The organism is Photobacterium lipolyticum, assembly GCF_003026475.1.
GTDB lineage: Bacteria > Pseudomonadota > Gammaproteobacteria > Enterobacterales > Vibrionaceae > Photobacterium > Photobacterium lipolyticum.
The window spans coordinates 403,701-519,043 of the sequence record NZ_PYMC01000002.1 but is presented as its reverse complement, the minus strand read 5'-3'; the positions used below and the strand labels follow the sequence as shown (position 1 = coordinate 519,043).

Sequence of the window (115,343 nt, the reverse complement as noted above, 5' to 3'; positions counted from 1 at the left end):
TCAAACCCAGAATCTTGGGCTCTTCGGCTTGCTTTAGCAAATGCCTGAACGATGTAATCTATTTCATCCTTGGTCATCGCTTTACCTAATGTTTGTGTGCTTTTTTCGCACACTTCGCTTGGTGCATAAATCACCCTTTCACCGACATTGTGAGTGGTTTTTGTACCACCGTAGGCAAGTTGCATGATGACTTTAGAGTCATAGTTGTGGACTAACTCGGTGAGCTTTTTGTATTCATCGATAAAGGAATCATTGTACATCCCCATCATACCGGCATTTGGCTTCTCTTCTTCTACAATATTTGCATAACCCGTTACAATTAGGCCGACTTCACCTTTAGCGAGCTCTTCGTAGATGCCGTATAACTTATCCGTCATATGGCCATCTTCTGTCGCCATATTTTCCCACGTGGCGCTTCGAACAAAGCGGTTTTTTAATGCCATGTTGCCAATGCGAGTTTCTGTAAACAAAGTGCTCAAGTCCAATCCTCTTAATAATCGTTTTGTATTGTTCATCAGCTTTATAAAGGACAAAAAAGAACAGCCACACTTACGCATGGCTGTTCTTTTTTTATCCATTTTTGCTATGTGCGATCAGCTGTGGCAAATATTACCGATAATATAAATCGCATTACTTAATCTAGATTAAGGTAGTGTTATATACATCATTTAAAAACCTATCACATTGCTTCTTTGGTCGATAAAATGAAGCAACTATGCCTGCAAACCATTCCCATCACCACGTTACTTATGATACGACAAAAACCAGTTTACAGGATATGAATGAGTTTTGACTCTATCAAGGTATGGGGCATTTTCGAGTCAGTGCATCATGCTCCTTTTTGTCATCATGCTCCTTTTCTGAAAGAGAGCAGCTAAAATCGACTGGAAAACTCTCGTTAAGTCTTACGCACCGCTCGCAACGGGGAGTTTTAGTGTTAACTTTACGGCATTAATCTTTGCAAGCTATCGATGCAGATATCGGATTGATAATCAACGCCTTTAAGATCAAAACCGTTTAGCTGCATGAAGTCAGATTTATAGCCATGATAATCACCGATCTGCGCAAAATTATCGTGGGTTATTTGATTCATGAGGCTAGCAACCTCCTGCTGTACATCATCGCTTAGCTCCCAGTCATCAATGCGGATCAGGCGCTGAGAATCAACCGGCACAGTATGTTCTGTGCCGTATAACCGTTCAGAAAACAGTCGTTGCATTTGCTCGATACAGCCTTCATGCAAGCCTTTGTCTTTCATCACTTTAAACAGTGCCAGGATGTAGGGTGAAAATGCAGGAATAAAGACGCTGGCTTTGGTGACCAGGGCTTTACATACCGAGACATGGGCACTGCCGCCAATGGCTGCCAGTTTGTCATTCAGGGTATTGCTGGTGGCATGTAAGTGCATCTTGGCTCGTCCCAGTGTGCCCTGATGGTAGATAGGGTAGGTACTTTTTGCACCGATATAAGAATAAGCCACGGTCTTACACCCTTCGGCAAGCACACCTGCCTCCGATAGAATGTCAATCCAGCTGGCCCAGTCTTCACCGCCCATGACTTTTTCTGTCGCTTCAATTTCGTGTTCAAGCGCTGATTCGATGGTCATTTGTTCCATCGTATCCGTTTCAAGATTGATCGTCGGCCCGGTAACGGGCTCGCCGATAGCTTTAATGGAAGATCGCCACATTTCACCGGTTTCAGGATCGGGACGTACGCCTGTTGCCAGGCTGTAAACCACTAAATCCAGCTTGCCGTCGAACTCGGTTCTGATGTAATCAATCACTTGTTGTCGGGTTTGTGGCGAAAACGCATCACCGATAACGTTTTTACCAATCAGGCCCGCTTTTTCGGCTTCTTGGCGGAAAAAGATATTGTTATACCAGCCAGCTGTGCCCACGCCTTTTTCGCAGGGACCCCGTTCGAATGAGACACCGATGGTATCTGCTTGTGCACCACCAAAGGCAAGAGCGATACGCGAGGCTAAACCAAAACCGGATGAGGCGCCTAATATCAGAACTTTTTTCGGCCCGTTATCAATGGGGGCGACCGATTTTACGTAGTTAATTTGATTGCGAACGGCTTGCTGACAGCCTAATGGATGGGCAGAACGGGCAACGACCCCTTTAATAACGGGTGTAATAATCAATGGGATCTCCTCACATACTACCAGCGGTAATGATTAGGTTTATTGGATCATAAAAATATTCAGCTTGGTATTTAATCAATATTTGTGATGATTTGTTTTGATGCCAGATAAGGAAAGCCCCGTTCAGGGGCTTCCGGCTTTTGTTTCTGTAAAAACGCTTTAGCAGATAAGCGCTAAGTTAAAGTCAGCCCTGCCAGCGCTTGAATATCAGTGAGGTGTTGAGCCCACCAAAGGCAAAGTTATTGCTCATAATGTACTGACAATCTAACTCGCGGCCTGGCCCGGTAATGTAGTCGAGGTCGCCGCAGCGTTCATCAATGTGGTCTAGATTCAGAGTAGGGGTAAACCAGCCGCTGTTCATCATCTCCAAACTTAACCACGCTTCAATGGCACCACAGGCACCTAAGGTATGACCGAAGTAGCTCTTTAGCGAACTGATCGGCGCTTTGTTGCCGAAGATGTTGGCCGTGGCATTACTCTCAGCAATATCGCCTTTCTCAGTTGCGGTACCATGGGCGGAAATATAGTCGATGGCATCGGCCGACAGGCCGGCATCTTTCAGTGCCATTTCCATACAGATCTGCATTGTTTCCATTTGGGGCTGGGTGACGTGGGCAGCATCGCAGTTGCTGGCAAAGCCGACAAGTTCTGCATAAATTTTCGCCCCGCGGGCAACGGCATGTTCGTACTCTTCCAGTACTAATGTACCCGCACCTTCACCGATCACCAGGCCATCACGTTCAGTATCGTAAGGACGGGGAGTTGACTTCGGCGCGTCGTTTTTCAAGCTGGTCGCAAACAGAGTATCAAAGACCGCGGATTCAGTCGGGCATAGCTCTTCTGCACCGCCGGCAACCATTACGGTCTGGTAGCCATGTTTAATGGCTTCATAAGCATAACCAATTGCCTGGCTGCCAGATGTACAGGCACTGCTGGTCGGGATCACCCGCCCACGCAAACCAAAGAACAGACCGACATTAACCGCGGAGGTGTGCGGCATCATCTGTACATAAGTGGTCGCGTTAATCGCTTTGGTGGTCTTTTCATTTAGCATCACACCAAAGGCTCCGATTGCCGCGGTACTGCCCGTTGATGAACCGTAAGCAATACCGGTCTGGCCGTTGGTCAGTACTTCGTTATCGATCAAGCCGCTTTGGAGCAGGGCATTTTCAGTTGCAAGAGTGGAAAGCTTGGAAACCCGGCCCATTGAGCGGATCTTTTTACGGGTGTAATGTTTGGGTAACGTGAAGTCTTCGATGGGGGCCGCAAGCTTGGTATTTAAACCGTCATACTGCTCATAGTCCGTCATGTACACCGTGGCATTCTCACATGCACGGAGTTTAGGCTCGATGCTTGCCCAGTCCTTACCGAAGGCGGTAACACCAGACATACCTGTAACAACAACGCGGCGGGTCATACAAGACCTCCGTTTACAGAAATAACTTGGCGGGTGACATAAGCGGCAATATCAGACATCAGATAACTGACTAACCCGGCCACTTCTTCTGGCTCGCCCATACGACGAAGCGGCACCAGTGGCAACGCATGCTCCTTCACGTGTTCGTCTACCATGCCGGTATCAATCAGTCCCGGAGCGACACAGTTAACGGTGATTTTGCGTTTTGCCAGTTCAAGAGCCAGTGATTTGCTTGCGCCGATAACGCCGGCTTTGGCTGCACTATAGTTGGTTTGACCGCGGTTACCCATAACGCCGGACGCTGATGCGATAGTGATAATACGGCCACCTTTGCGTTTTTGTACCATAGGCATGACACACGGATGAAGCACGTTATAGAAGCTGTCGAGGTTAGTGCTGATCACGCCATCCCACTCTTCTTCTGTCATGGCGGGAAAGGCGGTATCTCGGGTTATCCCTGCATTGTTGATCACGCCATAATAGGCGCCATGTTCGGCAATATCTGCTTCCAGACGTTCTCGGCTCTGGGGGCGATCACAGATATCAAATTGAATTAGACGACCGGATCCCCCGGCTTGTTCAATCTCAGCCAATGTGGCCTCTGCACCTGATTTATCACTCATATAATGGACGGCAATAGTAAAGCCATCTTTAGCAAGCTGGGTTGCAATTGCACGTCCGATGCCTTTGCTCGCACCCGTAACTAATACGTGTCGGATCATGAGTGGTTCCTATTTTTTTGAAAACTGCCTAACATTTGATCTAATTTCTCTTGAGGTGGTACGAAGGCATTCAGCTGACTGGACGCCAGTTCTTTGCCCAGGCATTCAATACGGCAGCTAAATACAGCCATGCCATTGCTTTCCATTAAGCGCTCGGCATAAATGTCGAGTACATCGCCTTCCTTAAACGCGCTGCAGTTAGTTTGGTAGCGACGGCTGCCAAGTAAAAAACCGATGGGGGAGGCTTCACCTTGTAGCCAGGCATGATAGCCAGACCAGCCTGCAACAGACTGTGCCATAAATTCAATGCCGACGTAACCCGGAATGGTTCGGCTATCTGGATTAAAGAAAATACAGTGTTCACTGATGGTGGCCTGGCAATGTACATGCTCTTCACCGACGTCGATAAGCTCGTCAACCAACACCATAGGTGCATCGTGTGGAAGCAGTTGATGGAGGTGGGGAATACTAGTCATGGACATACCCAAAGATCAGGCTGATGTTATTGCCACCAAAGGCAAAAGAATTACTTAAAACCGCCTGTTTCGTCAGTTTTGTCTCGGGTTGAACCAGATTCACTGGCGCTAAGTTATCGGCAATCTGACCGTCATTGATCTGCGCGGGCAGATTGATACTGTAGTGCAGAATGTGCCAGCAAATGGCGGCTTCTACCGCACTGGCCGCCCCCAGAGTGTGGCCAGTGAAAGGTTTGGTTGAACTGACTGGCGTCTGCACACCAAAAACCCGGTGAATAGCTTTGGCCTCCATCTCGTCATTGAGCGGCGTTGCGGTGCCATGGGCATTAACATAACCGATATCTTGCGGGGTTAACCCCGCATCAGCTAATGCTTTTCGCATCGCTTCTACCGCTCCGTTTCCTTCCGGGTGAGGGGCGGAAATATGGTGGGCATCGGAACTGTCACCTGCACCTAATAACGCAATCGGCTTGCCACTATTGCCGGCTTGTTGTGGTTTATCTGCATCAAGTGGTTGTAGCTCAGATGAAAGAGACAGCAGCATGAAGGCTGCCGCTTCGCCAATGTTGATGCCATCGCGGTTTTCGCTAAAAGGGTTGCACAAGGTGCTGGAAAGCGCCTCTAAACCATGAAACCCGTTTAATGTCAGACGGCATAAAGAATCAGCACCGCCGACGATCACGGCATCTACAATACCGGCTTGAAGCAGCCGTTTGGCTGACAAAAACACCCGGCCGCTGGAAGAGCAAGCGGTAGAAAGGGTGTAAGCCGGCCCTTTGAGGTCAAAGTAGTCGGCAATAAACTCGCTCGGATTGCCAACTTCCTGTAGGCAGTAATGAAAGTCTTCAGGAAAGTTACCATTTTCATTTTTGGCCGTGAGTGCTCGTTCGTTATCAGCGATACCTGAGGTACTGGTACCGACAATAACGGCTATACGTTCATGGCCATATTGGGCAATGGCTTGCTCGATAGGTTCGGCAATTTGCAGCAATGCCGATAATGCCAGGCGGTTATTATACGAATCCTGCTGTTTGCAGCGTATAGGAATAACGGGCAGTTCACTGACCACTTTCCCCACAACCGTATCTGTTCCGTCATTGAGCCACCCTGAGACAGGGATCATGTCAGGTGAACGCCCCTGTTGCAGGCGAGCATGTATCTCCTCGGCATTGAGGCCTAACGCGGAGTTAAAACCACACCCGTGTATATACACCGGGCAGGGGCCGTGTTTCGAGAGTTTGTTGATTTTCGATATTTTTATGGTCATCGCGAATAATCGAACTTATTTTAATGGGCTGTAATTTAACGTTTTAATCGTAATGGTGTATCCCAACGGATAATGGGTAAACACGATGTCACCAGCGAGATGCGGCGTTGCTTTATATTCAACATCAGCGACAACATTACCTCTATCATCAATAAGCTGTCGATGCTGTGATATTTCTATCAATTGCCAGCCGATGCTTTGCAATGGACTGCGCCAGGCGTCTACCGGCCACAGGGTAAGCATCAGATTGAACAGTACTTGCTCCGGTTGCGGCAGCGTTTCGCCAAGCCCCGGTAGTACGCTGGCCTCAATGGTCTGATTTTCATAACTCAGGCTGAGAATACGTGAGCCCCAGGATGAAAAACCGGCAAGCGCAATTTTTTGATGATCGACTTGCAGCTGTACGGGTAACTGGTGGCTCTGTTCGGCCCATTGCGCAGTAATAAGCTGGCTGGCTGTTAATGTTCGTCCAAGGTCTGCGGGGGCAGGCAAGGTAACATAAGTATCAGGTGCGATATTGACCTGATTGGCTTGGGGCTCAGGCTTGCTGGCACAACCACTGATCACCGTCAGCAAAATGACCAGACCGAAGGCTTTTGTAAGCAGTACTGGCTTTGTTAACCGAACGGACGTTAATAACTGCCTATTCTTGGCTGCGAGTTTCATTCGTCGACCTCATCTGTATGGCTAGCGTGCTGTGGCATGGAAAGCGGGGCAAGTAACCAGGCAACCATGATACCTGTTAGCACGGTGATCCCAAAACTGTGGATCGCCTGGGTCGCGCTCAATGCCAGTAAGCCGAAAGAGAGCAGGGTGGTTGCTGCTGACAGGCTGATGGCCAATAGCGTACTTTTGGGCTGGGTCTGTTCGGCAAAGAACACGGTGTAGTCGATACCGATACCTAAGATCAGGATCAACGCAAGTAGATTAAACAGGTTTAGCGGCACCCCCGTTATAGCGGTAACCGCAATGCCGACACAGCCTGCGATAACGGGGGGAACAATTAGCAATATCCCTTGTTTGAGCCCATAGCGCCATACCAACAAGGACATAATAGCCCCGGTGGCGGCTACTAACAGTTCAGTTACTCGTATCCGGTATTCACCGAACAATGAAGAGACTTCATCGGCTTTATCGAGATAACTGAGCGCCGGATGCTGAGCTGCAAATTGCTGTATAGCTTGCGGGTCGCTGACGCCACTTAACAGGATAATGGCCGATTGCTGATTGCTGAGTTTACCCAGCCACATAAAGCGCAGTGGCGCTGATACCGGTGATGCCAGAAACTCATTAATCGTTAATGGGCTGAAGTCATGATTAAGTTTTATATCAGTGTTGAGTTTAAGTTGTTGAGTCAGCGCAGCTCCTTGTTGCTGGTAGAGCTGGTGGATCAACCGAAAGTTATTTAGCTGTGACCGTTCTGATGGTAAGTACTGACTAATGCTCTGATAGCCTTCTAAGGCGGCCTGTTTGGGGGATGTGTTTTTTCCGATCATGGTATCGAGCTGATCGGTTACCCGGATTAGCTGATCTAATAATGCCTGCTCGTCGGCTGCTTTGACTAATAGCATTTGCTGACTATGACTAACGCCGGTGATGGTCTTAATGGTTTCCTCTTGCTGTTTAAGTGCGGCAGGAAGAGCTTGTAGCTGGCGAATATCATCGTTATAGCTGGCATGGTAAATACCGACTAATGAGGCAAGTAACAAGGCCGATGGCAGAGCAATACGGACCGCGGGCTTTTGCCACACGGCCAGCCACGTTGACATTAATGTCGTCATTGGCAAGGTGCGAGGCTGACTCGGTGTACGAGCCAGAATCGGGTACCAGCACACCACCGTGGCATATGCGGCGGTTAAGCCGAACGCAGAGAATAACGACAGCTGCTGCAAGCCGGGAAATGGCGCAATCAACATACCTAAATAGCCAATCAGGCTGGTGATCAGGCCTAGAGTGATGGCAACAAAAATATGCTGCAGCCCTCGCCGCGCATTCCAGTTATTGCCTTCGGCTAACCGGTCGGTCAGGAAGTGGAACGCATAATCAATGGAGACTCCGATCAGGCTGGCACCAAAGACTAAGCTGAACAGATGAACCTTGCCGAAGATCGCTACGGTAAGCACAAAAGCCGCTAACAGCCCGCAGGTAATTGAGAGCAGAGCCAGTACCAGCGGTAGCGGACTGCGATAGACCACCAATAGCAATACGATAATACCGAGCAGTGAACCCAAACCGATGGTGCTGATTTCACTTTTGGCGCTTTCGGTACCGTATGCGGCATAGAAAATCACCCCGGTATGGAGTACCTCGACAGCAAACTGCTGGCGAATTTGATCTTCGAGTGCCGCCAATTCGGGGAGTTGCTGTTGTAATCCCAGATTATAGGCCGAGCCAGCCAGATCTGCGGTGATCAGGACATAGTCTTTGCCTTGATGGCTTGATGTTAAGAACCCGTTAGTAAGCTTGAAACTGCCTGACTGGGCGGTCAGTTGGGCTAAAAAATCACGGAACAGCAGAAAGGGATCGCTTTTCAGCTCGCTGCTTGTGACACCGGAAAAAGGATTGTAAAGTGCTTGGATCACGCGTTGGACTTGTTGTTCGGGGGCATCTTGTAAGCGTTTTTTTTGTTCTGGTGTTAATAACTGAAAGCGCTTCGGAAAGTAAAGCTGCCCCCAGGCTTGTTGCAGGTTCTGACTCAGTTTGCCTGTGACGTCACTGAACATGCCGAGGGTTGATAGCTGGGTTGAGAATTGCTTTGCCGCAGTAACGACCTGCGCTTGGTCTTTACTGCCGATCAGGAAGATAACTTTGTTGCTCATGCTATCGGCAACCTGATCGAAAGCTTGTTGTGCTACCGGATCTTGCCGGTTCTCAGGTAGCAGCGCCAGAATATTGGTTTCGATCGGCATTTGGCGGCTGGCTGTTAGCTGGTATCCCAAGACGCCAGCCAGTAGCAGCACAATCAACAGCCAAACGGCGGCAAGGTTAGAATTGGAAGGCACGTTGTTCTTCTGAGGTTAGTTCAGCGGGTACAGTACGTTGGTTAGAAAACGTAATGTCGGTGATATCACCACGAATTTCAGTCAATGTCAGGTGATTGATATAATCTTGCCCATTAATGGTGATCGTTTTAAGAATGGCATTCAGCGGGGCCGATTTGGGAGTAAGCACTAACTGCCACTGACTTTCTTTGGCCGTGGTTTTGGTATTGTCGGTTAATACCATGTCGAACTGATCAGTTAGCTGACTTGTATCACCTTTGAACAGCGAAAGAAACACGTGGCTGAAATAGAATACCATCGGATTTTCACTGGCAGAGACAACCTGGGCAGGCTGATCCGCGAATTGCTGGCTCAATTTATCTTTGGTTAGGATTAGCGATACCGGAAAAGGTGTTGTCTGTTGCCATAACAGACCCTGCTTTTCAGCCAGCAGAAACTTGCCTTGTGAAGTCAGCGGCTGATTGAACATTTCCATCTTACGGCTTTGCTCAAAGTCACCGCGTACAATGGGTTGGTTTGATAGCTGTTGCTGCAGCCCAGGCAATGAAATTGCCTGGGCTGAAACACTTGTCATGACGGCGAGAGTAAAGCAGAGACTGGCACCGAGAGATCTCCCCCATTGTTTGATCTTCTGCTTATTTATTAACAGCATGCCATGTCTCTACTTTGTCAGTGAATATTGTCGGTGACACAAAGCACATTTCACCACTGTCGGTACTGACAGCGACCTGCACAGTGTGTGCTTTGGTCATGCGCTGCCCGGTTTGTGCATCATAAATCACGTAATCGACTCGCACGCGGTTTTCCCACTCTGTCAGGGTGGCAGAAACACGGATCTGATGATGAAACGGGATTGGCTTGATGTACTTCACTCGGGTATCAATAACCGGCCACACATAGCCGGAGTCCATCAGATCCTGATAACGGTCAAAAATCTTTGTCATCAAGATCCGGCGTGCTTCTTCAAAGAAGCGGAAGTAATTGCCGTGATACACCACGCCCATAGGGTCAGCGTCCTGAAAGGACGTGACCATAGTGACTTCAGCGCTTATATGGGTCATATTTTCTTTCATTTATACAATTCCCAGTGCTGTTGCTGAATTTTTGCAATGAAATTACGCAACTCATTTTCCAGCGGGCGGTCTTCAATAATGAGGTCGAAGTCGTGCATTACCGCATTTGTCATTGTTTTCAGTGCCGGGCTGAAGTGGTTTTCATCCAGTTCATGATGGCGTTTGCGGATCTCTAACGCCTGCGATGCAGCCAGTAGTGAAGCTGCGGCCACCTGTTCCGTTAGCTGCAAAACGCGCAGGCAATCGCGGGAAGCGATGGTTCCCATGCTCACTTTATCCTGGTTGTGGCATTCAGTTGAGCGTGAAAAAACGCTGGCTGGCATGGTGTGTTTCAGCGCTTCTGCCGTCCACGCCGAAACACCAATTTGAACCGCTTTAAAGCCGTGATTAATTGGCTTGCGTTCACCTTCTGCACCAGTGAGGTTGAACGGTAGGCCGTTATTAAATTTATAATCCATCAGCTGAGCCATCTGACGATCCAGCAGATCGGCGATGTTAGCCACGGCTGTTTTCAGGGTATCCATCGCCATTGCGATATGGCCACCGTAGAAATGACCACCGTGCAGTACGCGCTCGTTGTCGCCATCGATAATTGGGTTATCGTTAGCACTGTTGAGCTCATTTTCGATCATCTGACGCAGCCATGGCAGGCTGTCTTGCAAGACACCGATAACGTGTGGAGCACAACGCAATGAGTAACGATCTTGTAAGCGATCACTGTTTCGTGGCGGACGATCAGCCTGTAGATCAGAGCGTAACCAGCTGGCAATTTGTTGCTGGCCGGGGTGGGGTTTCACTGCGAAAAGGGCTTCATCAAAGTGAAAGTCGTTGCCGTGCATGCCAACAGAGACCATTGCCGTAATTTTGGTCGCTAACTGCGCCAGATATTCTGCACGTTTATAAGCAATACAAGCTAATGCCGTCATGACGGCAGTACCGTTCATCAATGCCAGGCCTTCCTTCGGCTTCAGCTTGATGGGCTTGATTCCGAGCTCGGCGAATACTTCAGCTGTCGGGCGGATTTCACCTTTATAAATAACTTCACGCTCACCAATTAACGCAGCGGCTAAATAAGATAGGGGCGTTAAATCACCGCTGGCACCGACAGAACCTTCCTGTGGAATACGTGGTGAGATGTCTTGATTGATCAGGGTTACAATCTGATTTAGCAGATCATGGCTGACGCCAGAAACCCCCTGAGCCAGAGAACACAAACGGGTTGCCAGTACGGCACGTGCTTGCTGGTGGTCAAGGTTTTCGCCCAGGCCACAGCCGTGGAAACGGGTCAGATGCAGCGGTAGCTCATCAACCAGATCAGGCGGAATGGCAACCGTACAAGAATCACCGTAACCGGTTGTGACGCCGTAAATGACGCCCTCTTCTTTGAGCAGCCGCTCAAGAAAAGCGACGCCTCGATCTATTTTTGCTGTGTATTCCGGTGTGCTGTTCATTTCAGCGGGGCTGCCATTGGCAATCGCGAGCACATCTTCAATGGTCAGGCGCTCTGCGCCGAATTGGATCTTTGGTTGGGTCTTATTTGTCATTGTTTTTATCACTTAACCGCCAGAAATTAAAGAAGTTATACCATTGTAGCGGTGCCTTCATCGTATAGTGTTCAAGATGGGAGGCATACTGATTGACGACATTTTTTAGAGCCTCTTCACGTTGCCCTCTTGGCAGCTTGACTTGTTCGCAAAAGGGTTCGAAATAGATATCAAAATGCGGCGTTTTCTGATTGTCATCGCGCAGACCAAATAAGAGGTAAACCGGTGATTTCAAAACCGCAGCTAGGATGAATGGCCCCTGCGGAAAGGGTGCTGGCTGGCCAAGAAAATCGGCCCAGACGACGCGTTGTTCTTTAGTGGCAGAGGTGCGATCGCCAACAATGACAATCCATTCTCCTTGTTCTAACTTTTGCTCCAGCAAAATAGCGGTATCCGGACCCAGCTGGCTAACCTGGATCAGGTTGAGATCAGATGTAGGATTGACCGCTTTCATGACCGCATTAAAACGTTCGGCATGTTCGGTAAACACCAGTGCGTTAATTCTCAGATTCTCATGACGTCGACTCAATGCCCGGCACAATTCCAGGTTACCCAGGTGGGAGCCAATGATCACTATGCCCCGATCTTGATGAACAAGAGCCTCAAAATTTTCAAAGCCATGCAGGGTCAGATTTTTTTCGGAAAAATCTCCCCGCCATGCCGCTAATTTGTCCAGCATGGTATGACCAAACGAGAGAAGATGCTGGTAGCTGGTGAGCTTTCCTTGTAGCGTGATCCCTTGTTGTTTGGCATGGGTGGTTAATTTTTCCAGGTATAATTCGGATGCCTTACGTGCTGATTTTCCGGTCAGGTAGTAGTAAGCGATAACGGGTTTTAGCAATAAGTTAAACGCGGTTCGTCCCAGTAGCGAATAAACAGCCAGCAGGGTTTTAATCCCGATAATGGTGCCTCGCTCTGCATGGGAAGACCAGTGATGTTGCTGGCTTCGCTTACGTTTTAACAGTTTAGGGATACGCGGTAACATGCCGAAGAACAAGCGGGTGTGCATGGCACTGATTTTCACGTTGTCCCATAACGCATTGAAGTGGGAAATCCCCCCTTCGGGATAAATGACTTTTGTGTCAATAAAGCGAACATTGCAATCATCCCAGTACATACGAACCATGATTTCAGTATCAAAATCCATCCTTTTACCTGTCTTATTGCGATCCAATACCTTTATCGTGTGACCGATAGGATAAGCCCGAAAGCCGCACATACTGTCTTTGATAGTAAAAGAGAGCGTTTCAATCCAGACCCAGATATGGGTAGCATAGCGGCCATATAAACGGGCCTTTGGGACAGATTCGTCATATACGGGCTGACCCGAAATTAACGCAGTTGGGTGAGCTTGCGCCTCAGCAATCAGCTTGGGTAGTGCATCTAAGTTGTGCTGGCCGTCCGCATCAATTTGAATGGCATGGCTGAAGCTTTGCTTAAAGGCCAGATAAATACCCGCGATGACAGCCCCGCCTTTGCCCTGATTTTCTGGCAGGGTGATGACACTGATATGCTCGCGTTGTTCTTGTTCGGCAAGAATCGCTTTAGTTTGTTCATCACTGCCATCATCAACAATAATAACCGGCAAGTTGTAACTCGCCAGTGAATCTAATACTGCTGGTACGGTTTTGCCGTGGTTATAGCAGGGGATCAGAAAACAGGGATGGAACGTCGTCATTACTCAGTATCCAATTTGATTCGGCCTGAAGAGTGGGGGCCGTTTTCTGACGTATAAGAAAACTGCAGTTTCTGTTTATCTTCTGACCAGCATAAGGTCAGCTCCACAATACTGTCAGGTAAAATCGGGTTCTGAAATTTAATCACTTCCATCCCGGCAAAATTAGGGTGGGCATTTAATAGTATCTGGCCGTAAAAAAAAGCCCAGTCAATTTGGGTGACACCAGGCAGTAAAGGATGTGAAGGGAAATGCCCCTGAAAATCTAAAATATCGGCATCGACTTTCAACGTCAGTACAGCACTGTCATTAGTGATTTTTTGAGTGATAATAGTGGGTTTGCGTTTTGTCATTATAGTACTGGCTTTCTCTTAAATTTCTTTGGATTCTTGTTTGAACAGCAGCTCCAAGTCCCTGATCAGCCGTTTGCCCTGGGTGTTAAGCGGGATCTCATCAACCGCTCGATAGCGACGGGGGATGCCGATAGGCTCCAGCCATAGCCTTAATTCCTGTCGCAATTTCAACCAGAACTTGCCTTTGCCCATGTCTGATAAGGTTGCTTTGCCCTGTTTGGTCAGGGTGATGACGGCTGCCAGAATCAAACGGTTGGTTTCTTCCTGCGGAAAAACGGCCGCTTCTTCAATCCATTCCAGCTGGCATAAACGACGTTCGACCTCGGTTAATGAGATCCGCTTTTCTTCAATTTTAACCACTCGATCTGCACGACCTTTCAGCATGAACTGATCTGCACCCAGCGGCTCACATTGATCGCTGGTTTGATACCAGTTATCAGGATCTATAAACGGTGAACGCAGACGCAAACATCCCTCGGCATTTAACGCCATGTCGATAGAAGGAAAAAGTTGCCATGGCGTTGTCGTTTCCTGTTGCTGACGATAGCCGATACCGCCCGTTTCAGTACTGCCAAATACTTCAAACGGGAGTTGCTCAAACAAATGTAAACTCTGCTGCGCAGCACTTGGTGGTAATGGGCCTCCGGATGAAAAAATGGCACGATAGCTTGTGGTTGCCTGATCATCTGTCAGCCGTTTTAACAGTGCCGGACTACTGATTAAGGTGGTGTTCTGACCGGCATGTGCCATGACTTGCTCTGGATAGATCAAGTCAAAGCGTTCAAATAGTAGGCCCGCACAGAGCGGCCACAATACCCGGAACAGTAAGCCGTAAATATGTTGGTGAGAGACGGTACTGGCAATGGTTGAGTTTGACAGTAATTCCCCCCAAGTGGCGTCCAGCTGGGTGATTTCAGCATCAAGCAAGTCGAGGGTTTTCTCAATCGCTGTCGGGGTGCCGCTAGAGCCTGAGGTAAACAGGGTTAAACGAATATCACAAAGAGGTAATGGTGCAAAATGGGTGAAATTCGTTATCTCTTCAGTATCTGATACCGGAAGCTTTAAAGCGGCCTTATCAAAGTTATGCTGAAATACGCCATCATGCAAAATCGCATCGAAGTGGGTTGATAGTTCAGCTAACGCGGCAGGTTGATGGTTGCCGGGTAAAATAATATGACGCCTGGCGTGCGCTGCCGCCATAAAGGCAACGGCAAAATAGTAGCTGTCTTCAAAGCAGATAGCCCAACGCAGGTGCTTGCTGAGTATCAGTTGCTCAGTCAGCTGGCTGACATCATGATTAAACTGTGACCACGTGACGATATTAGCCTGTGTGATTGCCACTGGCTGAGAGTCAGGCCTGGGAGAGGACATCAGGTTTGCTAAAGATCTGGTGTTCATGACTTTTTTTGCACCCATTGGCGAATAAACCATTCCGAGATAAACAGGCAACCAGCCAGAATGTAACTGATCAAGCCGTTATACAGTGTCCATACAGCTAATGGCATGAAGCAGGTGGTTAACGCAATCGTACCATTGAGCACAAAAAATCCGCACCAGACCTTGGTGACAGTACGGGTGTAACGTACGCCACTCTCAGGTAAGTCCGGTTCTTGCAACCGTGCCAGACGTTCAATCAGGGTTTTTTTCTGCCATAAGCTGGATGCGAACAAACCGAGCATCAGTGTATTGACTATCACCGGATAAAAGGTGAACCAGCCTTCTTGTCGAAACAGGCCGCCAAGTAACGTCAAAACAATCCCGGCGCCACCACTGATCCATGCGATGTATTTGAATTCGCGCAGACGTGTTTGGTTTCCCGCGATGATCCGCAGTAAAAACAAGACCGCCAGCAACCCGGCTACAGTACCCAACCCCCATTGGCTAAGTCCGTAATAAACTGCTAGCGGGTAAGCGAGTAATGCAATCGCTGACAGTACCGTCAGCAGATGCATTATTCAGCCTTCAGAAGATTAACAACCGCATCGACAATATCGTCGACGGTACGGACAGATTTAAATTCTTCCGGCTTGATTTTTTTACCGGTCTGATTTTGCAGATAAACGACAAGATCAACGGCGTCAATGCTGTCTAAATCAAGTTCTTGATAAAGCTGTGCTTCAGGTTTGATATCGTCAGCATCAACTTCAAATAACTCCACTAATGCATCACGTACGAGTTCAAAAATTTGGTTACGATTTACTTCTGTCATAATGGTTACGCTTTGTTTGCCGTTAGGCTTTGTTTTCTGAGATGTATTTTGCCAGATTTTCTACGGAAGCAAAGTGTTGCCGCGTGTTCGTATCATCTGCATCGATCACAACGTGATAGGTTTTCTTAATCGCTAACCCTAATTCTAATGCATCGATTGAGTCCAGGCCTAAACCGTCACCGAATAGTGGTGCATTGGTTTCGATATCATCAACCGTGATATCTTCGAGATTCAGTGCTTCAATGATTAGCATTTTTAATTCAGTTTGTAATTGGTCCACAGTGGCCTACCTGTCTTTAATAGTCTTTATACCTTCATCAGAAGGCGGAAAAATAACATCCGCAAGGTGGCGATTTAACTGCCTGGCCGCTGATGTTGATGAACTGGTTTCTCGGAGAATAGCTGCAATGTCTATTTTCTCCTTCACTTCAATGCGAAAAAAGGGTTTGGTATCCGGTACTTGATACCATTTTTTCTCTTTGGTTAAAAAGCTGGGCTTAACTGTAATATGTACCACGCGTAGATCTGTTTCTGTTCTGACTGCTATTTGTGCCGCCCCTCGCTGAAGTTTAGAGGCTTTGCCCGGTGTTGTACGCGTACCTTCCGGAAAAACTAATAATACATTGCCACTTTTAAGCCTTACGCTGCAGTCTTCCAATAAGCTCTCAGGGTCGCGATTCGGAATATAACCTGCCGCTTTTACAATCCCTTTCATAAATGGATTGTGCCATATAGCCGCTTTAACTAAACAATCGCATTGCGGTAAACGCGACGCAATTAACACGTAATCAATCAAACTTGGGTGATTGGCGACTATTAGGCAGTTGCGATCTTGCTGCAGCACTTCCTCGCCGATAAATTCGTAGTCAATAGCTCCCCAAAACCGCATCGTCTGGCAAAAGAAAGCGAAAGAGTGACGAATGATTGATTGCACTTTCAATTCTCGCTGAGCCTGATTTTTTTCCGGTATTGTTATCAGAGGAAAGATGATAAACGTCAGGCAAAGTGCCCCAAGGCCGAAAAATGAAAAACATAAACCGGTTGCAAATACGCGCCAGATTTTATTGATGCGTTGAGAAAGAGATAAAGATTGAGCCGCCACTTATTAACGCTTCCAATGCCAATGCGTTCGCCGCGCAGCTATCGACCATGTGTTGTTCTTGCTCAGTAAATTAGCAATAACATCAAGAGACTGCGGGAGCTGTTCTTTTGACAACTTTTCTTTTGAAAATGGCGCTTGTGGTGGCCTCACAGCAGTCTGGTTTGATCCTGGCTCCCATGATAGCTGATAAGCATCGCCACCAGTTAACACCATACCCAGTGCATACCCCTGGTAGTGACCGACATCAAATTGCAGATACGGGCTCGGTAGAGGCTCATCAAAATCGACAACCAATACGTTATGAGACGGGTATTCGGCCAAATAGGCTGCAGCTTCAATCAATGCGGAATGCAAGGTGTTTTCACCAGCGCCTATCGAAGCGACCGGAATAGCCTTTCGGGTTGAGATGGTATATAAACCTGCTGCCGTATTGTGGACGGATTGAGAAAATGCGGTAGGGGATGCATCTTCCCCATTGAGGATATCCTGCAGCAGTTTGACCGTACGGGTCAGCTCACCATGTCGGCTTGAAAAAACAATGTAATCAATGTCCCGATCAGGTATTTGCTGAGTCAGGGAGATTGCCGTTTGCATAGCAAGCTTGCTCAATGAGCTCATACGACGGCGCATCACTGCCGGGATCAGGTTGCTGGGAACCGGCACGAGTGTTTCTGGCCAGATCTGATGGTTGTCTGCCCAGGTTGCCCATGCTGCCTGATCGATTAATCCTGGAGAAAGCGCCTGCCAGTTAATGATGTTAAAATGTACACTGTTCATCGGGGGGATTGTATACTTCCTGTCTCCTCGCTTCCATCATTAAAAGTAAAGTTTTGCCGTCAAATGGTTACGAGAAGAGTATATGATTGTTTATTGTTCAGGCAACGACTATTCCGATGCCTACTCATTGAATAAGGAAAAACCATGAAACTAATAAAAGGGCTGGTCGTCGCTGCCATGTTTGTTACGCTAGCGGGGTGTAGTCGAGTGCAACCGATCCTTAATGTAGAGAATACCCCAGTTGTATTTAACCTTCAAAGCTCTCAAGTAAAGCAAGCCATTATAGAGGCTGGTATTGGCCGTGGATGGGTCATGAGGGAAACAACACCGGGTAAAATTCGAGGTGAATATCAGGCGAGATCACATCAAGCGATCATTGATATTACCTATAACACGAATACTTACTCAATCGAATACGCTGATTCGGACAACCTTAAGTATGAGGACGGGAAAATTCACCGTAATTACAACCGGTGGATAAATAATCTTGATGTGGATATTAAGAAGAAGCTGGCGATGCTGGCTCAATAAAATCCATTTTTTTAACAATAATATTGGTTAGGCTATTTGTGACTTTATATCAACGCGACCCATTTAATGCACTTGATGCAAAAACGGAAGCTCAAAAACTGGCGTTTGCGCCTATTGTGTTTCATACCGCAAGAACATTGCGTGATTTAGGTATTTTGGCAGCCATCGATGCGGCGGGTCAAGATGGCCTTAATGCACAGCAAATCGCCGCGCAAACCGAAGTTTCCGAATACGGTGTTAAAGTGTTGCTGGATATGGCCCTGAGTGCACACATTGTTACCTGGAATAAGCCTAACTATGTTTTAGCAAAGCTGGGGCACTACTTGCAACATGACGGTATGACCCAGGCGAATATGGACTTCACCGCGGATGTTTGTTACGCCGCGATGATGCACCTGACCGAAGCGATTAAAGAAGGCACGCCAGCAGGTCTTAAAGAGCTGGGCGACTGGACAACGATTTATGAAGGCTTATCGCAGTTACCTGAAAAGGCCAAAGAGAGCTGGTTCAATTTTGATCATTTCTATTCAGATCGTTCCTTTCCCGTTTTGCTGGAGCGTGTCTTTGCCAATAAGCCAAAACGTCTTTTTGATATTGGCGGCAATACCGGTAAATGGGCACTGCAGTGTTGTAATCACGACCCGGACGTTGAAGTGACAATCATTGATTTGCCGCAGCAAATTGAAATGGCACTGGAAAATGCCAAACAACAGGGTTTTGCCGATCGTATCAAAGGTCACCCAACCAATATGTTGGATGCATCTCAGTCTTTGCCGAACGGCGCAGATGTGTGGTGGATGAGCCAGTTCCTTGATTGTTTCTCGCCAATGGAAATCCTCAGTATTTTACGTCGTGTTCGCCAGGCAATGTCACCCAATGCCACTGTCTACATTCTGGAGCTGTTTTGGGATGCCCAGCGCTACGATGCCGCTGCCTACAGCCTGAATGCGACATCACTGTATTTTACCTGTTTAGCCAACGGCAACAGCCGTTTCTATCGCAGTGACGATTTCCTTGAAATTGTCGCTGAAGCGGGTTTTGAGGTCGCGACCCGCACCGATGATATTGGCTTGGGTCACACGTTACTCGAGCTGAAACCTTCTCTTCCATCGAAGTAGCGGGCAAATGATGAGTTAATGGTCACGCCATTGATATTTACGGGATGCCAAAGCGATTGTGCAATTGACGAGATTGAGTGACTATTAGCGCTGCCACTAAAAGGTGTGGCAGTACGAAAGAAAGATGTAAGGTAAAGGCATGTCGAAAAAGTTCTACGTTGTATGGGTGGGTCGGGAAACAGGGGTGTTCACGAGCTGGCCGTATACCAAAAAGCAGGTTGATAAGTATCCTCAGGCAAAATACAAATCCTTTCCCTCTCAGCAGGAAGCTGAAGCGGCTTATGCTGCAGGGTGGAGTGCTGCGGGTAAAAGCGTGGTGAAAAAGCCGGCCAGTGCAGCAGGTAAGACTCCTGCGACATTGAAAACCAACGGAGTGAAATCGCCAGAGCAGGATAATGCATCATCCCAACATTTTGATGTGAAAATATACTGCGATGGTGGCTGCGATCCGAATCCAGGCAAAGCAGGGTCGGGCGTGGCAGTGTATCGCGACGGAAGTTTAGCCGAGCTGTGGTACGGGCTGTATAACCCTCAGGGAACCAATAACTCAGCAGAGCTGAATGCTTTATATCAGTCATTGCAGATAGCGAAAAAGGCGATTGATAAGAGCAAAACGGTGCAAATTCTCTGTGATTCACAATACGCCATTAACTGTATTACTAACTGGGCATTTAGTTGGCAGAAAAAGGGGTGGAAGAGGAAAACGGAAGGGGATATAAAAAACCTTGAAATTATTCAGCAGGCTCATGGGCTATATAAAGAAATAAGCAGTGATGTTGTCGTTTCGCATGTCAGGGCCCACATAGGAATAGAAGGTAACGAGCTGGCAGACCGCATGTCAATCTTTGGTATCGACCAGCAAGAAGTCCGTTTCAGACAGTATCCAGACCCGCTGGATATCCAGAAAGTACTCGCGCTGAGAGAGGGCTAACTGCTGCAATAATGCCTAATACCAATCGGTACAATGATGCTGATTGGTATGAGATATTGCCGTTTTATAAAGGCCAAAGATGATCGGTGATTTCTTTATATTCTGCGAAAAATCGAGCTGTATTCTGTAGCTGCATATCTGGTGGTTTTTGATTTATCCATGGAATTTTTTTGTGACACACATGCGTTTTTAAGTTGTAACGTTATGTAATAATTATGAATAATAATTAATTATTATAAATGCATCATAACGTATTTGAATAGTATGGATATCACGTGAATATATTATCTAGTTTTAAGGGCCGTATTATCGCGGTCGTCGTATTATTACTAACCGCTTCCTTAGCCATTTCGACTTCCCTTTCCTATCGGCAGCTTTCAACCTCAATTCTGAGCAATATTGATGAATACTCAATGCTCAAAATTGATAGCTCGTCCGATAAGATCACCGACTGGTTTCATACCATTAAAGAAGCCGTTATCGCAACTGCACCTGACTTCGTGACTGATCGCGGCGATCTGCAACTCACCCTGATGGTTAAGCAGATCGCAAACGCATCAAAAGCGTCAGATATTGTTGTGGGTTTTGAGGACGGCCGCTCTTATGGCGCTAAAAGTGGCATGCGCAGCGTATTTATGTACGATCCGCGTACTCGTGGTTGGTATAAGTCCGCCAAACTGAAGCGCAGCACTGTAATTACCGGTATCTATAAAGGGGCGTCATCGGGCAAGCTGATGGTCAGTATTGCAGAACCTTTCTTCGATGGAGACAAGCTCCGTGGTGTTTTACTTGCCGATATCGAGTTGAGCCTGCTTACCGATGTGGTTAATCAGTCCCCTTTCCCCGGAGCAATGACCGGTTTATATGACAACCAAGGGACTACCATTGCTTCAACCGGCGAAGTCGATGTTCCCGGTAAAACCAAACTGTCTGACTTTCCTGAACTCGCTGAACTAGATCGTGAAATGCGTGCCAAGGATAGCGGGATTTTCAATTACAGCTTAGGTGGTGTTGAAAAGGTCGCTTACTTCCAGGCCATTGAGCTTGATAAAGAGACCCGCTGGCACTTGCTAGTTGGTCTTGATAAGTCATTGGTCTACGCAGAAGTCGATGAAGCCTTGAATACCGCCTTATTCACCGCTGGGTTATTGATCCTCTTTGCTTCCGCGATTATTTTGGTTGTGCTGAATCGGTTGTATCGTCCGATTCTTGCGTTGAAAAGCACGATTGTCGATTTATCGCAAGGCAATGGCGATCTTACCCGACGCCTTGATGTGAATACCAAGGATGATCTTGGCCAAATCGCAGAGGCGGTAAATACCTTTATCGGCAATTTGCAAGCGATGATGCTGGAAGTCTCCCAATCATCCGGGCATATTTCAGAAGGTATCGAACAACTTAAGACGCAGGCTGAACTGAACGATACCGTATTAGCCTCTCACTCTTTAGAAACAGATCAGGTGGTAACCGCCGTAAATGAAATGAGCTCAACGGCAGACAGTGTCGCGCAAAGTGCTTCGCAATCCGCGGCATTTACGCAAAATACTAGTGACGAAGCTGAGCAATCTAAACGTGTGGTTGACGGTGCCGTAAGCAGTGTGGCGGCCTTGGTTGATGAAGTTGACGCCATGGCACTCAATATTCAAACCATGAGTGAGGATGCCCAAAAAATCGGTTCCGTCCTTAGTGTTATTGGCGAAATTGCCGATCAGACCAATTTACTTGCCTTGAATGCGGCTATCGAAGCGGCCCGTGCCGGAGAGCAGGGACGCGGGTTTGCGGTCGTAGCGGATGAGGTTCGAGCTTTGGCCGCAAGAACCCAGCAGAGTACATCTGAAATCAACGAAATGCTGACTAAGTTACATAAGGGAACAAGCTCGGTTGTCAGCGCGATGGACGACACTAAGCGCCGTTGCCAACAAACGGCTGACACGACCGCCAACGTTAACGAAAGCCTGGACACTATGGCGACATCGGTAGTCAAAATTAATGATCTGGGGATCCAGATTGCCGCGGCCGCAGAGCAGCAGAGTACGGTTACAGAAGAGATCAACCGCAACATGATGACAATCCAGGACATGGTTGGCCAGCTTACCGAGAATGGCACCCATACCATGGACAGTACGCGTAATCTTGCAAGCAGCAACGAACAGCTGGCGGCGATCGTCAGTCAATTTAAGCTTAAGTAATTTAACTCATTAGCTTAATAATCTATTCAAAGCCAGCGTTGAAAAGCTGGCTTTTTTTCGCCTGTAGAAAACCGAAATAATCAGAAAACCTAACAAGTGTGATCATTGAGTGAGCAGTGTGTGGACTACACTAATACGACTGATTTAATGACGACAGACTCTTAAAGGGATATCAAGATGAACATCAAGATAAAAATGATGCTGGCAACGTTACTGTTTACCACCGGCTCTGCTCTGGCACTGCAGGGTGAGTCAGTGAGATATCAGGTAAACGGGCAAAATTATGAGGGATACTATATTTCACCGGCTAAAGATGCACCGTTGATATTGATGGTTCATGACTGGGACGGCTTAACGGATTATGAAGTAAAACGTGCCGAGATGCTGGTTGAGGAAGGGTACGCCGTATTTGCCGTTGATCTGTTTGGTGCCGGGATCAGGCCGACAAAAGTTGAAGACAGGCGCCAGCATACAGGCGAACTCTATAAAGACAGGCAGAAAATGCGCGACTTGCTTAATGGCGGATTAAAAGCAGCAGAAGCAAAGGGGGCGAAAACTGAAGATGTCGTCGCAATGGGGTATTGCTTTGGTGGTGCAGCCGTTTTAGAGCTGGCACGTTCCGGTGCCGATATAAAAGGTTTTGTCACTTTTCACGGCGGGCTGAAAACCCCGCCAGATCAGGATTACGCCAAAACAAAAGGAAGTGTGCTGATAATGCACGGCGCGGCAGATCAGGCTATTTCAATGGAAGACTTTGCCGCTCTGTCGAAAGCGTTGGAAGCGAGCCAGGTTAGTCACGAAATGATTGTTTACAGCGGCGCACCTCACGCCTTTACGGTGTTCGATTCTCCCAATTATCGTCAAGAGGCGGATCGTAAATCATGGCATCGTTTTCTGACGTATTTGAATGAAGTGAAGTAGTTAATCATGTTTTTAACAGTTATGGTGTGGGTAAAACAATAAGTGAAAGGTACTGCATGATTGAAGAAGTAACAGTTAGCGATATTCCTGAGATAATTGTGCAAATCGATAATTCAATAAAGACATGTATCGATGTACCCCAGGCTATTGCCGATGATCTAGTCAAACATTGCGCGGACAATGTTTTGTGGTGGAAAGACCATAAGCAAAGTGCTGCACATTTTTTGTATCGTATTGATGACAGAATAGTCGGTGTCGTGTTAGTAAAAGATCACTGGAATCTGGCCAACTTGTTTGTCGAACCGGATTATCATGCCAGAGGAATTGGCAAAGAGCTGGTTTTAAAAGCGTTGTCTGCCTGTAAGAGTCGCTCTGCGAAAGGTCGGGTAAAGCTTTCTTCATCAAGCCATGCCGTGGGTTTCTATCATCGCGTAGGCTTTGAGCAGATCGGTGAAGCCAAACCGCTACCTGGTGGTTGCATTCCATTTGAATATCGTTTTTAAGGGAGTTTAAAGTATGTTGTGTGTCACAACGCCCGATGTTTCAGCTCGGGAGATTAAAGAAACGCTTGGCGTGGTTACGGGAAATGTCGTGCAATCTAAGCACGTCGGACGAGATATTATGGCCGGCTTTAAAACCATCTTTGGTGGTGAGATCAGAGGCTATACCGAGATGCTGACAGAAGCCCGGGAGGAAGCGCTGAACCGAGCGATTACCGAAGCTGAATCTTTAGGTGCAGATGCGATTGTTAACCTGCGCTTTACGACCAGTGCCATTATGCAGGGGGCGTCAGAAATTTTGGCTTATGGTACCGCGGTAAAACTACGCTAACGGCGTAATAAATGAAGGTGCATCTGAAATGAGACCTGCCGTACAGGCAGTAAGTAATAACCGCGCACTGTTACAGCGTAAATAGGTACGAATCAAAGTCACTTGTTAACCAAGGGGCTTTTGTTTTGAATACCTTTTGCTTGTTACCCATTAAAGGCTTAGGGTGACTGCTCTAAGCCGGATTTGCCCCTTTTCTTTATTAAGTCATACTCTGTTCATATCGTTCTACGATAGATTTTCTAATGTGCATTGGTCACATATCTACACTAGTACAGACAGTTGTGATAGATAGAATTTTTAAGAGCCAGTCCCAGAGTGCAGCATAACAATATTAATTTAATGAACTCCTATCGTTTGTCTTAGCAGGATAGGTAGAAATAACTGGAAGTGACAGACGGATATAAACCGTCTAACAAGCAGCATTACGGAAAGGAATTTGGATGATTTGGCAAGGACAGAAAAGAATATTGCTCATCATAGCAGACTTTAATAGCCTTACTACTCTTTGCCATCGGGATAAACTTCGTACGTCTATGTGATTAATGGATGGATTAGTTTGTTTGTCGAGAACAATGCTATCTTTATGGTAAACAAACACATAAGGACATGAAAATGGATTTTGATTGGATAGAGTGGTTTGGTTATCTGGCATCGTTAGTCGTTCTTGTTTCTCTGACAATGACGTCAATCATAAAGCTGAGGGTAATTAACTTAATTGGTTGTCTTTTGTTTGCTGGGTTTGCCTATTTAATTGACTCTTACCCGACGATGTTTATGAATCTGGGTATAGCCGGAATCAATGTTTACTTTTTATGGAAAATTTATTCGGCAGAGGAGCAGTTCAAACTGATTGTTGCATCGGTTAATTCTGAATATTTTGAGTATTTTATTTCGACAAATCAGGGCGAAATAGAACTGCAGGCATCTGTAGATGAACTTAGAGAAGCCAATACGGTGTTTTATATGCTGAGGAATAACAGCATAGCGGGTGTATTAGTTGGAAATAATAGTGAACAAGGTGTGTTGTCTGTTCTGTTGGACTATGTCACGCCGGAATACCGTGATTTTAAGTTGGCGCATTATTACTATGAGTCGCACCCTGATGAAATCAAACTCAGGGGAGTTAATACGCTCATGGCGAAACCGACGACGAAGGAACACAGAGAGTATTTGATCAAAGTGGGTTTTCAGGTTGTTGATGGAACAGAGGGTGTTTATCAGAAACAACTATAAGGGACGCCCTAAGTTCATTTAGGTGAGGGGAAGTAGATCTCGTTTCTTCTTCCCTCACACCAATGCCCCAAAAGCGTTACAAGTGTTTGTGTCATTAATAGTGTGAATAGTCCAATTTCCTAATTTAGTGTAAAGTACCCGCTTTATTTGCTATCAAAATTAAAATTATGATCGACGTTTTTAAGACACTATTAAACCTGCGTTCTCTGCGTGCAGCTGCACGAGAAGAATTTACGCTAGAGCAACTTCAAGAAGCCCTTGAGAAACTGCAAACTGTGGTTGCTGAGCGTGAAGAAGCTGAAGCAGAATCTCGTCAGGCAGAGAAAGAAAAAGAAGAAAAATTAAAGGCATACCGCGACATGCTGATCGCAGATGGTATCGACCCAGAAGAGTTGCTAGTAACTCTAGCCGACGCACCTAAAAAATCTAAGCGTGCACCTCGTCCAGCTAAGTATAAATTTACTGTTGATGGTGAAGAGCGTACCTGGACAGGCCAAGGTCGCATGCCTGCGCCTCTGAAGGAGGCTATCGAAAATGAAGGAAAATCGCTTGATGATTTTCTGATTTAATCGATGAAAAGCCCCGTTTCTTGGGGCTTTCACTTGAAGTCACACTTTGTTTAACGGATAGTTTCGTTATAACTTCACTGATTTGGTAAGTCTTTTCTGCCCCAAAGCAATTTTGCGCAACAAAACGGTGGGCGCCCTCGTTAGAGGTTTGCCCGACTTTTCCTTATGGCAAACCGCACACTGCCGATGCACGGTTTCTCCCAGTTCCGCGTAAAGAAAGGATCCTGCTACAGTTATAACTGTATAAAGTTATGTGAAAAATCGCTATGGAGGTGATAGTAATGGCTTATGTTCTTTTTGCAGTCACGATTATCAGCATGATGGTATGCCACTATATAGCGAAGAAACGTGGATTAAAACCAATGCACTGGGTGATTATTGCTGCAATTATAGGCCCCTTGGCAATTCCTCTTGCTTTGTTGGTAAAGTCAAAATCGAAGTAGCTCATGCCTGAAAGCGGTTTAGTTGAGTCGCTTTTGGATAATTAGCAATCCAGAGCTTACACTTTGTACCTCGGCGTTAGCTAATTTGCGGCTGACACGTATCTGCCCCCAAAATCATTTAGAGCAAGGCCTCACTTACGTTCTGTTCATTAAGGACTGACCCTGCATATTCTTTCGCAGTTGGGCGCATTCAAGGAGTAGAGGCAAGATTATTTGATAACACAGAACTCAATCACACATGTGCAAATCTATACTTGGTCAAAGTACACTGCGTTTGCTACGTTTAAATGACATCGTGATTGGAAAGGTATAATTATATGAAAGTAAACATTCAAACACATCACATATCAATTAATGACGACTCACGAAAAGAAATTGAAAGTAAATTTGAGAAAGTATCCGCTCACTTTCCACAACTGATCAGCAGCGACATCATCATCACAAAAGAACACGGACAGCACGAAGTGGAAATTTTTACCAACTATGAAGGTGTACGGGTTTCAGCAAAATCTACTAACAATGTAATGTATCCTGCCATTTCAGCAGCATTGAAAAAACTAGAGACAGGCCTACGTAACCGCAAAGGACAACTGAAAGCAGACCTTCACGCAAAGTCAACCAGCACGAAACCAGAGATTGCTTCAGATATTATTAAGAGGTGAAATTAGTTTAATCAAATTAAATTGACCAGATTCATGAAGCTAGCAACTTAATGCTGGCTTTTTTAAACAGAGCTTATTGATAGTTAAACGGTATTAGGGCGCTTTCATTTATATCAGAAATCTTCGCAAACCCTCACCAAACAAAAAAATTTTCAAGTTTGCCAGTACAAAGAACAAAGCTGTTGTTATGTGTGAAGGGAGTCTTGAATTCGATTGCTGTTTTCATCTTGAGTATGATCCTGATGTTGTGATCTATGAATCACAATCCAAAGGTTACTTGGGTATAGTACTAATGCTCGCTTATAGTTAGGCTGTTAAGGTGAATTTACTCTACTTGATCTAATACGATAAAAATCAATCATCGCATTTAGGTGAAAATATGGATACTTTCGGGCTCTTGTTCAGCACGTTACACTGTAACTGGCTTCTAGTTGGATAATTTATTTATATGAGCCTAGGTTGGTATTCTGGCGGGCAAGTTCATGCTATAGATGGGTAGTTGCCTGTTAATAAATACTCTTGTGATAAGTACGTCTTTTTCGTGGAGCATTGGCTGATAGTTTGTTAAGTCCTCTGCTGAGGCTGCAGAGGACTCGTACCTTAACGATTTACATCATGAGTAATTTTTTACTCACTTAAAGTGATGACGGGAAGCTCATCCCAAATCTTGGGTTCTGATGTATCGTTACCGGTGAAATTCCACGGTCCTTTTTTGGTTTCTAACGGCCGGTAGACTGCCGATAATCCGTCGATATCCCATGTTGTGACATAAATGCTGATACCGTCGAGTGAGTCAGGGCGGCCAAGTGCATCACTGGCAAAATCGAGATAGATTTCTCTGTTAACTTTATCGACAGTGACAACAGGGGCGGGTGATACGGTTTCTCCCCATGTCAGTGAGTCCGCACCCGTTGAACTGTAAATTGAGCTTTGCCAGCCAAATATTACGGCGTTTCGATTCCAGGTTCCAGACGGAATTTTTGCATTGAGCTTAGGCAGTGTAGTTAAGCCATGATCGCTTTCATTGGGTAAACCAAGGAAGACCGAAAAGCCGACATGGTCAAAACCGTTAGGTGGTAACCAGCTGTCGGTGACGTTATCCATGACCAATTTTAAGCGGACGTTACTGCCAACGGTATAAATCTCGGCTTGTTCTATCGAGAGCTGGTTATTGTCTTTATCAAAAGAGGGATCAGTGGGTAGAGAATAGGAACCGTATGGTCCGCCATTGCCATCTTGCGCATCGCCTGCATCATCAATAATTTTATTGGGTGTTTCAGCCCATGAAAGATTGGAAGTGAACGCAATATCTTTAGTGCCTGTTTTATCTTCTGGGTAGTAAATCGCAAAGCGGTGTTGTTGCTCTCCGATAGCAAAATGACGGATTGAAATTGTTGTTTTCCAATTTCCGTTAGCATCAACAGTTATGTCTTTTGCTACGGCTAAGTTACCATCGACGACCATTTTTAATATCACATTGGGTGTCGCTGTCCCCGTTATTTCGGTATCTTGGGTGATCACCGCGTTATCCCAATTCCCCTCTAATTCGACTTTTGTATTTGGGATGTCGATATTGCCCGTTTGGGATGTTTTGAAGTAAATCGCCGCAGATTTTGGGGCCAGTTCGATGCTGACTTCACCATGGCTATTTGTTGTCAGTGTTTCTGGTGCACCTTGCCAATTTGATTGAATTTGTCGCTCAAAAACCGTACCTGAATTTTGCTCTAGATCTAACTGGTTTAACAGCATAGGCGACGACGAGGTATTCATGATCACGAGTACTTCTTCATCATTTAAACGACGAGTGAAACTGAATATACCAGCTCCCGCTTTATCACTAGCGATGACTTTCAATTCGCCTCGTGTCAGCACTTGGTTTTCAGTACGAAGCTGAGCTAACGATTGAATAAAGCGGTACATCTTATTGTTTGAATCGAAAGAATCGACAAGCTGCCCGTCTGTACGATAGCCGCCGTTAAACATACTGTCGCGGCTATTGACGATTGCTTGCTCAGTGCCCTGGTAGATAACCGGAATGCCGGGTACCGTCATCATGGTGATCAAGGCTTGCTGCATATCTTCTGGGCTAGCCTGAGACAGGAAGCGAGGCATATCATGGTTATCGATAAAATTTGGCATGATGTAAGGGTTAGGGAACATTTCCATCATGCGTTCTAGGCGGAAGCGTAAATAATCCGTCGGCTGGCCTGATGCAAAAACACGGGTCATAGTGGTCTGCAACGGGAAGTTTAATACAGAGGTTAACTGTGCCGGAGAGCCATTCTCACCAATATAGGTGAGCATTTTTTCTTCGCCTTCTGTCTTGTACGGCGTTGAGGCTTCAAAGACTTCACCAAAGGTAAGGAAATTTTCACGGCCTGTTTCTTTTGCCTGTGATAGTACGCCGTCTTCGCTGTGGAAGAAATCGTTCCAGAAATCGTGTTCAACAAACTTTGCGGTATCTACTCGATACGCATCAATACCCACATCTTTAATCCATTTACGGTAGCTCGCCTTTAGGTATTTTCTAACCTCGGGATCTGAAGTGTTGAGGTCGTCCAAATCGGAGAGTTGCCATGTTTTTTCTTGTATCGGATTATTGTGATCGGTAATGCTTGGGGTCCAATGGTAGCTACCAGTACCGTCGTTTTTGCATTGTTCATGATTCAAGGGATACGGTAGGGATTGATTTGATGCCAATGCATTTTCAATGAGACGGAAACCGGTACAAGGGTTTGAAGCGTCATAATCGTACGGGTTATCGTAAGTGAAAAAGTTACCAACATGATTCGTCACAATGTCTTGGATGAGGAACATATTTCGGCTGTGTATTTCACGAGAAAGAGCTTGGTAGTCTTCGAGATCCCCGAAATGCTCATCCACTTTCTGGAAATCACGCGCCCAGTAGCCATGATACCCACCGTAATTCTGTTCTGAATCCCACCATTGGTTTGCTACAGGCGGAGTGATCCAGACAGATGTTGCCCCTAAATTTTGGATGTAGTTAAGTTGATCGGTAACGCCTTGTAGATCACCGCCGCTGAATTTCTTGTCCGATGTCGGATCGTATTCATTTTGCCCTTGGTCATTATTTTGGCTATTTCCATCGCTGAATCGATCGATCATGAGAAAGTAGATGATTTGGTCTTGCCAGTCCGGTGACGTTACCTGATTATCAATTGGCGCCACAATGTTGTGATCTTTTTCGATGGCCTTATTGTCTGAATTACAGCCTGTTAGGGCCAATGCGATCGATAAGGTTAAAAACTTTATTTTATTCATTGAATTAGGTGTTTTCTCTCTCACGTTAAAATCCCCTGCCTACAAAATTGCGTAAACAATAATGGAAGCTCAACGCGATGAGAGTGTCACTTCACGCCATTATAGTGGTTGTGGTGTGTCAGTGGGCGCAAGATTTGAGCCTGTTATCATTTTTCTGGTCATGAAAGTGGCGAAAGAAATAGATAATCGTGTTGGTAGTTATCACATCGCTGGTGTTCGCCTTGCTGAGAAATCAATTCAAAATGACATTTTTGAGGTCGTTCGGTTAGATACGTTGATAGAGACCACGATGAAAATTGATGGTTTTGGTTTGTTTTTGTCATTGCCCAACGGTTATTTTCTTGACCATCAATATGACAATGAATGATTTCAGTATCAGGCAGGCGGCATGCGAGCTCTATAACAACACGAACGCCTTCCATTTCGGGAACGACGACAAGGGTAGGGACGACAACAAGAGGATGGCCTAATAGAATAGGTTCGTTGACGACATAGTTGTGTTGAAGGTTATCATCGATGAATTGATTGCCGTCGACTTCGTAGCATAAGCGGAAGCGTAATGGCTTTGCGACGGGTAGGTTTGCTGTTGACCAAAGCTCAATACCATCAGTCAGAAAGTAATTGAAAAAGGCAGGATAGCGACGCCATACACCGTCTCTGTCTTCACACTCAACCGCCACTTTTTTTTCAAACGCAATATTATCGACTTCAATCCAGACTTGCCCAGTTTGACCTTGTTTGCCGGTGCTCGATTCAATAACGGCAGTGGCGTAGTGCAGCCTGATCGGGTTTTCTTGTTGAACGGCTCGATTGGCACGGCATTGCTCACGGTACATTTGAGGGGAGAATGGATACCACTTTCGGAATGCGCGGTGGAAGTTTGAAGGCTCATCATAACCTAGCTGGTTAGCGATATTAGAGACGTTGAGTTGTGTATCGGCAAGCAGACGCAGCGCGGTGGTTTTTTTTTCATCATCAACAAGTGTGGTGAAGTTTATTTGTTTTTCTTGTAGGCGTCGTTGCAGTGTTCTGGGTGAGAGGCCTAGATGAACAGCTAAGTCGGATAAACGTAAAGGCGAGCTGATGTCGTCATGGATATGTTTTTTTAATCGACAGATCAGATCTTCTTTTTCAATATGGACGTGCTGCAGCAGTAAAAAAAACTGCTTGGCGAGAGAAAACAACTTAGGATCGGGAGTTGCGGTAACCTGGATTTCTTGATGGTCAAAATGCAGTTTTAGCCACTCACCGTATTCGTTACGAATTAGAGGATAGCGTTGGTTAGGTGTTTGAAGCCAGGTATGTGTCAAGTGAGTAAATGACGAAATATGTTCAAGCAAATCTTGAGTAAGGTAGTGCACCCACAAAGGTAATTCAGTATTCGTTCGTGATTTAAATTGCAGCGATAAGCAATCATAGCGAGATGTTGGCTCAACATAGATTGAGCGATCGAACAATGACACAGATTTGCTCCACCAGAGTAATCCATCTTTGATCGTTGGTGCTGTTAACAGCAATAGGTGCTGCAAAGAAAGTAATTCCTTGATGTGCCAATGGTCATGGCCAATCCGAAAATAGGAACTGCCTATTGCTTGAGAAAGTATTGCTGTGAAAGGTTGTTTGGGGGGCACGTTTCTTCCTTGTCAGGATAACCTTCGCGTATTGTAGCGGAACCGTTGCTATGAAGCATGGCTTTGTTGTAACACGTAAAGCTACGTGGCCTTTTGATACGGTTAGGCAACTCGGTCGCTATTGGGCATCCCGAGGTGATTAAAGCGATTTAAAACAGAACGACTGAGTATCATTTCCTTTGACTGATATAGCACGAGATTGCTAGGCAGAGGGTGTCTCTATCATTTGTTAGGCTAGAATTTCCAGAGACAATTAGCTTTGCAATATTTTCCTAATGACAAAGGAGACAAATAGGTAAACCACTCTAAAAAGTTTTGGCCCAAAGTGTGTTTGCTCCCTATTGTTGTTTTTATGAAAGTTTCTTACTGGCCGCTTGATGCTAGTTTGGTGTGTTAGCAAAAAGGACACCTTATGGTTTTGCTTTGGGGCACTTTATGGTTTCAGCGACATGTGTCTCACCTGCCTGTCAGGCAGGCGCTGGAAACAATAAAGTACAGTGTCTAATTAACTATTCTTATAGGGTATGGTTGACTCTCTGGTGATGGAGCATGAAGATAGCTTTTTGATTCTTGCTTACTATTCACTCTATGCCTGAACTCCATGCAATAAAAAAACTACTTTTGTGCGCAGTCATTATTGTAAGTTCTTTGATGTCGTTTTGTTTGATATCCGCTCAAGCCAATTCGGCATCCTCTTTTGATTCTGAGTTTTTGACCAGTAAGGCCGCTCCGCAGGATTGGGGTTTACTGGAAATTTACATGCAGGCTGATACCCAGCCGGATGAAGCCCGCAAGAGGCTGAAACTGCTGCCACTGGAACAAATCCAGCGGGACGAAGGTTTCCGCTTGGCACTTTACTACCTTATATTGTTTAAGTTAGAGAATGCGCTGGGGACACATGAAGTTTCTGCCGAACAATATATCGATGATCTTAAAGCTCTGGGTGAACGTCAGGGCCAGGACTGGATGGTTGGTGAAGCCTTGCTTGAGTCTGTTATTAATTTAATAAAGCAAAGTAAGTTTGATGAAGGGCTGCAAGTTGTCGATCAGGTCATTGAGATTGCGAAGGCGTCGGACTATTCGCATCTGTTGGCCCGCGCCCTTAAGTGGCGAGCCAACATTTACGTCGAACGGTCTCAATATAGCATGGCGATGGATGACTATCGTTCAGCATTGAAAACCTTCAGCGAGCAATCTGATGATATTGAGTCTTCTAAGGTGCTTTCAAATATATCGACGGTCTATTTTCGCCTACAAGAGTGGAACAGCGCTAAGAAATATAATCAAAGAGCGTTTCGCCTGATTGAGGGGGATGGATGTAATAACCCCAACCTCAAAGCCATGCTGCATGTTAACGCCGGTATTATTGCCCGGCACTTTGATCAACCGGAGCAGGAAGCCGAGCATATCAGAGTGGCGGTGGAACTGTTTGAGCTGACGGGTGCCAAGTTTTCGCAACTGGCGGCTCTGAACAATCTCATCACAATGCAGCTTAAGGACAATGAGATTGAAGCGGCATTGGCTAACTCTTTTCGCTGCCTGGAACTGGCAACCGAAATATCGGACAGATCAGGGGTGGCCCATTGCAATGAGTCTCTGGCAGAAGTTTATCTGACGCGGGGAGAGTTACAAAAAGCCGCCGAGATTGCGTTGCAGGCGCTTGAGATATATAACCAGCTGCAAGATGAGAAGAACTATATGGAGACCAGTGAGCTGATCGCTGATATCTATGAAGCGGCTGGCGATTATCAACGTGCTTTGCAGTATTACAGGCAGTATGCGACAGAAGGAAAGGAATATCTGTTCGATGAGCGACGCAAAGAGCTGTTTGCACTGCAGGAAAGCTATGAAGCAGAAGCGAGAGATCATGAGATAGCCTTGTTGAAATCGGAAAATGAATTAAATACAGCCCGGTTAGCCGAGCAGCAAGCGCGCGAGAAGCTATGGATCCTTGCGGCTGCTTTTTCTGTTCTGTTGCTTTATGTTTTTTATCGGCGCTATAGCAATATCAGCCAGGATAACACCCAACTGCAGCAGTCGAATGCAACCTTAGCGACCCAGTCGCTACAGGATCCACTGACGGGCTTGCACAACCGCCGATATCTGGAGCAGTGGCTGGAGTCTGCGGGCAATGATAGCCGGTCATCGCCCTACCATTATTTGTTAGTGGAGTTGGACTTGGATCATTTTAAGCAGGTGAATGATCGCTGGGGTCATGATGCGGGCGATCAGGTCCTTGTCGATGTTGCCAGCCGACTGAAAGTAGGGGCACGCAGCAATGATCACGTGGTTCGCTGGGGCGGCGAGGAATTTGTCTTGGTGCTGGCACTCAAGCCTGATACAGACGCTGAGCTCATATTAAACCGCCTGCGTGAGTCTATTGCTACAGTGCCTGTTAAGACCCGCGGAGGAGATCTGGAGGTGACGGTTTCGATAGGGGCCGTCGGCGCAATAACCATTGACGTCATGGTCAATGAATGGGAAGAGTTACTGAATAAGGCTGATAAGGCACTCTATGCTGCCAAATCGTCAGGCCGGAATTGCGTGAAGCTAGTCAGCGCAGAATCCCGTCAAGGTAAAAACATCACATCCATTGTTTAGCGCGGCATAAACTGGTAGTGTCGCAGCCCTTGTAAACTGTATTTTCGCGTTCAGCAAAGACTAATAGGACAATCACCTTGAGCCAAACTGCTTTTTCAACTCTTAACCTGCATTCTGATTTGCTTAAAAATATCTCTTCCCTTGGTTACGAGTCGATGACTCCGATCCAGGCGCAGAGCCTGCCGCACATCCTTGCGGGCAAAGATGTTATCGCCCAGGGTAAAACGGGCTCCGGTAAAACAGCAGCCTTCGGTCTTGGCCTGTTAGAAAAACTGAATGTTAAGCGTTTCCGTGTTCAATCACTGGTGCTGTGCCCTACTCGTGAACTGGCTGATCAGGTAGCAAAAGAGATCCGCAGACTGGCACGAACCATTCATAACATCAAAGTACTGACCTTATGTGGTGGCATGCCATTCGGCCCGCAGATTGGCTCGCTTGAACATGGAGCACATATTATTGTCGGCACGCCTGGTCGTATTGAAGAGCACGTTCGTAAAGGAACGTTGAACTTAGACGATCTTGAAATGCTGATATTGGATGAAGCTGACCGCATGCTTGAAATGGGCTTTCAGGACGCATTGGATGCGATCATTGATGCTGCGCCGAAACAGCGCCAGACTTTACTTTTCAGTGCGACATACCCCGATCAAATTAAGTCGATTGCTGATCGGATTATGTTTAAGCCAGTAATGGCGAAAGTTGAATCGACCCACGACGACAGCAGTATTCAGCAGCATTTCTACAAGGTTGATGGTAACGAACAACGCCTGACCGCTCTGCGCCTGTTGCTGCTGCAACACCGTCCGGAATCAGCGGTAGTATTTTGTAATACTAAGCGTGAAGCTCAGGAAGTGTCTGATGATTTGGTCGATTATGGTTTTAGCTCCATCGCCTTACATGGTGATTTAGAGCAGCGAGAACGTGACCAGACGCTAGTACGTTTTGCTAACAAAAGTGCATCAGTGCTTGTTGCCACCGATGTGGCCGCTCGTGGTCTGGATATCGACTCGCTTGATGCAGTTATCAACTACCACCTTGCTCGTGATACTGAAGTGCATGTCCACCGTATTGGCCGTACTGGCCGTGCTGGCAGCAAAGGTGTTGCGTGCTCTCTGTTCAGCGATAAAGAACATTATAAAGTCGCTTTGCTGGAAGATTATTTAGATAAGTCTATCGAAGGTGAAGCGCTGCCTCCGATGAGTCTGCTTGAGCAACCGACATTCCGTCCTGCGATGACTACCCTTCAGATTGATGGCGGTAAAAGACAGAAAGTTCGCCCGGGTGACATTTTAGGTGCGCTAACGGGTGATAGCGGTATTGCCGGGGCAGAGGTTGGTAAAATCCAGATCTTCGATAACTTTGCCTATGTTGCAGTTAAGAGTGAATCAGTACGCGCTGCGCTGAAGAAGCTGGAAAACGGTAAACTGAAGGGACGTTCGTTCCGAGTTCGCCAGATCCGCGGTTAATTCCGCTGCTATACCCAAGAAAAGCCCGCTAAGACTATGCGGGCTTTTTGCTTTCAGAAAAAAGGCTGATGGAATTATCAGCCATTGTCCCATGTTTTCATTAACTCAATTTATACTTATTTCACTTCGATTTTGGTTGCTTGAGATTGGCTTGGTTGAACTTTGGGTACCAGAACTTTTAGTAAGCCATTATGAAATTCAGCATGAATATGATCTTGTTGAATATTCTGGCCCAGATAGAAACTGCGCATAAATTTACCGGTGCAACGTTCTTGGCGAATAACTTTCCCATGCTTCTTCTCTTCACTTTCTTTTAGCGTGGTGGCTTCTATCACCAGAGAACCTTCATTCACCTGCAAAGAGATATCTTTTTTATTCACTCCTGGTAGTTCTGCTGTTATTTCATAGGCTTTTTCTTTTTCAACAATATCGACTCGTGGTGTCATCATCTCGGTATCAAATTTTGGCCTCAGCATTGGGAATGCATTGTCAAAAATCTGAGGGAAATCAAACCAGGAGTCACGAGGAACTAAACTCATACTTGCCTCCAATCCGACGTAGTAGTTAACGCATTTAAAGTCTAGTCTATGATTGTTAATCAAAGACGATAAATAACCATAAGTTGATTAAGGTCAAGATCCTTTAAGGAATAGATTTTTCAGCACAAAATGTAATAAATGAATTGGTTTATTTTGTTTTTGACTTTAGCTCAAACCTTATTCTGTTAATTAAAGAGACCAGTACGCAGTTTATATTGTCAACAGTTTCTTGAAATATGTCAGTTTTAAGTCTAAATTTTGTTCATTGTTCAAGTGATTGTTGACAATCTGAATGAGAAAACACGATGTAACCTTGAAGCCCGTCGATACGTTGGATGGGAATACGACAACCAAAGAACTGACAAAATCTGAGGATCTGACCGATCGCCTAATTGAATCTGTTGTCAGTGGTGAGTATCCGGCGGGCAGCAAAATTTCAGAGCCTGAATTAGCGCGCTGTTTTGGTGTCAGCCGTGGACCATTGCGTGAAGCCATGATGCGGGTGGAATCACTGGGTCTGGTTGAGCGGGTTCCCCATGTCGGTGCCAGAGTGGTCGAGTTGAGTCAGCACAAGCTAACTGAAATCTATGCGGTGCGCGAAGCGCTGGAAGGTATGGCCGCACGTTTAGCCTGTATCAATATTACTGACGATGAAATTGATGCATTGCAGGATCTGTTAGAACAGCATCAGCGTCATATCGAACAAGTTGACGGCGCCTCTTATTTCCACCAGCAAGGTGATTTTGATTTCCATTATCGAATTATCAAAGCGAGTCGAAACACCAAACTGATTGGCCTGTTATGTGACGAGTTATATCACCTGCTTCGCATGTACCGGTTTCAGTCACCGCGACAGCATTCTCGTCCGACTAAAGCACTGAGCGAACATCGCCATATTCTTGCGGCAATACGCGAACGCGACGGCGAGTTGGCAGAAATGCTGATGCGCCGACATATCATGCGCAGCCGCCAACTGATTGAGCGACAGTTAACGGCAGACGAGTTAATTTAAGATGACAAGGAGACAGTATCATGAGCCCAGGGAAACGCTTCCGTAATGCGGTTGCACATAATCACCCGTTACAAGTCGTAGGCACAGTTAATCCCTATTGCGCGATGATGGCTGAGCTGGTCGGGCACCAGGCAATTTACCTGTCGGGCGGCGGTATTGCCAATGCCTCCTATGGCCTGCCGGATCTCGGTATCACTACCCTGAATGATGTGCTGGAAGATGTCCGCCGTATCACTGCCGCGACCCACTTGCCGCTCCTGGTCGATATCGACACCGGTTTCGGCGGCGCGTTGAATATCGCGCGTACCATAAAGGAGATGGAACGTGCCGGTGCGGCCGCGATCCATATGGAAGATCAGGTAGCGCAGAAGCGGTGTGGTCACCGTCCGAATAAAGCCATCGTCAGCCAGGAAGAAATGGTCGACCGTATCAAAGCCGCGGTTGATGCCCGCACCAATGATGACTTCGTTATCATGGCGCGTACCGATGCGCTGGCAGTGGAAGGAATGGGGGCCGCGATTGAGCGTGCCATTGCCTGTGTCGAAGCGGGTGCCGACATGATTTTCCCTGAGGCAATTAACACCCTCGAACAGTATCAGCAGTTTTCCGATGCGGTGAAGGTGCCGATTCTGGCAAACATTACCGAATTTGGTCAGACTCCGTTGTTCTCTGGCGACGAACTGGCTGAATGTGGCGTTGACATGGTGCTGTATCCGTTATCGGCGTTCCGTGCCATGAATCAGGCGGCACTGAATGTGTACCAACATTTAATTAAAGATGGTCATCAGCGCAATGTGGTTGATCAGATGCAAACCCGTGAACAGCTTTATCATTATCTTGGTTATCACGATTATGAGCAGAAGCTTGATAAGTTGTTTCGCGGGAAATAACTAAATTCAACGAGTTATTTAAATGGGCGAAATTAATAGAATAAGAGCTTATTTAAATAGAACTGGCCTGAATAGAAAAATAGTTAATAAAATACCCGTTAAAGCGGGAAGATAGAAAATAATAATTAAATCCAACTAGTACTTCATCACAGAAGTTTTGACGAGTTCAGTCACCACCTTCGTCATTCCGTAAAGTGAGGCACGAACTTATACGGAATATAAGGAGCACGCGGTTAGAGCTGGATCCCGGATATCTCGTACCTCGATTCCGAGATGACATGTTTAGGTGTTTCAATTATTCATAATTCATGTGAAAGAGTACTAGTTTGTAGCTGTTCAGCACGAAGCTATTGCGGCTATTTGCATCTGTGATTTAGCAAAGAAAGAGATAGTAACGTGATGAGCGTTATAACCAAATCCAATAACGTGAAACAACTAAAAGGAGTCTGCTATGTCTGCAATAGCCGTAGCTGATAGTCAAAAGGAAAAGGCAATCACCAATGATGCCGGATTACGCGGTCAAAGCGCGGGTTCAACGTCGTTATGTACCGTAGGTAAAACGGGCACGGGATTAACCTATCGCGGTTATGATATTACGGATTTAGCGCACTATGCTGAATTCGAAGAAGTCGCGTATCTACTGTTGAAAGGCAAACTGCCGACGCAAAGTGAATTAGATAATTATAAGCGGGCATTGAAAAGTAATCGTGGCTTACCGTCGGCCTTGTGTCAGGTATTAGAAGCTATTCCGGCGGATGCTCATCCAATGGACGTCATGCGAACCGGTTGCTCTATGCTGGGTAATCTCGATCAGGAAATGGACTTCGCTGAGCAGGGTGAAAAGACCGATAACCTGTTGGCGATGCTGCCAGCGATCATCTGTTACTGGTATCGATACAGCCATCATGGGGTACGCATCGATACCGCAAGCAGTGATCAGGACACCATTGGCGGGTATTTTCTCGAAATGCTGACGGACAAAGCACCCTCCGAGCTGCATAAGCAAGCCATGCACTGTTCACTCGTGCTGTATGCCGAGCATGAGTTTAATGCCTCGACGTTTACAGCAAGGGTATGTGCCTCGACTTTATCGGACATACACTCCTGTATTACCGCTGCCATCGGGAGCTTACGTGGCCCGTTACATGGCGGCGCGAACGAAGCTGCGATGGCAATGATTGAACAGTGGCAAAGTGCAGACGAGGCTGAAGCCGGGATCATGCAGATGCTGGCCAACAAAGCCAAAATCATGGGCTTTGGCCATGCCATCTATCGTCAATCCGATCCGCGTAATGCGCTGATTAAAGAGTGGTCTCGCAAGTTGGCGCAAGATGTAGGTGATACGCATCTGTTCGCGGTCTCTGAACGTGTCGAACAGGTGATGAAGCGAGAGAAAGGCTTGTTTGCGAATGCGGATTTTTTTCATGCCTCGGCTTATCACTTTATGGGGATCCCAACCAAATTATTTACCCCCATTTTTGTCATGAGTCGCGTAACCGGCTGGGCTGCCCATGTGTTTGAGCAACGAGCGAATAATCGCATTATTCGTCCGAGCGCTGATTATGAAGGGCCTGATCATCAAGACTGGCTGCCGATAGATCAGCGCACCTCTGCCAAATAGCGTGCCTTTTCTGAACAGGCGCATAGCCAGAATATATCCGGCTAACGACCAGATAATACCAATCGGGATAAAGAATAGGGAAGAAACCATGAGCATAAATGTCGAAATGAATGAACGTCCGGCACCTGATGAACTGTTAGTGCAAATAGCTGATTATGTTGCTAATACAGAAATTAATTCGCCAGAAGTGTACGACACCGCCCGTAATTGTTTAATCGATACCCTAGGCTGCGGCTTGTTAGCGCTGCGTTTTCCTGAGTGTACCAAGCACCTCGGGCCGATTGTGCCGGGAACGACTGTACGTCACGGGGCCCGCGTTCCGGGAACTTCCCATGAACTCGATCCGGTCATGGCCGCTTTCAACATCGGCTGCATTATTCGCTGGCTTGATTTCAACGATACCTGGCTGGCAGCCGAGTGGGGTCACCCCTCTGACAACCTCGGAGGTATTCTGGCAACCGCCGATTACCTGAGCCGGGTTGCCGTCTCTCAAGGTAAAGCGGCGCTCACCATGCGTGATGTACTGACGGCAATGATCAAGGCTCATGAAATCCAGGGCGTGCTGGCGCTGGAAAACAGCTATAACCGCGTAGGACTCGACCATGTGTTGCTGGTACGCGTTGCCTCAACGGCAGTAGTGACGAAAATGCTGGGTGGCAGCAAAGAGCAGATCATCGACGCAGTGTCTCAGGCATGGGTCGACGGCTGCTCATTGCGGACCTATCGCCATGCACCGAATGCCGGCTCCCGTAAATCTTGGGCGGCAGGCGATGCCACTTCCCGTGCGGTTCGCCTGGCAATGATGACCATGAAAGGGGAGATGGGGCTGCCATCAGTACTGACTGCGCCTCAATGGGGGTATTATGATGTGCTGTTCAAAGGCGAGCAGTTTAAAGTCAACCAGCCGTTTGGCAGTTATGTCATGGACAATGTCTTGTTCAAGATTTCATTCCCGGCGGAGTTCCATGCGCAGACCGCAGTTGAATGCGCGGTCCAGCTGCATGAACAAGTCAAAGATCGCATTGATGACATTGATCACATTGAAGTGACGACACATGAGTCGGCCATTCGGATCATTTCAAAATCAGGGGATCTGGCCAACCCGGCCGATCGCGATCACTGCCTGCAGTACATGATTGCGGTCCCGCTGCTGCATGGCGATTTAATTGCTGAGCATTATGAAGATGATTTCCACCGTGGTGACGCGCGTATTGATGTGCTGCGCAACAAAATGGACATTAAAGAAGACCTGCGTTACAGCGCGGAATATCTGGAATCCGATAAGCGCTCCATTGCCAATGCCATTCAGGTGTTTTTCAGTGATGGTACCGCAACTGAAAAAGTTGCGGTGGAATACCCGATTGGTCACCGTCGCCGCCGTGAAGAAGGGATCCCGGTGCTGGAACGCAAATTCAAGCGAAACCTGCAGACCCGTTTCCCGGAGCCAACCTGCCAGAAAATCTTCGATTTGTGTTGTGATCAGGCCAAACTTGAAGCCACGCCGGTTGATGAATTTATGGCACTGTTTGTCATTAACTAACCTAAGGCGGTATAACCTCGTTTAATCGGGGTTATTTTCTGACTTGCGAAATATCGTCAAAAATACCATCAATTAACAAAAATGTAGTGAAAACATCCTGCTAAACGACTCATTATTATAAATAACGATGGGTTATAAGAGACGCGGCTTATTGCTGCAACCTTGTATATTCAGGCGTCAATGTTCTTAGACATTAATGATAAAAGGCTCATCAATGAGTCTATGTGTGAGTATGAGGTTTTAGTCGTTATATTTAATTTATATTATCCCAAATCAGAATGTTGGAACTAGTATATAAATGAGGTACGGCAATGTTAATCGTAAACGGAACACTGTTGAGCTGTCTAACAATATGAACATTTATCGCCGTAGGTCTTGTAACTCGGGGTTTCAATTGGGCTGGAACCACTACTTATTTTTTTTGGTAATTGGCTAAACCTCAATAAAAGGATACTGAAATGGAAATCGGTTTGCTTCGTTGTTTTTTTCGTACTCTGCCTATTGTTATTACGATGTGCTTAATTGCTACTGTTATGCCTGCACAGGCTGATTCAGAGGTCAATCAAACAGATTCGGTGGAGCCTGCGAAGGGCTATGTCCTGAAGCTGGGGCGCATCTCGGTCAACCCGCGGAAGGACTACCCCAAATACAAGACCCTCGGAGATTTTTTGGTAAAACGCCTCAAAGAGGCGGGTGTCTCTGATTGGGAGGTGGTTTTTGCGACAAGTCAGCAGCAGATGAGTGAGTATGTGCGTGACGGCAAAGTGGATATTGTACCTGCCGCTGTGTATACCGCCATTGTGCTCAAAGAACAAGCGGGCGCTGAGTTGTTATTCAAGGAGTGGCGTAATGGTATGAAAAGTTACCAGACTCTCTTTGTAACCAGTAAAGCCAGTGATATAAATGCGCTTTCCGATCTGCTCGGACATACAATCGCTTTCGAAACCCCGCACTCAACCCCCTCGTATTTTATTCCGCGGATGATACTTGAATCTCAGGGGTTACCTTTGGTTGAGATAGACAGCAGAGAAGTCATCCCGGAACAAACCCATATTGGCTACCTTTTTGCGAAGAAAGAAGTCAATGTTGCCCAGTGGGTTTCCTCTGAATGGGTGCAGGCTGGAACAATCAGCAGCCGCGACTGGAATGATCCTAAATATATCCCTGAGGGACTAAAGCAAAAACTCCGTGTTTTTCACCGTACTGAACCGTTTCCCCGAGCGGTTTGGGCTGTCAGGAGTGATTTGTCAGAGCCGCTCAAAGTTGCAATTCAAAAAATATTACTAGCTGTTGCCAATGCTCCCGAAGACGTTAAGGAACTAAAGCACTACCGAGGTGTTACCGGATATGAGTTACTCAAAGAGGGTGAATTAACCTTGTTTCATGAGCAACTGAAAAAGCATGACTTACCACTATAGTTAAGAGAGCTACTATGCGTATTCGCTATCAGTACTTTATTGTTATCAGTCTGTTGCTTTTGTTTGTGTTCGGCGTGGTATCTGTGGTTCTTAGTCACAAGGCAGATAAGGGCATTAACAATATGAGGCTGGAGAGTGAGCGTGTATTAAGCTTGGCTATTATCGAGCAGTACGAACAACGTGGTTATCAACTTGCAGCAATGAGTGCTGGCGCTCTTACTAACCCGCTAATATTGCAAGATGTCGACGCGATTGGTGAGCTAATTCATGCGCTGTATGCTGAGTATGATATTTCGCAGATTTATGTTTATGATAAAGCTGGTTCCGTTTTGAACGATGGTACATCGGAGATGAAACTGAGCGGAAGTAACATTCTGGAGTTGCATTCTGACCTAAAGGCCATACCTGATAAGCTGGTTGTTCATCATGAGGGCGACTCAATACACTTTTTTGCCCCGATCCAGGTATTTGACGAGACCATCGGAGGTATTTATATCTCCCTGCTCCTTACATCGTTGACCACTCAGCTTGATAATCTTCAAGCGACACTTATTACTAACGGGCAAATTATTCGCAGCGAAACTCAGCAGTCACTGTTAATAATGGGTGTTATTTTTATTGTTCTTTCTTTGTTCGCTTCTCTGTTTTTATCCCGGCGTCTGAGTGCCCCGATTGTAAACTTGACTGAACAGCTGGTTCGTGTCGGTCGTGGAGACTATGAAGCGAAGATTGACATCACTCGCAGCGACGAAATAGGAGATCTGGCGGCGGCTTATCGCACCATGGTCGATGATCTGAGAAAGACTCTTATTACCCGGGATCAGTTGGATCAAGTTCTGCAAAGTATGCAAGATGCAGTTATGGTCACGACCGCATCAGGAAAAATCAGGATGATGAATCCGGCGGTTACCGCTCTGCTTGATGTGACGGAATCGGAACTTCTTGAACTTAAACCATTGGAATTTCTTGATTTAAATGATAGTGAAAGAGCCGTCCTTACTCAGACTATAGAGCGTGATGGTGCAGTTATGAGTCAGTTAGGTTTGGTTCTGAGAGGAAATAACGGGCATAAACATGTATTATTTTCTGTAACCCAATTAGGTGATGCTAATGGGTTTCGAGGTGAAACGCTTTATGTTTTTCATGATATTACTGAATTAAAGAAGGCTGAATCAGAGATCCGCCGACTGGCTGAAACCGATAGCCTTACCGGTTTATCAAATCGCTACCATTTTAAGAGCCTGGCAGAGCAAGCACTGCAACAAGCCCAGCTCGATCAGTCTTTAGCCGCAGTATTTTTTCTCGATCTGGATAACTTTAAACGCATCAATGATACATTGGGACACGGCGTTGGTGATCTGTTGCTAAAAGCCGTTGGTCAACGCCTGAGCGGCACTTTGCGCTTGTCTAATATAGGTGGCCGCTCGTCACCAGAAGATTTGATCACGGCTCGGCTGGGCGGAGATGAATTTACTATTCTTCTTCCCCACTTATGTCACTCTGATATTCCTTCACTTGTTGCCAAACGACTGTTAAAGGCCCTGGCAGAGCCTTTCCAGCTGACGGGTTATAGCATTTCTATTACCTGCAGTATCGGTATATCGCTCTTTCCCAATAACGGTACTGATGTAGAAAGCCTGTTTAAGTATGCTGATACAGCGTTGTACAAAGCTAAACACAATGGTAAAGGGTGCTATCAATTTTATAATGCTTCAATGGGTATAGGCGATCTCAATCACCTGGCCATAGAACAGTCATTACACAGTGCACTGGCTAATGGTGAATTCCAACTGGTTTATCAACCTCAGCTTAGTCTGAGTACGAATACGATAGTCGGGTCCGAAGCCCTGCTGCGTTGGTATCACCCCGTTATGGGAAGCATACCGCCTGATACATTTATTCCCATCGCTGAGCAGGCTGGGTTGATTATTCCCATCGGTGAATGGGTGCTTAGAACTGCCTGTAAGCAGGCTAAAAAGTGGCAGAAATTGGGCTATCCAGCAATGCGCATAGCCGTCAACCTCTCAACCCGGCAATTTGAGCAAACTAATTTAGCCAGCATGACCGCTGATATTTTGCAGGAAACAGGCTTGGATCCTCATTATCTGGAATTGGAAATCACAGAAAGTATGTTGATGCGTAATGTTGAACATGCGATTGAGTGTATGGAAGAAATAAAAGATATGGGAATAGACTTAGCCATTGATGATTTTGGTACGGGCTATTCCAGTCTGAGTTATCTCAAACGTTTTCCCATTGACCGACTTAAAATTGACCGCGCTTTCGTCAGTGATATCCCCCAGAATGGTGATGATACCGCCATTGTGTTAGCCATTATTGCTATGGCTCACAGCCTAGGGCTTAAGGTTATCGCGGAAGGTGTCGAGACTAAATCGCAGATGGAGTATTTAGCCGATAAATGTTGCGATGAGTTACAAGGTTTTTATTTTAGCCCTCCTTTATTACCTGAAGAGTTTACAAAGTTGCTGAAGAAGCAAAACTTTGTTCTGCCATCGCTTGACCAGGCAGACTAATTATTTGTCTGATTGATTCAGATTATTGGTCCGTCTGGTCAGCCCCATTCTGTGCCTATGTGGCATAACCATATAAGAAACACTTCACGGTTTGAGCTGCATATTGCTTCATTTCCTGTTCTGTCGGGATATCCATCCCTACCAGCGCTTCCTGAAAATAGTCACCTCTCAGCATGCTCAGTAACTGAGTACAAGCAAATTTAGGATCATCTAACTTGAGTTCTTCTCGCTTAACCTGACTTAGCAGAAAGTCAATGAGCAGGTGGTGAATACGGTGCGGGCCGCGGGATAAGAAAAGCTCGGCCAGCTCTTTATCATGGCGTGATTCGGACGATATAACTCGGTACATATTAAGTAACTCTGGCGAACAAAGTGCCTTGATGTACTCATAGCCAAATTGAGTCAGTTGCTCGGCCAGCGGGATATCGCTGTCAGGTTCAAACTGAAACACTGCTTCCATTTCTTCGGTGCATTGGGTAATGACTTCGACCAAAATTCCCTTTTTGTCACCAAAATAACGGTAGAGGGTTTGTTTTGAGCCTCCGCACTGTTCAATTATTTGATCCATACTGGTTTCAGTATAGCCTTGCTCCAAAAATAGCTTAGTTGCTACTTCAATGATTTTCTGTTGTTTTTTCAGGGTTGATGGACGCATTTCAATACCTCATTATCTGGATACATTAGACCAGTTCTCTCCATTCCATGCAATTTATGACCTAAAATTTCTATACCCAAGTAACTTCTCATTCGCAATATTTTTTCATGTTTCGTTATTTTGGATTGGTGTTTTCACAACCACGCATCAAATATTACTTGGACATGTTATATCAAATAAGTTATCGTACTGTCCGGTACAGTACGATAAGTGGATGGGAAGGTATAATATGAAAACAAAAATTAAAGCGAGTGTGGTTGCTCTGGCCTTGGCTGTTTCGGGCTGCGCAATCTACAGTACCTTTGCGCCTAAAGCCGACCAGGTGAAAACCGAAAACGCTTATGTGCACGGCGAGATCACCCAAATCAGTGCTGAAGCCTCAGGGCGTGTTACTCAAATATATGTTACTGATAATCAACGGGTAGAAGCCGGGGAACTGCTGGCAACCATTGATGACCGTGATTACGTTGCTCGCCGAGATCAGGCGCAAGCCGCTCTGGCAATGGCTGAAGCGACATTAGAGAACAATTTGGCGCGAATTGATTTACAGCAGGTAAAGATCAAAGAAACGGCCGCATATCTCAATGTCGCAATAGCTGAAAATGGGCTCCAGCAAAGAGAGTTGGTACGCTATTCCAAATTGGTTAAAAATGGCGCGATCAGCAAGACCCAACACGATTTGCAAAAAACCAAAGCAATAGAATCCAGTGCCAACCTGGAGGCAACACAACTCAAGCTGGCGGCAGCTAAGCAACAGCTTAAAACCTTACATACTGAGCGCTCACAGCTACTGGCGCAACAACAGCAGGCTAAGGCTGGGTTGGAGCTGAGTGAACTGGCACTGGAAGATACTCAAATACTTGCGCCAATCAGCGGGGTCGTGGGCAACCGCTCCCTTCAGGTGGGCAAGTTTGTCAAAGCCGGTTCAGGTATTCTTGCTATCGTACCAGTCGATGATCTGTGGCTGGAAGCCAACTACAAAGAGACTCAGCTGACCAATGTAAAGCCCGGGCAGAAAGTCGATGTGGTATTAGATATGTTCCCTGACACGCAGATCAAAGGTACAGTGAGCAGTATCTCACCGTCTACCGGTACCCAATTCAGCTTGCTTCCAGCGGATAACTCGACGGGTAATTTCGTCAAAGTGGTTCAGCGCGTGCCGGTAAAGATTCAGTTGGAGATCCCCGCAGCTCTCAAAGGCAGTGTTGTACCGGGCTTGTCCGCCGAGGTTATTGTTCTTACCAATAGTGCCGTAAGCACTGGTAATACAGGGGTGTAATGATGATCCGGCGCAATGAACTTATCCTGCTTCTATCGCTGGCAATGATCCCGTTAGGCATCACGTCAGCCATCTATAACGCAAGCGCTGCTGAGATGGCCGGAGCCCTCGGCTTATCGGCAGATGACGGATCTTGGTTCAACATCTTATATATCCTGGCCCAATTGGCCATGCTGCCTTTTGCTTCCTGGCTGACGTACCGTTTTGGTGCTATTCGCTTATTCGGAGCAGGCGTTGCTATTGGTTTAACCAGCGCCGTAATCAGTGGTTTCACAACGGTGGCACCAGCCCAATATCTGGCATGGTTCGGCCACGGCATTGCTGCTAGTGCCATTCTTGTCGCGGCACAGGTCTTGGTATTGAGAAATTTAACGGTCAGAGAGATTGCCTATGCCGAGGGTTGTATGCTGCTCATGACCACCCTCTTGCCTATGGGGGTATACCCGTGGATATTGGCCGAGCTGGCTGAAGGTAACCTTTGGCAGTTTTCTTTTGCTGTTCAGGTTATTTTCTATATCGTATTGGTCGGTTGGCTTTGGTTACGTCCTTTCCCTTGTGAAGATGAGAAACAGCCTGTTACGTTCAACCTGACTCAGGCTGGATTAATGACCGCTGCCATCTTGGGTGTGGTATTTGTGCTGATGCGAGGCCAGTTCTACAACTGGTTTGACAGCCCTGTCATTATTGATATGGTCATGATAGCTGCGGCTTTGATCCTGCTTTGTGTCTTTGCGATCAGAAAAAATAGGGGAAGCGGCGAGTACCTTCGCTCTGATGTACTGGCTTCAGATAAGAACAAAGTCTCGATGTACAATGCTGCGTTAGCCGGGTTTGCCGTGTCGGGTACTTCTATGTTGATTGCCAGTTACCTTGCGGGCGTGTTGCGCTACAGCCATAGCGAGCTGGGTTGGATCCAGGTTCCCGCTTTCGGCATGATGTTATTGGGGCTGGTGGTCAGTATCTGGATCAGCAACCATCCGCGGTTAAAATCAGATGCGGTGATCCCTGCCGGGGTACTGATGATCCTGATTTCCAGCGCATTTCTTTCCACCAGTAATGCCTCAAGCGGTGAAAGCGACATGTGGCTGGCCCTGTTATTACGTGGTTTTGGTGTCGGCGTTCTGAATGTTACCGCGACCATCTCTATTCTTTCCAGCTTTGATAAAAAGCATATCCCCCAAGGGGTAAGCTACTTTTATCTGTTCCGGACACTTGGCGGTCTTGCGGGGATAGCTCTGTTCTCCCGTTTAATGAGCAAGGAAGCCTCTGGCGTGGTAAGTGTGCTGGGTGAAAACTTCAATGAAACCAATAATGCCTTTATTCACTATCAGAATACGATGGTTCAGGTTTTGCAAAAAGGTATGCTGGAAGCGACCCCGGCCCGGGTTGCAGCACTGTTGAGTGGGCAATTGAAAACCCAGACGGCCGCTATCGCCGGGGTAAATAACTTCCAGTGGTTTGTTATTTCGGTATGTGTGCTTGCCCCTATATTGATAGTTGGTAAAAAGTGGGCGGGGCGGAAGGCATAAACTGTGATCTCTATAACAAACCATCTTTCAGTTCCCTAATATGGAGAAAATTATTCCATATAAGGTTGGATTACTAGCAAAAAAAGCGAAAAAATTCCTTAGAAGACACCGTATATTAATGCCATAGCAAGTTAAGGGGTGGCCCTTTGCAAAAATACATTTCAAGCAACCGTTGATGGTGGTTAGTGAATCATCTCTGCATTGCGTGCATTAAGGTGATAAAAATGAAAACGCATCTATGGAATAGTTTCATTAATGTGGTTAAGCGAGAAGTTGTTCCGGCTTTGGGATGTACCGAGCCGGTTTCAGTCGCGTTAGCCGCAGCGATTGCGCGAGACAAGCTAAATGGTAAGCCCGAAAAAATTACGGCGTTAGTTTCCCCTAACCTGATGAAAAACGGCATGGGCGTCGGCGTGCCCGGTACCGGAATGGTGGGGTTGCCTATTGCGGCTGCGGTTGGTGCGCTGGCTGGTGACGCAAAAGCAAAACTGGAAGTGCTTAAACATATTACGCCTGAAGATGTGGCAGAGGCGAAGGCACTGATTGATGCTGATTGCGTCTCTGTTGGCGTCGCTGGTGTCAGCAATATTCTGTATGCAAAAGTGACGGTAAATAGCGGTGCTGAATTTGTCTCGGTCACTATTGCCGACAGCCATACTCATGTTGTGGCCATTGAAGAAAATGGCATTACAACGTATATCGCGGCGCCTGCGACAACAGATGCAAACAGTAAGTCTGATAACCCGTTTACAGAAGCCACGGCGGAAGATATCTATGATTTTGCACTGCACGCGCCGTTAGAAGATATCCGTTTTATTGAACAATCCTATGCGCTAAATGATGCATTATCGGCTGAGGGGTTAACAGGTAAATATGGCTTACAAATCGGTGCAACGTTCCAGCGTAATGTTGACCGGGGGGTATTATCTGGTGGATTGCTAACCGATGTGCTTCGCCGTACTTCGGCAGCGTCCGATGCTCGCATGGATGGTGCAATGAAACCGGCGATGAGTAATTCAGGTTCTGGTAACCAGGGCATTGCGGCGACGATGCCGGTGGTCGTTGTGGCAGATTTCCTGAACGTCGATAAAGAAAAAACGATCCGCGCATTAATGCTATCCCATTTAATGGCTATTTATATTAAAAGCCATCAAAACAAACTTTCAGCACTATGCGGTGCGACCACTGCATCGATGGGAGCGGTGGCTGGGATGACCTGGTTGCTTGGTGGTGATTTTGACAAAATCAGTAATGCTATTTGCAGCATGATTGGCGATATTGCCGGCATTATCTGTGATGGAGCCAAAGCCAGTTGTGCAATGAAAGTTTCGTCTTCGGCCGGTGCTGCCGTAAAAGCCGCATTGATGGCGCTCGATGGTATCCGAGTGACGGGTAATGAAGGGATAGTGGCGGATGATGTTGATACCTCGATTCGTAATCTTTCCGCGTTAGCCAACGGATCAATGACTCAAACTGACGTACAGATTTTAGATATCATGGTGCGTAAATAGATGTCATATATACCCAACTGCATTAAGGTGGTTGGGGTATAAAGCATCTTTCTCGATAACATAATTTTTAAATAACAAGTAGGGCATTATGGTAGAAACAATTAATACAGACACTGCACCAGCAGCCGTTGGTCCGTATGTACAAGCAAAGAAATTCGGTAATATGCTATACACCTCTGGTCAGCTACCGTTGAATCCAGAAACCGGAAAAATGCCGGAAGATGTCGCAGAGCAGGCAAAGCAATCACTGGCTAACGTAGAAGCGATTGTTAATGCTGCAGGTCTGACAAAAGCTGATATTGTGAAGGCAACAGTGTTTGTTAAAGATCTCAATGATTTTGGCACCGTAAACGAAGTTTATGCGGCATTTTTTGGTGAAAACTGTCCGGCACGCAGCTGTGTTGAGGTTGCGCGACTTCCTCTGGATGCCAAAGTAGAAATTGAAGTGATTGCAGTTACTCAGTAACCGTTTTCGCTTTATCTGATAAGCCCGCATTTGCGGGTTTTTTTATTTTTTAAAATAGGTACTCCGTTATATCGAGAATATCGTATCAACCCTCCCTTATACTCACCATGCAGCATATTCATTCCAACTTTCACTAGTGCTCAAATATTAGGCAAAGATTATATCTTTAATGATCGGCTTTAAATTAAATAATAAATTTGTGATATATCTCTTACTATTTACTTCGTTTGTCATCTTAGATGTTACGATTTATTTTTTGTTTTTTGAATTAGATCATACAATTGTAAGTGATTGATTGATCCAAACATAACCGAAATCAAAGTAAAGAAATTATTCTATGCCCAAGTGGTTTTTGTGGGAAATAATTCTATTTATTGTGGTTTTTCGAGTAAATTTGCAATTTTTTTTCTCTTCTAAAGGTGTATGCTTCAGCTCAATTAAAAAAGAATACTTGGAAATAGTCTTAATCAACTAATGTCATCGGCATTATAAATAAGATGATATGGCTTCGTGCACGATTAGATTATAGATATCCGGAATATTTGAACACATAAGAAATAATTAACTTTTTAAGGTTGTACTCATGACGGAAAAACAAAAAAAATTCGGCTTATGGTCGATAGTCTTGCTAGGCTTTAACTCTATTATTGGTTCGGGGATATTTCTTTTACCTGCGTCGCTTTATAAATTTGCTGGTGACTGGTCTGTCGCAATGGTGTTTATTACTGGCGCATTAGTAGCAAGTATCGCTTTATGCTTTGCTGAAGCAGCTGGTTATTTCAGTAAAAATGGCGCGGCATATGTCTATACCAAAGAAGCCTTTGGTAAGTTTGCCGGATTTGAAGTTGGTTTTCTGAAATGGTTTATGCAGTGTATTGCATGGGCGGTTATGGCTGTAGCATTTAAGAATATCCTATCGAATACATTCGGATTTGCTGATGACGCGATCCTTTGTAACGCTATTGTGATTGGTATCATTGTGGTTCTTACTGGTATCAACCTTCTTGGTGTCGATGCCGCGAAAATGGTAAACAACGTATCAACGATAGCTAAGATGCTGCCATTGGTATTCTTAATTGTCGTAGGTATTTGGCATATTACGCCATCAAACATCATTCCGAACTCAGCAATTAACCCGACGTACACATTAAACTCTGAAACCATCATCTCTGCGTTGATCTTGGCATTTTACTCATTCACTGGCTTTGAGACATTCGGTACTGCTGCTGAAGATATGGAAGATCCTAAGAAAAACTTGCCGCGTGCTATTTGTATCTCACTTGGCATCGTGATGATGTTCTACGCATTAGTTATGGCAGTGACTGTCGGTGTACTTGGTGAGTCTGTTGCTACTTCAGGTACTCCACTGGCTGATGCTGCTCGCGTAGTGTCTGGCGATTTCGGTTACTGGTTAATTACTATTGGTTCAATTGTTTCAATTGGTGGTATTAACGTAGCAGCTTCGTTCCATATTCCACGTGCGTTACTGCCTTTGGCTGATGACAAAATGATTCCAGAGTTCTTTGGTAAAAAGAACGGTAACGGTATTCCAACAGTTGCGATTATTGCTTCTTGTGTCGTAACGGTGCCTATCGCGCTAAGCGGTTCATTCGCACAACTTGCTATGTTGTCTGTGGTAGCGCGATTTGTTCAGTACATTCCTACTTGCCTAAGTGTCTTAGTATTCCGCAAGCGTTTTGCCAATGACGAAGCGGCAAAATCATCATTTAAAGCGCCATTTGGTCCGGTTCTTCCTGTGTTAGCTGTCATCATCTGTCTGTATCTATTAGCAGATCAACCACCAATGAAAATTGCTGTTGGATTGGGCTTCATGGCATTAATTTCTCCGCTTTACTTTATTGCGCGAAAGCGTGCAGCTGTGCAACAAATGCAGCCTGCATCCGAAAAAGCCTAATCTACTCGTAAACTTAAGCCAGAACTTTTGGTTCTGGCTGCTATCCGGACAAATATGATGAATACGATTGAAATAGTTAATGAATGGCATCAGGAAATTACTGAATGGCGTCATAAACTACACAGCTTTCCTGAAGTAGGATTTGAGCTTCACAAAACATCACAATATGTGGCGAACAAGCTGGAATTCTGGGGCCTGAGAGTTGACCGCAATTTTGGCCAGACCGGAGTGGTCGGAATTCTGGACGGAGAATTGGGAGAAGGCCGTACGATTGCCTACCGGGCGGATATGGATGCCCTGCCAATGCAGGATTGCACCGGAAAGCCTTATGCTTCACAAAATCCTGGTCATGCGCATGCGTGTGGCCATGATGGCCACATGGCTATGCTGCTGGCAACAGCCCGCTACCTATCTGAAAATCGTCGTTTCCGAGGCAGGGTTATCTTCTTGTTTCAGCCTGCTGAAGAAATTGGCGCTGGTGCGAAGGCGATGATGGATGACGGTCTGTTTGAAAAGTACCCGTTTGATGAAGTGTACGGTTTTCATAACATGCCAAGATTGCCGGAAAATACCATCTCGTTGCGCTACGGCCCAATTACCGGCGCAGGTGAAAAATTCAGCCTGACGGTGAAAGGGTGCAGCGGACATTCGAGTGTGCCGCATAAGTGTGTTAACCCAATAACTATCTCAGCAAAAATCATCACTGCATGGCAGTCAATCGTATCTGAGTGCGTACCTTGTTCTCAAATGGGGGTTCTTGCGGTAACCAAGATCCGAAGCGGGGAAGTGTTTAACTCTATTCCTGAGTTCGCAGAGGCTGGCGGTACCATCCGTTTCTATGAGAGCGAAGTCGGCGACACCCTGCGCAGTAAGATGAAACAAGTTGCCTCTTCAATTGCAGAGGCCTATAACGCCGAAGCTAACGTGGCGTTTGAAGTTCTCTGTCCGGCGACAGTGAATACTAGTGAGCAGGTCGACTGTGTGATCAACGTAGCTAAATCGACGGTTGGAACAGAAAACCTTAACACCAGTGTGGAGCCCAGTCCGGGTGGCGAAGATATGGCATTTTTTAAAAAGGACGACAGCGTTGGCGCCTGTTTTTTCATGATTGGAACGAAAGGCACCAATCTGCATACCTGTGATTTTGATTTTGATGACAGCATTATTCCACTGGGTGTAACGATGCTATGTCGAATTGCTGAACAACGATTAATATAAAAGGTTAAATATGAATACTATTTTGAAAACATCGGTTCTTTCTATAATGCTGGCAGTGTTGCCGAGTGCCGCTGCAGTCGCTGATGTGCTGGACTGGTCAAGTAATGAGGGTATTACCCGTCTTGAGCAGTCTCACTATAAAAACGACTTTTTCAAACTGGCTAACTTTTATGAAGCGCAGGACAACAAAGTTTATTGTGGTGTGGCATCTACAAGCATCGTTCTGAATGCGCTCCGGGTAAGACAAAATGTCACTGATATTCCTTTGGATGAGTCAGGTATTAAACCGGAAGATCGCGCCTATTTCCCGCAGGGTGACTGGACGCCATTCTATGAGCAATATACACAAAACACAGTGTTAGCAAACAGTGCTAAAACCCGATTGCAGATCATGGGCCAGCCGCTTACTGCTGGGGCCGGACCTGATTATGGTTTACAGTTGGATCAGATGACTGATCTGCTTCAATCGAATAAGTTAACTGTTAAAACGGTCTACGTTGATAACCTGGATCATCAGGCTGAGATGAAAGCTGAATTGATCAAAGCAATGGAAACTAAGAATCAATACGTGGTAATTAACTACTCCCGAGCACCGCTTAACCAGCCAGGCTCCGGCCATTATTCACCGGTTGGTGCTTATCATAAAGCATCGGATTCATTTCTGATCATGGACGTATCAAATACTAAGGCGAACTGGGTATGGGTGCAGAGTGACCAGTTGTTTGAAGCCATGGCAACTAAAGATACCAAGCGTAATCGCGGCTATTTACTGGTTAGTGAAGGGTTAAAGAGCTAGTCGATAATCCTTAATGCAGGGGGGATATGCCCCCCTGCCTGATCCTTTAGTTTGTTTATGAGTTGATTGAATCAAACGCCACTGCCAATGAAACCGCCTGTCTGATGTGCCCAGAGCTGAGCGTAGATGCCATTCTTGTTGATCAATTCCTGATGCGTTCCCTGTTCGACAATCTCCCCTTTATCGAGAACAATCAGGCGATCCATGGCGGCAATGGTTGATAACCGGTGAGCAATCGCAATAACCGTTTTTCCAACCATTAACTCGTAAAGGCTTTCTTGAATGGCGGCTTCCACTTCTGAATCCAGTGCTGAGGTTGCCTCATCCAATAGTAAAATAGGGGCATTCTTTAGCAATACCCGCGAAATAGCGATACGCTGGCGCTGACCACCGGAGAGTTTGACGCCGCGCTCGCCAACTTGGGCATCGTAGCCGGTGTTGCCATAAGGGTCGGACAGCGTGGTGATAAACTCATGAGCATGCGCCTGTCGAGTGGCAGCCAGTAATTGTTCTTCGCTGGCATCAGGATTGCCATACAAGATGTTTTCACGGATTGAACGGTGGAGCAGTGAGGTGTCTTGGGTTACCATTCCAATCTGCCCGCGCAGCGAATCCTGAGTCACATCAGCAATGTTTTGATCATCAATACTGATAGTCCCTGATTCCACATCGTGGAAGCGCATTAACAGGTTAACCATTGTTGATTTACCTGCCCCCGAGCGTCCTACCAGCCCTACTTTTTCACCCGGCTTGATATTCAGGTTCAGCTTTTCGATGACGCCGCTCTTTTCGCCATAGTGGAAGCTGACGTTATCAAATTGTATTCCGCCAGATTTTACTGTCAGTGCCGGGGCATTGGGTTTGTCCACAATATCGACAGGTTTTGACAGGGTACGCATACCATCAATAACCGTACCGATATTTTCAAACAGACCGCCGATTTCCCACATGATCCATTTCGACATCCCGTTGATACGCAATGCCAGGCTGACAGCGACCGCAATCGCACCGATGGTGATGGCGGAACCGGTCCAGAGCCAGATAGAAAGAGCAGCAATAGCAAAGACCAACGCGTAGTTGATGATTTCTACACTGATATTAATCCCCGTTACCAGACGCATCTGGCGGTGAACAGTATCAAGAAAGCCGGTCATGCCTTGCTCTGCATATTCAGTTTCCCGGTCAGTGTGAGAGAACAGTTTGACGGTCGCGATATTGGTATAACTGTCGACAATACGGCCCGTCATCAGTGAACGGGCATCGGCCTGCTCGGTCGAAACGGCTTTCAGCTTGGGAACGAATAACAACTGAATGCCAATATAAGCCGCTAACCAGACCAGCATTGGCAACATTAAGCGAAAATCAGCTTGCGCAATCATGACAAGCATCGAGGTGAAGTAGACCATAATGTAGACCAGCACATCCAATAGTTTCATCACTGTTTCACGAACAGATAATGAAGTCTGCATCACTTTGGTGGCAATGCGGCCGGCAAAGTCGTTCTGGTAAAAAGAGACACTCTGTTTAAGCAGGTAACGGTGTGCCAGCCAACGGATTGACATCGGATAGTTACCCAGCAAGGTCTGGTGCATCAGTAATGAGTGCAGCAACACCAGCAAAGGAACGACAATTAAGACGATAAGCCCCATGACCATCAATTTGCCGCCTTCTTCGGCAAGGAATGTGTCGGGGTTATGGCTGGTCAGCCAGTCGACAAGTTGTCCCATGAAGCCGAAAAGCGAGACTTCAATGATCGCTATCAGCGCACTGAGCAGTGACATCGCAAGCAATGGCAGCTCAAATCCGCGGGTATAATGACGACAGAAAGCAAACAGACCTTCGGGCGGCTGTTCGGGCTCTTGAGCGGGAAAAGCTGAGGTCAGTTTTTCGAAAAATTTCAACATAAATGGACGTTTCCAGTTAGGGCGTATTATATCAATCAGAGAATGATACTGATTGCTATTGTGTCCAAACTGATTTGTTTATGAGCTGTTGGGCGTCAGTCTGGATTTTCGATAGGGTGTTTTACCCAAGCCACCACAATGAATTCTCGCTGCACTCTGCATATTTAGGTCGCTTTGGGTATATACCAATCGGTATTAAGGTGATTATCTATTGTGCACAATGGAAGGTAAAGGTTTACAGAATAAGAGAGTGGTTCTTATTTTATCCGGGTCGAAATTTTGAAAAAATTTTATCATTTCAGTTGCATTGGCTCATCAGTACCGAAGTACTATCGCAGCTTACGCTGACTGACGAGGGTCTTTAAGATCGCCGAAATGAAGACGGTGATAAACCCGTGTGTCTCTTGAAAGCACGCGTGAAATTTGAAGGGTCACTGTAACCAAGCCTTTGCGCAATATGAATTATGCTAATCTCTTCATTTAGTAGCGTTATAGCATGGGCTGTTTTTTGCTGCGCTATAATATTCTTAAAAGTGGTGCCATGAAATTTAAGTATTCGTTGAATGCTCCGTTTTGAGCAGCCGAAAATATCAGACAAAAAGAATAAGTCAAGATCTTCATGTTCAATGAAAGTATTTATGGCAACCCTGAGCCTATCGAGAGAGCTATAATCTAATGGGGATGTTAACTGGCCGATTGATACGCTTTCAGCGATCTTATCAAGACTAGTTTTAATCGGTATACGTCCATATTTTACATTAGTAAAAACTTTTCCTGATCTAGTCATTGTTATGATGTCATGTGGTGGCGCCAGGCGGGAAGCCAAATACAGGGCTTCAGGTTTCCAATCGTCACCGAGAAAGCGTCGAAGCACATTAATTATTGTTAATGTTCTATGATATTCCCCTTGAGACAAACCTTGAATTTTAAGAGGGGCGGTTCTTTGATGACAGATATAAAAAGTATCTTTTTCGTGTTCTAACCATATGTTGAGATGAGAGCCCAGAAGACTTTGGTTAGATGATACGAAAAAGAATATATCAAACAAGCTCACTGATTTTAGTATACTTTCTTTAATAACTGGAGGGAGATCTAAATAGTCCTCTGAAACTGTAGCTATTATACCAATATTTTCAGTATTGATCGCATTTGATATTTCATTGATTATATTGTATATGTGGAAAGTCGGAATATAGCAATTGCCATTAATATGATGAGGGGTGAGACTGAAGTTACTTAATAACTCTGTTTGACTAAAATCTGAATTACTATAGCAATTCAGAAACGGTAATAATGCCAAGGAGTTGCTCAACGGTAATTCTGAAAGTGTCCCGGACATTATTGTGCATCTCATTTGTGTAGATTTGAATTTTAGCCGACGTGAATTAAAAGTCAAGAATGCCGAGGAAATATTTATTATGCATATATTGGCATTCTTGTTGTAAGTGCCTCTCTACTTAGGATTTACTTTATTCTCGGAGTGAGTAATATTAGGCCAACTTTAAGGTACAAAATGAAAGTCTGTGGTTTGAGCTACCAATAAACTTCTCAAATCATCACTAAAAGCTGGTCTAATCATTGACTGTAGATTACACGAATAAGAAATAAGTCTGCTATATGGCACTCTATAACTTGTATTGTCGTTCGGCCTGAGTGAAGTTCATGCCTGTACATTTGAATAATAATAACCCGCAGAGAAACAATAAGTATCCCATTGAAGTACTCCCACCAGAGCGTTTAGGGGGCGTCGTCAGAGGTTTCAGAGGTACGTTTATCGCCTCTACCGTTGGTGCGCCGGAGTAGTCTGCCTCAAAAGGGTCATAATTAAATGTTGATACCGGGATGCTATCCAGGGATTTGTTCATCGTTTTTTCGATCCAGTCTCTGTAGATAGAAACTTTTGCGTAAACATTAGGAATTTCATTGGCACCACAATAATAGCCATAGCTGGTAATGCCAACCAGCCTTAAGCCCTTGTCTTTGTCTTTTTTATGGTTTGGATTCTGCCATACTAAGGGGCCACCTGAATCACCACGACAGGTATCTGTTGCTAGTTTAGGATCGGGAGAAGTGGCACAGATGGCATTTTTTAAAAAATTCCCCCGGTAACTAGTCTCAAAAAATTCGTTTCGTATAGATGAACACTGATCGGAGGGTACACCGCTAAGAAGGGTATGGCGAAGGTGAGGATCATAGCCATCTTGCTCCTTAAGTGGGAGAATATCGCCCCATCCGGAAGCGAGAAGATTGCTATTCCTGACTTGATGTTCTACCCATTCATTTTCAAACTGTTTATCCATTATGATTTGTTCCTCTTTGGATAACAGCTTTAGAGATGTGTTAGCATCAAATTTATAGTGATCGTCATACTCCGCAGTAGCTAGCTTTATTAAAGCAATGTCATTAACAAGGGTATCATTATCATATTCAGGGTGAAGATAGAATTGTTCCACCCGATGCGCTGTGATGTTTTTATCATTTAAATCGATAAGATTAGCAGAAATATCTATGCTATCGGCATCACGAAGTGTGCCATCCTTCGACATGATACAATGTGCGGCAGTTAGAACCCATTTGGTATCAATGATAGTACCGCCACAGTGGGCATAATTGACTGCAACATGCCAGGGAAGCTGTTGCGATTCGGTTGGGATACCATTAATAATTTTGGGTTTGCTCATGATTGGCGAAGCCAGAGCACATCTAGATAACAATAAAATCATGATAAAGTGTATGTATTTTCTAAACATGAGTCGATGACCTTATATCATTTTAGATTTTTTATGAAAAGAGAATAACTGAGGTTTTTTCATTTAATAGGGTTTGTTTTTTATTTCTATTAGATATTGATGCTTATAACTTTTAGAGGCTTTTTCATGAAATTACCTCCTCAGATTAAGCCCGAGAACAACGCCTCGGGCTTAAACATCATTAATTGGCTTTTAGTTGTGAGAGGACGGTTTGATCACGGTAATATTCTCTCCCGTGTTGCCAACAATTTTCTTCTTATCACTATCAATTAGGTAGAATGATTTATTCTCGTAGTTTAGTACTCTATCAGATGTCTCAATGACGACTTTGTCATTGATCAAATGTACATTATTTAGATAATGGGCGAAGTCAGGAATATTTGTAGTATTTAATGGGCTGGTTTCTTTTCCTGAAACAAGATTGAATCCGCTGTTTGATACATTATTCGCGGCAATAAACTGACCAGTTTGTTGGTTTATATAAATGTTGCTATCAATGCTCTTCGTTATTACTGGGTAAAAGTCCATTGAATACTTCATTGAGATATACCAAGCTGTATTGGCAAAATCGGTTACTATTACCCATTTTCCTTCATCCCATAAGTATAAGTTAGAGTCATTACCGTAATTTTCAGAAACAAGCTTGAAAGGTATACCATAGTGACTGCTATTATCTAAACCTGACCATATGCCATAGCTCAATGTGGTTTTTTCAACATCATTCAGGTTGGTTTCAAGGTTTTGTAGTGCTGAAATAGATGCGGTTTTGACTCGCTGTTTTAGTGCAATATCATAAACAGAGACCGAGCCACCACGTGGTTTTGAAACAATGTATTTGTCACTGTAGAATTGCCACTCTTCTCCCGTTGTATCTGGAAGCGCAACATATTGCCCGGTAATGTTGTCAAATGTCTTAACCTCGCCATTTTTATTAACAATAAACTCATGTTCGGCATAGTTTAGCTCAGAGGATAAATATGGCTTAAGCAATAATTTTGCGTCTTTGACTGTGGTTTGAGCACCGGTATTTAATAATCGATTAACTGTTGATAATTTGAAAAAATCTGTTGGTTTAAATACACTTTCATCTTTACTTAGATCCACTAACTTTTCGTTAGAGTTTCCGATAATGTACTTGCTGGTGTAAGAAAAATCACTATATATACAGACCTGCTTACCAAAAGCGGTATTAACAAAGGTTTTTGGTAACGATGTAAAGCTGACTAAACGTCGACTGTCATCTATAGGCTCTACATTGAAACTAGCGCCATTCAGGTTAACACTTCTATTATCAAGGGATAATGGGTTAGCTTTGCAGCCACCTTTAGCGATTGTATTTGTTGGGATCTTGAAGTCAATCGTGTTGTTGTTCTTATCGTAGAATTTTTCAAGCTCGCTAGAATAGCCCTCTGTCTTATATGATGTCGTATATTCAATATTTGAATTGAGGAATGCTTCAACAATATTTTCCATATCATATGATACCGCCTGACTATCGTCAGTGATGACATTTGATCCACCACCACCACCACCACCGCAACCAATAAGAGCCGAAGAAATTAAAGCGGACAATATACAAGTTTTAAAATTTTTCACTTCTGTTAAACCTTCTATTATTTTTAGAATGACGTCTTAAATCATTAGTGGCAGTCTTGTTTGAGATCAAATTTGTAAACGAGCAGCGCTGATTGCAAACCGAGCGCGCATATAACTCAAACAATACACTTTTAATTAACATTATTTGTGGGCAATAATGCCAGCCTAATATTTGTTGTGATTGCGTTACGCGCGATATATTCATTTTATAGATAAAACCATTAATATCCTGTCATTTCGCGCCACATTTACACCTATTGAACGCTGTTGTTTTTTATTTTCCATTAAAGATATTGCCGTTGTTTTAGTGATACTGCATGCGCAATGTTCAAGATTCGCGCTTACCATAATTTAATTATAGATATGAATAATGTGGGGATCCGAGGCCGGGTGGGATGAGTTAATAGCTCGAGTGCTCAATTAGGATCAGAGGTGCGGATAGCTCGTTATGGCTAACATAATATCAGTGGAAATCTGGATATTATGTTAGCAATCAATCTAATTTTCTATTTAGAGTTCTGTTTAAAAAAATACCGCTTCATGTGAAGCGGTATTTAAGGAGGCTAATAGCTATTTTGGTTAATCAGAAAGTGTCATTACTAAACCCAAGATTTCACCTTCTTCGGCGGCGGGTATTGGATCCCACTCTGTAAGGTCTTGCCAAAAACTTTTAACAGATAAGCTGTCGTTAGCATCATCATGCTGCAATAAAGTCCACATATCTTTATTCGCATCATACTTTGGATGGGTAATATCTAATGACAGAACACCATCATTATTGAGCGTCCAGTTAAATGGGAAATCGCCATCTTCATCATCGATAAATGCGCCATAACCACCATTGTCAAAACGAATGTTCTCATCTTCCATGAAGGCTCGTGTACCATTTATCGTTTTGATTTCACCGATAATCCAAGTCGCAGAAGAACCTCCATTGGTTAAAATATCCGAAGTAAACGGTAGCGGTGAACTGGTACAGTTAGCAACCGCAGCATCGTATTCTGTTGATGTCGAGTATGGTGGGGCGGGCTGTTCTTTGACATCATCCCACGCTGAGTCACCCGTATAACAGGCATTAATACTTGATCTGTAACTGATGTCGGTCATGACTCTAGTTTCTGACTCTTGGGTGTCAGTCCAGTAGTAGGCGTAAGTCAGCTCATCACCATTTTGAGAAAGCAGCACCATTTGATCGAGGTTAACCGAACCATCGGCAGATTTTTGCTGGATGACGGTAAATCCGTCAATCGTATCTACTGTCCAGGTTCTAGTACTCAGAGCGCCATTTTTATCATAAGTAAGTGTGCCATCGGCATGATAGTAGTAAGTTCTATCTTCTCCTTCACTGTTGACTTTGTGCGTTACAGTGTCCTTCATACTCTCAGCGGTGACAGTCGGTAACGTAATGCCTGAGCATTGCTGATACGCATTAACCTGCTCTAGGAATCGGTCTCGATCCCACGCCTGTGCCGAATGATCAAAGCTACAGCTAATGGTAGCCTGGCTCAGTACGTCGTTCTTGGCGGTTTGCGTGTAGAGGGTGAAGCCATCATCATCGACAGTACCCGCAGGTTCGAACTCGCCATTACGTACTGTGCCTTCATAAACACTGAGGATTCTGTGTTGTTCCTCTGCTTCACCTGGCCAAACGCCGGGCGACGTTGCGTTAAATTGATTGATCATTTCCGCCGTAATGCTGTACGCGATAATTTCGGCAGGAAGCCCATCATCTCGTTCCCATGCTCCTTGACCAATCTTAGTTGCCGTGTCGGTAGTCCAGTCAAAGGTATAGAAGTTAGCTACGCCTCCTTCAACAAATTCAACCGAAATTTCATAGGCTACGCTTGTCGCTATCATGGTATCGGCAGGTGCCGTGTCCCCAACAGACGTATGGCTTACCAGATCGTCCAATGAGGTGGCATTAGCCCCGTCAGTATCATGACCCGCATCGTTTCTCATTACCCAGGCGTTGCTGTCCCACAAGTAGTACATCTTAGTATCAGCAATCAGTTTAAGTTCGGCAAGTTTTGAGCCGGGGGCAAACGTCGCATTTGTATCGTCAAACTTTTCCCAGTCAGGTGTCGATGTTGCGATGACTTTACCTTCCAGATCAACAATGCTGCCGGATAATGTATATGAATAGGTTGAGTCAGTTCCGGGATAGGCTTTTAGCTCTCCACCAGCCATATCAATGGTGTAACCTTCAGGCACTGCCCAGCCTGAGCTGGTTAGCTCGACATCCATATCGTAATTTAAAGGAAGCGTGGTCAATGACCTATCTGGTTGAACTCGGCCTACCGCCGTCATCGAGGCTCGATCCTCAGAGACGGTAATGGTTTCAACAAACAGTTGATTGAAGTCATTCTTCCACAGCGAGTAGACCGTACCTGAATCTTTCAAGAACTGAATGATATCAGCCGTGTTATTCGGTAATACCGGTTCATCGGTGGTAAATTCCTGACCGATAATCTCAGTGTAATGTACATCTTTGTCATCCCAGATATAGAAGCCCAATACACTGTATTTATTGCCTTCTGTGGCAATCAGCGCAAAGTACTCATTATCTCCGCCATTATTGATAGCAATAATGCTGTCATTGTTTACCGACCAGGTAAAACCGGCGTTATCCCCGTCTGATTCGGTGTACGTGCCGTTACCATCGCTGTTGAACTGGTAACTATTGTACGAGGTATCACTTTCTTTATTGTATAGGGTTACTCCATCAAGCATTGCGCTATCAATACTGGTGTATCCACAATTACCGGCAGCAGGAACAAAGTCAGTATAGGTATCTGTACTGTTGGCAACCTCACCGGTGTTTTCAGATTCACAAACCGCGTAGGCTGGCGTCGCGTTTATTTCGTCCAAACGAGCCTGAGCTGCAGTTTGGTCAAGGAATAGCTGCCCAATATCCGTTGTCCAGCTAAAGCTATCAGACGTTAAATCCATAGCATATGTGTTGAGGAACTGGCGATAATAGGCATTAAACCAAGGCCAGGTGTTTTGTTCGTCAATTGGTGCTGCAACAATGAGATCCACACTGGAACTGAATATATACCAGTCCTGTTTGATACCGTTATCAGTCAGGGTCATAGGGACGATGGCTGGATTACCATCTGTCAGACGTTCATCCTTGGTGACGGCATACCACTGAACCGCATTGCCAGCGTCATCATATTGGAACGATCCATTTGGCAGTACTGCTGCGTAACGGCTCAGGCCTGCGATCACTGAATTATCTATATCTGCAACGTTAGTTCCGCCAGAACGCGCATTGTCTATTTGACTCGCAAGGTCGTTAATCGCCTGACTGCCCCACTCGTCAAATGAGTAGCTAATCCACAGGCCATTAGACTGTTTCAAATTCACCCGATACGCTTGTCCGGTATCAAGGGTAGCCGCAGTAAAGTCATATCCATCGAGAGGATAGTGAGTCCAGTTTACCGCTTCATTAGATTCACTATCGCTGACATCACGTCTGGTCGATGACCATTCATGGAATAACAAACCACTCGGGTTTTCAGCTGTGACTAATTTGATATTGGCTTCTACTTCATTGGCGTCTTTTGCTTGATCAAGAATATAACGCTTACCTGAATCTGATATTTCGCCCTGCGCATCCACAGACAGCGAGTATTCATACCAGTATTGCGTCAGGCTATCCCAGTTATCTGGTGTGAAGTTATAGTCTGCATATTCCTCAGTCATACCGTCTTGAGGGTTAGCCCAAACCGGTCCGTTTTTGGTTACGGTATAAGCCGCATCAGCAAGCGCGGTGAAGCTATCTCTCTCGTTGACGGTACCGTTTCCGGCCCAATCTCTTTCAATCGTGAGTGAGATCAACCGTCCGTTCTCTTTCTTGCGCTCACTTGACGATGCATAGTTCGTTACATGAGTTGACGTATCAGCAAGTACGAAACCAGACACATCGTATTGATCATAAGAGATATTGGCTGTGACTATTCCGTTTGACGTTGACCAGTTAGTGGTATGTTCTTGAATGGTATCAATGCCGGTTAAATCTGTTGGCAGAACGCGCGCTGAGAAATCAAGATCATCAAATGTTCTTCCCCCGCCATTATTCACACCTTCAGCAGAACCATCGGTTTCATCAATATAGCGCCAGTACGTTTCACCAGTTGAGGTTCTGTTACCAACATCCAGAAGCTTGCCTTCAAACTTCGTAGTACCATCTTGGTTATAGTCGTAACGATAGGAAGAGATACGAGAAAAGTTACCATCGGTGGCAAGTAGTTCGACTTCAGTAAACGTACCATAAGCCACGCCACTTTCAGTGGAATAGGTAGTTTCCGTTGTGGTTTGTAAATCACCGTTAATGAGGTTTGCTACTGTTGTTTTAACATCGACATCAACGATAACAACACCATTAGCCAGTTCATCGATAAATGGAGAAGTATAACTGTCTGTTGTTACGCTATCTGCGACGCTTTTGGTTGGATCATCAGGGTAGGCATCCGCATTGTCACCAACATTGTCACCATCTCGGTCTGAGCTTTCTGAATTATCTAGAGGGAACTTATCCTCTGCATCTGCTACACCGTCGTTATCATCATCGGTGTCGGCATTGTTCCCCGTTTTGTCTCCGTCGGTATCTAGCCATTCGGTTTTATCAAGCGGGAAGGCGTCATCAACATCTAGGTAGTCATCGTTATCATCATCGGTGTCGGCATTGTTGCCTATCTTGTCGTCATCGGTGTCTAACCATTCGGTCTTATCAAGCGGGAAGGCGTCACCAGCATCGAGGTAGCCATCGTTATCATCGTCGGTGTCGGCATTGTTCCCCGTTTTGTCACCGTCGGTGTCGAGCCACTCGGTTTTATCAAGCGGGAAGGCGTCATCAACATCTAGGTAGTCATCGTTATCATCATCGGTGTCGGCATTGTTACCGATTGTATCGCCGTCGGTATCGAGCCATTCCTTACTGTCGTCGGGGAAGGCATCTTTGGCGTCGATGATGCCGTCGTTATCCCCATCTTTGTTCTCAACGACAACAGCCTCACCGTCCACACCTTTGATTATGCGTGTGTCTTCGGTCAGGGTTTTAATATCTTTGGTGTGTGGGGCCAGATCATTGGTCAGGGCTTGATCATTTTCACTGAGTGTTTTTAGCTCTTCCGGAGTTTCCGGCAGCACTTCCAGTTCGACCAGGGCGTTGGCTTTGGCGGCGGTATCACCTTTGTCTTTTTCAATATAGTCGCCCAGAATGTCTTCTTCTGGTATTCCCAGATCAGTTGAGACAGCGCTTACCGCCTCTGCTTCAGATAAACCTTGAGTACTTTCCATCTTGATATGGACAAGGGTAGAAAGCGGGGTTACGGTAACTTGGCCTGCCGGGGCGGATAATACGAAATCTGCGGTTAGTGGAACACCGTCAGTGTTTTTTTCCGTAATGGTATCCTCATCGATGGTTGTACCTGCAATCGCCTGCACGACGACCGGATATTGTTCCGGATTCGGTGTGTTTGATACATCGAGGATGGCCAGACCGCCTTTAACAGATTTAACAGAAGGTTCGCCTTCATCTAATTTGAAGTTTTGCTCAATACTATCGAGCCAGACAGTAGCACCGCGGAGGTAGCCATCGACAGCTCGAACCGAATAGGTTGTACTTGGGCTTAGGGGTGACGGAGTATCAGGGGTTACTGATACTGAACTGCTGTCATCGTTACAACCTGTGATAGGTATTGTCACCAAGCCCATCGCAATGATGAGGGGTTTGATTTTCATGATAATTCCTTTAAACACTTTTATTGGGCGTAAGTCGCCGGCAAGATAATCAGGCAGATCTTGCTGGCGAAAAAAATGGATTTACTATGTTAATAGCCGATAAAAGGGAGGGTGTTGAGTCCCCATATGGGGACAATTTGGAAACGTTGTCTTATTTATGAGATATTGATCAAATATATTTGTTAGTGGGAAAAGTGATGAAGATTGATTTATCTAAGATGATCACAGAGAGTCGAAACAAAGCCAGCCAGTACATCGATACGTTATCGACGCTGGATATGCTGAAAGTGATCAACGATGAAGATAAAAAAGTTGCTCTTGCCGTTGAGCTGACATTGCCGGAAGTGGCTAAAGCCGTGGATGCCATTGCTGTTGCCTTTCAACGTGGTGGCCGTCTGATTTATGCCGGAGCGGGCACATCCGGCCGTCTTGGTATTTTGGATGCGAGTGAGTGCCCGCCAACTTATGGTACGAAACCTGAGCAGGTCGTTGGTTTGATTGCGGGAGGTCATCAAGCGATCTTCAGTGCAGTCGAAAATGCCGAAGATAACCGTGAGTTGGGTGCCGAGGATCTGAAAGCGCTCAACGTTAACCAAAAAGACGTGTTAGTGGGGATCGCGGCAAGCGGTCGTACGCCGTATGTACTAGGTGCAATGGCCTATGCTCAATCGGTTGGCGCAATGGTTGCTTGTATCAGTTGCAACCCGCAAAGCCCGATGACAGAGGTGGCTGATATCAGCATCACCCCAGTGGTCGGCCCTGAAGTGGTGACGGGATCTTCCCGTATGAAAGCCGGCACAGCTCAGAAGCTGGTTCTGAATATGCTGACCACAGGAGCGATGATCCATACTGGCAAGGTCTACGGTAACTTGATGGTCGATGTAGAAGCGACCAATGCCAAATTGGTTGAACGTCAGAAGAATATTGTGGTCGCGGCTACAGAATGTACCCGTGAAGAGGCAGACGCGGCGCTGCAAGCATGCGGTGGTCACTGCAAAACAGCCATTGTGATGATCCTTGCCGGCCTTAACGTAGAAGAAGCACAACAACTTTTGCAAAAGAATGATGGCTTTACACGTCAGGCTGTTGCTTCTGCAGATCAGCGCAAGTAAGTCAGGTCATGCTCGAACATGCTGTCTGAACTGTTTTACTGATTGCAATTTGTTAACATCGATAGAATATCTCTAGCTAAACATTGTCAATATAAGGATGTCACGTGCACGAGCCAGTCTTATCTCAGAGCCCAAATTTATCTAACATCCCGACGCTTTCTAAAATCCCGATGCTCTCAAAGATCAGTGTTTTCCCGGTGAAATCCATCGGGGGATTGAGCCAGTCACAGGCTTGGGTTGAAAAGCAGGGACTTTGTTTTGACCGCCGTTTTATGGTGGCCCTGAAAGACGGCAGTATGATCACTGCCCGCAAATATCCGCAAATGGTCAAGGTGACCGCCACGCTGCAGTCTCACGGTATTACGCTCAGCTATCCGGGAATGTCGCCATTGGTGTTGAAGTATGCGAATTTCACCATGACCGAAACCAATGCTCAGGTCTGGAATGATAAGTTCAGCGCCTATACCACGTTCTCAAAAGCAGATGCCTGGTTTACTCATATTATCGGTGTTGATGTTCGGCTGCTTTATACCGGTGAACAGTCGAATCGGGTTCGAGCAAAAATCCAGCAGAATGTCAGCTTTGCCGACGGCTATCCGTTATTGGTGATCAGTGAAGCCTCATTAGAGGCCCTTAACGATCGCAGCTGCCAGCATCATACGATGGAGCAGTTCCGTACCAATCTTGTCGTATCGGGTACTGAAGCCTTTGCTGAAGACAGCTGGAAGCGGATCCGTATCGGTGACGTGGAGTTTGCCGCGGTCAAACCGTGTGCCCGTTGCATACTGACGACGGTCAATCCGAAAACCGCTGAATTTAATTTCTTGAAAGAGCCGCTTGCAACCTTATCGACATTCCGTGCTGATCAGTCTGGCGATGTCTATTTCGGCCAGAATCTGGTTGCACTCAACGAAGGGGTCATCCGCGCGGGTGATACCATTGAAGTGCTGGAAACCAAGCCGAAAGAAATTTATCCCGATAATAGTGAACAGAACGTGCAGCTTGCCGGTGCTGAAACTGGTATTGCAAATAACGAGAAAAAAAACGTTACCATCAGTATTGATGGCAACTTGTTTCAGGGTAATAACCAGCAACCATTATTGGAGCAAGCTGAAAATGCCGGTCTGATGTTAGCGAACAGTTGCCGTGCCGGTTTATGCGGCGCGTGTAAAATCACGTTGGAATCCGGCGAAGTTGATCAACCCGATGTGCCTGCTTTACTCCCGGATGATAAGGATAATGGCATGGTTCTGGCCTGCTGCTGTGTGCCCCAAACGGATGTGGAACTGAGAAGCTGATAATGTGAGCCTATTCAATCGCAGCAATGTAAAGAAGACGGTATTTGCTATTTATTAGGAACTGAGTTCCTTCATATTAAGGGAGTGTCTTTGTGGCTGGTGCAAGTTTATTAACGCTACTTGATGATATTGCGACAGTGTTAGATGACGTTGCTTTGATGACGAAGGTCGCCGCACGTAAAACTGCTGGTGTATTAGGTGATGATCTTGCGTTAAATGCCCAGCAAGTGTCAGGAGTGCGGGCGGATCGTGAGCTCCCGGTTGTCTGGGCGGTGGCAAAAGGCTCGTTTAAGAATAAGTTGATCCTGGTGCCTGCGGCTCTGTTGATCAGTGCCGTTGCACCATGGTTAATTACTCCGATGTTGTTGTTGGGCGGGTTGTTTCTCTGTTTTGAAGGTTTCGAGAAGATTGCCCATAAATTCTTGCACGGCAATGAAACTGAAGAAGAACACGATCAGAGCGAACAACTGGTGCGCGCTGATATGAATATTGAAGAGTTTGAAAAAGAGAAGATTAAAGGGGCGGTTCGCACTGACTTTATTCTTTCAGCCGAGATCATTGTGATAGCGTTGGGAACCGTACAAAACCAACCACTGACGACTCAGGTTCTGGTCGTCAGTTTGATTGCCGTTGTCATGACTGCTGGGGTGTATGGCCTGGTGGCAGGTATCGTGAAACTTGACGATGCAGGTTTGTATCTGGTGCAGAAAAGTGAAGAAAACACCCTGAAACGCAGTGTTGGCAACGGTCTGGTCGGTGTAGCTCCTTATCTGATGAAGTCACTGGCAGTGATTGGCACGATTGCCATGTTCCTGGTCGGCGGGGGTATTGTGGTTCACAGTATTCCGAACTCTCATATCATGATCCACTACCTGACTGAATCCGTGGCGAATATGCCGGGAGCCTCGGCCATTATTTCCGGATCACTTAACGCGATTGTCGGTTTGTTCGCTGGTGCGTTAATACTCGCCGGGGGGGCGCTGGCAAAGGGAATATTGGGGAAATTTAAACGCTGAGTTCAAATTATTTTGTGCAGTTAGAACACGTGCTTATTTTTATGGCAGTTTACTGGCCCGTTTAAACGATCTCTTGTCGTTTATTGATAGAGTTCTCGATTTGTGGGGGCTTTTTCCACAACAATCGTTTGCACATTCTGTGATTAAAGTTTCAATTCTCCCTAAGCTTATGACTTTTAAGGTTTTAAGTTCTTGGCTCCTCCGCTTATACAATTCGTTTTTTTATTCAAAATGTGAATGAGTTGGATAAATGTGCAAATCATTTTTGATTAACTCTATGTCGAACAATGGACCTATTTCGGTATGTTCTAAAATAGAAAATCAAAGGAATAAAAATGATTAAGAAGTTAGTTGCGACTATTTTTGTTTTATCAATGGCCGTTTTATCTGGTTGTGCGTCAAATGGTGATATGGGCGAAGATGCTTTCGGTAAAACGATCTATTTGAGGGGGGAAATGAACGGCTGGAATGCGAAGCCGGAGAGTTCTTTGACCCAGGTCGAGACGGGTTTATACCGTACAGTTGCTGAGCTTGAAGGCGGTAAACGTTATAAGTTTAAGTTTGCTGACATGTCATGGTCATGTGGTACTAATTTTGGTTACAGTTCTGGTGGTGACGGCGTCGTAAGTCTAGACGCTGAGCCAACGTTGCTTAATGACTGCTCAAAATATGAAGATTTGAAATTTACGCCAGAGCTTACTGGTTCGTATGAGTTCTATCTTGATGTTCGTGGCGAAAAAGCAGCTATGTTCGTCAAGGCACTTTAATCAAGTTATCTGATAAAGCACGCCCTCAGGTATTAATGCCAGCCAGCAACGCTGACTGGCATTTTTTAGCGACAAACTTTCTTGCAAGCCATGGTTAATAGCAAAGCCTGATAACAGTATTGCTGGTTTGATCACACATCATCTCAGACAATACTAATTTTTTATTGCCCTGCTAAATCGTTTTAGCAATAATATTCAACAGTGAATAAATGATTTGTCTGGAGACATAAAATGGCTCGTGTGTGGGTAACTGGTGATGCTGTGGTAGATCTTATTCCTGATGGAGATGCACATTACCAAAAATGTCCTGGCGGGGCGCCAGCGAACGTGGCGGTTGCTATCTCTCGTCTTGGTGGCGACAGTGCATTTTTTGGCCGGGTCGGAGACGATCCACTGGGGCGCTTTATGAAGCGAGTACTGGCTGATGAAGGTGTTGATACCGAATGCATGTTGTTAGATGAGACGCAGCGCACGTCAACTGTTATTGTAGATTTAGACGATCAGGGAGAGCGCAGCTTTACTTTTATGGTGAAGCCGAGTGCGGATCAGTTCCTTCAGCCACAAGATGTACCGAACTTCAGTAAAGGCGAATGGCTGCATGCTTGTTCAATTGCACTGGCGAATAAGCCGTCCCGTTGCACGACGTTAGCTGCGATGGCTGCGATTAAAGCGGCGGGTGGCTTTGTTTCATTTGACCCTAACCTTCGTGAAGAGGTTTGGGCGGATCCTGCAGAGCTTAAGCCAGTTGTACTGAAAGCGGTTGCCCTAGCCGATGTGGTGAAATTCTCTGATGATGAGTTGTTATTCTTGAGTGAACAAGACGACTTACCCGCAGCTCTGATCTGGCTCAAAGATAATTACGCGTTACCTTTAGTGATCGTGACTCAAGGTAAGAAAGGGGCGTTAGTTGTTCAGGAACACCATCAGCAACTGATTTCAGGTAAAGCGATCAGCCCAGTAGATACAACAGGAGCGGGAGATGCTTTTGTCGGCGGCTTGTTAGCGGCTTTAGTGACGAGTGATGACTGGCAACTACCTGAAAACTTACCGGCTGTAATTCAACAAGCCAATGCGTGCGGTGCACTGGCAACCACCGCCAAAGGTGCGATGACGGCATTACCGACAGCAGAGCAGTTAGCCAATTATTTGGCTTAGCTGTTTGTTGTTATCCCGCTTGGTATTACCAAGTATATAAAGGTAAGCGAAAGCTTGCCTTTTTGATGTCCGTGTATAACGTACCTGTCCCTGATAAACGATCATTTTATGTGCAATATATAGATGGTTAGTAATCCACCGGAAATCGCCATAAAACTGTCACAATCTCTCAATTCGGCATATGGAAATAGGAATAGTCTGCGAAAAGTTTATTATGTATCAGCATAATAATAACAAATAAACGCCGTACGGCACGCGAAAGACAATTCATTCCGGGAAGATAATCCAGCAATACAGCATGACTGAATACTGAGAACTTATGACTTACAAGATTTTGATTGTTGAAGACGATCCTATTATTAGGATGAAGATTAAAGGGCATTTCGCCCAAGCGGGTTACACCGTCTTCGAGGCTGATAACGGCGTTGGGATGAAAGAGATCCTTAACCGCGAGAAAATTGATTTGATCCTGTTGGATATTAACTTACCAGGAGAGGATGGAATACAGCTTACCCGTGATGTGAGGAACACATCTGACATTGCCATCATTATGGTCACAGGCCGAACTGATCCCATCGATCGGATTTTAGGTCTTGAAATGGGGGCAGATGACTATGTAACCAAGCCTCTGGAACCACGAGAGCTGCTGGTACGTGCCAAAAACTTGTTATGGCGTATCCAGCTTACCCGTGACGCTTTGGAGCAGGCAGAGGCTGCCTGGTCGCAACTGGAAAAGGATGATAGTACATTCCGGTTCCTGGACTTTGAATTTGATGTTGCTCAGCGTCAGCTGTCAAAGGGCAACGATATGGTAAAGCTAACCAAAGCAGAATATGAGTTGCTGGTCGCTTTTATCACACACCCTTGCAGGGTGTTAGGTCGAGACCGGCTTCTAAACCTGATCTCTCATCGGGTTGATGCTCCGAGCGATCGTACCATTGACGTTTTGATCCGCCGGCTGAGAAATAAGATGGAAGAAAGCATCAAAAACCCTAAGATTTTTATCACCGTACACGGTGAGGGTTACCTCTTTGCGCCAGAGGTCGCTTAGTTCCGTGAATATAACAATCAAAGCCAAGCTTTCACTCATTATGTGCGCCTCGTTGCTAGTAATGAGTGGTTTTTTTATCACAAACCTTATGCATACGAAAAAATATGTTCTAGAGGCGGAAAAAAATAATGTAAGTGTTAAGGTTGCTAAGTTACTGAATGATAATTTAAAGGGTCAGGTTGATACCGTTACCCGCTCTCTTTCCTATTATTATGAAAATTCGAAGCTGGAAAATATCCAGGCAGAATTAGCGACTGATATCGCGACGTTTAGAGACACCATAGAAAATATTTATAACAACAGTGCTTCTGTGGCCGATGCCGAAACCAGCATTTACGCTTTTATTAATCAATACCGCTGGGACAATGGCCGCTATATTTTTGCCTTTGATGCCGCGTCGATAGTTAACAAAGCTAACGGAGCCAACGCTAGTATTATCGGTACCAATGCTTATGATAAAAAAGACACTGACGGCAACTATTATGCGCGAAATATTGTCAGTGCTGCCAAAGCCAATGCTATTGGCTTTAGCAGTTATCACTTCTTAAACCCGGTAACCCAAAAAGTCGAAGAAAAACTGACAGCATCCTTTTACTTCGAACCGTTAAATCTGGTTATTGCAACGGGTGAGTACATCAGTACATTGAAGCAAGATGAACTTGAGGCGGCTCTTAAGACCATCAGTTCATCAAAATATGGTCAAAATGGCTACTTTTGGGTACAGGACGAGAACGGCAAGATCCTGGCTCATCCGAATTCGTCTATTGTTGGTACTATCATTTTTTCAACGACCCAAAAAATCGCGAACAGTATAAAAGGTCGACCCGAAGCTTTTGTGAAAACATTTCACAAAAATCCAACCACCCAACAAGCAGAAAACAAATTTGTCTATGCCCGAAACATTTTCCCTGAATGGGGCTGGACCATAGCTACGGGCACGTATGATAGCGACATCACTAGCATTCAGGATGGGCTGACTAGCGCTACGGCAGAGATTTTTAATGACAAAGTGTACATGAACATTGCTACCGCCGCGGTACTGCTGATTATTGCTCTGCTGGTTGCAGCCTGGTCGATCAATAAGATTGTTAAAGGATTAGTGGTTCTCAAAGAGCGCATTGATACCTTATCGACCGGCGAAGCAGATTTAACCTCGCGAATTGACATTACGTCGCATGATGAGTTGGGCGATATTGGCAATTCGGTCAATAACTTCATTATTTACCTGCAATCGATGACCCTGGAAATCTCGCAAGCCTCTGCGCATATCACTGATGGTATCAAGCACGCCTCCGAGACGACCGCCAACCCCCCAAAAGCCAATGACCAAGCACTGTTGGCAAAAGATGATGTGCTTGAGGCTCCTGGCAGTATGACCGCTGTAATAAGAAAACTGGCGGCGGGTGATCTCTCCGTCGATATTCCGCGGGGGGAGAGTGACGAGATTGGTCACCTCGCGGATGCGATATCGGTATTTAAGAAAAATGCTGTAGCCCTGCGAGAGCACCAGAATGAACTGCAAAAACTGGTAGATGAACGTACCATGCAGCTTACCGAGGCCAATAACGCACTAAACAGTGAAGTCGAAAAGCATGCAAGAGCACGAGAACAAGCGGAACAGGCCAACAAAGCCAAATCGACTTTTCTTGCTCACATGAGCCATGAGATCCGAACCCCGATGAACGGGATAATGGGGACGCTACACCTCCTTGATGATACCGCTTTGGACCGCGAGCAAAAACACTACACTAAAACCATTACGTCATCAGGCGAAATTCTGATGGGGGTACTCAATAATGTCCTGGATTATTCTAAAATCGAAGCCGGGTATTTTGATATAAACAAAACAAATTTCCACACCAAGTCGATTGTGGGCAATGTTGTCAACATGCTTAAAGCCAGAGCCAAAGAAAAGAACATCACACTAACCTACGCAGTCGCAAACGATGTTCCCAACTATTTGTATGGCGACGCCAACAAGATCATTCAAATTCTCACTAATTTGGTTGGTAACGCGATTAAATTTACCAATATGGGAAGCGTTACAATCCGGGTGCAACTCAGCGAGCAAATGGCAGCAGAGCGTTTTTTGCTTACGTTTGAGGTGTTAGATTCTGGCAAAGGTATTCCTGAAGCAAAACAGGCCGTTATTTTTGAGCCATTTGAGCAGGCGACTCAATCAGAACGCGGTACCGGATTAGGCTTGCCTATCAGTAAGCGATTCGCTGAGATGCTTGGCGGGGAGTTAACCGTGTACAGTGAGCCGGATATCGGTAGCCGGTTTATTCTCACTCTGCCGTTGAATGCCGGGGAGAAAGGTGAACGGATATCCACTGACGAAAATATTTCCCTTACCGTTCCGCCATTGAATATTTTGCTGGTAGAAGATAATGAAACGAATGTCCTGGTCGCGAAAGGGTTCCTGGACAAGCTTGGTCATAAGGTTTTTGTCGCTATGACAGGAGAAATGGCACAACGCGCGATAGATAATCATCATGTCGACATTATCTTAATGGATATTCATCTACCGGATACTGACGGTGTTACGCTGACCGGTAAATTGAGAGAGAAAGCGAATCGCAATATACCTACGATCGCCTTCTCTGCCCATGTTTTCCGGCAAGACATTGAATCATATCTTGAGGCCGGCCTCGATGGTTTCTTAGGTAAACCGGTACAGTTTAAGCAGATGCAGACGGTTATCGCAAATGTCTATAACGGCCAACCCGGCAAGTTCGATATGGTCAGAGACGTGGGTAAGGAACCTGCCGTCACTCTTTTTGACCACTCGGTGCTGGAGAACGATCGGCAGATCCTCGGAGATGGGTTAGTACACGAGATGGTGGCGATGTTTTACGAACGTTCGGCCACCCTGATCAGAGAGATAAAAATCCAGGGCTCGGCAAAGGCCCTTGAATTGCCAGCTCACAGCCTTAAAAGCTCCGCAGGAGCCATTGGCCTAATCGCCCTGAGTAAAGCCTGTGAGGAGCTGGAAATAGCTTGTAAGCAAGGTGCTGATGAGCTGGAGTTAACGACATTGTCAGCGGCCTTACTTGCTATCTATGCCCCTTCTATCGACAGACTGAAAGAAGAATTTTAGGCAAAAACAAGGGTGAATGCCAAAGTTAATGGCATTCCCTTGTTTTATTGGCCCCTCTTTATTTTGCATGCGGCACTTACCACTAGCTTGTCCTGATTTCTTCCTTATTTTCAAAACATCTCTCATAATTAAACATCTCTTACGCCTTGCTAAAACGGACTGGTTTTATCTAAGTTACTGATAATTAAGTGGCAAAGCCGACGTGCTATTGCTGGTAATGGCAATCTGTTCATAATTTTACGCATTTCTTTAATACTTGTTCCCAAAATAAATGCATGATTTGTACATCAACTGATTGCACGTAAGCTGTTGCATAGGCTGAAAAGAACTTCTGAGACAAGAAGTACTTCTGTTGTATTTTTAGAGGGATAGAAGAGATGTCACTACCACATGTAATTTTAACTGTGCTGAGCAATCGCGACGCAACCGGTTACGATATCACCAAAGAATTCTCACGCAGCATCGGTTATTTCTGGAAAGCGAGCCACCAACAGGTGTACCGCGAATTGAATAAAATGGCCGACAACAACTGGGCGACCTCCCGGCTTGAGCCGCAAAATGGCAAACCGGACCGTAAGGTCTACTCCATTACCGATCTGGGACGCCAGGCTCTGTTTGAATGGTTCCAGGAGCCGGCTCAAAATCCAAAGATCCGCGATGAGTTCTTGGCCAAACTACTGGTTTGTGGTGTTCATAATTCAGAACCATTGCAAGTACAGCTTGAGGCACTCATTCAAGAGTCTTACTCGCTAATGAACAACTATGATGAACTGGAAAAAATCCACTTTGCGAATTACAAAGAGATGGATCGCCAGTCTCGTCTTGACCGCCTGACCTTGCGCCGTGGCATGCATAACCGCCAGGCGTGGATTAACTGGGCAGAAGAAGTTCTCATTGAGCTTAAAGCAATCGAAAGTTCTGAAACCAGCTGCGCGGGAGAGGTTCGTCTTTGTGGATAGATTGTCAGTTGTTGAGGCTATATATCTGTAACTGATATTGAAAGTTTGGTAAATTCGCTCAATTCAATTTTTTGCAGCAAGCCAGAAATGGATGTTTTTTCTGGCAATTTAACTGGAAAATAAATAAAAAATATTGTTTAAAATGACGTGAACACAACCAAAGGTTTAGTCCCATTAATATAACAATCAAAGCAAAGCTATCACTCATCATGTGCGCATCATTGCTTATGGTGAGTGGCTTTTTTATCACAAGCCTTATGAAGACAGAAAAATCTGTTCTTGAGGCGGAACAAAGCAATGTGAGTGTTAAGGTTGCTAAGTTACTGAATGATAGCTTAAAGGGGCAAGTCGATACCGTTACCCGCTCAATTTCCTATTATTATGAAAATTCGAAGCTGGAAAATATCAAGGCAGAATTAGCGACTGATATCACGACGTTTAGAGATGCTATAGAAAGTATTTATCACAACAGTGCTTCTGCTGCCGATGCAGAAGCCAGCATTAACGCTTTTATCAATGAATATCGCTGGGACAATGGCCGGTATATCTTTGCCTATGATGCCACCTCTATAGTGAACAAGGCTAACGGCGCCAACGCCAGCATTATCGGTACCAGTGCTTATGACAAAAAAGACACCAATGGCAACTATTACGCACGAAATATTGTCAGTGCAACTAAAGCCAATACTATTGGCTTTACCTGTTATCACTTCTTAAACCCGGCAACCCAAAAAGTCGAAGAAAAACTGACGGCATCGTTTTATTTTGAACCGTTAAACATGGTTGTTGCGACGGGCGAATACATCAGTACATTAAGGCGAGATGAACTAGAGGCAGCTCTTAAGACCATCAGTTCATCAAAATACGGCCAAAATGGCTACTTTTGGGTACAGGACAAGAACGGTAAAGTTCTGGCTCATCCCAAGGCAGAAATTATCGGTACTATCGTTCCGTCAACGACATCAAGAATTGCCGACAGAATAAAAGGCCAATCCGAAGCCTTTGTTAAAATTGCGTACGAAAATCCGACCACCAAACAAACAGAGAACAAAATTGCCTATGCCCGGAATATTTTCCCCGAATGGGGCTGGACGATTGCTACCGGCACGTATGAGAGCGATATCACGAACATTCAGGATGGGCTGACTAGTGCAACGGCAGAAATTTTCAATGACAGAGTATACATGAGCATTGCTACTGCCGCGGTACTGCTGATTATTGCTCTGCTGGTCGCAACCTGGTCGATTAATAAGATTGTTAAGGGCTTGGTGATGCTCAAGGAGCGCATTGATACCTTATCGACTGGCGAGGCTGACTTAACCTCGCGGATCGATATTACGTCACATGATGAGTTGGGCGATATTGGCAATTCGGTCAATAACTTCATTATTTACCTGCAATCGATGACCCTGGAAATCTCGCAAGCCTCTGCGCATATCACTGATGGTATCAAGCACGCCTCCGAGACGGCCGCAAACACCCCAAAAGCCAATGACCGAGTACTGTTGGCAAAAGATGTGCTTGAGGCACCTGGCAGTATGACCGCAGTAATAAGAAAACTGGCGGCGGGTGATCTCTCCGTCGATATTCCGCGGGGGGAGAGTGACGAGATCGGCCACCTTGCGGATGCGATATCGGTATTTAAGAAAAATGCTGTAGCCCTGCGAGAGCACCAGAATGAACTGCAAAAACTGGTAGATGAACGTACGGTGCAGCTTACCGAGGCCAATAACGCACTAAACAGTGAAGTCGAAAAGCATGCAAGAGCACGAGAACAAGCGGAACAGGCCAACAAAGCCAAATCGACTTTTCTTGCTCACATGAGCCATGAGATCCGCACCCCGATGAACGGGATAATGGGGACGCTACACCTCCTTGATGATACCGCTTTGGACCGCGAGCAAAAACACTACACTAAAACCATTACGTCATCAGGCGAAATTCTGATGGGGGTACTCAATAATGTCCTGGATTATTCTAAAATCGAAGCCGGATATTTCGATATAAATGAAACTAATTTCCGCACCAACGCGATTGTGGGCAATGTTGTCAACATGCTTAAAGCCAGAGCCAAAGAAAAGAACATCACACTAACCTATGCTGTCGCAAGTGATGTCCCAATTTGTTTGTATGGTGACGCCAACAAGATCACCCAAATTCTCACCAATTTAGTGGGTAACGCCATTAAGTTTACGAAACAGGGAAGCGTTATAATTCGTGTGTTGATCAAGGAGCAAATGGCAGCAGAGCGTTTTTTGCTCACGTTTGAGGTGTTAGATACAGGTAAAGGTATTCCTGAAGCAAAACAGGACGTTATTTTTGAACCATTTGAACAGGCGACTCAATCAGAACGCGGTACCGGATTAGGTTTGCCTATCAGTAAGCGATTCGCTGAGATGCTTGGCGGGGAGTTAACGGTGTGCAGTGAGCCGGATATCGGGAGCCGGTTTATTCTCACACTGCCTTTGAGTGCTGCCGAGGAGTGCGATCCAATTTCCACCGACGAGCCTGTTTCCCTTACCGTTCCGCCATTGAATATTTTGCTGGTAGAAGATAATGAAACGAATGTCCTGGTCGCTAAAGGGTTCCTGGACAAGCTTGGTCATAAGGTTGTTGTCGCTATGACAGGAGAAATGGCACAACGCGCGATAGATAATCATCATGTCGACATCATCTTAATGGATATTCATCTACCGGATACTGACGGTGTTACGCTGACCGGTAAATTGAGAGAGAAAGCGAATCGCTATATACCAACGATCGCCTTCTCTGCCCATGTTTTCCGGCAAGACATTGAATCATATCTTGAGGCCGGCCTTGATGGTTTCTTAGGTAAGCCGGTACAGTTTAAGCAGATGCAGACGGTCATCGCTAATATCTATAACGGCCAACCCGGCAAGTTCGATACAGTTAGGGACATAGAGCAGGACGTGGATAAAGAACCTGCCGTCACTCTTTTTGACCACTCGGTGTTGGAGGGGGACAGACAGATCCTCGGAGATGGGCTGGTACAGGAGATGGTGGCGATGTTTTACGAACGCTCGGCCACCCTGATCAGAGAGATAAAAACAGAGAGCTCGGCAAAAGCCCTTGAGTTGCCAGCTCACAGCCTTAAAAGCTCCGCTGGAGCCATTGGCCTAATCGCCCTGAGTAAAGCCTGTGAGGAGCTGGAAATAGCTTGTAAGCAAGGTGCTGATGAGCTGGAATTAACGACATTGTCAGCGGCCTTACTTGCTATCTATGCCCCTTCTATCGACAGACTGAAAGAAGAATTTTAAGGCAAAAACAAGGGTGAATACCAAAGTCAATGGCATTCCCTTGTTTTGTTGGCTTCCCCTTTATTTTGCATGCGGCACTTACCACTAGCTTGTCCTGATTTCCTCCGTATTTTCAAAACACCTCTCATAATTAAACATCTCTTACGCTTTGATAACACGAACTGATTGGCATCTAAATCACTGATACTTATGCAACAAAGCCGACGCGCTATTGCTGGTAATGGCAATCTGTTCATAATTTTACGCATTTCTTTAATACTTGTTCCCAAAAAAAATGCATGATTCGAATATCAACTGATTGCACGTAAGCTGTTGCATAGGCTGAAAGGAACTTCTGAGACAAGAAGTACTTCTGTTGTATTTTTAGAGGGATAGAAGAGATGTCACTACCACATGTAATTTTAACTGTGCTGAGTAATCGCGACGCAACCGGTTACGATATCACCAAAGAATTCTCACGCAGCATCGGTTATTTCTGGAAAGCGAGCCACCAACAGGTGTACCGCGAATTGAATAAAATGGCCGACAACAACTGGGCGACCTCCCGGCTTGAGCCGCAAAATGGCAAACCGGACCGTAAGGTCTACTCCATTACCGATCTGGGACGCCAGGCTCTGTTTGAATGGTTCCAGGAGCCGGCTCAAAATCCAAAGATCCGCGATGAGTTCTTGGCCAAACTACTGGTTTGTGGTGTTCATAATTCAGAACCATTGCAAGAGCAGCTTGAGGCACTCATTCAAGAGTCTCACTCGCTAATGAACAACTATGATGAACTGGAAAAAATCCATTTTGCGAATTACAAAGAGATGGATCGCCAGTCTCGTCTTGACCGCCTGACCTTGCGCCGTGGCATGCATAACCGCCAGGCGTGGATTAACTGGGCAGAAGAAGTTCTCATTGAGCTTAAAGCAATCGAAAGTTCTGAAACCAGCTGCGCGGGAGAGGTCCGCCTTTGTGGATAGATTGCCAGAAGTAGATGTGTTTAGTTGCTTTTTATAACACGAGTATTTAAAAGGTTGTTGATAATATATCGAATAATGAAAATGTATATCGACAACCTTCATGAATAGATTTTCATGAGCGATATAACTTAAATAAAAAATATTTTTTAAATGGTTTTTGTACAAATTAAGGTTTAGCCCCATGAATTTAACAATAAAAGCCAAGCTGGCTGCATTGCTATGCGTACCATTGCTTACAATGAGTGGTTTTTTTATTACAAGTCTTATGAATACGGAAAATGCTGTTCTCGAGGCGGAAAGTAGCAATGTCAGTGTGAAGGTAGCTAAGTTATTGAATGATAACTTAAAGGGTCAGGTTGATACCGTTACCCGCTCCATTTCTTATTATTATGAGAATTCGAATCAAGAAAATATCAAGGCAGAGTTAGCGACTGAGATAGAAACCTTTAAAGACACGATAGACAGTATTTATAACAACAGTGCTTCTGCGGCCGATGCAGAAAGCAGTATTTATGCTTTTATCAATGAATACCGTTGGGACGATGGCCGTTATATCTTTGCGTATGATGCCGCAACGGTTATTAACAAGGCTAACGGCGCCAATGCCAGTATTATCGGCACCAGTTCTTATGATAAGAAAGATATCAATGGCAACTATTATGCTCAGGATATTGTCAGTTCTGCCAAAGCCAATAAAGTGGGTTTCACCAGTTATCAATTCTTCAATCCAAAAACCAAAAATACCGAAGAAAAACTGACGGCATCGGTCTACTTCGAACCGTTGAACCTGGTTATTGCGACGGGTGAGTACATCAGCACCCTAAGGCAAGATGAACTTGAGGCGGCTATTAAGACCATCAGTTCATCAAAATACGGTCAAAATGGCTACTTTTGGGTACAAGATAAGAACGGCAAAATTCTGGCCCATCCCAAGGCAGAAGTTATCGGTACTGTTATTCCGGCAACAACATTAAAAATTGCCAATAGCATCAAAGGCCAATCCGAAGCTTTTGTTAAAATCGCCTTCGAAAACCCGACCACCAAACAGACAGAAAACAAATTTGTCTATGCCCGAAATATTTTCCCGGAGTGGGGCTGGACCATTGCCACCGGCACTTATGAGAGCGACGTCACTAATATTCAAGATGAGCTGACTAACGCTACGGCAGACATTTTTGATGATAAAGTGTACACGTGTATTGTGCTCGCCATTGCACTGTTGATTGTTGCCTTAATGGTTGCGGCCTGGTCGATCAATAAGATTGTTAAAGGATTAGTGGTTCTCAAAGAGCGTATTGATACCTTATCGACTGGCGAAGCAGATTTAACCTCGCGGATTGATATTACGTCGCATGACGAGTTGGGCGACATTGGCAATTCGGTCAACAACTTCATTATTTATCTGCAATCCATGATCCTGGAAATTGCTCAAGCTTCTGCTCATATCACTGAGGGTATCAAGCAGCTTGATGTACAGTCAGAGCAAAATAACCAGGCGTTAATTAAGCACGCGTCTGAGACGGATCAAGTCGTCGCGGCGATTACTGAAATGAGCGCAACGGCCGAGACAGTCGCACAGAATGCTACCGAGACCGCCGCTAACACCCAAAAAGCCAATGATGATGCGATGTTGGCAAAAGACGATGTGCTTGAGGCATCTGGCAGTATGATTGTTCTGGTGGATGAAGTGGGTGCAGCATCATCAAGCATTAACACCATGAACGAGAATACTCAGCAGATTGTCAGTGTGCTAGGTGTGATTGGTGAAATTGCCGATCAGACTAACCTGCTGGCACTCAATGCCGCCATCGAAGCTGCACGCGCCGGGGAACAAGGACGAGGCTTCGCTGTAGTTGCTGATGAAGTACGATCGCTTGCCGCACGTACTCAGTCCAGCACCGCTGAAATCAATGAGATCTTAACGACATTGCGTCAAGATGCTGCTAGTGCGGTTGCTGCAATGAATGTGACGAAAACGAGCTGTGAACGTACAGCAGAAAATGCAGAGCGGGTATCAAACAGCCTGGATGCGGTGACCGGTTCGATTGTCGAAATCAATGATCTCAGCACCCAAATTGCAACCGCTTCCGAGGAGCAAAGTTCGGTAACCGAAGAAGTAAGCCGTAATATGAATAACATCCGCGAGATGGTTCATGAATTGACCCAAAACGGACAAGCTACGGTAGACAGTACACAGAGCCTGGCAGCTGCCAACGCCCAACTGAACGTTCTGGTCAGTAAGTTTAAATTGCAATAAGTCTTTCAAGCACAGTAACAAAGACGATTTAGGTTAATACTGAACAGCTAAGGCTTCTAATCAATTTAGAAGCCTTTTTTGTTTGCCCACTATTTTAATTGTTGCTACATAGTGGGTCATATTGTGCAAGCGACCAGGCTGTGACGGGTTGCCAGTCAGTCTCGGTATCTGCCAGTAGCTGCAGGGTTGTCACGTTGTCGTGAGTAAACAAGCGTGAACTCATTACGTATTCACCGTCATTCAGGAAGATCTCCAGTGATGACTGATCCGCTAAAATCTGCAGTTTAATATCGGCCTGCTCAGGCATTTTTATTTCGCGGATCAACTCACCATCGGTTTTCATGGCATGGCTGCGATCAAGCACAATGCACTGGTTATCACTGTCAATAATCAAATCGCAATAGTGCTCGCCATCATCCATCAAGCGCAGCGTTTTACTTCCCGATGCCGGCCAGCTCAACGCTGTTTGCAGCTCAACACTTTTGGTCTCCAGACTCAGTGTTTCATGTTGAGTTGCCTGATCAAAAGTGAATAGCTGCTGTTGGCTTCGCAGTTTTTGCAACTCACGCGCTGGCCGTTGATACAGCTTGCCATGTTCCCAGCTCAGCTCACGTAAACTGGTTAATTGATGTAGCCAGCCATCTGTAACGCTTGGCTGGTTGATTTCATCAGGCAGCCCCATCCAGCCAACTAACAAACGACGACCGTCGGCGGCTTCCGCTGTCTGGGGGGCATAGAAATCAAAGCCATAATCTAATGTTGTGAAATCATTGATAGCCAGTTCATCTTGCTCGCTGAGTGCCGCTTTTACGTAGCCGTTATGGTGGGGAACTTTGTAATGTTCACTGTTTGATTCGATACCTTGCGGGCAGAGAATTCCCAGCAGCTGACCGTTTAGTTCAAACAGATCCGGGCACTCCCACATGTAACCGAAATCGCCAAACTCTTCCCCGAATAGGCCGACATAATCCCATTTACGCAGATCATTCGAACGATAAATAGCTAATCGGCCAGTTTCACTTTCATGCTGAGCGCCAAGCAACATGATCCAGTGATCACCGTGACGTACCACTTTCGGATCGCGACAGTGTGGCGTAACTCCAGGCGGTAACTCCGGAATAACCGGGCCATGCTTGGTAAAATGAATACCATCTGTTGAAGTTGCAAGGCATTGGGTAGTGATACGGTCACGCTGTTCACCGATACGGACATTGCCGGTATAAAACAGCATTAGCTCGTCTCCCTGGCTGACGGCATGGCCAGAGAATACCCCGTGACTGTCGAACCAGTCTGACGGGCATAACGCAACAGGTTGTGAAGTCCAGTTGATTAAATCTGTACTGGTGACATGTGCCCAGTATTTGTCTTTATGAACACAGCCGTGAGGGTACAGCTGATAGAACAAGTGGTACTCACCGTTGTGATAGATGAATCCATTCGGATCGTTCAGCAGCCCTTGCGGCGGGGTAATATGCCAGAGTGGTCGATGCGCCGACGGTTTTTCTTCTAACGCATTGGTCAATGCCTGACGCTGGTTTTTATCAATGATCTGGCCAAGGGATTGCCAGTCCTGCTCTGATAGCGGCGTTCCTGGTTGCCAGCTCAGCTGAGATAAAACATCGTTGAATGGGAATGCCATGGCAACATCAGTGCGTAATGCTGGATCGGTTAATTCAACGATGAGTGCATTGTTGACTCGGAGTGCTCGTTGAATATTTTGGCTCCCACCACAGGTGTTAATCAATTCAGTCAGTGTCATCAGGTTCAGGCCTTGCTGTAGTTGGGCTGAATGCGTTTCAGCAACATCATTTTAGTGTTCTTTATGGTTCATCGACAATTTAAATTTCGGGAACGTTCCAAATATGGGTGAGGTTAGTTGGAATTGCAAGATAAGATCATGGGATCAAGAAAAAGCACACAAAAAGTGTGTGCCAGATCAAAAGAATCGTTAGGGAAGTGGGAGGATAAGTGGTTAGGGAAAGAGCCGGTACTAGCAGCTCTTACGTTGAACCCAGTCAAACCCAAGTACCAGCTTGGCAACTTGGCTTCGGCCTTGCTCAATGATTTCCAGTAGCATTTTAGCGGCATTGCTGCCTGCGGGCTCAAAGGCATAGTCAAAGGTAGAGAGTCCCGGAGAGACCACTGATGCCATTTCGTCGTTACCGACACCGATAACCTTGATGTCTTTGCCTGGCGCTAAGCCTGCTGCTGCGATCGCCTGAATTGCACCGATAGCGATGCGATCGGTTGCGCAGAATACGCCGTCTGGCTTGTTGTTATCACGCAGTAGCTGAGCCATTTCTTCACGGCCGGAATCAATCGAGAATTGGCCTTGAGTATGGAATGCTGGTACGGGTAATCCCAAGTAATTCAATGCCTTGCAAAAACCTTCGAAGCGCATCTGATCAACGGCGATGTCATCACTTTGCACACCTAAAAAGCCAACGTTGCGACAGCCAGCCTGATGCAGTTGTTCGGCTGCGCAATAACCCACACGATAGTCGTCGTGGATAACACTTGGGATGTTATGACTTGAACCATCCTGGCCGATTAATACGACCGGGGCCCCTGAGCGTTTGATGGCTTTGACCAGTTCATCATCAATATGGGTGGCAAACATGACAATACCTTCGACCCGTTTCTGGTTGAACAGCTCCAGATATTGCAGTTCTTTACCCGCTTGCTGGCAACTGTTCGCAAGCAGTACTTGCTTGCCTGATTCCTCAAAAACCCGACTTAAGCCGTCGACCCCTTGTGATACCGCATTCGAGGTAACGCGCGGTACAATGATACCTATCAGGTTGGTTTTATTAGATTTTAAATCCTTTGCGACTTGATTGACGACATAGCCGCATTGTTCGACGGCGCGGCGGACCTTCACTTTGGTCGCCTCTTTTACGCCGTATTCGTCATTCATGACGCGTGATACTGTTGATTTTGAAACGCCAGCAAGGCGTGCGACATCATGTAAGCTCGCCATAAATTCTCCTTTGTTTACGCCATGATCTTCTATTTTTGGGATAGTTTGCAAATAGCAGGGCTGATAATCCCGCTGTAAGGTGATGGCGATCACGCTTATTGGCGTGTGATGAAATTTTTCATCGATCTTGGTCACACAAGAAAACAAGTATCTTGACGGCATTGACAGTATCAATAAAACTTTATTTCGGTAACGTTCCCGAAATGAGTTGGCTCGTCATCTTCTTGGAAACAAAAAGAGACGGGGATCCTACAAGAGCTTAACGCCAATATTGGATTAAGCTGTAATTAACCAGGTGCAGAGAAGCAGGTAACAGTCTCTGGCCGCGACGGAGGTAGAAGATGGACTTTCCAAGCATAGCCCGACAACTGATCGAAAAACTGGGCGGTAAAGATAACATCGCAGCGGCAGCACATTGTGCGACTCGCCTGCGTTTGGCCCTGCATGATGAAAGTAAGGCTGATCTAGAAGCTATTGATAATATCGATGGCGTAAAAGGGCAGTTTCAGGTTGCAGGTCAAATCCAGATTATTTTTGGTTCCGGTATCGTGAATCAGGTTTATGCTGCGATGAGCAAGCTCACCGGGCAAAGCGAGATGTCGACCAAAGAGGTCTCATCTGCCGGGGCACAGAAGCAGAATGTGGTGCAGCGGGCAGTAAAAGGATTATCGGATATTTTCGTACCGATTATTCCGGCTATCGTTGCTGGTGGCCTGCTAATGGGTTTGTTCAATGTTCTGACTGCAACGGGTTTATTCATTGACGGGCAATCCTTGATTGATGCCTATCCCGGCATGGCCGACTTAGCATCAATGATTAATACTTTTGCTAATGCGCCATTTGTTTATCTTCCTGTTTTATTAGCGTTCTCTGCAAGTAAGAAGTTTGGTGGTAATCCTTTCCTCGGTGCGGCGCTGGGTATGCTGATGGTTCACCCCGATCTATTAAATGGTTGGGGTTTTGGTGGCGCGAGTGTGAGCGGCGACATTCCGGTCTGGAACATCTTCGGCTTTGAAATTCAGAAAGTCGGCTATCAGGGCTCGGTATTGCCTGTGCTGGTTTCTGCCTTCATTCTGGCAAAAGTTGAAAATGGCCTGCGCAAAGTGATCCCGTCGGTACTGGATAACCTGCTGACGCCAATGCTGGCCATCTTTATTACCGGTTTTCTTACTTTCACATTAGTGGGTCCTATCACTCGTGATGCAGGCTTCTTGCTTGGAGACGGTCTGAACTGGTTATACGAATCAGCCGGCTTTATAGGCGGTGCAGTGTTTGGCCTGGTGTACGCACCGTTTGTTATTACCGGCATGCACCATAGTTTCATCGCCTTTGAAACCCAGTTACTGGCAGATATTGCGGTGACGGGCGGTACGTTTATTTTCCCTATCGCGGCAATGTCTAATGTGGCGCAAGGCGCGGCAGCTCTGGCCTTTGGGTTTAGCACCAAAGATAAAAAAGCCAAAGGGATTGCAATGCCGTCGGGTGTAACGGCACTACTGGGTATTACGGAGCCTGCGATGTTTGGTGTGAACCTGAAGCACCGCTATCCGTTCATCGCGGCAGTGGTTGGTGCCGCATCGGCAAGTGCATTTATCACCTTGTTCAAAGTGAAGGCGACGGCACTGGGTGCGGCAGGTCTCCCGGGTATCATCTCTATCGCTCCAAATAGCGTGTGGTTCTATGTCATCGGTATGGCAATTTCCTTTGCGGTGGCCTTTGGCCTGACATTGGTACTGGGCGCACGGGCAAAGTTTAAAGCGGTTGCAGCCACAGCCTGATCACTGCAATACGCAATATTACAGTCAGGTATATATAAGCCGGCATGATGCCGGCTTTGTTGCTTTTTCCTTTTCTTTTGGCATGAGTATTAGCCGTAATGGGTGACTAGGCAAACGCAAATCTAATCAATCACTTGTCAATAACTCGATTTATCTGTTTACTATGTATGGTTTTTGCAGCTAAATCGGGTTAGTACGTGGAAAAAAGAAAAAGAACAACCATTGCAGATATCGCCAAACTGGCAGGCGTATCAAAAACGACGGCTAGTATGGTGTTAAATGGCCGTGCATCTACATTTCGTATTAAAGAAGAGACCCGACTACGTGTGCTAGAGGTTGCGCGGGAAAACCACTATTCCCCGAATGTGCATGCGAAATCACTACAAGCCTCTCGCTCAGATGCGATCGGTTTGGTGATCCCTGATTTAACCAACTTTGGTTTTGCTTCAATTGCCCGTGAGTTAGAACGTTTATGCCGTGAATCGGGATTACAGTTGTTGATTGCCTGTTCTGAAGACGATCCAGCAGTCGAAAAAAAAGCGGTAGAAGGCCTGGTTCGCCGTCAGGTTGATGCTTTAATTGTCGCGTCTAGCGAAACAGGTGATGAATATTATCAATCACTTACAAAGCAGTTACCGGTCATCCAGTTAGACCGCCATATTGGCCAGTCTGTGTTGCCATTGGTGCTGACCGATGCAGCACGTGCCACTGCCGATTTAATTGAAAGCATTGCCAAAGAAGGGCTGTCAGAATTCTATTATTTCGGCGGTCAGCTTGAGCTGTCGCCAAGCCGTCACCGCCTGGCTGGTTTTGAACTCGGTCTTAAGCGTGCGGGGATCGAAACGAAACCAGAGTGGATCCGTCACCGTGATTACCAGACTGCATCAGGTTATCTGATGATGCAATCACTGCATCAGGATCTTGGTCGCTTACCACAAGCGCTATTTACGGCTTCTTACACGTTATTAGAAGGCGTGTTGCGGTATTTAAAAGATCACGAATGTCTTAATGCACTGGTTGATAAAGAAATGCGGCTGGCCACATTTGATAATCATGACTTACTTGATTGCCTGCCATTGAATATCGACTCGATAGCACAGAACAATCAACAGCTAGCCAAAACTTGTTTTGAGCTTACGTTATCCCTCATTAATGAAAAATCACCGGCAATATCTTCTGTTGTCCTCGATGCTGATATTTTCTGGCGCAGTAAAAAATAAGTGATACCAATATGACCAACACCTGCACTTAAACACAGTGAGGATGATTGATTAAAACAGTCGAAGTCCGTCATCCCAGAAACCGCCAAACACTGAACTTGCAGGCTTTCTCAAAACTCACCTGGCGGTTATCAGGGATCCATCATGCACGGAAGGTTCAGTGGATTGTGGATCCCGGATACTTCGTTCCTCTCTTCCGGGATGACGAAATTAATCTTCTTAGTATTATCCCGTCATATTTTCAAACGCAGATCAGATCCCTTTCTCTGCTTTTTTGATCTTATTAATCCCGCTTTTACTCAATTTCCCTATAACGCCAGATCACAAAACCCCCTTGTTTTGCTCTGTTGATCACAAAGCTAAACGGTTTTAGCGTAAAAAACTCGATCTGCTAAATCGGTTTAGCAATAATGGTGACGTTGTTTAGTGGTTTACAAATTAACCTGATAGATGGAATTAGAATGATGAAGAAAAGCCTCTTATCACTTGCCGTGTCTTTTGCCGTAACTTGTTCTGGTGCTGCCTGGGCACAAGGCGATGCGACAGACTTAGAGCAGAGAATAGCTAACTTAGAGCAGCGTTTGGAAAAAGCGGAACAAGTGGCAGGTGATGCCGAAAGCAAAGCCTCTGCTTTTGAATTTCATGGATATGCCCGTGCAGGCTTGTTGATTGATGACAACCTGAACGGTGCGACGGGGACCGGGCCATATATGACTGCAGCTGGTGCGCTGGGAGGGGCTGTCGGTCGTCTGGGTATCGAAGATGATAACTATGTTGAGGTCGTGCTTGATCATAATATCAATCGGGAAGACGGTTCGTGGTCGAAATATCGGATCATGCTGGCTGACAGTGTCGAAACCAATAATGAATGGACTGCCGCTGATTCACAGCTGAATGTACGACAAGCGTTTGCGGAACTTGGTGGCTTGGAATCCTTTAGCGGTGCATTTACTTCTGCTTCCATCTGGGCGGGTAAGCGTTTTGATCGGGATAACTTTGATATTCACTTTATGGATACCGATATCGTCTTCCTTTCGGGGGCGGGGGCTGGTATTTATGATGTTCAGTTCAGCGAAGACTGGCAAACGAATTTTTCTGTATATGGACGTGATTTCGGCACAATTGACAGCGAAAACCTGGACGTTGAAAACTACATTGTGACCATGAATAATTACTTTGGTCAGTGGCAGTTGATGTTGAACGCAATGACAGCTGTAGACAATGAAGGTAGAGATGTAACTGACACATCTCCGTCCAAACGGGCAGAAAATGGCTTTCATGGCATGCTGGCTTATCATGCAGACAGCTTCTACGGTGTGAGTGAAGGTTTTTCTAAATCCGGTGTGCTGTTCGGTCAGGGTTTAGGCGCCGAGCTGAAAGGCATTGGCTCTAATGGTGATCTTAATGAAGATGCTAAAGCGACCCGCTTGTTCAGTTATGGCGTAACCCGCTTTGCGGATAACTGGCGAATTGCGCCTGCACTTTTGGCAGAGTATAGCCAAGACCGAGTAAAAGACGGTGATGAATTCATGTGGGCTACGGTCAATGTCCGTATGGCACAAGAACTGACCAAAAACTTCGAAATGGTTTACGAAGGTTCATACCAGTATATGGATCTGGATAACGGTACAGAGCAAGCTAACGGTAGTTATTACAAAGCCACTGTTGCGCCAACCTTTAAGTTAGATACTTCTGGCGTTTTTTTCCAGCGTCCTGAAATTCGTTTTGCGGCTTCTTATGTTGATTGGAGTAAAGATCTGAATGACTACTCAGTGAGCCTGGCAACTGATGCGAACACCATGGGCGAGGGGGGAGAGTTTATCTTCGCGATGCAGATGGAAACCTGGTTCTAATCGGAAAACTAAAAAGCCGAGCAATGCTCGGCTCTTTTATGCAACGATAACTGCAGATTACTCTGCGATCTCTGCGTTGTGGTAAACGTTCTGTACGTCGTCACAATCGTTCAGTGCATCAAGAAACTTCTCGAATGCTGCTACGTCATCACCTGACACTTCTGTCATGGTCTGAGGGACGAAAGCAATTTCTTCTACGTCCAGCGTTACGTCAGGCATAGTTGCTGCAAGTGCATTTTTCACTTTGAAGAATTCTGTATGAGGTGCATAAACAGTAATAACACCGTCTTCGCATTCGATGTCGCTAACATCGACATCTTCCATCATCAGGTTTTCCAGAACCGCTTCTTCATCATCACCTTTAAACTGGAACACAGCTTGGTGCTCGAACATGTGACCAACAGTACCTGGACCGCCGATTTTCGCATTGTTTTTTACAAAGCACTGACGAATGTCCATAAAGGTACGGTTGTTATTGTCAGTCAGGCAATCAACGATAACCATACAGTTACCCGGACCGAAACCTTCGTAGCGCGCAGTAGCAAAATCTTCACCGGCACCACCTTTGGCCTTGTCGAGAGCTTTCTCGATGACATGGCTTGGCACCTGATCTTTTTTAGCTTTCTCGATCAGACGCTTAAGTGAAAGGTTGCTGTCTGGGTCAATGCTACCGTTCTTAGCACAGACGTAGATCTCTTTACCATATTTTGAGTAAACCTTGATCTTTGCGCCTGCCGTTTTTGCCATAGACAATTTGCGTACTTCGAACTTTCTTCCCATGAGGAATAACTCTCTTTTATCAGTTTTTGGGACTTTGTTGTGGCGAATTTTAACAGTTACCAGCCCGTTAAGGCTAGTACGATTTGACTGGCTATTGTCTGAATTTCTGACATCTGTCAATTTCTGGTGGTTTCGGTAACATTTATGAAAATAATCAGGACGCTATCTTTAACTGTTAGCAACACTTTTCGATTACAAAATGTCCACCTGATATCATAATGGTTGTCGCTATTCTTAATTGAAGACGGGATAGATGTGCATGCTGAGTCATTATTTGAAAGCCAAAAACTAGGCTTTGCCCTTTTGGTGCCATAGATTTTAGCGTAACCTTTCGTTAATGCTTAAATGTTAGCCACTTAAACCATTTACCCCTTTACAGTCATAAAAGAGATGCGTATTATTCACCGCACTTACGGAGAGATGGCTGAGTGGTTGAAAGCACCGGTCTTGAAAACCGGCATACGTTTATAGCGTATCTAGGGTTCAAATCCCTATCTCTCCGCCACATTCTGGAAGTTGGATTCTATAATAGAATTGGGCTTCATAAAGAATTGGAGCGGTAGTTCAGTTGGTTAGAATACCGGCCTGTCACGCCGGGGGTCGCGGGTTCGAGTCCCGTCCGCTCCGCCAACACAACGAAGCCTCAGCAGAAATGCCGGGGCTTTTTTGCATCTGTTATTTGGCGAAAGTAAACACTTACAGACATGATTGTAAATTACTTTCTCTAACGACATAAAAAATTCACTGTGACCCAAATGTGGCCATCTGGTGACCACAATGAATTTCAGGGTGTAATAAAGATAGGTGATTGCCTGCACGTTTAGCTGGATCATCTTCACCAACAACTTTATACGATGTATGCGGTTGATGGCTCAGGCATCGGGATTACAACACGCAACTTGGAGAGGCTTATGCAGCTATCAGGGCATTGAATAAATTAATAAGACTAGGTATGCCTGTAACTCAGAGAGTTGCATAACTTCCCTTCAATTTTGGGAGAAACTCGACTCAACGACTGAATTAATCAACAAAGCCGTTCAATACTGTCGTGGCCAACATTCTACTCTTGCGGCTATAGAGTTAATATATTTATGCGCATTCATCATTGGATGTGCGTAAGGCTGAAATTACGGATTCAAAGTCAGGTAGCTGGTTTATATCTTCTACAATTTGGCTGTGAATAATTAAACCACGTTCATTTAAGCAAATTACAGCACGCGCGGTGAAACCAGAGAAAATCGGATTGTCAATCTTGACTCCAAAATCCAATGAAAACTCACTTGCACTAAAACAAGACGCGGTAGTGATATAGTCGAGCCCTTCTCTCTTACAAAATCGGCTTAAAGTGAAAGGAGTATCAACAGAAATACAGATAACCTCAATATCTTCCATCCTATAAGCGAGACGATTAAACTCCCGAACACTTTCGGCACAAACTGGCATATCGACAGATAAGAAGGAAAATAATATACATTTTTTACCATAAAGATCAGAATGAGTGATAATATCGAAATCATCCTTAACTAATGTGAATTGCTTCGTTTTCTGCCCAACATAAGGGAAATTTCCCAATACATTAATGCTACCATCGTGAGCGTTATTATAATTCATTTCAACACACTTAGTCAGATTTTAATTATACCGTCAATCGCTTTTGGTATATCTTTTAGCTCAGAACGAGTTCATCGCCAGAAACTTTAAAAGACACCTTAATATCGTTAGCAAGCTTTAATATATATCCGATAGTTTCATAACTATATTGACCATTGCATTCAAAACAATCAAACTTCGGTTCTAAACCTATAACACGATGTATTTGTTCTCCATCATCAAAGAGGAAACCGTTTCCAGACTTTTTGGTTTCACTAATTAGTATCGGCAATATTTTTTTAATGGAATCGATCGTAAAAGTTATCACTTATTATCCCCTGAATATTATAGGGCTGACACTGTCAGCCCCTAAATTTAAATTAAATTAAAAAAATCCTAGAGGACTTTCACTGTAGCTTACTAACAAGTTCTTGGTATTCTGATAGTGATCCAGCATCATCTTGTGTGTTTCTCTGCCAATACCAGATTTTTTATAACCACCAAAAGCGGCATGAGCTGGGTATGCATGGTAACAGTTAATCCATACGCGACCTGCTTCAATGCGGCGGCCCATGCGATAGGCTTTATTTGTATCCCGTGTCCACACACCAGCCCCTAAGCCGTACTCAGTATCATTTGCAATAGCTAATGCTTCAGCTTCATCCTTGAAGGTTGTTACAGCAATTACTGGGCCGAAAATTTCCTCTTGGAAGATACGCATCTTGTTATGACCTTTGAAGATCGTCGGTTTGATATAGAAACCTTCACCTTCATTAATCGCTTCGCCACCAGCAAGAACTTCAGCACCTTCAGCCTTGCCAATTTCAATGTAGCTCAGAATCTTGTCAAACTGCTCTTTCGATACTTGCGAGCCAACCTGAGTATTAGTATCCAACGGGTTACCTTGCTTGATGGTTTTAAGACGCTCTAACAAGCGATCCATAAACTTCTCGTACATTGACTCTTGAATTAATACGCGAGATGGACAAGTACACACTTCGCCCTGATTAAAGAAGGCAAGTAACACCGCTTCCAAACATTTGTCAAGATAGCTATCTTCAAATTGAAAGATATCTTCAAAGAAGATATTTGGCGATTTTCCGCCAAGTTCTACTGTCGATGGGATCAAATTATCAGCAGCACATTTTAAGATATGGTTACCAACTTCAGTTGAACCAGTAAATGCAAGCTTCGCAATTCGCTTACTTGTTGCTAATGCATTACCGGCTTCTTTACCGTAGCCGTTAACGATATTGAGAACACCAGCAGGTAACAGATCGCCAATAATTTCCATCATCAACAGAATAGATACCGGTGTTTGTTCCGCTGGTTTAAGCACGACACAACAACCAGCAGCCATCGCTGGTGCTAATTTCCATGCCGCCATCAATAAAGGGAAATTCCATGGGATAATTTGGCCGACGACGCCTACAGGTTCAGGAAAATGATAAGATGCAGTTGTACTGTCAAGTTCTGCTGCACTGCCTTCTTGGGCACGAATACAGCCAGCAAAATATCGGAAGTGATCCACAACCAACGGCAAATCCGCGGCGAGAGTTTCACGTACTGGTTTACCGTTTTCCCAACATTCAGCAATAGCCAGATACTCAGAATGTGCTTCAATTCGATCGGCAATTTTCAGCAAAATATTTGAACGCTCGGTAACACTTGTATTAGCCCAAGCTTCTTTTGCACCATGTGCGGCATCCAACGCCAACTCAATATCAGCTGCACCAGAACGAGCTACTTTACAAATTAACTGTCCGTTAGCTGGTGAATGATTGTTGAAATATTCACCGTTTACAGGTGTAACCCATTGTCCATTGATATAGTTATCATATTTTTCTTTATATTGAACCGTTGATTGTTCTGTACCTGGAATTGGATATTGCATGATTTATCCTACACGTATTAGTTATATGTTTTTTAAGCACTTATGTGTCTAGTAAGCAGGGTTAATTGCAATGATTGTCGAGACCATCTATTTTTGTCAGCAAATGAAAGGCTGATGAAACTGCTTAACCAACACACCATCAGTAAACGAGTGCATAAACTACCCACAAGCATTTTCTGCTTGCGGCCTATTAATCTACAAGCAAGGTCAGCGTCTAACTAGTAAATTGTTATTAAGTATGATAGTTATTACAAATCAAATGCTTATATATGAGTAATTACTCTATAAATGTTAATCACTAACGCCAGTGGGTATTGTTTTTCCTGAATGATATAAAGAGTAAAATATGAAGGTGGGCAATGAGTAATGTATATAGATGATGAACAACATTATGAGTATGAAATAAAATGCATTTATTATTAGAATGTAGAATTGACAATTATTTCTTAGTTATTGCTGTGCACTAGGTGGCGTAATGGTTAGGCATTCAACATGTTAACTAGCGGTGTTGAAAATACTAAGTGGCGCATCTATTATGTGACAGAATAATAAGGTATATGTATAATGCCTTTTAATAATGAATACCTATGTAGATCTCACATACCGTTGTGCGGCTAGTGAAAGGTGCGATTGGTGAAAAAGTGAGATTACTTTATGTGGGTTTTTAATCCTAATAACAGGATGCAATTGAGCAACAGCTTGTCTGGAGCCTCAAGAAGCATTAAATCGACAGAGAGTCGAATATTGAGGCTTCTGCTTGATAATCAGGATAAAGCGGTCCGAAAGGACGTGATTATTGCTGAGACTTGGAGTGACAGAGTTGTATCCGACTCAAGCTTGACCCAGGCTATCGCCCAGCTTCGACTGGCGCTGGGTGACAATGGTAAAGAGCAAAAGATCATTAAAACGCTTCCCAAGGAAGGCTATCAGTTAATTTCGGGGAGTGTTTGTTTTGAAACCAGTTATTTGGAAAAAAGCAAAGAAGCAATATGTGATAATGCCGCTGAATCTGACGCTAATACTGCTAAGTGCAGTGTCGTCAGGCATTCCCAGAAAACAGCTCTCACTGGATCCAAATCTCAGCGTTCGTTAATCCGGGTGAAAAAAGTCGCTGTAAAAGCGTCGGCCTTAACTGTGTTTATAGTATCGACACTAATCTTCATTTGGGCCAGCTCGATATACATGCAAACACAGGCGCTTGCTAAGCGGCCTTGGTCCGTCGAAATTAGTGACGGTATCAGCTTCTACATCGAAGACAGTCGGGCGAGCGAGATGCTATACAAAGAGTTGGCTGGAAAGATACGGGAAAATATTTCACGGGTGTTCATTTCAAAAAATCATGAACAGTTTTATGTTGCATGTGTATATGATTCAGATCAGTACCAAGACAGGCAGATCCTGAATCTGACGTTCACCATTAATTACACGGCAGATAAAATTAGGAAGCATATCAATGAGAGTTGCCGATAAACTGCTCATCAGCTATGCCTTTTGCGCATTTACAGTTTTTATCGGTATTGTATACAAAAGCTATACCAGTCGCCCCGATTTTCTGTCTGTTAATGATCAGCCCATTGTTTATGCCCATGGCATTACCTTTTTCGAAGGTGGTTATGATGCTTTTCAGGAGCTTCATACAATCGATCTACACCCGCTTGGTTTCCATACGATGAGGTCGAGTATTTCATCAATAAACGACACGGAGATCTTCAAAAAAGCCTACGCCGTCTACTTCTTTAACGACTCATTATTTTCAGCAAAAATCATTGATAAAGATGACGACTATACGTCAGATCAAGAACCTGACCTTACTGAGTCGCATCTTATCGAGTATTCTCAAAAGGAATTCTTTCAGATTATCTTTCAGGACAAAGAGCTGTTCTGCTATTCAAGCATGCTGACCGACTCGGTTCAGTGCGTAAAATTGATTACCTGAAAGGGCATTTAAATGAAAAATATCAATAAACTACTTGTCGGCTATGCTATCTGTGCATCTGTTGTTTTCGTTGGAATATTATTCAAAAATCACCTGAGCCATCCACTGTTCATGATGAGCAACCATGATCCTATTGTCTATGGTCACGGGATTAAATTTTCTGAGAACAGCGTATATAGATACAGAAAGTTTCATACCATTGAACATGGTATTTTAGGGTTTCATCAAATGAAAACCACTATCATGTCAATCGATGGACAGGAAACATTAAAAAAAACCTATGATGTTCACTTCTGGGATGACGAAGTGTTTTCTATCAAATTGACAAGCAAGGACAAGGATTTTACCGCTGAGGATGAACCCGATTATTCCGAAGCGCATATACTCGAATATCCTCAAGAGCAGTTCTTTCAGATTGTCTTTCAGGACAGTGAGCTGATTTGTTATTCGAGCCTGCTTACCAGTTCAGTAAAGTGCATTAAACTGTTTACTTGAACATCAACTTCGCCAATGGCGTCGTTCCCATTTTCAACGGCGTGTAAGCTTATTGTTTTTATTATAAAGAAAACAGTGCTTCTGAAGGCGTGGATGTAGTCCCCATGTCGCTGGCGCTGTTTTTTTTGTTCTGGCTGAAGTCTTCTGTACACCAACAAGCATTAACACTCATCACTCGACATCAAACGAAGCTGACAGATAGCTGCGGATTTTCGTAAAGTTGCCACCATTCCGAAACATCTAAAAATGTACCGTACAACCGAGATATTGAATTTTCCGACGGTTAAATCAGTTTTCCAGTAAATCGCGATGAATTCTAAGTCTTTTTTTTGATTAATTAATCTATATCAACTTAATGAATAATAAAGTTTATTTTGAGTTGAGAACTTAGGATTTCATGATTTCGGCTAGGTCTGAATTGTTCGTAAAATCGCGGCGCCCATGTCCAACTGATCGTCATATCAAAACTCTCTGATTTGACGTTAATAATCTCGTTCATTTCTCGCATTCCGTGACGTAAATGGTTTTCTTGTAAATGTTTCGGTGGGACATAAATGGACAGCTTTATATCCAAAGAGTGTGTGGGTGAACGTATTGGTACTTTTGCATTAATTGAAACATTAAAAATAATAAGCTTGCATGAGGACTATATGTCAGAAAAAGCAATACCATTGGGATCGTGAAAAACTAAAAGACATGACTGTACGCGTGGTGCCGGACGAGGAATTCGACGCTCTTTTCCAGCAGACATTGCAAAAATATGCCGCAGAAAGGGGCGATCGCCTGGCAGATTGAGTACCAAAATTATCGTGATGGGCTTCAGGATAGCGCAAGCCGCCAGAACAAACTGTTCAGGGACGTCGCCGGCATACCGGCTGCGGGAGATTATGACGTACGTGCACGCCAGCAGCTGGCATCTCAGGCCTTTTTGTTAAACCTGGCTAACGACGGTTTCGGCGGTCGTTGCGATCCGCTGTCTAAGCTGATGTTGGTGGCCCAGCACCAGGCCGCATCAGGAGATTCCGATGCGGGCTCCCGGTTGTTGCAGAAGCTCTTCAGTGCGGCGGCAGTGCTCAATAACCCGCAACACTATTCTGCCGAGGAGCTGGCGAATGCCGAGGGGCTAATACGTGATCTGGCTGAGATCCACAAGAGCACCGAAGCGTATTACGCCAGTAAAGAAGGTCGGCTGGATATTGTTCAGGGCAAGTGGGGTGTTACGAATAAGCAGCTGCTGACTCTGGATCAGGTATTGGCAAAAATGACGCCTACTGGCCCGGATGGTCAGATGGATCTGAGCCAGCCGCCGATATATCTGGAACTGGATGTCCCGGGGCATGCCGATCATAAATGTGATTGTTGCCTTTTAGAGTAATTACTCTTTATTATGGCATTGATAATAAATGGTTTTATCGTTGATTTTTTTTTACGAAATTTAATGGCCGCTTTCGTGTGCCCAGAGCATAGAATTCCTGGTGGAGACTTGAAATCAATTTCTAATAAATAAGCTCCGGACTTATTAGGCATTAGAGTATGTCTGGTAAGGAAAGTTTGTCTTGTCTTTTTGTACCACCTCCAATGGAGGTGGTTTTTTTTATTTCTATCAGTAAAGATAGAAAATATTGGGTATTAGAATAGTCGTGAATTCATTATCAGGATCCCCGGAGAAACAATCGGCGCTGAACTGCAGTCAGATGATGCTGCAGCTGGCCGGGGTTGTGGTGCAGAAGGAGTGGGGCGAGCCCGCCGCCAACCTGCCACTAAAGAAGCTCGTCAAGCAATGTGGTAAGGCGCACGGGATCAACCTGAGCTTTGATCGGTTGAACTGCGCTAAAATTCACCAGGAACATCTGCCACTGGCTTTCCGCCTGAAAAACGGCGGTTTTGTCGTATTGGCGCGGATCTCTGAAGAGCAGGCATTAATCCAGGCTCCTGATGCGGTGTCACCGTCAAGGGCGTGCGGTTTCGCTACAATGAGGATGGCCAGGAAGTGCTTCGCAACCTGAACGTCGAGATCAAACCCGGTGAATTTGTCGGCATTACCGGGCCGTCCGGCTCGGGAAAATCTACCCTGACTCGTTTGCTTCAGCGTCTCTATGTGCCCCAGCACGGGTAGGTATTGGTGGACGGGATCGATCTGGCGATCGCCGATCGGATCCTGGTGGTCGATCAGGGGCAGATCGTCGAGCAGGGCTCGCATGATGAGCTACTTGAGCTAGGCGGGCTTTACGAAAGGTTATGGAAACTGCAGGTCGCTGTTTAAATTGGTAATTATAATTAACAATTTTTTAGATATGTTTATTAGGGAAAATCCAGAACACTAGATACTATTTCGCTGATGTCTATCAAAGAACGCAAATCCTAATCAGTACTTTAATTGCAATTAATTAAAATAAGCAACAAGTGAAACCATGAAAAAAATATATCTAGCCGGCCCTGAGGTCTTTTTACAAAATGCCATTGAAATTGGTGAATATAAAAAAACACTCTGTGGACTTTATGGTTTCCAAGGACTCTACCCACAGAGCAATGTTCTTGAACTTAACGCCAATAATCCGCAGGAAAACGGGTTAATGATTGCAAGAGCCAATGAAAAGCTCATTCAAGAGGCGGATGCCATAATCGCCAACATCACACCTTTTCGCGGCAGCAGTTGTGATGTTGGTACAGCCTATGAAATGGGATTGGCTAAAGGGTTAGGCAAACCTATCTTTGCTTATTCCAACGTCGAGCGTTTTTTCCTGCAGCGCAATGACGAGCATTTTTTCCCGCAGCGCAATATTGAAGAACTTCCTGATGTTACTCGTTTGTCTGATGAACTATTTGTCGACCAGCAACAAATGACACTGGAAAAATTCGGATTAATCGACAACCTGATGCTTGGCGGTTCCGTCGCGGCTCCTATTATTCGTCATCAGTTGGTTGATAAAACCCAAAAGTACAGTGAATTGCTAGGTTTTGAACAGTGCCTGAAGCAATTACAGAAACATCTAAAATAAACTATCTGCGCAAATTTCAACTTAGCTGAAAATATTGGATTGGGGCACTTGCGGAGATTAGCCGACAAATTATTCCAATCAGGACAACTAGTTAAGTGGAAAATGGCTTTAATCGTCGTCGGGATGTTGAGATCTGAACTTGCAATAACTGTTTGATATAGCTAATTATAACGGTTAATACCATTTAGCCTGCGATGAAATCGTTTGATTGGGTTCGGCCTGTCACGCAGGGAGGCTCGCTGATATCAATGAATGGCAAGTCCCGTCCGCTCCGCCAACACAACGAAGCCTCAGCAGAAATGCTGGGGCTTTTTGCGTTTGTTACTATCCCGCCCTGGTTCTTAACCTGACATAAAAACAGACGGAGAGGTTTGTTTTTTAGGTTTATCTTAGGCATAAGTTTCTAAACTGAAGCTTGCTATGAGCTTCAAGCAAGTCAGGAATGTCAGTGAATTGCACATGGATGTGTTTCCAAAGAAGATGCTTATGACATAAGTTGATTTCTGACTTTAGTCGGGCTGCTCATCAGGTTATCGAGCACAAAGCGGTTAAAACTACTTTGAGAGTTAAAGCCGAGTATATCTGAAATTTCAACGATGGGTTTATTTGTCTCCCTCAATAAATTTCTGCTTTCACTCACCCTGACTGCCCGTAATAGATCCTGGAATGTCACACTTTCTTTGGATAGTTTGCGGTTTAATGTCCACCGGGAACAGTTATTTAGTTTACAAATACGCTCTAAAGAATGATGCAACGAACTGTTGTAAGCCATCTCTTTTAACTGGTCGTATAACTTATTCTTTAAGCAAGGTTTTTCCAAACTTGAGTTAATTGATAAAATCTTATCATCAGCAACCTGCTTTAAAAGTAAATCTGAAAATTCATTGTATCGCTCATTTTCTTGATTTAATAATCTACTAGGAATAAATATTTCATTCTTTGAGCAATTCAGCTTAACCGCTGTAGCAAAGAAATCATTGTATTCCCTTAAGTTATCAAGCTTTTTATTAGCAAACGAAACCGTGAGCCCTAGTATCGGTTTTGGAGAAAGGGATCGTAATACTAGGGTGATCATGACGAAATTTGCGAGTGCTCTGCAATCCTGACCTGGCATATAGCTATCTGAGATATAGCGCAGCGCAATCCCGTCAGGTTGCTGAATTAAGAAGACATCGTCACAGTTACCAATAATAGTACGATACTGAATGAACCTCATCAGACAATCGCGTAATGTGGGTCCATTAAAGACGTAGGCTAATTCACGAAAGTCAGCCAGAATAAAATCGACATTGTGATCTAACAGTTGGGGATGCTGAAGATTATTTTCAACGAGAAGCTGGGTCAGTTTATTTTGTCTAATCCCATCTATATAACACTCAGAGTTAACCAGTTCAGAATGATTCAAACCTGTAACCTTGTAAAGATCATCATCTGAAAAGCCAATTCCTTTCAGTTTATTATATTGCAAGAACATTATCTTGCTATTGACGACCTTTAGCATAATTTCACGACGCCCCATGATAATAATATCAACTATCACTATGCTATATCAGAGTGAGAGAATGCTTTGTAACAAACAGTAACAAATCAGAACATTCCGGCCATTATTATAAATCGGTCACATTTTTGATTGTTGCACCCCAATGCCAAAAGTTTGCACCCAAATGTGGAGAATGCATGCAGGGAGTCTGTAAACATTCTCACAACCCAATCAAGAATTGTGTCACTTGGTGTTTTTAAGTTGATAATCGTTATCGATTTTATCGGCAGTCTTTGTTTGTTTTGTGATGATTTTCAGAATATGAATGAAGCTTGTTACTGCTCGATTGAATAAGCCAATACCTATCACCCTGTCTAGGATAACTAACTACATTATGAAAAGAATTTCCAGTTTCGAATGGGGGCGAATGCTTGCCCTCTTTGCTGTTATTATCATTCATGCCAAACCTTTTATGACCTTGCCTGTCATTGATGATCAGCCATGGGTAGGCATGATCCTCAATCAACTGAACCGTTTTGCCGTACCGTTGTTCTTTTTATTAGCCGGATACTTCATTCAGCCACGTTTAACGGTATCCCCCATACAAACTCTGCTCCGTTATAGTTCTTCTCTTTTTAAGGTATGGGTTGTATGGAGCGTGATTAGCTTACTCATACCATTTAATTTAGCAATAGTTGCAGAGCAAGGATACTTAGCGGAGCGTTCAGGCTACTGGAACTTCTTATTACAGAATCCGTTAAACACCCTTTTTGAAGGGGGCTTGGTTCACTTATGGTACATCCCGGCTCTGCTTTGTGCTGTCGCTATTGCCTCAGTACTCATATCTTTCAAGCTCGAAAAGCTGATTATTCCTGCTGCCTTGGCACTTTATGTCTTTGGATTAATGGCGGGAAGCTATCAGCCAGTGTTCGGGGTGGAATTTGCCATTATGACCCGTAACGGGCCCTTCTTTAGTACCTTGGTTGTGGTATTGGGTTTTGAAATACGCCGCAATAATATTAGGGTTCCATTATCTGCGGCGGTTACGCTGCTTTTTAGTGGCATGATACTGCACTTAACCGAAGCCTATCTGTTGATTGCGAAAGGCAGTCAATTCATCAGTCATGATTTTTTGCTGGGTACACCTATATGGGCGCTGGGGCTATTTTTTGTCCTCCAGGCAAAGCCTGGCTTCGGTGACAGCCCTCGGATCATGCAATGGAGCAAAGATGTGTTGGGAGTATACTTGTGCCACCTTCTTATCATTATCTATCTCATGAATTTATCAGGGCTTCTGGGGATCAGTGTACTGCTAAGAGATCTCACTATCATTCCACTGACTTTTGTCCTTTCGATGCTATTGATTAGAACTATCGATAAAACTCCTCTGAGAAACGTGTTACTGCGCTAATCATAATTCAGCGCAACTTAAGTTTTTCGCTGAAGATCAGCTCCGCCAAAATAGAAAGGCAAGCAGAAATGCTGGCCTTTTTGCGTTGTCAGCAACCCACTGTCTCTCACTACATTATTGGCCTCTCAGGGGTAATCAATGTAACTTGGGCTGACAGCGATTTTGTGAAACGTCACACGGCATCGCTTAAGGGAACCAACAAGTCGTAGGGCTTAAGTTTTCGTTGCCTGAGCAGAAATGGGCTAGGAAAGAGATCTCATCGAGTAGCCTCTATCTTATTTGTTTCTTTTTTGTAATTTGTTGCTTGATGAATTATATATTTGCGAACCAACCCGAAAAATCGTGCGTTTACCATTGCCTTAGTTTGATGATAATGATGATCTTTGACGTTTAAGGACAAAAATATTTTCATGCCTGAACCTTAAGAGTCGTGAAATATATGAATCAAGACGGTGATGAAACTTAATAATGGTTAATATCACCTTTGGGCAGCCTCTTGCCTATCATTTAAAACCAGTATCGACAATAACTGGACCTCATAATGGATTGACCCGTTAAACGGCGGCTTTCATATTTATCCGGAGAATGTGCCAGGTTGAGAAAATGACATCACCTTTAATAGATGATTATATAGGAACAGGGTTGTTTCTTAATGGTCTGGATTATTTACACATGATGGTTGGAGTGACGGCATCTCTTTTATGTTACTGGCGAATATATAAAGATTATATAGCCGAAAAGATGTTCGGTGTGAATAATCATTGTTTCAATAGTGCGGTATTGGCATGCGTAAAAAGAAATAGTTATTAACGTTTAAAATCTAATAGTAAAACAGAGGAATTAAATTAATGAGAAAGTTGGGCATATCTGTTTATCCTGAACTGGCAAGTCTAGAGCGTAATAAGGAATATATCGAAACTGCGGGTAAGTACGGTTTCAGCCGTATCTTTACCTGCCTGTTATCTGTAGATGGTGATAAAGAGCAGATCATTGCAGAATTTAAAGACATGGTATTGTGCGCAAAAGAAAATGGTTTTGAAGTCATTGCTGATGTCGCGCCGCATATTTTCAAGGATCTGGGTATTAGCTACGATAACTTGAGCTTCTTTAATGATATGGGGGTTGACGGTATTCGTCTGGATGAAGGCTTCACTGGTAATGAAGAAGCCCTGATGACATTTAATCCATATGGCCTGAAAATTGAGCTTAATTGCAGTGTTGCAAATGGCTACCTGGATAACATTCTGTCTTTCCATCCAGATACCGATTACCTGATTGGTTGCCATAACTTCTACCCTAAGCGACGCTCAGGCCTGAGTCGGGACCATTTTATTGCCGGCTCAAAGATTTATAAACAGCACGGCCTGCGTGTCGCTGCTTTTGTTAGCTCGGGTGTAGAAGGCGCGAAAGGCCCTTGGCCGTTGGCTGATGGCCTGTGTACCATCGAAGAGCACCGTGACTTGCCGATTGATGTGCAAGCCAAAGATCTGTTTTATACAGGAGTAGTTGATGATGTGATTATTGCTAACTGCTTCCCAAGTGAAGAAGAGTTGAAAAAGCTGGGCGAGCTGCACAAAGGGCTAGTGGCACTGGATGTAGAGCTGGAAGTGGATCTGAATGACGATGAGCAGGCTATCGTTTTTGAAGAGCTGCACTTCTTCCGAGGTGATCGCGGTGACTACACTGTTCGCTCTACCATGCCTCGCCTCAAGTTCAAGGATGCCGATATTCCGGAGAAAAATGCCCGCAAGATCCGCAAGGGAGATGTGATCATCGAAAATGCGAACTTGCCACGCTATAAAGGTGAGCTGCATGTTGCGCTGGTGGAGTTTGAGAATGACGGTAACAGCAACGTGATTGGCCGTGTTTCTGATACTAACCTGCGCTTCTTAGAGCAAATCAAGCCGTGGCAGAAATTTAAGCTGGTAAAAGCATAAGCCTGTTTAACTTAGACAGCACATGGCGTCGTAAGCAGAAGACGTCATGTGTTTAAAATGAGGCGATTGCAATAGGCAGTCAATTGGGACTGTTGCAAATCAAATAATCAGATAAGGCAGATCTACCTGCGATGAGCTTAATAATTACTGGTAAATAACCTCCAACATTGAAGATACGATTAACAGAAATCCCCCGTTTTCAAGCATGTCACAGAGGTTTGCGTAACTCATTGGTATTGAATCATATCACCGAAGGCACCAAAGGATGATTTCAGGGGCGGTCATTGGATCGCTTGATTCTATGGGCAAAGAAACGATTCTGAGCCCAGTCTTAATTTTATGCAACAGAGCCATGCCGGCCTGTGAATTTTGATGACCATATTGTTGGGCAATATGAATGTTGCCGAAGATCATAACCTACCACTCCAGTTTGCGACAAAACCACTTTACGACAGAACTCAATTAACGAGATATGTGTATATATCGTCTGTGGTTTACATACCCGCATCAACCTTGCAACAGTCCCCCCCCTCATTATTTTTAACCAGCCTTAAAGAAATATACAAAATTCAAATATTGATACACCAATCACCACATGTGCGCCTAAATATGCATACATTTGGGGTGTTGATTCATCTATCAATATTCTGCTTGTGAATATAATCACTTTGATTGTTAAAGCGACAAGCTGAGAGTTTAGTAAACCGTAGTTGAAAATTGAACCATGTCGATACCTGCAGTGTGGTAGTGAAATGGTTTTTTAGCTGTCGCCGAAAAATGAATATTAGAAGGAAATGACGAATTTGTATGAGCCATCATCAGATCCCCTGGGAGGGGATTCGGCACTGGCCTGCAGTCGACTGCTGTTGCAGCTGGCTGGAGTGGAGTTCCAGGAAAAACAGGTCGAGACTGCACTTAATCTGCCGTTGAAAAAACGTGTAAATCAATACGGCAAGGTGCATAGGGTGAACCTGAGCTTAAGCTGGCTGAATTACGCAAAAATTTCGTCGGAAGTTCTCCCTCTGGCATACCGTTAAAAGAATGGCGGTTTTGTGGTGCTGGCGTGGATCACCGAAGAGCAGGCATTGATCCAGGTTCCTGACGCACCGTTGCCGCAGGTGTTGTCGTTGGAAGAGTGGCAAGCACAGTGGAGCGGTGAGGTGGTGGCACTACAGGGAGCGGCGTTGTGTTTCGACGTCTCCTGGTTTATTCCCGAGTTTGTCTGCCACCGCAAGCTGATTGGTGAGGTGCTGCTGTTCTCCCTGATGTTGCAGTTGCTGGCGCTGGCAACGACATCATCGTCGCAACTGGCGGAATCCAGGTGGGTAACGGCAATCTCACGCAGATCCGTACTGGATCCGGTGACGACGTGGTGATCATCGGTAACAGTGAGCGGGTAGTGGATATCCGCTTTGAAGGCAACGACGGGCGCAAGGTTCTGAAAGTGGAAAATTGGTCGGCCAACCAGTTATAGATCGAGTCAGACGGCAATAATGGTTACCGCCTGAAAATGAACGGTGCACTGGTCGCGACCCTGGATGAAGCGCCTGATGCGATCGGTTATGCCGACGGCGATAAAATCTGGCTGATCAGCGATATACCCGCCTATCTGGCGGCTCTGTTGCAAACAAAATAAGCCAGAGCTCAGAATCATTTCATGCCCCATAGAATCAAGCGACTTAATGATCAACCACGAATTAAAATGGAAACACTTTGTGCCTGAAATCACTCTTTGGTGTCTTCGTTGGTATGGTTCATTACATTAAAACCCACGAGGGGCTTTGTTAAGTTGGTTCACGAATGTACAGTAAAATATACATTTACCGTGAGGAAGGTCTGGAAAAACATATAACTAAGGTGAATACAAATTATTGCAATGCTCTAATTTAGAGTAAATAAACAATAAGAAGGAAATTAAGGTATGAATAAAGCGCTACCTTTAGCATTTGCGTTGGGGACCATTATAACTCCAAGTGCACAAGCATTCATCGACGCTGATTTATCTTCATCTATAGCACTACCGACCTACTCCACACTGTCAGATCAAGTTTCTTCTGCAGAAACTAAACGTGAGCTGGCTTATAGCCTAAGCCGGCAATACCGTCAGTTAGCACCTGTTTTGCATAATGAAATTGATCAGTACAAACTGAATGCGCCCCTAAAATCATTTAAGCGTAGTAAAAGAGCGGCTTCTTTTACTCGTAACATGATGGCAACTGACCAGAGACTGCGAGCGCAAAAAGGTATTGATGGTTACACCGATGAGATCATGGAATTACGCCTGGCAGATCAGGCAATGCTTGCACGATGGCAGGCAGGGCAGGCTCCCTTATTTGCCTGGGAACCTGATGGAAATGATAAGAACTGGGATTATATCGAAGCCTACGACGTAAATGGCAACATTCATCTGCTAGACGTGTATGAAGCGCCAGAGCGTCCGGTATTGGTTGTCGATACCAATAGTCGCAAAGAGCTTGAAGCTGGCATTCAGGCGATGAATGATGAAATTAAGCGGTTACAGGGCGAGCAATCAGATGCAGCACCACGTGCAATGGCTTTATCTATGGCATCCGAACCCCTTTCTATTTCCACTACTGTATTGGAAAAAATTCGGCTAGCTGATGATCAAGAACCGTGGATTTCAGGTAAAGCCGAGGTGTACGCGATTGTCACAGGGGTTAATCCTACCCGTGATGAACCTGTGATTGATGTTATCGATATGCCCTACCTTGATTACAGTGAAACAGAATATTTCCCGAATCAGGTACTGATCTACTGGCAGCGATACCGTTGGGCGGCAGCCGACATGTTGCTGATGGAAAAAGATGACAGTACCAATTATAAAGATTTGGCGAAAACGTTGTTGGAAGTTGCTACCGAAGCACTAAAGGCAATCCCAGATCCTGAAGTACAAGCTTATGCCGTTATACCTCAGCTAACAGGGAAAATCCTCGAAGCAATTCCAGCCAGCTGGATGACAAACGATGATGATTTTGTTGATGTGTATTACACAATACGCCAGGGTAAACGTTATACCGACCATCCAGGCGCGGGGAATAACGCCAAAGCGACTTTTGCACCACTGACAATTGACCCGACTGAGTAGTTTCACGTTATATAAAAAGGCTGTTCACCGACAGCTTTTTTATTGCTACATCTGCACCTAATTACAGTGATATAAATCCAGTATCCTAATCGTCAAGCTTAAATAGAGCTGAGCAACACGGTTTGAATTTCTGTATTGATTAAGTGAAAACTAACTTGGTATAGGTTCGAGTTCACAAAAAAGGGCTTTATTTGCAACAGCACATCTGCACATTTGGTTGCGTATTGGTCTTTTTGAACGTTATCACAGATAGATAAATCGAAAAGGAATTAAGCTGGCTTTTCCTCATCCGAGGACAGACAAGGAGACGTTACGTGAAAAAATATCTAATTATACTCATAACACTGGTCTTACTGCCTTTTTCTGCCCTGGCCTTTTCTAGCTATGTACAAGCTGAGACGAAAGGGTACACCGAAACCCAATATCCTATAGTTTTAGTTCATGGCTTATTTGGCTTTGATACCCTTGCCGGTGTCGACTATTTCTACGGGATCCCTTATGCACTAAGTAAAAGCGGCGCTAAAGTTTATGTCGCTCAAGTTTCTGCAACCAACAGTACAGAGCTGCGAGGAGAGCAGTTGCTGGAGCAAGTAGAAAATGTACTTGCAGTAACCGGGGCTGAAAAAGTTAACCTTATCGGCCATAGCCATGGGGCTCCGACAGCCCGTTATGTAGCGTCGGTCTCACCAGAACTCGTTGCTTCTGTTACTAGTATTGGTGGGGTAAATAAAGGCTCAACTGTCGCTGATATAGTACGTGGTGCTGTACCTGAAGACTCTGTCGTAGAAGGCTTATCCGAGAAACTAGCGGCCGGCCTAACCACACTAATCGGCTTGCTATCAGGTGGATCAGATTTACCGCAAGATGGTTTAGCTTCCTTGGCGGCTCTGACTACAGAGGGCTCATTAGCGTTCAATGCATCATACCCGGAAGGCGTACCTACATCGGCATGCGCTGATGGTGAATTCTTGGCCAGTAACAATGTCTATTATTACTCTTGGTCAGGAAGCTCAACTTATACCAATCTGTTGGATCCTATTGATCCGGTGCTGGCGATTTTGGGATTGGCCTTTAGCGAGCCTAATGACGGCCTTGTCGGGCACTGTAGTTCACACCTTGGAAAAGTGATTCGTGATGATTATAAAATGAATCACCTTGATGAAATTAATGGCCTTCTTGGTATACATCATCTTTTTGAAACCGATCCGGTTACACTGTATCGCCAACATGCTAATCGACTTCAATTGCAAGGACTGTAACTCATGAAAAAGACTACGTTAGCCACAGTGGGTGTAATAGGGCTGCTTGTTGGCGTAGTCTTATTATGCGATTTAAGTAGTACCGATAAACCGGAAGTACAAGTACGTTCTCAAGGCGATACAACAGTTGATAACGAAAGCCCCAAGGATTTATTTGAGTACATGCTGTCTGGTCTCGGAGAGTCTGATCTGCCAGGTATTGAGGCAAATTTCAAAACATATTCAGAACTGAATAGAAATATAATGTTTGAGCAAGGGATAAATGAAGCTTTATTTAAAAAGTACCTGGCTTACAAACAAGCCTTGCTTGAGTTAGCGCCACAATACACCGATGTCGATTTGAACTCTTTAAGCCAGCTACATCAGTTATTACTTGCAGTTCAACAGCAAATTTTCACATCGGAAGAAATCAAAAGAATTTTTAGCGATGAGAACATGCTACGCGAGTTAGCAATAATAAAATTAACAATAACTCAGCAGGCAGAAAGTCCCGAACAAATATACGAACAGTGGCAAGCTGAACTCGATAACCTGTCTCCAAATATAAAAGAAGCATTTAGCAATGCGGCTCTATTAGGCAGCATACAACAAACGACCACTTTGGATAGTCAGGAACGTTTTTTAGTCAGGCAGGAGTTGGTAGGACAAGAAGCTGCTGCACGGCTGGAAGCCTTAGATCAACAACGCGTAATTTTTAATATGAAGGTAAAGGATTACTTGGCTGAACGTCTGTCAATCATAGAAAATACTTCGTTAGACAATGAGATGAAAGTTAGCAGTATAAACGAGCTACGGCGACAGTGGTTTGATGACAAACTGCAGAAAAGGGTGCAGGCCCTGGAGAAAATTAGCGATAGCAAAGTTGTCACTCGTGAGTGAGTTTACACTTGAACTGAAGACTTAAAACAAAGTTTTATTACAACCATTTAATGTCCCATTATATTATTGGCATCAAGTCCAAAAACCTGACCTTCGCTATGCATCTGCCATAACTCAACAACGGCGATACTAGATAGACTTGAATTCGAGCGCGGTACAGATCTTCCATTTCACCGCCCGGTGGCTCTGCTCCACAATATTGTTGAGGTACTTCACTTGGAGCACCTCAATTAGTGATTTTAAATCGTTAATCTCCTTTTCTTGCAACAGCAAGACCCCCGAGATTGAAGTCCCGGGGGTAAATCGGATTAGTTACCCCAGATAGTGTTAACAAATTCAGGGTGATCAATAAATGGGTTTCTGTTGCCTTGGAAATCGAAAACAGCCTGATTACGGTCGATTTCTTTTGAGCTTACCGGATCATTCTGGTGCCAGCGCTTCAGCATGTTGAGCATCCATGATTCAAATACTGTGGTGTTAGTACCATCAAGAACCGCATTTGAGTTGGTTGAGTTGCCTTCCCAGGTCGCTATCTCATTTTCATAACGTGTTGCCATGTAGAAGTAAGCACGCGCGAAGTCACCTTTAAACTCGTCCAATGGCTCAAAAACCGTGCCCGAGTAACCCAGACCAGACTCGGCTGAACCTAGTCTGGATCCATTGCTAGAGGTATAGGAGGCTGTGGCAACTTCACCAAATGGCCAGTTGCTGCGTTTAGCGTTGACATAGCCGTCGGTTGCAAAAATATGATGGCCGTCAGAATTCATTGGCTCAACTTTGCCACCAAACCAGCTTTTCGGGAACGAGTGTTCACGGTTGTAGCAATCTCCTTCTTTGCTGTATTGACCACACTGATTGGTCACTTTTGTGAAGTTTGCTAAATCACTGGCTGATGGTTTCTCAGAATACATATCCAAGATAGATCCATCTTTCTCATAGTAGTTATCTAGGTCGGCAACTTTTGCCAGATCCCAAATTGCAGCGTATCCCTGACTATTGTGGTTATTGATGATGTTGAATAGAGCCGTTTTTAGCGCGAAGCCAGTTTTACCTTCAGCTGACTTATAGTAGTCATCAAGCACTGTCGGTTCGGTTGGCTGAGTTGCGCCGGAGTCGCCGATGGTAAAACTGAACGACTGCCCGTCTTTGAACTCACCGCCGGAGGTTAATGTTATGTCATTGGCTTCCAGTTTGAATGAGCCGTTGCCGACGGTACAACAGATACCGTCACCATATGAATCACTAATTTCGAATGTATAATCCCCATCGGCGAGACACATGTCTTTGGTATTTGTGGTTGAGTTGTCGTAACCAGAGCTTGAAAACAGGGTAGAACCACCACTATTTTTCAGCGTCCAGCTTGTCTCTGATGCATACTGGTCTGTTATTAAAGTAAGTGTTGCTGTTGTATCACTGCAGTCGTCCGTCGGGGGAGGGGGAGTGTTGGTTTCTGTTGGTTGGAAGTTGTCGGCATAGACGATTTCAGAACCGTCAAAACCAGACACATCATAGAAGCGCAAACCTACCTGAATGTTTTTACTCGTAGTCGCAGTGTAAGGGTGGCTGATCTCTTGCCACTGATTGGTTTGCGAGTTATTAGAATAACCTCGATAACCATCAACATATAGCCGTGCTTTTACTTTGCCTTCTGTGTGGTAGAGAGACACCGCGAAATTATAGGTTTTACCTTGCTCAACACTAACTGTTTGTAAAAAGTCTGTACTGCTTTGTGACCCAGTGTTAACCGAAATTTTTGCTGCGAGACCACCGGTTTTAACCTGAGTAACCGATGGGGAAACGGCAATCCCTGAGTCAATTACGTTCCAGCCATCAGGCGTATTGCCATTCCATATTTCAAAGTCGCCGTTTGCGACTTGCGCAAACGCACCATTTGAGGATAGCAGGGCTACCGTACTTAGAGTAATTATTCTATTTAACATATAACCTTCTGTTTATTGATTTAAAAGCCAATAAAGGATAAAGATTAATCAATGGCCAAAAATTATCATTGGTCACATTACTTGTTACAGAATGATTACATTTACGATAAATATCGAATCCCTGTCACACAATTAAACAGCACTTCAAACTAACAAATCAAGAATAGTTGTTAGTGGTGGAGTTATGTAGGTGCATTTATATATATGAGAAGCAACCATACTGTCGTCAACTTACGTTCGCGGTATACGCTGATTAAGTCGTTTCAGTCTGGTTGCTTAGAATGGCAAGCTCTTGATAAAAAAGTTATTTCAGTTTGTGGTCTGGTGATATTTTTTTGATTTTCAGTTTGGTCTTCATTTTTATTCAAAATACTTAAGTAGCGCATTTAATCGGGCGGTATTGCGTAGATGTGGAGGGTAGATCATGTACATGTCGATCTTCTGCAGCGGGTACTGCGGCAATATTTGGACTAACTGACCTTTTTTTAAGGCGTCGGCAACTTGAAAAATGGGTTGCAGGGTAATACCTGCGTCCTCTAGGGCAGCATTGAGCATGGCTTGTCCGCTGTTAATCATTAGCCGTGATGAAATCTCTGGGGAGTAAAACGTATCACCATCAAGAAATTGCCATTGCTGGGTGTTTTTGCTCGAACTGCTTTGCAGACACTGGTGATCGACCAATTCTTTGGGGTGTTGCGGTATACCGAAGCGTTCAAGATAACGAGGTGAGGCGCAGACAACCATGGAGTAGCTTCTTATCTTTTTCGCGATGAGGGAGTCACTTACCCGGTTATGATCAAGAAAAATAATGTCATAGCCATCTTTAAGCAAATCGATGGACTGATTGCTCAGGCACACATCGATGTTCATTTTGGGGTAGTCATTGTGGAATCTTGCCATTATCGGGGCCAGTCTGCTGATACCAAAATTGACACCTGATGCGACGGTTAATTTACCGCAGGGCTCATTCAGGGTACGGTGAATGTCCTCCTCAGCGGCGTGCAGTTCCGCCAGAATGTTCTTGCACCGGCGATAATATTGTTCGCCAGCCGGGGTAAGGCTTTGGTGCCGGGTAGATTTATTCAGTAATTTGGTCCCCAACAAAGTTTCAAGTCCCCTGACATGCTTACCGACCATCTGGGCGCTGAGATTTTTCTCTTCAGCGACAGAGACAAACGAGCCGCATTCAACGGCACGTACAAAAACCTCAATACTGGTTAGTCGATCCATCCTGTCCTCTGTTTACTCTGGTCGTTGTGTAAGACCTATAACGTACTTTATTCGAAACTGTCAGTTTTGATAGTGTATCGTTTCTACCTATTTATTACCTGTAAATCCGTGAGTATCATCACACTTTATATTCACTATGCTGGCTGGGTAATAATTAATCACCGGTGGTGAATATGAGCTGTTGAACTGATTTGGTGAATATGAACACTTTTTTGTCTGCTGCCCCGCGAGAGATTGCCCTGAGCGATCTCTATGTTCCACCGCTGCTGGTCGCCGCATTGATCGGCTTGGTTTTCACATCAGTCACTGTCCGCCTGATGAACAAATTACGCTGGCACCGTTTTTTTGTTATTCCGCCTCTGGTCGAGTTATCGCTGACCGTGATTTATACCGTGCTAATTAGCATCTTTTTCATTCCTTCATAATTGTCTGTTGTGAGTATGCCTGTGTTAAAACGCTTTTTCCTGACGGCGGTTCTTGTTTTGGCCGCCCTGTCCGCTATTGGCTGGAAGTACCAGCATTACCTCGA

94 protein-coding genes, 2 tRNA genes and 4 pseudogenes (2 of these 100 cut by a window edge) are annotated in these 115,343 nt (G+C 45.1%); 62 read left to right on the top strand and 38 right to left on the bottom strand.

Features of this window, described 5'->3' with window-relative positions; genetic code table 11:
- From C9I89_RS05090 to C9I89_RS05000, 19 genes are all read right to left on the bottom strand, one after another.
- Positions 1-479, bottom strand: partial view of an NADH:flavin oxidoreductase gene (locus tag C9I89_RS05090; RefSeq protein ID WP_107282326.1) — the start only. 634 nt of this gene lie to the left of the window's left edge; the window shows 479 of its 1,113 coding nt (coding positions 1-479); the start codon lies at positions 477-479; the stop codon falls past the left edge of the window.
- Between the two features lie 464 nt (positions 480-943).
- Positions 944-2,146 (bottom strand): enoyl-ACP reductase FabV, encoded by a 1,203-nt coding sequence (gene fabV, locus C9I89_RS05085; RefSeq protein ID WP_107282254.1) that lies wholly within the window; start codon positions 2,144-2,146, stop codon positions 944-946.
- 184 nt (positions 2,147-2,330) lie between these two features.
- Positions 2,331-3,563, bottom strand: a complete 1,233-nt coding sequence (locus C9I89_RS05080; protein ID WP_107282253.1) for a beta-ketoacyl-ACP synthase — start codon at positions 3,561-3,563, stop codon at positions 2,331-2,333.
- Entirely contained in the window at positions 3,560-4,285 is a 726-nt protein-coding gene (locus tag C9I89_RS05075) for a 3-ketoacyl-ACP reductase FabG2 (protein WP_107282252.1), read from the bottom strand. Before C9I89_RS05075 ends, C9I89_RS05080 begins: the two co-directional genes overlap by 4 nt.
- Positions 4,282-4,761: a hotdog family protein gene (locus C9I89_RS05070; RefSeq protein WP_107282251.1), complete on the bottom strand. Its 480-nt coding sequence runs from the start codon at positions 4,759-4,761 to the stop codon at positions 4,282-4,284. Before C9I89_RS05070 ends, C9I89_RS05075 begins: the two co-directional genes overlap by 4 nt.
- Complete coding sequence (locus C9I89_RS05065) at positions 4,754-6,028, bottom strand: beta-ketoacyl-[acyl-carrier-protein] synthase family protein (RefSeq protein ID WP_107282250.1); 1,275 nt, start codon at positions 6,026-6,028, stop codon at positions 4,754-4,756. The genes C9I89_RS05070 and C9I89_RS05065 overlap by 8 nt, the downstream gene beginning before the upstream one ends.
- A 15-nt stretch (positions 6,029-6,043) precedes the next feature.
- Positions 6,044-6,694, bottom strand: coding sequence for a DUF3261 domain-containing protein (locus tag C9I89_RS05060; RefSeq protein WP_107282249.1), 651 nt, complete (start codon positions 6,692-6,694; stop codon positions 6,044-6,046).
- The gene (locus C9I89_RS05055) at positions 6,691-9,030 is read right to left on the bottom strand and encodes an MMPL family transporter (RefSeq protein ID WP_211315209.1); all 2,340 of its coding nucleotides are present in this window, start codon (positions 9,028-9,030) and stop codon (positions 6,691-6,693) included. Before C9I89_RS05055 ends, C9I89_RS05060 begins: the two co-directional genes overlap by 4 nt.
- Positions 9,014-9,682, bottom strand: coding sequence for a LolA family protein (locus tag C9I89_RS05050; protein WP_107282248.1), 669 nt, complete (start codon positions 9,680-9,682; stop codon positions 9,014-9,016). Before C9I89_RS05050 ends, C9I89_RS05055 begins: the two co-directional genes overlap by 17 nt.
- Positions 9,666-10,103, bottom strand: coding sequence for an acyl-CoA thioesterase (locus C9I89_RS05045; protein ID WP_107282247.1), 438 nt, complete (start codon positions 10,101-10,103; stop codon positions 9,666-9,668). The genes C9I89_RS05050 and C9I89_RS05045 overlap by 17 nt, the downstream gene beginning before the upstream one ends.
- Complete coding sequence (locus C9I89_RS05040) at positions 10,100-11,647, bottom strand: HAL/PAL/TAL family ammonia-lyase (RefSeq protein WP_107282246.1); 1,548 nt, start codon at positions 11,645-11,647, stop codon at positions 10,100-10,102. Before C9I89_RS05040 ends, C9I89_RS05045 begins: the two co-directional genes overlap by 4 nt.
- Positions 11,637-13,325, bottom strand: a complete 1,689-nt coding sequence (locus C9I89_RS05035; RefSeq protein WP_107282245.1) for a glycosyltransferase family 2 protein — start codon at positions 13,323-13,325, stop codon at positions 11,637-11,639. The genes C9I89_RS05040 and C9I89_RS05035 overlap by 11 nt, the downstream gene beginning before the upstream one ends.
- Positions 13,325-13,675, bottom strand: coding sequence for an ApeI family dehydratase (locus tag C9I89_RS05030; protein WP_107282244.1), 351 nt, complete (start codon positions 13,673-13,675; stop codon positions 13,325-13,327). Before C9I89_RS05030 ends, C9I89_RS05035 begins: the two co-directional genes overlap by 1 nt.
- Before the next feature lie 18 nt (positions 13,676-13,693).
- Positions 13,694-15,046 carry an AMP-binding protein gene (locus tag C9I89_RS05025; RefSeq protein ID WP_245905404.1) on the bottom strand — a complete coding sequence of 451 codons (1,353 nt, stop codon included), beginning with the start codon at positions 15,044-15,046 and terminating at the stop codon, positions 13,694-13,696.
- Between the two features lie 23 nt (positions 15,047-15,069).
- Entirely contained in the window at positions 15,070-15,627 is a 558-nt protein-coding gene (locus C9I89_RS05020; RefSeq protein WP_107282243.1) for a COG4648 family protein, read from the bottom strand.
- Entirely contained in the window at positions 15,627-15,884 is a 258-nt protein-coding gene (locus tag C9I89_RS05015; protein WP_107282242.1) for an acyl carrier protein, read from the bottom strand. The genes C9I89_RS05020 and C9I89_RS05015 overlap by 1 nt, the downstream gene beginning before the upstream one ends.
- A 22-nt stretch (positions 15,885-15,906) precedes the next feature.
- A complete protein-coding gene (locus tag C9I89_RS05010) occupies positions 15,907-16,164 on the bottom strand; it encodes a phosphopantetheine-binding protein (RefSeq protein ID WP_107282241.1) in 258 nt (85 codons plus the stop codon).
- Between the two features lie 6 nt (positions 16,165-16,170).
- Entirely contained in the window at positions 16,171-16,986 is an 816-nt protein-coding gene (locus C9I89_RS05005; RefSeq protein ID WP_107282240.1) for a lysophospholipid acyltransferase family protein, read from the bottom strand.
- A 3-nt stretch (positions 16,987-16,989) separates the two neighbouring features.
- Positions 16,990-17,763 carry a beta-ketoacyl synthase chain length factor gene (locus tag C9I89_RS05000; RefSeq protein ID WP_107282239.1) on the bottom strand — a complete coding sequence of 258 codons (774 nt, stop codon included), beginning with the start codon at positions 17,761-17,763 and terminating at the stop codon, positions 16,990-16,992.
- A 144-nt stretch (positions 17,764-17,907) separates the two neighbouring features.
- Here C9I89_RS05000 and C9I89_RS04995 point away from each other — a divergent pair, with 144 nt between their 5' ends.
- The 11 genes from C9I89_RS04995 to hpf all read left to right on the top strand — a co-directional run bounded on the left by C9I89_RS04995 (position 17,908) and on the right by hpf (position 27,191).
- Positions 17,908-18,294, top strand: a complete 387-nt coding sequence (locus C9I89_RS04995) for a hypothetical protein (RefSeq protein ID WP_107282238.1) — start codon at positions 17,908-17,910, stop codon at positions 18,292-18,294.
- A gap of 38 nt (positions 18,295-18,332) precedes the next feature.
- Positions 18,333-19,412, top strand: coding sequence for a methyltransferase (locus tag C9I89_RS04990; RefSeq protein WP_107282237.1), 1,080 nt, complete (start codon positions 18,333-18,335; stop codon positions 19,410-19,412).
- Between the two features lie 139 nt (positions 19,413-19,551).
- On the top strand, positions 19,552-20,343 hold the full coding sequence (locus C9I89_RS04985; protein ID WP_107282236.1) for a ribonuclease H family protein: 792 nt from the start codon (positions 19,552-19,554) through the stop codon (positions 20,341-20,343).
- A gap of 275 nt (positions 20,344-20,618) precedes the next feature.
- Positions 20,619-22,532: a methyl-accepting chemotaxis protein gene (locus C9I89_RS04980; RefSeq protein ID WP_107282235.1), complete on the top strand. Its 1,914-nt coding sequence runs from the start codon at positions 20,619-20,621 to the stop codon at positions 22,530-22,532.
- Positions 22,533-22,709: 177 nt separating this feature from the next.
- Positions 22,710-23,453 carry a dienelactone hydrolase family protein gene (locus tag C9I89_RS04975; RefSeq protein ID WP_211315207.1) on the top strand — a complete coding sequence of 248 codons (744 nt, stop codon included), beginning with the start codon at positions 22,710-22,712 and terminating at the stop codon, positions 23,451-23,453.
- Positions 23,454-23,509: 56 nt separating this feature from the next.
- A complete protein-coding gene (locus tag C9I89_RS04970; protein WP_107282234.1) occupies positions 23,510-23,956 on the top strand; it encodes a GNAT family N-acetyltransferase in 447 nt (148 codons plus the stop codon).
- A 13-nt stretch (positions 23,957-23,969) separates the two neighbouring features.
- Positions 23,970-24,284 (top strand): heavy metal-binding domain-containing protein, encoded by a 315-nt coding sequence (locus C9I89_RS04965; RefSeq protein WP_107282233.1) that lies wholly within the window; start codon positions 23,970-23,972, stop codon positions 24,282-24,284.
- A gap of 612 nt (positions 24,285-24,896) precedes the next feature.
- On the top strand, positions 24,897-25,517 hold the full coding sequence (locus C9I89_RS04960; RefSeq protein WP_107282232.1) for a hypothetical protein: 621 nt from the start codon (positions 24,897-24,899) through the stop codon (positions 25,515-25,517).
- 167 nt (positions 25,518-25,684) lie between these two features.
- Complete coding sequence (locus tag C9I89_RS04955) at positions 25,685-26,086, top strand: H-NS family histone-like protein (protein WP_107282231.1); 402 nt, start codon at positions 25,685-25,687, stop codon at positions 26,084-26,086.
- 281 nt (positions 26,087-26,367) lie between these two features.
- Entirely contained in the window at positions 26,368-26,529 is a 162-nt protein-coding gene (locus tag C9I89_RS22415; RefSeq protein WP_170107620.1) for a hypothetical protein, read from the top strand.
- Between the two features lie 317 nt (positions 26,530-26,846).
- Positions 26,847-27,191 carry a ribosome hibernation-promoting factor, HPF/YfiA family gene (gene hpf / locus C9I89_RS04950; protein WP_107282230.1) on the top strand — a complete coding sequence of 115 codons (345 nt, stop codon included), beginning with the start codon at positions 26,847-26,849 and terminating at the stop codon, positions 27,189-27,191.
- A 627-nt stretch (positions 27,192-27,818) separates the two neighbouring features.
- On the opposite strand, the gene C9I89_RS04945 is transcribed toward hpf, so the two are convergent.
- Positions 27,819-30,497 carry an alpha-amylase family glycosyl hydrolase gene (locus C9I89_RS04945; RefSeq protein WP_170107619.1) on the bottom strand — a complete coding sequence of 893 codons (2,679 nt, stop codon included), beginning with the start codon at positions 30,495-30,497 and terminating at the stop codon, positions 27,819-27,821.
- A 134-nt stretch (positions 30,498-30,631) separates the two neighbouring features.
- A complete protein-coding gene (locus C9I89_RS04940; protein ID WP_170107618.1) occupies positions 30,632-32,002 on the bottom strand; it encodes a helix-turn-helix transcriptional regulator in 1,371 nt (456 codons plus the stop codon).
- A gap of 861 nt (positions 32,003-32,863) precedes the next feature.
- On the opposite strand from C9I89_RS04940, the gene C9I89_RS04935 reads away from it, so the two are divergent.
- Both C9I89_RS04935 and dbpA read left to right on the top strand, forming a co-directional pair.
- Complete coding sequence (locus C9I89_RS04935) at positions 32,864-34,705, top strand: tetratricopeptide repeat-containing diguanylate cyclase (protein ID WP_245905403.1); 1,842 nt, start codon at positions 32,864-32,866, stop codon at positions 34,703-34,705.
- 77 nt (positions 34,706-34,782) lie between these two features.
- The gene (dbpA, locus tag C9I89_RS04930; RefSeq protein ID WP_107282226.1) at positions 34,783-36,171 is read left to right on the top strand and encodes an ATP-dependent RNA helicase DbpA; all 1,389 of its coding nucleotides are present in this window, start codon (positions 34,783-34,785) and stop codon (positions 36,169-36,171) included.
- A 116-nt stretch (positions 36,172-36,287) separates the two neighbouring features.
- On the opposite strand, the gene C9I89_RS04925 is transcribed toward dbpA, so the two are convergent.
- Positions 36,288-36,710, bottom strand: a complete 423-nt coding sequence (locus C9I89_RS04925; RefSeq protein WP_107282225.1) for an Hsp20/alpha crystallin family protein — start codon at positions 36,708-36,710, stop codon at positions 36,288-36,290.
- Positions 36,711-37,002: 292 nt separating this feature from the next.
- Here C9I89_RS04925 and C9I89_RS04920 point away from each other — a divergent pair, with 292 nt between their 5' ends.
- The 6 genes from C9I89_RS04920 to C9I89_RS04895 all read left to right on the top strand — a co-directional run bounded on the left by C9I89_RS04920 (position 37,003) and on the right by C9I89_RS04895 (position 45,725).
- A complete protein-coding gene (locus C9I89_RS04920; RefSeq protein WP_107282224.1) occupies positions 37,003-37,722 on the top strand; it encodes a GntR family transcriptional regulator in 720 nt (239 codons plus the stop codon).
- Between the two features lie 20 nt (positions 37,723-37,742).
- Complete coding sequence (gene prpB, locus C9I89_RS04915; protein WP_107282223.1) at positions 37,743-38,612, top strand: methylisocitrate lyase; 870 nt, start codon at positions 37,743-37,745, stop codon at positions 38,610-38,612.
- Positions 38,613-39,063: 451 nt separating this feature from the next.
- Positions 39,064-40,233 carry a bifunctional 2-methylcitrate synthase/citrate synthase gene (gene prpC / locus C9I89_RS04910; RefSeq protein ID WP_107282222.1) on the top strand — a complete coding sequence of 390 codons (1,170 nt, stop codon included), beginning with the start codon at positions 39,064-39,066 and terminating at the stop codon, positions 40,231-40,233.
- 88 nt (positions 40,234-40,321) lie between these two features.
- Positions 40,322-41,773, top strand: a complete 1,452-nt coding sequence (locus C9I89_RS04905) for a bifunctional 2-methylcitrate dehydratase/aconitate hydratase (protein ID WP_107282221.1) — start codon at positions 40,322-40,324, stop codon at positions 41,771-41,773.
- Positions 41,774-42,231: 458 nt separating this feature from the next.
- Positions 42,232-43,191 carry a phosphate/phosphite/phosphonate ABC transporter substrate-binding protein gene (locus tag C9I89_RS04900; protein WP_107282220.1) on the top strand — a complete coding sequence of 320 codons (960 nt, stop codon included), beginning with the start codon at positions 42,232-42,234 and terminating at the stop codon, positions 43,189-43,191.
- Between the two features lie 14 nt (positions 43,192-43,205).
- Positions 43,206-45,725 (top strand): EAL domain-containing protein, encoded by a 2,520-nt coding sequence (locus tag C9I89_RS04895; RefSeq protein WP_107282219.1) that lies wholly within the window; start codon positions 43,206-43,208, stop codon positions 45,723-45,725.
- 55 nt (positions 45,726-45,780) lie between these two features.
- Here C9I89_RS04895 and C9I89_RS04890 read toward each other — a convergent pair whose 3' ends face one another.
- Positions 45,781-46,380 (bottom strand): TetR/AcrR family transcriptional regulator, encoded by a 600-nt coding sequence (locus C9I89_RS04890; protein WP_107282218.1) that lies wholly within the window; start codon positions 46,378-46,380, stop codon positions 45,781-45,783.
- A gap of 229 nt (positions 46,381-46,609) precedes the next feature.
- On the opposite strand from C9I89_RS04890, the gene C9I89_RS04885 reads away from it, so the two are divergent.
- From C9I89_RS04885 to C9I89_RS04855, 7 genes are all read left to right on the top strand, one after another.
- The gene (locus C9I89_RS04885; RefSeq protein WP_107282217.1) at positions 46,610-47,659 is read left to right on the top strand and encodes an HlyD family secretion protein; all 1,050 of its coding nucleotides are present in this window, start codon (positions 46,610-46,612) and stop codon (positions 47,657-47,659) included.
- A complete protein-coding gene (locus tag C9I89_RS04880) occupies positions 47,659-49,188 on the top strand; it encodes an MFS transporter (protein ID WP_211315206.1) in 1,530 nt (509 codons plus the stop codon). Before C9I89_RS04885 ends, C9I89_RS04880 begins: the two co-directional genes overlap by 1 nt.
- 224 nt (positions 49,189-49,412) lie before the next feature.
- Entirely contained in the window at positions 49,413-50,699 is a 1,287-nt protein-coding gene (locus tag C9I89_RS04875; protein ID WP_107282215.1) for an L-cysteine desulfidase family protein, read from the top strand.
- An 88-nt stretch (positions 50,700-50,787) separates the two neighbouring features.
- Positions 50,788-51,165, top strand: coding sequence for a RidA family protein (locus tag C9I89_RS04870; protein WP_107282214.1), 378 nt, complete (start codon positions 50,788-50,790; stop codon positions 51,163-51,165).
- A 583-nt stretch (positions 51,166-51,748) separates the two neighbouring features.
- Positions 51,749-53,080, top strand: coding sequence for an APC family permease (locus C9I89_RS04865; protein WP_107282213.1), 1,332 nt, complete (start codon positions 51,749-51,751; stop codon positions 53,078-53,080).
- A 54-nt stretch (positions 53,081-53,134) separates the two neighbouring features.
- Positions 53,135-54,298 carry a M20 metallopeptidase family protein gene (locus tag C9I89_RS04860; RefSeq protein WP_107282212.1) on the top strand — a complete coding sequence of 388 codons (1,164 nt, stop codon included), beginning with the start codon at positions 53,135-53,137 and terminating at the stop codon, positions 54,296-54,298.
- A 10-nt stretch (positions 54,299-54,308) separates the two neighbouring features.
- Positions 54,309-55,094: a phytochelatin synthase family protein gene (locus tag C9I89_RS04855; protein ID WP_107282211.1), complete on the top strand. Its 786-nt coding sequence runs from the start codon at positions 54,309-54,311 to the stop codon at positions 55,092-55,094.
- A 71-nt stretch (positions 55,095-55,165) separates the two neighbouring features.
- Here C9I89_RS04855 and C9I89_RS04850 read toward each other — a convergent pair whose 3' ends face one another.
- The 5 genes from C9I89_RS04850 to C9I89_RS04825 all read right to left on the bottom strand — a co-directional run bounded on the left by C9I89_RS04850 (position 55,166) and on the right by C9I89_RS04825 (position 67,092).
- Positions 55,166-56,998, bottom strand: a complete 1,833-nt coding sequence (locus C9I89_RS04850; protein WP_107282210.1) for an ABC transporter ATP-binding protein — start codon at positions 56,996-56,998, stop codon at positions 55,166-55,168.
- Between the two features lie 361 nt (positions 56,999-57,359).
- A complete protein-coding gene (locus C9I89_RS04840; RefSeq protein WP_170107617.1) occupies positions 57,360-58,337 on the bottom strand; it encodes an AraC family transcriptional regulator in 978 nt (325 codons plus the stop codon).
- 286 nt (positions 58,338-58,623) lie between these two features.
- On the bottom strand, positions 58,624-59,679 hold the full coding sequence (locus tag C9I89_RS04835; protein WP_170107616.1) for a S1 family peptidase: 1,056 nt from the start codon (positions 59,677-59,679) through the stop codon (positions 58,624-58,626).
- A 261-nt stretch (positions 59,680-59,940) separates the two neighbouring features.
- Positions 59,941-61,344, bottom strand: coding sequence for a hypothetical protein (locus C9I89_RS04830; RefSeq protein WP_107282206.1), 1,404 nt, complete (start codon positions 61,342-61,344; stop codon positions 59,941-59,943).
- A 579-nt stretch (positions 61,345-61,923) separates the two neighbouring features.
- Positions 61,924-67,092, bottom strand: coding sequence for a hypothetical protein (locus C9I89_RS04825; RefSeq protein WP_107282205.1), 5,169 nt, complete (start codon positions 67,090-67,092; stop codon positions 61,924-61,926).
- A gap of 197 nt (positions 67,093-67,289) precedes the next feature.
- Between C9I89_RS04825 and murQ the strand changes: the two genes are divergently transcribed.
- The 11 genes from murQ (at position 67,290) to C9I89_RS04770 (ending at position 84,047) form a co-directional block, all read left to right on the top strand.
- Positions 67,290-68,204 carry an N-acetylmuramic acid 6-phosphate etherase gene (murQ, locus tag C9I89_RS04820; RefSeq protein WP_107282204.1) on the top strand — a complete coding sequence of 305 codons (915 nt, stop codon included), beginning with the start codon at positions 67,290-67,292 and terminating at the stop codon, positions 68,202-68,204.
- A gap of 170 nt (positions 68,205-68,374) precedes the next feature.
- Positions 68,375-69,502 (top strand): YcbX family protein, encoded by a 1,128-nt coding sequence (locus C9I89_RS04815; protein ID WP_107282322.1) that lies wholly within the window; start codon positions 68,375-68,377, stop codon positions 69,500-69,502.
- A gap of 92 nt (positions 69,503-69,594) precedes the next feature.
- Positions 69,595-70,518: a DUF808 domain-containing protein gene (locus C9I89_RS04810; RefSeq protein ID WP_107282203.1), complete on the top strand. Its 924-nt coding sequence runs from the start codon at positions 69,595-69,597 to the stop codon at positions 70,516-70,518.
- 335 nt (positions 70,519-70,853) lie between these two features.
- Entirely contained in the window at positions 70,854-71,285 is a 432-nt protein-coding gene (locus C9I89_RS04805; protein ID WP_107282202.1) for an early set domain-containing protein, read from the top strand.
- 231 nt (positions 71,286-71,516) lie between these two features.
- Positions 71,517-72,440 (top strand): aminoimidazole riboside kinase, encoded by a 924-nt coding sequence (locus tag C9I89_RS04800; RefSeq protein WP_107282201.1) that lies wholly within the window; start codon positions 71,517-71,519, stop codon positions 72,438-72,440.
- Positions 72,441-72,759: 319 nt separating this feature from the next.
- On the top strand, positions 72,760-73,491 hold the full coding sequence (gene torR / locus C9I89_RS04795) for a two-component system response regulator TorR (protein ID WP_107282200.1): 732 nt from the start codon (positions 72,760-72,762) through the stop codon (positions 73,489-73,491).
- Positions 73,492-73,579: 88 nt separating this feature from the next.
- Positions 73,580-76,591, top strand: a complete 3,012-nt coding sequence (locus C9I89_RS04790) for a cache domain-containing protein (protein WP_245905402.1) — start codon at positions 73,580-73,582, stop codon at positions 76,589-76,591.
- A gap of 377 nt (positions 76,592-76,968) precedes the next feature.
- On the top strand, positions 76,969-77,550 hold the full coding sequence (locus C9I89_RS04785) for a PadR family transcriptional regulator (RefSeq protein WP_107282198.1): 582 nt from the start codon (positions 76,969-76,971) through the stop codon (positions 77,548-77,550).
- Positions 77,551-77,807: 257 nt separating this feature from the next.
- Positions 77,808-80,828: a cache domain-containing protein gene (locus C9I89_RS04780; RefSeq protein WP_245905401.1), complete on the top strand. Its 3,021-nt coding sequence runs from the start codon at positions 77,808-77,810 to the stop codon at positions 80,826-80,828.
- A gap of 380 nt (positions 80,829-81,208) precedes the next feature.
- Positions 81,209-81,790 (top strand): PadR family transcriptional regulator, encoded by a 582-nt coding sequence (locus C9I89_RS04775; RefSeq protein WP_107282196.1) that lies wholly within the window; start codon positions 81,209-81,211, stop codon positions 81,788-81,790.
- Positions 81,791-81,971: 181 nt separating this feature from the next.
- Positions 81,972-84,047: a methyl-accepting chemotaxis protein gene (locus tag C9I89_RS04770; protein WP_107282195.1), complete on the top strand. Its 2,076-nt coding sequence runs from the start codon at positions 81,972-81,974 to the stop codon at positions 84,045-84,047.
- A 94-nt stretch (positions 84,048-84,141) separates the two neighbouring features.
- Here the strand turns inward: C9I89_RS04770 and C9I89_RS04765 are convergent, their stop codons facing one another.
- Together C9I89_RS04765 and C9I89_RS04760 are read right to left on the bottom strand one after the other, a co-directional pair.
- Entirely contained in the window at positions 84,142-85,806 is a 1,665-nt protein-coding gene (locus tag C9I89_RS04765; protein WP_107282194.1) for a glycoside hydrolase family 32 protein, read from the bottom strand.
- 231 nt (positions 85,807-86,037) lie between these two features.
- Positions 86,038-87,027: a LacI family DNA-binding transcriptional regulator gene (locus C9I89_RS04760; RefSeq protein WP_107282193.1), complete on the bottom strand. Its 990-nt coding sequence runs from the start codon at positions 87,025-87,027 to the stop codon at positions 86,038-86,040.
- Positions 87,028-87,368: 341 nt separating this feature from the next.
- Here C9I89_RS04760 and C9I89_RS04755 point away from each other — a divergent pair, with 341 nt between their 5' ends.
- From C9I89_RS04755 to C9I89_RS04745, 3 genes are all read left to right on the top strand, one after another.
- Positions 87,369-88,805 carry a sucrose-specific PTS transporter subunit IIBC gene (locus C9I89_RS04755; RefSeq protein WP_107282192.1) on the top strand — a complete coding sequence of 479 codons (1,437 nt, stop codon included), beginning with the start codon at positions 87,369-87,371 and terminating at the stop codon, positions 88,803-88,805.
- 197 nt (positions 88,806-89,002) lie between these two features.
- Entirely contained in the window at positions 89,003-90,025 is a 1,023-nt protein-coding gene (locus C9I89_RS04750) for a LacI family DNA-binding transcriptional regulator (RefSeq protein WP_107282191.1), read from the top strand.
- Positions 90,026-90,489: 464 nt separating this feature from the next.
- Positions 90,490-91,878, top strand: a complete 1,389-nt coding sequence (locus C9I89_RS04745) for a carbohydrate porin (RefSeq protein ID WP_107282321.1) — start codon at positions 90,490-90,492, stop codon at positions 91,876-91,878.
- 57 nt (positions 91,879-91,935) lie between these two features.
- On the opposite strand, the gene C9I89_RS04740 is transcribed toward C9I89_RS04745, so the two are convergent.
- A complete protein-coding gene (locus tag C9I89_RS04740; protein ID WP_107282190.1) occupies positions 91,936-92,658 on the bottom strand; it encodes a YebC/PmpR family DNA-binding transcriptional regulator in 723 nt (240 codons plus the stop codon).
- Between the two features lie 414 nt (positions 92,659-93,072).
- On the opposite strand from C9I89_RS04740, the gene C9I89_RS04735 reads away from it, so the two are divergent.
- The 3 genes and pseudogenes from C9I89_RS04735 to C9I89_RS04725 all read left to right on the top strand — a co-directional run.
- Positions 93,073-93,163 (top strand) — tRNA-Ser (locus tag C9I89_RS04735).
- Positions 93,164-93,211: 48 nt separating this feature from the next.
- A tRNA-Asp gene (locus C9I89_RS04730) sits at positions 93,212-93,288 on the top strand.
- A gap of 250 nt (positions 93,289-93,538) precedes the next feature.
- Positions 93,539-93,637 (top strand): annotated as a pseudogene (locus tag C9I89_RS04725) (IS5/IS1182 family transposase); the annotation flags it as partial.
- A 110-nt stretch (positions 93,638-93,747) separates the two neighbouring features.
- Here the strand turns inward: C9I89_RS04725 and tpx are convergent.
- The 3 genes from tpx to exaC are packed head-to-tail and all read right to left on the bottom strand — an operon-like array spanning position 93,748 to position 96,142.
- A complete protein-coding gene (gene tpx / locus C9I89_RS04720) occupies positions 93,748-94,269 on the bottom strand; it encodes a thiol peroxidase (RefSeq protein WP_107282189.1) in 522 nt (173 codons plus the stop codon).
- A gap of 55 nt (positions 94,270-94,324) precedes the next feature.
- Positions 94,325-94,576, bottom strand: coding sequence for a hypothetical protein (locus tag C9I89_RS04715; RefSeq protein WP_107282188.1), 252 nt, complete (start codon positions 94,574-94,576; stop codon positions 94,325-94,327).
- 57 nt (positions 94,577-94,633) lie between these two features.
- Positions 94,634-96,142: an acetaldehyde dehydrogenase ExaC gene (exaC, locus tag C9I89_RS04710; protein WP_107282187.1), complete on the bottom strand. Its 1,509-nt coding sequence runs from the start codon at positions 96,140-96,142 to the stop codon at positions 94,634-94,636.
- Between the two features lie 654 nt (positions 96,143-96,796).
- Here exaC and C9I89_RS04705 point away from each other — a divergent pair.
- The 8 genes and pseudogenes from C9I89_RS04705 to C9I89_RS04675 all read left to right on the top strand — a co-directional run bounded on the left by C9I89_RS04705 (position 96,797) and on the right by C9I89_RS04675 (position 101,572).
- Complete coding sequence (locus C9I89_RS04705; RefSeq protein WP_107282186.1) at positions 96,797-97,612, top strand: winged helix-turn-helix domain-containing protein; 816 nt, start codon at positions 96,797-96,799, stop codon at positions 97,610-97,612.
- Positions 97,596-98,078 (top strand): hypothetical protein, encoded by a 483-nt coding sequence (locus tag C9I89_RS04700; RefSeq protein WP_107282185.1) that lies wholly within the window; start codon positions 97,596-97,598, stop codon positions 98,076-98,078. The genes C9I89_RS04705 and C9I89_RS04700 overlap by 17 nt, the downstream gene beginning before the upstream one ends.
- A 12-nt stretch (positions 98,079-98,090) precedes the next feature.
- Positions 98,091-98,573 (top strand): hypothetical protein, encoded by a 483-nt coding sequence (locus C9I89_RS04695; RefSeq protein ID WP_107282184.1) that lies wholly within the window; start codon positions 98,091-98,093, stop codon positions 98,571-98,573.
- A gap of 639 nt (positions 98,574-99,212) precedes the next feature.
- The gene (locus tag C9I89_RS22410) at positions 99,213-99,368 is read left to right on the top strand and encodes a hypothetical protein (protein ID WP_170107615.1); all 156 of its coding nucleotides are present in this window, start codon (positions 99,213-99,215) and stop codon (positions 99,366-99,368) included.
- Positions 99,334-99,948, top strand: a complete 615-nt coding sequence (locus C9I89_RS04690) for a hypothetical protein (protein WP_107282183.1) — start codon at positions 99,334-99,336, stop codon at positions 99,946-99,948. Before C9I89_RS22410 ends, C9I89_RS04690 begins: the two co-directional genes overlap by 35 nt.
- Positions 99,949-100,195: 247 nt before the next feature.
- Entirely contained in the window at positions 100,196-100,579 is a 384-nt protein-coding gene (locus tag C9I89_RS04685) for a cysteine peptidase family C39 domain-containing protein (protein WP_146155045.1), read from the top strand.
- Positions 100,513-100,836 (top strand): annotated as a pseudogene (locus C9I89_RS23030) (ATP-binding cassette domain-containing protein); the annotation flags it as partial. The gene C9I89_RS04685 and the pseudogene C9I89_RS23030, both read left to right, overlap by 67 nt.
- A 148-nt stretch (positions 100,837-100,984) precedes the next feature.
- Complete coding sequence (locus C9I89_RS04675; RefSeq protein WP_107282181.1) at positions 100,985-101,572, top strand: nucleoside 2-deoxyribosyltransferase; 588 nt, start codon at positions 100,985-100,987, stop codon at positions 101,570-101,572.
- Between the two features lie 484 nt (positions 101,573-102,056).
- Here the strand turns inward: C9I89_RS04675 and C9I89_RS04670 are convergent, their stop codons facing one another.
- A complete protein-coding gene (locus C9I89_RS04670; RefSeq protein ID WP_107282180.1) occupies positions 102,057-103,112 on the bottom strand; it encodes an AraC family transcriptional regulator in 1,056 nt (351 codons plus the stop codon).
- A gap of 334 nt (positions 103,113-103,446) precedes the next feature.
- Here C9I89_RS04670 and C9I89_RS04665 point away from each other — a divergent pair, with 334 nt between their 5' ends.
- The 9 genes and pseudogenes from C9I89_RS04665 (at position 103,447) to C9I89_RS04630 (ending at position 111,644) form a co-directional block, all read left to right on the top strand.
- Complete coding sequence (locus C9I89_RS04665; RefSeq protein ID WP_107282179.1) at positions 103,447-104,463, top strand: acyltransferase; 1,017 nt, start codon at positions 103,447-103,449, stop codon at positions 104,461-104,463.
- Between the two features lie 848 nt (positions 104,464-105,311).
- Entirely contained in the window at positions 105,312-106,400 is a 1,089-nt protein-coding gene (locus C9I89_RS04660) for a DUF871 domain-containing protein (RefSeq protein ID WP_107282178.1), read from the top strand.
- 794 nt (positions 106,401-107,194) lie between these two features.
- Positions 107,195-107,437, top strand: coding sequence for a hypothetical protein (locus C9I89_RS04655; RefSeq protein WP_107282177.1), 243 nt, complete (start codon positions 107,195-107,197; stop codon positions 107,435-107,437).
- 18 nt (positions 107,438-107,455) lie between these two features.
- Positions 107,456-107,776, top strand: coding sequence for a cysteine peptidase family C39 domain-containing protein (locus C9I89_RS04650; protein ID WP_146155044.1), 321 nt, complete (start codon positions 107,456-107,458; stop codon positions 107,774-107,776).
- Between the two features lie 134 nt (positions 107,777-107,910).
- Complete coding sequence (locus tag C9I89_RS22910; protein ID WP_281258236.1) at positions 107,911-108,036, top strand: hypothetical protein; 126 nt, start codon at positions 107,911-107,913, stop codon at positions 108,034-108,036.
- A 46-nt stretch (positions 108,037-108,082) separates the two neighbouring features.
- Positions 108,083-108,157: pseudogene (locus C9I89_RS04645) on the top strand (IS6 family transposase); the annotation flags it as partial.
- A 164-nt stretch (positions 108,158-108,321) separates the two neighbouring features.
- Positions 108,322-109,506 carry a DUF3103 domain-containing protein gene (locus C9I89_RS04640; protein WP_107282175.1) on the top strand — a complete coding sequence of 395 codons (1,185 nt, stop codon included), beginning with the start codon at positions 108,322-108,324 and terminating at the stop codon, positions 109,504-109,506.
- 338 nt (positions 109,507-109,844) lie between these two features.
- Entirely contained in the window at positions 109,845-110,765 is a 921-nt protein-coding gene (locus tag C9I89_RS04635) for a lipase family alpha/beta hydrolase (protein WP_425440404.1), read from the top strand.
- Between the two features lie 3 nt (positions 110,766-110,768).
- Positions 110,769-111,644 (top strand): lipase secretion chaperone, encoded by an 876-nt coding sequence (locus tag C9I89_RS04630; protein ID WP_107282174.1) that lies wholly within the window; start codon positions 110,769-110,771, stop codon positions 111,642-111,644.
- A gap of 129 nt (positions 111,645-111,773) precedes the next feature.
- Here the strand turns inward: C9I89_RS04630 and C9I89_RS04625 are convergent.
- The 3 genes and pseudogenes from C9I89_RS04625 to C9I89_RS04615 all read right to left on the bottom strand — a co-directional run.
- Positions 111,774-111,878 (bottom strand): annotated as a pseudogene (locus tag C9I89_RS04625) (IS6 family transposase); the annotation flags it as partial.
- 74 nt (positions 111,879-111,952) lie between these two features.
- A complete protein-coding gene (locus tag C9I89_RS04620) occupies positions 111,953-113,584 on the bottom strand; it encodes an endonuclease (protein WP_107282173.1) in 1,632 nt (543 codons plus the stop codon).
- Between the two features lie 360 nt (positions 113,585-113,944).
- Positions 113,945-114,814, bottom strand: a complete 870-nt coding sequence (locus tag C9I89_RS04615; RefSeq protein WP_107282172.1) for a LysR family transcriptional regulator — start codon at positions 114,812-114,814, stop codon at positions 113,945-113,947.
- 200 nt (positions 114,815-115,014) lie between these two features.
- Here C9I89_RS04615 and C9I89_RS04610 point away from each other — a divergent pair, with 200 nt between their 5' ends.
- Positions 115,015-115,239 carry a DUF1656 domain-containing protein gene (locus C9I89_RS04610; protein ID WP_107282171.1) on the top strand — a complete coding sequence of 75 codons (225 nt, stop codon included), beginning with the start codon at positions 115,015-115,017 and terminating at the stop codon, positions 115,237-115,239.
- Between the two features lie 21 nt (positions 115,240-115,260).
- Positions 115,261-115,343: the 5' portion of an HlyD family secretion protein gene (locus C9I89_RS04605; protein WP_107282319.1), read on the top strand. 799 nt of this gene lie beyond the right edge of the window; 83 of the gene's 882 nt are visible here — the first part of the coding sequence; the start codon lies at positions 115,261-115,263; the stop codon falls past the right edge of the window.

What these genes read in the sequence shown, in the direction of transcription:
- C9I89_RS05080 (WP_107282253.1), bottom strand. Translation starts at nt 3,563, where the DNA reads ATGACCCGCCGCGTTGTTGTTACAGGTATGTCTGGTGTTACCGCCTTC.
- C9I89_RS05075 (WP_107282252.1), bottom strand. Translation starts at nt 4,285, where the DNA reads ATGATCCGACACGTATTAGTTACGGGTGCGAGCAAAGGCATCGGACGT.
- C9I89_RS05070 (WP_107282251.1), bottom strand. Translation starts at nt 4,761, where the DNA reads ATGACTAGTATTCCCCACCTCCATCAACTGCTTCCACACGATGCACCT.
- C9I89_RS05065 (WP_107282250.1), bottom strand. Translation starts at nt 6,028, where the DNA reads ATGACCATAAAAATATCGAAAATCAACAAACTCTCGAAACACGGCCCC.
- C9I89_RS05060 (WP_107282249.1), bottom strand. Translation starts at nt 6,694, where the DNA reads ATGAAACTCGCAGCCAAGAATAGGCAGTTATTAACGTCCGTTCGGTTA.
- C9I89_RS05050 (WP_107282248.1), bottom strand. Translation starts at nt 9,682, where the DNA reads ATGCTGTTAATAAATAAGCAGAAGATCAAACAATGGGGGAGATCTCTC.
- C9I89_RS05045 (WP_107282247.1), bottom strand. Translation starts at nt 10,103, where the DNA reads ATGAAAGAAAATATGACCCATATAAGCGCTGAAGTCACTATGGTCACG.
- C9I89_RS05040 (WP_107282246.1), bottom strand. Translation starts at nt 11,647, where the DNA reads ATGACAAATAAGACCCAACCAAAGATCCAATTCGGCGCAGAGCGCCTG.
- C9I89_RS05035 (WP_107282245.1), bottom strand. Translation starts at nt 13,325, where the DNA reads ATGACGACGTTCCATCCCTGTTTTCTGATCCCCTGCTATAACCACGGC.
- C9I89_RS05030 (WP_107282244.1), bottom strand. Translation starts at nt 13,675, where the DNA reads ATGACAAAACGCAAACCCACTATTATCACTCAAAAAATCACTAATGAC.
- C9I89_RS05025 (WP_245905404.1), bottom strand. Translation starts at nt 15,046, where the DNA reads ATGTCCTCTCCCAGGCCTGACTCTCAGCCAGTGGCAATCACACAGGCT.
- C9I89_RS05020 (WP_107282243.1), bottom strand. Translation starts at nt 15,627, where the DNA reads ATGCATCTGCTGACGGTACTGTCAGCGATTGCATTACTCGCTTACCCG.
- C9I89_RS05015 (WP_107282242.1), bottom strand. Translation starts at nt 15,884, where the DNA reads ATGACAGAAGTAAATCGTAACCAAATTTTTGAACTCGTACGTGATGCA.
- C9I89_RS05000 (WP_107282239.1), bottom strand. Translation starts at nt 17,763, where the DNA reads ATGAACAGTGTACATTTTAACATCATTAACTGGCAGGCGCTTTCTCCA.
- C9I89_RS04995 (WP_107282238.1), top strand. Translation starts at nt 17,908, where the DNA reads ATGAAACTAATAAAAGGGCTGGTCGTCGCTGCCATGTTTGTTACGCTA.
- C9I89_RS04985 (WP_107282236.1), top strand. Translation starts at nt 19,552, where the DNA reads ATGTCGAAAAAGTTCTACGTTGTATGGGTGGGTCGGGAAACAGGGGTG.
- C9I89_RS04975 (WP_211315207.1), top strand. Translation starts at nt 22,710, where the DNA reads ATGAACATCAAGATAAAAATGATGCTGGCAACGTTACTGTTTACCACC.
- C9I89_RS04970 (WP_107282234.1), top strand. Translation starts at nt 23,510, where the DNA reads ATGATTGAAGAAGTAACAGTTAGCGATATTCCTGAGATAATTGTGCAA.
- C9I89_RS04965 (WP_107282233.1), top strand. Translation starts at nt 23,970, where the DNA reads ATGTTGTGTGTCACAACGCCCGATGTTTCAGCTCGGGAGATTAAAGAA.
- C9I89_RS04960 (WP_107282232.1), top strand. Translation starts at nt 24,897, where the DNA reads ATGGATTTTGATTGGATAGAGTGGTTTGGTTATCTGGCATCGTTAGTC.
- C9I89_RS04955 (WP_107282231.1), top strand. Translation starts at nt 25,685, where the DNA reads ATGATCGACGTTTTTAAGACACTATTAAACCTGCGTTCTCTGCGTGCA.
- C9I89_RS22415 (WP_170107620.1), top strand. Translation starts at nt 26,368, where the DNA reads ATGGCTTATGTTCTTTTTGCAGTCACGATTATCAGCATGATGGTATGC.
- hpf (WP_107282230.1), top strand. Translation starts at nt 26,847, where the DNA reads ATGAAAGTAAACATTCAAACACATCACATATCAATTAATGACGACTCA.
- C9I89_RS04935 (WP_245905403.1), top strand. Translation starts at nt 32,864, where the DNA reads ATGCAGGCTGATACCCAGCCGGATGAAGCCCGCAAGAGGCTGAAACTG.
- C9I89_RS04925 (WP_107282225.1), bottom strand. Translation starts at nt 36,710, where the DNA reads ATGAGTTTAGTTCCTCGTGACTCCTGGTTTGATTTCCCTCAGATTTTT.
- C9I89_RS04920 (WP_107282224.1), top strand. Translation starts at nt 37,003, where the DNA reads ATGAGAAAACACGATGTAACCTTGAAGCCCGTCGATACGTTGGATGGG.
- prpB (WP_107282223.1), top strand. Translation starts at nt 37,743, where the DNA reads ATGAGCCCAGGGAAACGCTTCCGTAATGCGGTTGCACATAATCACCCG.
- prpC (WP_107282222.1), top strand. Translation starts at nt 39,064, where the DNA reads ATGTCTGCAATAGCCGTAGCTGATAGTCAAAAGGAAAAGGCAATCACC.
- C9I89_RS04905 (WP_107282221.1), top strand. Translation starts at nt 40,322, where the DNA reads ATGAGCATAAATGTCGAAATGAATGAACGTCCGGCACCTGATGAACTG.
- C9I89_RS04900 (WP_107282220.1), top strand. Translation starts at nt 42,232, where the DNA reads ATGGAAATCGGTTTGCTTCGTTGTTTTTTTCGTACTCTGCCTATTGTT.
- C9I89_RS04895 (WP_107282219.1), top strand. Translation starts at nt 43,206, where the DNA reads ATGCGTATTCGCTATCAGTACTTTATTGTTATCAGTCTGTTGCTTTTG.
- C9I89_RS04890 (WP_107282218.1), bottom strand. Translation starts at nt 46,380, where the DNA reads ATGCGTCCATCAACCCTGAAAAAACAACAGAAAATCATTGAAGTAGCA.
- C9I89_RS04885 (WP_107282217.1), top strand. Translation starts at nt 46,610, where the DNA reads ATGAAAACAAAAATTAAAGCGAGTGTGGTTGCTCTGGCCTTGGCTGTT.
- C9I89_RS04880 (WP_211315206.1), top strand. Translation starts at nt 47,659, where the DNA reads ATGATGATCCGGCGCAATGAACTTATCCTGCTTCTATCGCTGGCAATG.
- C9I89_RS04875 (WP_107282215.1), top strand. Translation starts at nt 49,413, where the DNA reads ATGAAAACGCATCTATGGAATAGTTTCATTAATGTGGTTAAGCGAGAA.
- C9I89_RS04870 (WP_107282214.1), top strand. Translation starts at nt 50,788, where the DNA reads ATGGTAGAAACAATTAATACAGACACTGCACCAGCAGCCGTTGGTCCG.
- C9I89_RS04865 (WP_107282213.1), top strand. Translation starts at nt 51,749, where the DNA reads ATGACGGAAAAACAAAAAAAATTCGGCTTATGGTCGATAGTCTTGCTA.
- C9I89_RS04860 (WP_107282212.1), top strand. Translation starts at nt 53,135, where the DNA reads ATGATGAATACGATTGAAATAGTTAATGAATGGCATCAGGAAATTACT.
- C9I89_RS04855 (WP_107282211.1), top strand. Translation starts at nt 54,309, where the DNA reads ATGAATACTATTTTGAAAACATCGGTTCTTTCTATAATGCTGGCAGTG.
- C9I89_RS04850 (WP_107282210.1), bottom strand. Translation starts at nt 56,998, where the DNA reads ATGTTGAAATTTTTCGAAAAACTGACCTCAGCTTTTCCCGCTCAAGAG.
- C9I89_RS04840 (WP_170107617.1), bottom strand. Translation starts at nt 58,337, where the DNA reads ATGTCCGGGACACTTTCAGAATTACCGTTGAGCAACTCCTTGGCATTA.
- C9I89_RS04835 (WP_170107616.1), bottom strand. Translation starts at nt 59,679, where the DNA reads ATGAGCAAACCCAAAATTATTAATGGTATCCCAACCGAATCGCAACAG.
- C9I89_RS04825 (WP_107282205.1), bottom strand. Translation starts at nt 67,092, where the DNA reads ATGAAAATCAAACCCCTCATCATTGCGATGGGCTTGGTGACAATACCT.
- murQ (WP_107282204.1), top strand. Translation starts at nt 67,290, where the DNA reads ATGAAGATTGATTTATCTAAGATGATCACAGAGAGTCGAAACAAAGCC.
- C9I89_RS04815 (WP_107282322.1), top strand. Translation starts at nt 68,375, where the DNA reads ATGCTCTCAAAGATCAGTGTTTTCCCGGTGAAATCCATCGGGGGATTG.
- C9I89_RS04805 (WP_107282202.1), top strand. Translation starts at nt 70,854, where the DNA reads ATGATTAAGAAGTTAGTTGCGACTATTTTTGTTTTATCAATGGCCGTT.
- C9I89_RS04800 (WP_107282201.1), top strand. Translation starts at nt 71,517, where the DNA reads ATGGCTCGTGTGTGGGTAACTGGTGATGCTGTGGTAGATCTTATTCCT.
- torR (WP_107282200.1), top strand. Translation starts at nt 72,760, where the DNA reads ATGACTTACAAGATTTTGATTGTTGAAGACGATCCTATTATTAGGATG.
- C9I89_RS04790 (WP_245905402.1), top strand. Translation starts at nt 73,580, where the DNA reads ATGCATACGAAAAAATATGTTCTAGAGGCGGAAAAAAATAATGTAAGT.
- C9I89_RS04785 (WP_107282198.1), top strand. Translation starts at nt 76,969, where the DNA reads ATGTCACTACCACATGTAATTTTAACTGTGCTGAGCAATCGCGACGCA.
- C9I89_RS04780 (WP_245905401.1), top strand. Translation starts at nt 77,808, where the DNA reads ATGAAGACAGAAAAATCTGTTCTTGAGGCGGAACAAAGCAATGTGAGT.
- C9I89_RS04775 (WP_107282196.1), top strand. Translation starts at nt 81,209, where the DNA reads ATGTCACTACCACATGTAATTTTAACTGTGCTGAGTAATCGCGACGCA.
- C9I89_RS04770 (WP_107282195.1), top strand. Translation starts at nt 81,972, where the DNA reads ATGAATTTAACAATAAAAGCCAAGCTGGCTGCATTGCTATGCGTACCA.
- C9I89_RS04765 (WP_107282194.1), bottom strand. Translation starts at nt 85,806, where the DNA reads ATGACACTGACTGAATTGATTAACACCTGTGGTGGGAGCCAAAATATT.
- C9I89_RS04760 (WP_107282193.1), bottom strand. Translation starts at nt 87,027, where the DNA reads ATGGCGAGCTTACATGATGTCGCACGCCTTGCTGGCGTTTCAAAATCA.
- C9I89_RS04755 (WP_107282192.1), top strand. Translation starts at nt 87,369, where the DNA reads ATGGACTTTCCAAGCATAGCCCGACAACTGATCGAAAAACTGGGCGGT.
- C9I89_RS04745 (WP_107282321.1), top strand. Translation starts at nt 90,490, where the DNA reads ATGAAGAAAAGCCTCTTATCACTTGCCGTGTCTTTTGCCGTAACTTGT.
- C9I89_RS04740 (WP_107282190.1), bottom strand. Translation starts at nt 92,658, where the DNA reads ATGGGAAGAAAGTTCGAAGTACGCAAATTGTCTATGGCAAAAACGGCA.
- tpx (WP_107282189.1), bottom strand. Translation starts at nt 94,269, where the DNA reads ATGAATTATAATAACGCTCACGATGGTAGCATTAATGTATTGGGAAAT.
- exaC (WP_107282187.1), bottom strand. Translation starts at nt 96,142, where the DNA reads ATGCAATATCCAATTCCAGGTACAGAACAATCAACGGTTCAATATAAA.
- C9I89_RS04705 (WP_107282186.1), top strand. Translation starts at nt 96,797, where the DNA reads ATGTGGGTTTTTAATCCTAATAACAGGATGCAATTGAGCAACAGCTTG.
- C9I89_RS04700 (WP_107282185.1), top strand. Translation starts at nt 97,596, where the DNA reads ATGAGAGTTGCCGATAAACTGCTCATCAGCTATGCCTTTTGCGCATTT.
- C9I89_RS04695 (WP_107282184.1), top strand. Translation starts at nt 98,091, where the DNA reads ATGAAAAATATCAATAAACTACTTGTCGGCTATGCTATCTGTGCATCT.
- C9I89_RS22410 (WP_170107615.1), top strand. Translation starts at nt 99,213, where the DNA reads ATGAGGACTATATGTCAGAAAAAGCAATACCATTGGGATCGTGAAAAA.
- C9I89_RS04690 (WP_107282183.1), top strand. Translation starts at nt 99,334, where the DNA reads ATGCCGCAGAAAGGGGCGATCGCCTGGCAGATTGAGTACCAAAATTAT.
- C9I89_RS04675 (WP_107282181.1), top strand. Translation starts at nt 100,985, where the DNA reads ATGAAAAAAATATATCTAGCCGGCCCTGAGGTCTTTTTACAAAATGCC.
- C9I89_RS04665 (WP_107282179.1), top strand. Translation starts at nt 103,447, where the DNA reads ATGAAAAGAATTTCCAGTTTCGAATGGGGGCGAATGCTTGCCCTCTTT.
- C9I89_RS04660 (WP_107282178.1), top strand. Translation starts at nt 105,312, where the DNA reads ATGAGAAAGTTGGGCATATCTGTTTATCCTGAACTGGCAAGTCTAGAG.
- C9I89_RS04655 (WP_107282177.1), top strand. Translation starts at nt 107,195, where the DNA reads ATGACGAATTTGTATGAGCCATCATCAGATCCCCTGGGAGGGGATTCG.
- C9I89_RS22910 (WP_281258236.1), top strand. Translation starts at nt 107,911, where the DNA reads ATGAACGGTGCACTGGTCGCGACCCTGGATGAAGCGCCTGATGCGATC.
- C9I89_RS04640 (WP_107282175.1), top strand. Translation starts at nt 108,322, where the DNA reads ATGAATAAAGCGCTACCTTTAGCATTTGCGTTGGGGACCATTATAACT.
- C9I89_RS04630 (WP_107282174.1), top strand. Translation starts at nt 110,769, where the DNA reads ATGAAAAAGACTACGTTAGCCACAGTGGGTGTAATAGGGCTGCTTGTT.
- C9I89_RS04620 (WP_107282173.1), bottom strand. Translation starts at nt 113,584, where the DNA reads ATGTTAAATAGAATAATTACTCTAAGTACGGTAGCCCTGCTATCCTCA.
- C9I89_RS04615 (WP_107282172.1), bottom strand. Translation starts at nt 114,814, where the DNA reads ATGGATCGACTAACCAGTATTGAGGTTTTTGTACGTGCCGTTGAATGC.
- C9I89_RS04610 (WP_107282171.1), top strand. Translation starts at nt 115,015, where the DNA reads ATGAACACTTTTTTGTCTGCTGCCCCGCGAGAGATTGCCCTGAGCGAT.